The sequence below is a fragment of the Thauera sp. 28 genome (genome assembly GCF_000310145.2).
GTDB classification, from domain to species: Bacteria; Pseudomonadota; Gammaproteobacteria; order Burkholderiales; family Rhodocyclaceae; genus Thauera; species Thauera mechernichensis.
In genome coordinates, this window is the sequence record NZ_AMXA01000003.1 from 1 (window position 1) to 114,664 (window position 114,664).

General features: G+C 67.4%; 101 protein-coding genes and 2 pseudogenes (1 of these 103 cut by a window edge). 38 read left to right on the plus strand and 65 right to left on the minus strand.

The genetic code is table 11. From position 1 onward, the window contains the following. Positions 1 to 63: 63 nt before the first annotated feature. Positions 64 to 1,407 carry an NADP-specific glutamate dehydrogenase gene (gdhA, locus tag C662_RS03380; RefSeq protein WP_002924997.1) on the minus strand — a complete coding sequence of 448 codons (1,344 nt, stop codon included), beginning with the start codon at positions 1,405 to 1,407 and terminating at the stop codon, positions 64 to 66. A gap of 288 nt (positions 1,408 to 1,695) precedes the next feature. Here gdhA and C662_RS03385 point away from each other — a divergent pair, with 288 nt between their 5' ends. The 3 genes from C662_RS03385 to C662_RS03395 all read left to right on the plus strand — a co-directional run bounded on the left by C662_RS03385 (position 1,696) and on the right by C662_RS03395 (position 4,238). After that, entirely contained in the window at positions 1,696 to 2,124 is a 429-nt protein-coding gene (locus C662_RS03385) for an acyl-CoA thioesterase (RefSeq protein ID WP_002924998.1), read from the plus strand. 7 nt (positions 2,125 to 2,131) lie between these two features. After that, entirely contained in the window at positions 2,132 to 3,526 is a 1,395-nt protein-coding gene (locus C662_RS03390) for a TIGR03862 family flavoprotein (RefSeq protein WP_002924999.1), read from the plus strand. Between the two features lie 79 nt (positions 3,527 to 3,605). Continuing rightward, positions 3,606 to 4,238, plus strand: a complete 633-nt coding sequence (locus C662_RS03395) for a trimeric intracellular cation channel family protein (protein WP_002925001.1) — start codon at positions 3,606 to 3,608, stop codon at positions 4,236 to 4,238. A 25-nt stretch (positions 4,239 to 4,263) separates the two neighbouring features. On the opposite strand, the gene C662_RS03400 is transcribed toward C662_RS03395, so the two are convergent. Next, the gene (locus C662_RS03400; protein ID WP_002925002.1) at positions 4,264 to 6,714 is read right to left on the minus strand and encodes an EAL domain-containing protein; all 2,451 of its coding nucleotides are present in this window, start codon (positions 6,712 to 6,714) and stop codon (positions 4,264 to 4,266) included. Between the two features lie 197 nt (positions 6,715 to 6,911). On the opposite strand from C662_RS03400, the gene trhP reads away from it, so the two are divergent. The 3 genes from trhP (at position 6,912) to C662_RS03415 (ending at position 9,887) form a co-directional block, all read left to right on the plus strand. Next, a complete protein-coding gene (gene trhP, locus C662_RS03405) occupies positions 6,912 to 8,318 on the plus strand; it encodes a prephenate-dependent tRNA uridine(34) hydroxylase TrhP (protein ID WP_002925004.1) in 1,407 nt (468 codons plus the stop codon). Between the two features lie 8 nt (positions 8,319 to 8,326). Then, complete coding sequence (locus tag C662_RS03410) at positions 8,327 to 8,995, plus strand: DsbA family oxidoreductase (RefSeq protein ID WP_002925006.1); 669 nt, start codon at positions 8,327 to 8,329, stop codon at positions 8,993 to 8,995. A 79-nt stretch (positions 8,996 to 9,074) separates the two neighbouring features. Then, positions 9,075 to 9,887 (plus strand): EcsC family protein, encoded by an 813-nt coding sequence (locus C662_RS03415; RefSeq protein WP_002925008.1) that lies wholly within the window; start codon positions 9,075 to 9,077, stop codon positions 9,885 to 9,887. Positions 9,888 to 9,902: 15 nt separating this feature from the next. Here C662_RS03415 and C662_RS03420 read toward each other — a convergent pair whose 3' ends face one another. Continuing rightward, complete coding sequence (locus C662_RS03420; RefSeq protein WP_002925010.1) at positions 9,903 to 12,470, minus strand: EAL domain-containing protein; 2,568 nt, start codon at positions 12,468 to 12,470, stop codon at positions 9,903 to 9,905. A gap of 185 nt (positions 12,471 to 12,655) precedes the next feature. Here C662_RS03420 and C662_RS03425 point away from each other — a divergent pair, with 185 nt between their 5' ends. The 5 genes from C662_RS03425 to C662_RS03445 all read left to right on the plus strand — a co-directional run bounded on the left by C662_RS03425 (position 12,656) and on the right by C662_RS03445 (position 17,373). Next, the gene (locus tag C662_RS03425) at positions 12,656 to 13,849 is read left to right on the plus strand and encodes a glycosyltransferase (protein WP_002925012.1); all 1,194 of its coding nucleotides are present in this window, start codon (positions 12,656 to 12,658) and stop codon (positions 13,847 to 13,849) included. 350 nt (positions 13,850 to 14,199) lie between these two features. Beyond that, positions 14,200 to 14,403, plus strand: a complete 204-nt coding sequence (locus C662_RS03430) for a heavy-metal-associated domain-containing protein (protein ID WP_002925013.1) — start codon at positions 14,200 to 14,202, stop codon at positions 14,401 to 14,403. Positions 14,404 to 14,510: 107 nt separating this feature from the next. Continuing rightward, the gene (locus tag C662_RS03435; protein ID WP_002925015.1) at positions 14,511 to 15,917 is read left to right on the plus strand and encodes a 3'-5' exonuclease family protein; all 1,407 of its coding nucleotides are present in this window, start codon (positions 14,511 to 14,513) and stop codon (positions 15,915 to 15,917) included. 142 nt (positions 15,918 to 16,059) lie between these two features. Continuing rightward, positions 16,060 to 16,446: a group II truncated hemoglobin gene (locus tag C662_RS03440; RefSeq protein ID WP_002925016.1), complete on the plus strand. Its 387-nt coding sequence runs from the start codon at positions 16,060 to 16,062 to the stop codon at positions 16,444 to 16,446. Between the two features lie 6 nt (positions 16,447 to 16,452). After that, complete coding sequence (locus tag C662_RS03445) at positions 16,453 to 17,373, plus strand: DMT family transporter (RefSeq protein WP_198291871.1); 921 nt, start codon at positions 16,453 to 16,455, stop codon at positions 17,371 to 17,373. Here C662_RS03445 and C662_RS03450 read toward each other — a convergent pair. From C662_RS03450 to C662_RS03460, 4 genes are read right to left on the minus strand one after another with little or no spacing between them, the layout of a single operon-like run. Then, entirely contained in the window at positions 17,365 to 18,759 is a 1,395-nt protein-coding gene (locus C662_RS03450; RefSeq protein ID WP_083485731.1) for a DASH family cryptochrome, read from the minus strand. The two genes, C662_RS03445 and C662_RS03450, sit on opposite strands and share 9 nt — an antisense overlap. After that, complete coding sequence (locus C662_RS19930) at positions 18,693 to 18,848, minus strand: DUF2256 domain-containing protein (RefSeq protein ID WP_002925019.1); 156 nt, start codon at positions 18,846 to 18,848, stop codon at positions 18,693 to 18,695. The genes C662_RS03450 and C662_RS19930 overlap by 67 nt, the downstream gene beginning before the upstream one ends. 12 nt (positions 18,849 to 18,860) lie before the next feature. Further along, complete coding sequence (locus C662_RS03455; protein WP_002925020.1) at positions 18,861 to 20,402, minus strand: cryptochrome/deoxyribodipyrimidine photo-lyase family protein; 1,542 nt, start codon at positions 20,400 to 20,402, stop codon at positions 18,861 to 18,863. Then, on the minus strand, positions 20,371 to 21,387 hold the full coding sequence (locus tag C662_RS03460; protein ID WP_002925021.1) for an NAD(P)/FAD-dependent oxidoreductase: 1,017 nt from the start codon (positions 21,385 to 21,387) through the stop codon (positions 20,371 to 20,373). Before C662_RS03460 ends, C662_RS03455 begins: the two co-directional genes overlap by 32 nt. A gap of 242 nt (positions 21,388 to 21,629) precedes the next feature. Here C662_RS03460 and C662_RS03465 point away from each other — a divergent pair, with 242 nt between their 5' ends. Together C662_RS03465 and C662_RS03470 are read left to right on the plus strand one after the other, a co-directional pair. After that, complete coding sequence (locus C662_RS03465; protein WP_002925024.1) at positions 21,630 to 22,109, plus strand: DUF3429 domain-containing protein; 480 nt, start codon at positions 21,630 to 21,632, stop codon at positions 22,107 to 22,109. 39 nt (positions 22,110 to 22,148) lie between these two features. After that, the gene (locus C662_RS03470; protein WP_002925025.1) at positions 22,149 to 23,489 is read left to right on the plus strand and encodes an ABC1 kinase family protein; all 1,341 of its coding nucleotides are present in this window, start codon (positions 22,149 to 22,151) and stop codon (positions 23,487 to 23,489) included. A gap of 25 nt (positions 23,490 to 23,514) precedes the next feature. On the opposite strand, the gene C662_RS03475 is transcribed toward C662_RS03470, so the two are convergent. Further along, complete coding sequence (locus tag C662_RS03475) at positions 23,515 to 24,399, minus strand: alpha/beta fold hydrolase (RefSeq protein ID WP_002925026.1); 885 nt, start codon at positions 24,397 to 24,399, stop codon at positions 23,515 to 23,517. Positions 24,400 to 24,506: 107 nt separating this feature from the next. Here C662_RS03475 and C662_RS03480 point away from each other — a divergent pair, with 107 nt between their 5' ends. Genes C662_RS03480 through C662_RS03490 form a run of 3 tightly spaced genes read left to right on the plus strand, consistent with a single transcriptional unit; the run spans position 24,507 to position 26,442 of the window. Further along, positions 24,507 to 25,271 carry a 2'-5' RNA ligase family protein gene (locus C662_RS03480; RefSeq protein ID WP_002925028.1) on the plus strand — a complete coding sequence of 255 codons (765 nt, stop codon included), beginning with the start codon at positions 24,507 to 24,509 and terminating at the stop codon, positions 25,269 to 25,271. Further along, positions 25,268 to 25,897, plus strand: a complete 630-nt coding sequence (locus C662_RS03485) for a chromate transporter (RefSeq protein WP_002925031.1) — start codon at positions 25,268 to 25,270, stop codon at positions 25,895 to 25,897. Before C662_RS03480 ends, C662_RS03485 begins: the two co-directional genes overlap by 4 nt. Continuing rightward, positions 25,894 to 26,442, plus strand: coding sequence for a chromate transporter (locus C662_RS03490; RefSeq protein WP_002925043.1), 549 nt, complete (start codon positions 25,894 to 25,896; stop codon positions 26,440 to 26,442). Before C662_RS03485 ends, C662_RS03490 begins: the two co-directional genes overlap by 4 nt. 24 nt (positions 26,443 to 26,466) lie before the next feature. Here the strand turns inward: C662_RS03490 and C662_RS03495 are convergent, their stop codons facing one another. Beyond that, entirely contained in the window at positions 26,467 to 27,075 is a 609-nt protein-coding gene (locus C662_RS03495; protein ID WP_002925045.1) for a MarC family protein, read from the minus strand. A gap of 276 nt (positions 27,076 to 27,351) precedes the next feature. Between C662_RS03495 and C662_RS03500 the strand changes: the two genes are divergently transcribed. Together C662_RS03500 and C662_RS03505 are read left to right on the plus strand one after the other, a co-directional pair. Continuing rightward, positions 27,352 to 28,275: a LysR family transcriptional regulator gene (locus C662_RS03500; protein WP_002925047.1), complete on the plus strand. Its 924-nt coding sequence runs from the start codon at positions 27,352 to 27,354 to the stop codon at positions 28,273 to 28,275. Between the two features lie 132 nt (positions 28,276 to 28,407). Next, entirely contained in the window at positions 28,408 to 29,718 is a 1,311-nt protein-coding gene (locus C662_RS03505) for a Glu/Leu/Phe/Val family dehydrogenase (RefSeq protein WP_002925049.1), read from the plus strand. Positions 29,719 to 29,744: 26 nt separating this feature from the next. Here C662_RS03505 and C662_RS03510 read toward each other — a convergent pair whose 3' ends face one another. From C662_RS03510 to C662_RS03530, 5 genes are all read right to left on the minus strand, one after another. Next, positions 29,745 to 32,822 carry an efflux RND transporter permease subunit gene (locus C662_RS03510; RefSeq protein WP_002925050.1) on the minus strand — a complete coding sequence of 1,026 codons (3,078 nt, stop codon included), beginning with the start codon at positions 32,820 to 32,822 and terminating at the stop codon, positions 29,745 to 29,747. Then, entirely contained in the window at positions 32,819 to 33,871 is a 1,053-nt protein-coding gene (locus C662_RS03515; RefSeq protein WP_002925051.1) for an efflux RND transporter periplasmic adaptor subunit, read from the minus strand. The genes C662_RS03510 and C662_RS03515 overlap by 4 nt, the downstream gene beginning before the upstream one ends. A gap of 178 nt (positions 33,872 to 34,049) precedes the next feature. Next, positions 34,050 to 35,687: an electron transfer flavoprotein-ubiquinone oxidoreductase gene (locus C662_RS03520; RefSeq protein WP_037984121.1), complete on the minus strand. Its 1,638-nt coding sequence runs from the start codon at positions 35,685 to 35,687 to the stop codon at positions 34,050 to 34,052. Positions 35,688 to 35,748: 61 nt separating this feature from the next. Beyond that, positions 35,749 to 36,588: an SDR family NAD(P)-dependent oxidoreductase gene (locus C662_RS03525; protein ID WP_002925055.1), complete on the minus strand. Its 840-nt coding sequence runs from the start codon at positions 36,586 to 36,588 to the stop codon at positions 35,749 to 35,751. 24 nt (positions 36,589 to 36,612) lie between these two features. Continuing rightward, on the minus strand, positions 36,613 to 37,380 hold the full coding sequence (locus C662_RS03530) for an SDR family oxidoreductase (RefSeq protein ID WP_002925058.1): 768 nt from the start codon (positions 37,378 to 37,380) through the stop codon (positions 36,613 to 36,615). Positions 37,381 to 37,532: 152 nt separating this feature from the next. Here C662_RS03530 and C662_RS03535 point away from each other — a divergent pair, with 152 nt between their 5' ends. Next, positions 37,533 to 38,420 (plus strand): cache domain-containing protein, encoded by an 888-nt coding sequence (locus C662_RS03535; RefSeq protein ID WP_002925060.1) that lies wholly within the window; start codon positions 37,533 to 37,535, stop codon positions 38,418 to 38,420. 21 nt (positions 38,421 to 38,441) lie between these two features. Here the strand turns inward: C662_RS03535 and C662_RS03540 are convergent, their stop codons facing one another. The 10 genes from C662_RS03540 to C662_RS03585 form a co-directional block, all read right to left on the minus strand. Further along, positions 38,442 to 39,581, minus strand: a complete 1,140-nt coding sequence (locus C662_RS03540; RefSeq protein WP_002925061.1) for a helix-turn-helix transcriptional regulator — start codon at positions 39,579 to 39,581, stop codon at positions 38,442 to 38,444. Positions 39,582 to 39,619: 38 nt separating this feature from the next. Further along, on the minus strand, positions 39,620 to 40,564 hold the full coding sequence (locus C662_RS03545; protein WP_002925062.1) for an electron transfer flavoprotein subunit alpha/FixB family protein: 945 nt from the start codon (positions 40,562 to 40,564) through the stop codon (positions 39,620 to 39,622). Positions 40,565 to 40,572: 8 nt separating this feature from the next. Continuing rightward, positions 40,573 to 41,322 carry an electron transfer flavoprotein subunit beta/FixA family protein gene (locus C662_RS03550; protein ID WP_002925064.1) on the minus strand — a complete coding sequence of 250 codons (750 nt, stop codon included), beginning with the start codon at positions 41,320 to 41,322 and terminating at the stop codon, positions 40,573 to 40,575. Positions 41,323 to 41,361: 39 nt separating this feature from the next. After that, entirely contained in the window at positions 41,362 to 41,814 is a 453-nt protein-coding gene (locus C662_RS03555; protein ID WP_002925065.1) for a MaoC/PaaZ C-terminal domain-containing protein, read from the minus strand. After that, entirely contained in the window at positions 41,811 to 42,893 is a 1,083-nt protein-coding gene (locus C662_RS03560) for an alkene reductase (protein WP_002925067.1), read from the minus strand. The genes C662_RS03555 and C662_RS03560 overlap by 4 nt, the downstream gene beginning before the upstream one ends. A gap of 8 nt (positions 42,894 to 42,901) precedes the next feature. Continuing rightward, positions 42,902 to 43,669: an SDR family NAD(P)-dependent oxidoreductase gene (locus C662_RS03565; protein WP_002925069.1), complete on the minus strand. Its 768-nt coding sequence runs from the start codon at positions 43,667 to 43,669 to the stop codon at positions 42,902 to 42,904. A gap of 234 nt (positions 43,670 to 43,903) precedes the next feature. Further along, a complete protein-coding gene (locus C662_RS03570; protein ID WP_002925071.1) occupies positions 43,904 to 45,289 on the minus strand; it encodes a DUF1329 domain-containing protein in 1,386 nt (461 codons plus the stop codon). Between the two features lie 19 nt (positions 45,290 to 45,308). Further along, positions 45,309 to 46,970: a DUF1302 domain-containing protein gene (locus C662_RS03575; RefSeq protein WP_002925073.1), complete on the minus strand. Its 1,662-nt coding sequence runs from the start codon at positions 46,968 to 46,970 to the stop codon at positions 45,309 to 45,311. A gap of 204 nt (positions 46,971 to 47,174) precedes the next feature. Continuing rightward, positions 47,175 to 48,218, minus strand: a complete 1,044-nt coding sequence (locus C662_RS20635) for a ferredoxin--NADP reductase (RefSeq protein ID WP_002925076.1) — start codon at positions 48,216 to 48,218, stop codon at positions 47,175 to 47,177. A gap of 30 nt (positions 48,219 to 48,248) precedes the next feature. Continuing rightward, positions 48,249 to 49,472 carry an acyl-CoA dehydrogenase family protein gene (locus C662_RS03585; protein WP_002925077.1) on the minus strand — a complete coding sequence of 408 codons (1,224 nt, stop codon included), beginning with the start codon at positions 49,470 to 49,472 and terminating at the stop codon, positions 48,249 to 48,251. Positions 49,473 to 49,798: 326 nt separating this feature from the next. On the opposite strand from C662_RS03585, the gene C662_RS03590 reads away from it, so the two are divergent. Then, on the plus strand, positions 49,799 to 50,815 hold the full coding sequence (locus tag C662_RS03590; RefSeq protein ID WP_002925079.1) for a WD40/YVTN/BNR-like repeat-containing protein: 1,017 nt from the start codon (positions 49,799 to 49,801) through the stop codon (positions 50,813 to 50,815). Then, positions 50,815 to 53,241 (plus strand): efflux RND transporter permease subunit, encoded by a 2,427-nt coding sequence (locus C662_RS03595; protein ID WP_002925081.1) that lies wholly within the window; start codon positions 50,815 to 50,817, stop codon positions 53,239 to 53,241. Before C662_RS03590 ends, C662_RS03595 begins: the two co-directional genes overlap by 1 nt. Positions 53,242 to 53,295: 54 nt before the next feature. Here C662_RS03595 and C662_RS03600 read toward each other — a convergent pair whose 3' ends face one another. Continuing rightward, positions 53,296 to 54,009, minus strand: a complete 714-nt coding sequence (locus C662_RS03600; protein WP_002925082.1) for a TetR/AcrR family transcriptional regulator — start codon at positions 54,007 to 54,009, stop codon at positions 53,296 to 53,298. Between the two features lie 216 nt (positions 54,010 to 54,225). Here C662_RS03600 and C662_RS03605 point away from each other — a divergent pair, with 216 nt between their 5' ends. The 6 genes from C662_RS03605 to C662_RS03630 all read left to right on the plus strand — a co-directional run bounded on the left by C662_RS03605 (position 54,226) and on the right by C662_RS03630 (position 62,951). Further along, the gene (locus C662_RS03605) at positions 54,226 to 55,434 is read left to right on the plus strand and encodes an acetyl-CoA C-acetyltransferase (RefSeq protein ID WP_002925085.1); all 1,209 of its coding nucleotides are present in this window, start codon (positions 54,226 to 54,228) and stop codon (positions 55,432 to 55,434) included. Positions 55,435 to 55,467: 33 nt separating this feature from the next. After that, on the plus strand, positions 55,468 to 57,651 hold the full coding sequence (locus tag C662_RS03610; protein ID WP_002925088.1) for a 3-hydroxyacyl-CoA dehydrogenase NAD-binding domain-containing protein: 2,184 nt from the start codon (positions 55,468 to 55,470) through the stop codon (positions 57,649 to 57,651). A 75-nt stretch (positions 57,652 to 57,726) separates the two neighbouring features. Next, on the plus strand, positions 57,727 to 58,815 hold the full coding sequence (locus tag C662_RS03615) for an acyl-CoA dehydrogenase family protein (protein WP_002925090.1): 1,089 nt from the start codon (positions 57,727 to 57,729) through the stop codon (positions 58,813 to 58,815). A 15-nt stretch (positions 58,816 to 58,830) separates the two neighbouring features. After that, the gene (locus C662_RS03620) at positions 58,831 to 60,060 is read left to right on the plus strand and encodes an acyl-CoA dehydrogenase family protein (RefSeq protein WP_002925093.1); all 1,230 of its coding nucleotides are present in this window, start codon (positions 58,831 to 58,833) and stop codon (positions 60,058 to 60,060) included. 25 nt (positions 60,061 to 60,085) lie between these two features. Next, positions 60,086 to 61,258 carry a CaiB/BaiF CoA transferase family protein gene (locus C662_RS03625; RefSeq protein ID WP_002925098.1) on the plus strand — a complete coding sequence of 391 codons (1,173 nt, stop codon included), beginning with the start codon at positions 60,086 to 60,088 and terminating at the stop codon, positions 61,256 to 61,258. 70 nt (positions 61,259 to 61,328) lie between these two features. After that, positions 61,329 to 62,951 (plus strand): AMP-binding protein, encoded by a 1,623-nt coding sequence (locus C662_RS03630; protein WP_002925102.1) that lies wholly within the window; start codon positions 61,329 to 61,331, stop codon positions 62,949 to 62,951. Positions 62,952 to 63,112: 161 nt separating this feature from the next. Here C662_RS03630 and C662_RS03635 read toward each other — a convergent pair whose 3' ends face one another. Continuing rightward, entirely contained in the window at positions 63,113 to 63,589 is a 477-nt protein-coding gene (locus tag C662_RS03635) for a cytochrome P460 family protein (protein ID WP_002925105.1), read from the minus strand. 13 nt (positions 63,590 to 63,602) lie between these two features. Continuing rightward, a complete protein-coding gene (locus tag C662_RS03640; protein WP_002925107.1) occupies positions 63,603 to 63,836 on the minus strand; it encodes a thioredoxin family protein in 234 nt (77 codons plus the stop codon). Positions 63,837 to 63,988: 152 nt separating this feature from the next. Between C662_RS03640 and C662_RS03645 the strand changes: the two genes are divergently transcribed. Continuing rightward, positions 63,989 to 64,510: a MarR family winged helix-turn-helix transcriptional regulator gene (locus tag C662_RS03645; RefSeq protein WP_232433205.1), complete on the plus strand. Its 522-nt coding sequence runs from the start codon at positions 63,989 to 63,991 to the stop codon at positions 64,508 to 64,510. 210 nt (positions 64,511 to 64,720) lie between these two features. Here C662_RS03645 and C662_RS03650 read toward each other — a convergent pair whose 3' ends face one another. Next, positions 64,721 to 65,518 carry a serine hydrolase gene (locus C662_RS03650; RefSeq protein ID WP_083485732.1) on the minus strand — a complete coding sequence of 266 codons (798 nt, stop codon included), beginning with the start codon at positions 65,516 to 65,518 and terminating at the stop codon, positions 64,721 to 64,723. Positions 65,519 to 65,605: 87 nt separating this feature from the next. Here C662_RS03650 and C662_RS03655 point away from each other — a divergent pair, with 87 nt between their 5' ends. Then, entirely contained in the window at positions 65,606 to 66,736 is a 1,131-nt protein-coding gene (locus C662_RS03655; RefSeq protein ID WP_083485707.1) for an ISAs1-like element ISTha2 family transposase, read from the plus strand. Positions 66,737 to 66,747: 11 nt separating this feature from the next. Here C662_RS03655 and C662_RS20745 read toward each other — a convergent pair. The 3 genes and pseudogenes from C662_RS20745 to C662_RS03665 all read right to left on the minus strand — a co-directional run. After that, a pseudogene (locus C662_RS20745) lies at positions 66,748 to 67,068 on the minus strand (serine hydrolase); the annotation flags it as partial. A 982-nt stretch (positions 67,069 to 68,050) separates the two neighbouring features. Further along, positions 68,051 to 68,782, minus strand: a complete 732-nt coding sequence (locus C662_RS19945) for a hypothetical protein (protein WP_002925112.1) — start codon at positions 68,780 to 68,782, stop codon at positions 68,051 to 68,053. 80 nt (positions 68,783 to 68,862) lie between these two features. Then, entirely contained in the window at positions 68,863 to 69,348 is a 486-nt protein-coding gene (locus C662_RS03665) for an ester cyclase (protein WP_198291872.1), read from the minus strand. An 82-nt stretch (positions 69,349 to 69,430) separates the two neighbouring features. On the opposite strand from C662_RS03665, the pseudogene C662_RS20245 reads away from it, so the two are divergent. Beyond that, positions 69,431 to 70,433 (plus strand): annotated as a pseudogene (locus C662_RS20245) (integron integrase). A 413-nt stretch (positions 70,434 to 70,846) separates the two neighbouring features. On the opposite strand, the gene C662_RS03675 reads toward C662_RS20245, so the two are convergent. The 5 genes from C662_RS03675 to C662_RS03695 all read right to left on the minus strand — a co-directional run bounded on the left by C662_RS03675 (position 70,847) and on the right by C662_RS03695 (position 77,410). Then, positions 70,847 to 71,185: a zinc ribbon domain-containing protein YjdM gene (locus tag C662_RS03675; RefSeq protein WP_002925121.1), complete on the minus strand. Its 339-nt coding sequence runs from the start codon at positions 71,183 to 71,185 to the stop codon at positions 70,847 to 70,849. A 208-nt stretch (positions 71,186 to 71,393) separates the two neighbouring features. Further along, entirely contained in the window at positions 71,394 to 73,031 is a 1,638-nt protein-coding gene (locus C662_RS03680; RefSeq protein ID WP_002925122.1) for a DUF1302 domain-containing protein, read from the minus strand. A gap of 32 nt (positions 73,032 to 73,063) precedes the next feature. Continuing rightward, on the minus strand, positions 73,064 to 74,446 hold the full coding sequence (locus tag C662_RS03685) for a DUF1329 domain-containing protein (protein ID WP_002925123.1): 1,383 nt from the start codon (positions 74,444 to 74,446) through the stop codon (positions 73,064 to 73,066). 173 nt (positions 74,447 to 74,619) lie between these two features. Beyond that, positions 74,620 to 76,320, minus strand: a complete 1,701-nt coding sequence (locus C662_RS03690; protein WP_002925126.1) for a class I adenylate-forming enzyme family protein — start codon at positions 76,318 to 76,320, stop codon at positions 74,620 to 74,622. A 16-nt stretch (positions 76,321 to 76,336) separates the two neighbouring features. Continuing rightward, the gene (locus tag C662_RS03695) at positions 76,337 to 77,410 is read right to left on the minus strand and encodes an MBL fold metallo-hydrolase (RefSeq protein WP_002925127.1); all 1,074 of its coding nucleotides are present in this window, start codon (positions 77,408 to 77,410) and stop codon (positions 76,337 to 76,339) included. Between the two features lie 253 nt (positions 77,411 to 77,663). Between C662_RS03695 and C662_RS03700 the strand changes: the two genes are divergently transcribed. Both C662_RS03700 and C662_RS03705 read left to right on the plus strand, forming a co-directional pair. After that, positions 77,664 to 78,770, plus strand: coding sequence for a Rieske 2Fe-2S domain-containing protein (locus C662_RS03700; RefSeq protein WP_002925128.1), 1,107 nt, complete (start codon positions 77,664 to 77,666; stop codon positions 78,768 to 78,770). Between the two features lie 83 nt (positions 78,771 to 78,853). Further along, complete coding sequence (locus tag C662_RS03705) at positions 78,854 to 79,141, plus strand: hypothetical protein (protein WP_002925129.1); 288 nt, start codon at positions 78,854 to 78,856, stop codon at positions 79,139 to 79,141. A 36-nt stretch (positions 79,142 to 79,177) separates the two neighbouring features. Here C662_RS03705 and C662_RS03710 read toward each other — a convergent pair whose 3' ends face one another. From C662_RS03710 to C662_RS03740, 7 genes are all read right to left on the minus strand, one after another. Continuing rightward, positions 79,178 to 80,623: an aldehyde dehydrogenase family protein gene (locus C662_RS03710; RefSeq protein ID WP_232433206.1), complete on the minus strand. Its 1,446-nt coding sequence runs from the start codon at positions 80,621 to 80,623 to the stop codon at positions 79,178 to 79,180. 36 nt (positions 80,624 to 80,659) lie between these two features. After that, positions 80,660 to 82,264, minus strand: a complete 1,605-nt coding sequence (locus C662_RS03715; protein ID WP_002925131.1) for a GMC family oxidoreductase — start codon at positions 82,262 to 82,264, stop codon at positions 80,660 to 80,662. Between the two features lies 1 nt (position 82,265). Then, entirely contained in the window at positions 82,266 to 82,952 is a 687-nt protein-coding gene (locus tag C662_RS03720; protein ID WP_002925132.1) for a nitroreductase, read from the minus strand. Between the two features lie 76 nt (positions 82,953 to 83,028). Next, positions 83,029 to 83,820 (minus strand): enoyl-CoA hydratase-related protein, encoded by a 792-nt coding sequence (locus tag C662_RS03725; protein ID WP_002925134.1) that lies wholly within the window; start codon positions 83,818 to 83,820, stop codon positions 83,029 to 83,031. Positions 83,821 to 83,860: 40 nt separating this feature from the next. Beyond that, positions 83,861 to 84,961, minus strand: coding sequence for a hypothetical protein (locus C662_RS03730; RefSeq protein ID WP_002925136.1), 1,101 nt, complete (start codon positions 84,959 to 84,961; stop codon positions 83,861 to 83,863). After that, complete coding sequence (locus C662_RS03735; RefSeq protein ID WP_002925138.1) at positions 84,955 to 86,061, minus strand: phosphotransferase family protein; 1,107 nt, start codon at positions 86,059 to 86,061, stop codon at positions 84,955 to 84,957. The genes C662_RS03730 and C662_RS03735 overlap by 7 nt, the downstream gene beginning before the upstream one ends. 158 nt (positions 86,062 to 86,219) lie before the next feature. Then, on the minus strand, positions 86,220 to 86,972 hold the full coding sequence (locus C662_RS03740; protein WP_232433207.1) for a TetR/AcrR family transcriptional regulator: 753 nt from the start codon (positions 86,970 to 86,972) through the stop codon (positions 86,220 to 86,222). Positions 86,973 to 87,164: 192 nt separating this feature from the next. On the opposite strand from C662_RS03740, the gene C662_RS03745 reads away from it, so the two are divergent. The 3 genes from C662_RS03745 to C662_RS03755 are packed head-to-tail and all read left to right on the plus strand — an operon-like array spanning position 87,165 to position 91,166. After that, on the plus strand, positions 87,165 to 88,319 hold the full coding sequence (locus C662_RS03745; protein ID WP_002925140.1) for a hypothetical protein: 1,155 nt from the start codon (positions 87,165 to 87,167) through the stop codon (positions 88,317 to 88,319). Next, entirely contained in the window at positions 88,316 to 89,605 is a 1,290-nt protein-coding gene (locus C662_RS03750) for an anaerobic sulfatase maturase (protein WP_002925141.1), read from the plus strand. Before C662_RS03745 ends, C662_RS03750 begins: the two co-directional genes overlap by 4 nt. A gap of 10 nt (positions 89,606 to 89,615) precedes the next feature. Then, positions 89,616 to 91,166, plus strand: coding sequence for an arylsulfatase (locus C662_RS03755; RefSeq protein ID WP_002925143.1), 1,551 nt, complete (start codon positions 89,616 to 89,618; stop codon positions 91,164 to 91,166). 24 nt (positions 91,167 to 91,190) lie between these two features. Here C662_RS03755 and C662_RS03760 read toward each other — a convergent pair whose 3' ends face one another. Genes C662_RS03760 through C662_RS03790 form a run of 7 tightly spaced genes read right to left on the minus strand, consistent with a single transcriptional unit; the run spans position 91,191 to position 97,720 of the window. Then, the gene (locus tag C662_RS03760; RefSeq protein ID WP_002925144.1) at positions 91,191 to 91,865 is read right to left on the minus strand and encodes an EthD domain-containing protein; all 675 of its coding nucleotides are present in this window, start codon (positions 91,863 to 91,865) and stop codon (positions 91,191 to 91,193) included. Further along, a complete protein-coding gene (locus C662_RS03765) occupies positions 91,862 to 92,869 on the minus strand; it encodes an NAD(P)H-dependent flavin oxidoreductase (protein WP_002925146.1) in 1,008 nt (335 codons plus the stop codon). The genes C662_RS03760 and C662_RS03765 overlap by 4 nt, the downstream gene beginning before the upstream one ends. Before the next feature lie 56 nt (positions 92,870 to 92,925). Further along, positions 92,926 to 94,083, minus strand: a complete 1,158-nt coding sequence (locus C662_RS20410; protein ID WP_002925148.1) for an acyl-CoA dehydrogenase family protein — start codon at positions 94,081 to 94,083, stop codon at positions 92,926 to 92,928. Between the two features lie 24 nt (positions 94,084 to 94,107). After that, positions 94,108 to 95,238 (minus strand): acyl-CoA dehydrogenase family protein, encoded by a 1,131-nt coding sequence (locus C662_RS20415; protein ID WP_002925153.1) that lies wholly within the window; start codon positions 95,236 to 95,238, stop codon positions 94,108 to 94,110. After that, positions 95,238 to 96,440, minus strand: a complete 1,203-nt coding sequence (locus C662_RS03780; protein ID WP_002925155.1) for an acetyl-CoA C-acyltransferase — start codon at positions 96,438 to 96,440, stop codon at positions 95,238 to 95,240. Before C662_RS03780 ends, C662_RS20415 begins: the two co-directional genes overlap by 1 nt. A gap of 22 nt (positions 96,441 to 96,462) precedes the next feature. Beyond that, entirely contained in the window at positions 96,463 to 96,924 is a 462-nt protein-coding gene (locus C662_RS03785) for a MaoC family dehydratase (RefSeq protein ID WP_002925157.1), read from the minus strand. A 10-nt stretch (positions 96,925 to 96,934) separates the two neighbouring features. After that, on the minus strand, positions 96,935 to 97,720 hold the full coding sequence (locus C662_RS03790) for an SDR family oxidoreductase (protein WP_002925159.1): 786 nt from the start codon (positions 97,718 to 97,720) through the stop codon (positions 96,935 to 96,937). A 228-nt stretch (positions 97,721 to 97,948) separates the two neighbouring features. On the opposite strand from C662_RS03790, the gene C662_RS03795 reads away from it, so the two are divergent. Then, positions 97,949 to 98,620: a TetR/AcrR family transcriptional regulator gene (locus C662_RS03795; RefSeq protein ID WP_002925161.1), complete on the plus strand. Its 672-nt coding sequence runs from the start codon at positions 97,949 to 97,951 to the stop codon at positions 98,618 to 98,620. Here C662_RS03795 and C662_RS03800 read toward each other — a convergent pair. Continuing rightward, positions 98,581 to 99,960 carry a DUF1254 domain-containing protein gene (locus C662_RS03800; RefSeq protein WP_002925163.1) on the minus strand — a complete coding sequence of 460 codons (1,380 nt, stop codon included), beginning with the start codon at positions 99,958 to 99,960 and terminating at the stop codon, positions 98,581 to 98,583. The two genes, C662_RS03795 and C662_RS03800, sit on opposite strands and share 40 nt — an antisense overlap. Positions 99,961 to 100,092: 132 nt before the next feature. Between C662_RS03800 and C662_RS03805 the strand changes: the two genes are divergently transcribed. Further along, positions 100,093 to 101,346 carry a cytochrome P450 gene (locus tag C662_RS03805; protein WP_002925165.1) on the plus strand — a complete coding sequence of 418 codons (1,254 nt, stop codon included), beginning with the start codon at positions 100,093 to 100,095 and terminating at the stop codon, positions 101,344 to 101,346. A gap of 16 nt (positions 101,347 to 101,362) precedes the next feature. After that, positions 101,363 to 101,512, plus strand: a complete 150-nt coding sequence (locus tag C662_RS19965; protein ID WP_198291873.1) for a rubredoxin — start codon at positions 101,363 to 101,365, stop codon at positions 101,510 to 101,512. A gap of 7 nt (positions 101,513 to 101,519) precedes the next feature. Here the strand turns inward: C662_RS19965 and C662_RS03810 are convergent, their stop codons facing one another. From C662_RS03810 to C662_RS03875, 14 genes are all read right to left on the minus strand, one after another. After that, on the minus strand, positions 101,520 to 101,951 hold the full coding sequence (locus tag C662_RS03810) for a nuclear transport factor 2 family protein (protein ID WP_002925169.1): 432 nt from the start codon (positions 101,949 to 101,951) through the stop codon (positions 101,520 to 101,522). 11 nt (positions 101,952 to 101,962) lie between these two features. Beyond that, positions 101,963 to 102,850 carry an SDR family NAD(P)-dependent oxidoreductase gene (locus C662_RS03815; protein WP_002925172.1) on the minus strand — a complete coding sequence of 296 codons (888 nt, stop codon included), beginning with the start codon at positions 102,848 to 102,850 and terminating at the stop codon, positions 101,963 to 101,965. A 42-nt stretch (positions 102,851 to 102,892) separates the two neighbouring features. Further along, positions 102,893 to 104,467 carry an amidase gene (locus C662_RS03820; RefSeq protein WP_002925174.1) on the minus strand — a complete coding sequence of 525 codons (1,575 nt, stop codon included), beginning with the start codon at positions 104,465 to 104,467 and terminating at the stop codon, positions 102,893 to 102,895. Position 104,468: 1 nt separating this feature from the next. Further along, entirely contained in the window at positions 104,469 to 105,344 is an 876-nt protein-coding gene (locus C662_RS03825) for an SDR family oxidoreductase (protein ID WP_002925176.1), read from the minus strand. Positions 105,345 to 105,358: 14 nt separating this feature from the next. Further along, on the minus strand, positions 105,359 to 106,510 hold the full coding sequence (locus tag C662_RS03830; protein ID WP_002925177.1) for an acetyl-CoA C-acetyltransferase: 1,152 nt from the start codon (positions 106,508 to 106,510) through the stop codon (positions 105,359 to 105,361). 2 nt (positions 106,511 to 106,512) lie between these two features. After that, entirely contained in the window at positions 106,513 to 107,571 is a 1,059-nt protein-coding gene (locus C662_RS03835) for an acyl-CoA dehydrogenase family protein (protein WP_002925179.1), read from the minus strand. 13 nt (positions 107,572 to 107,584) lie between these two features. Further along, positions 107,585 to 108,754: an acyl-CoA dehydrogenase family protein gene (locus tag C662_RS03840; protein WP_002925181.1), complete on the minus strand. Its 1,170-nt coding sequence runs from the start codon at positions 108,752 to 108,754 to the stop codon at positions 107,585 to 107,587. A gap of 7 nt (positions 108,755 to 108,761) precedes the next feature. Then, positions 108,762 to 109,514: an enoyl-CoA hydratase family protein gene (locus tag C662_RS03845; RefSeq protein ID WP_002925183.1), complete on the minus strand. Its 753-nt coding sequence runs from the start codon at positions 109,512 to 109,514 to the stop codon at positions 108,762 to 108,764. A 51-nt stretch (positions 109,515 to 109,565) separates the two neighbouring features. After that, complete coding sequence (locus C662_RS03850; protein WP_002925185.1) at positions 109,566 to 110,708, minus strand: NAD(P)H-dependent flavin oxidoreductase; 1,143 nt, start codon at positions 110,706 to 110,708, stop codon at positions 109,566 to 109,568. Next, positions 110,705 to 111,616: an enoyl-CoA hydratase gene (locus tag C662_RS03855; protein WP_002925187.1), complete on the minus strand. Its 912-nt coding sequence runs from the start codon at positions 111,614 to 111,616 to the stop codon at positions 110,705 to 110,707. Before C662_RS03855 ends, C662_RS03850 begins: the two co-directional genes overlap by 4 nt. Positions 111,617 to 111,636: 20 nt before the next feature. Next, complete coding sequence (locus tag C662_RS03860) at positions 111,637 to 112,437, minus strand: CoA-transferase subunit beta (RefSeq protein ID WP_002925188.1); 801 nt, start codon at positions 112,435 to 112,437, stop codon at positions 111,637 to 111,639. Positions 112,438 to 112,451: 14 nt separating this feature from the next. After that, positions 112,452 to 113,327 carry a CoA transferase subunit A gene (locus C662_RS03865; RefSeq protein ID WP_002925190.1) on the minus strand — a complete coding sequence of 292 codons (876 nt, stop codon included), beginning with the start codon at positions 113,325 to 113,327 and terminating at the stop codon, positions 112,452 to 112,454. A 25-nt stretch (positions 113,328 to 113,352) separates the two neighbouring features. Then, complete coding sequence (locus tag C662_RS03870; protein WP_002925193.1) at positions 113,353 to 114,255, minus strand: VOC family protein; 903 nt, start codon at positions 114,253 to 114,255, stop codon at positions 113,353 to 113,355. A gap of 115 nt (positions 114,256 to 114,370) precedes the next feature. Then, positions 114,371 to 114,664, minus strand: partial view of an SDR family NAD(P)-dependent oxidoreductase gene (locus C662_RS03875; RefSeq protein WP_002925194.1) — the final stretch only. Its footprint extends 456 nt past the window's final position; the window shows 294 of its 750 coding nt (coding positions 457-750); its start codon lies off the right edge, out of view; its stop codon occupies positions 114,371 to 114,373.

Genomic DNA, 114,664 nt, shown 5'->3' on the forward strand with positions numbered 1-114,664 from the left:
CCCCAGCCGCTAGCCATGCCTGTCATGCCGCGGGGCCCATGGGCCCCGCGGACACGGCAAGGATCAGATCACGCCCTGGGCCAGCATGGCCTCGGCGACCTTGACGAAGCCGGCGACGTTGGCGCCGTCGGCATAGCTCACGGTACCGTCCTCGCGCTTGCCGTACTTCAGGCAGGCGGCGTGGATGCCAAGCATGATCTCCTTCAGGCGGGCGTCGACCTCTTCACGGGTCCACGACATGCGCATCGCGTTCTGGCTCATCTCCAGGCCCGAAGTGGCCACGCCGCCGGCGTTGGAGGCCTTGCCCGGCGCGTAGAGCACGCCGTTGTGTTCGAAGATCTTCACCGCCTCGATGGTGCTCGGCATGTTGGCGCCCTCGGCCACGGCGATCACGCCGTTCTTGACCAGGGTGGCAGCGTCGTTGGCATCGAGCTCGTTCTGGGTCGCGCACGGCAGGGCGACATCGACCGGCACATGCCACGGCCGCACACCCGGCTCGAAGCGGGCGCCGACACGCTCGGCGTACTCCGCCACGCGGCCGTAGTAGTGGTTCTTGATCTCCATGAGGAGGGCGAGCTTCTCGGGGGTGAAGCCTTCCTCGTCGATCACCGTGCCGCTGGAGTCGGAGCAGGTGATGGGCTTGGCGCCGAGTTCCATCAGCTTCTCGATGGCGTACTGGGCAACGTTGCCCGAACCCGACACCGACACGCGCATGCCACGGATGTCACGGCCAGCGTGCTCGAGCATGGCGTTGGCGAAATACACCGTGCCGTAGCCGGTCGATTCCGGACGGATCAGCGAGCCGCCAAAGGACAGGCCCTTGCCGGTAAACACGCAGGCGGCGTTGTTCGACAGCTTCTTCATCATGCCGGCCATGAAGCCGACCTCACGGCCGCCCACGCCGATGTCGCCCGCCGGCACATCGGTGTCGGGGCCGACGTGGCGATACAGCTCGCTGATGAAGGCCTGGCAGAAGCGCATCACCTCGCCCGGGCTGCGGCCCTTGGGGTCGAAGTCGGAGCCGCCCTTGCCGCCGCCCATCGGCAGCGTGGTGAGCGCGTTCTTGAAGGTCTGCTCGAAGGCGAGGAACTTCAGAATCGACAGGTTCACCGACGGATGGAAGCGCAGACCACCCTTGTAGGGGCCGATGGCCGAGTTGTGCTGGATGCGGTAGCCGCGATTGACCTGCACGTCGCCACGATCATCCACCCACGACACGCGGAACATGATCACGCGCTCGGGTTCGATCAGGCGATCGAGGAGGGAGTGCTCGGCGTAGCGCTTGTTGGCGGAAATGAAGGGCCACAGGCTCTCCATGACCTCGCTGACCGCCTGCAGAAACTCGGGCTGGCCAGGGTTGCGCTGTTCGACGTAAGCCAGGAACTCCTCGAGGGACTGATATTTCATGATCGTGAACCCGTTGTTGATTAAGAAGTGGACACACACGCGCGCAGGCGATGACCTCGGTTTTACCCGAGGACATCGCCTGCAATCCCCATAATTGTGCATGAAGATCCCCAATCGTGTGCATGACATGGGTCAAAAAAACGTCACCCATGCCATTTGCACAAGAATGCACCACAAGAATGCAGACGCTCATCAGCCTGCAGCGGGCGCGTTTGCGCACCTTGCTTGCCCGCATGAGGCCAAGGCCGGTACGCTCGGCCTCCCCTACTGCCCACTTCCAGGCTCATCATGGCCCGTATCCGCATCGAACTGCCCGCACAGTTCTCCTTCGCAACCGAGGTCCCGCTGTTGATCTCGCACATCAACTACGGCAACCACCTCGACAACGCGCAACTGCTCGGCGTGGTATCCGAGGCGCGCGTGCGCTTCCTGAAGTCCATGGGCTATGCAGAGATGGACGTCGAGGGCTGCGGCATCATCGTCGCCGACGCGGCGGTCCAGTACCGCTCCGAAGCCTTCCACGGCGAACTTATGCGCATCGAGCTCGCGGCGACGGACTTCCACACCCACGGTTGCGATCTGGTATGGAAGATGTCCGAGGCGTCCACCGGGCGCGAAGTCGCGCGCGGGAAGACCGGCATCGTTTTCTTCGATTACGAGGCACGCTCCAAGGCCGCCGTGCCGGAAGGCTTCAGGCGCCGCTTCCCGGCGGCCTGAGCCGGCATTGACCGTCATCCTGACCGCAGGCCTCGTCATGCCCGATCATTCCGACCCGTCCCGCCGCTCTCCATCGCATTGCGGCCACCATGTCGCCGTGATCGGCGGCGGCCCGGCCGGCCTGATGGCTGCGGAGACGCTTGCCGGCGCCGGCCTGGCCGTGACCGTGTACGACGCCATGCCTTCGGTCGGGCGCAAGTTCCTGCTCGCGGGGCGCGGCGGCCTCAACCTCACCCATAGCGAGGCCGCCGCGCCGTTCCTGTCGCGTTACGGCACGGCAAGTGCTGCGCTGTCGCCCATGCTGGCGGCCTTCGACGCCCAGGCCTTGCGCGCATGGGCCCACGACCTGGGCGTGGACACCTTCGTCGGCACCTCAGGACGGGTGTTCCCGACCGAGATGAAAGCCGCCCCGCTACTTCGTGCCTGGCTCGCACGCCTGCGCGCATCCGGCGTGCAGTTTGCGATGCGCCAACGCTGGCTTGGCTGGGCCACGCCCGTCACCGCCGAGAGCGGGGCGCCAAGCGCGCCGCAGTGCGCGCACAGCCTGCGCTTCTCGACGCCGGTGGGCGAGCGCATCATCGCAGCCGATGCCGTGGTGCTCGCCCTTGGCGGCGGCAGCTGGGCGAAGCTGGGCTCAGATGGCGCCTGGGTGCCCCTGCTGCGTGCTGCAGGTGTCGACGTCGCTGCGCTGCGGCCCGCCAATTGCGGCTTCGATGTCACCACGCCCGGCACGCAAGCGAGCGGCGGCTGGAGCCCCCATTTCCTCGACCGCTTCCGCGGCCAGCCACTCAAGTCGGTGGTCGCCCGCTTTACCGACGCCAGCGGCCACGCGCATGAACGCGCCGGCGAATGCCTGGTCTCCGCCACAGGCATCGAAGGCGGGCTGATCTACGCCTTGTCGGCGCCACTGCGCGATACCATCGCGGCGCTCGGCGAAGTCACCGTCGCCCTCGACCTTGCGCCGGGACGCAGTCAGGAGCGCCTGACTGCCGAGCTCGCCCGCCCGCGCGGCAGCCGCTCGCTGGCCAGCCATCTGCAGAGCCAGGCTGGCATCAAGGGCATCAAGGCCAGCCTGCTGCGCGAATGCCTGCCCAAGGCGGTTTTCGACGACCCTGTCCGCCTGGCTGCGGCCATTAAGGCCCTGCCGCTGCGCCTGGTCGCCCCGCGCCCGCTCGACGAGGCCATCAGCAGCGCCGGGGGCGTACGTTTCGAGGCTGTCGACGACAGGTTGATGCTGAAGACGCACCCTGGCGTGTTCGTCGCCGGCGAGATGCTCGACTGGGAGGCGCCCACCGGCGGCTATCTGCTCACCGCCTGCTTCGCCACCGGCGTGGCGGCGGCGCGGGGTGTCGCCCATTGGCTGGAAGCCCGCTCCGCCCACAGCGGACACCCTTCGCGCTAGCATGCGCATGCCTGCGCCGGTGCTGCCCCCGGCATCCGGCGCAGGCTCGCACCCCCACCCTGGATCACCCGGCCGAGCCATGAACCTGCACCCCTTCCTCATTGCAATCGAAGTCGGCGGCACCATCGCCTTCGCCATGTCCGGCCTCATCGAGGCCACGCGCAAGCGCATGGACATCGTCGGCGTATTTTCGGTCGCCTTCGTCAGTGCCTTTGGCGGCGGTACCGTGCGCGACATCCTGCTCGACCGCCGGCCATTCTTCTGGATCCAGAACCAGGAATACCTCTGGCTGGTACTGGCGATGGTGCTGACCACCCCGCTCTGGCTCAAGACCTTGCGCCACAAGCTCGGCGGTCACGTGATGGAATTTGCCGACGCCTGCGGCCTGGGCCTGTTCGCGATCTCCGGGGCCACCATCGCGCTCGCAGCCGACATGCCGGTACTGGTGGCGATGATGATGGGCGTGGTGACCGCGATCTTCGGCGGCGTCTCGCGCGACGTGCTGTGCAACGAGGTACCCAAGGTGTACAGCGATCATCGCCCCTACGCGATGTGCGCCCTGTTCGGCTGCGGCGTCTTCATCGTCCTCGACGCGATCAGCCTGCCCTTGCCCATCTCCACCCTCTCCGGCATCGCCGCCGCGACCGGCACGCGCCTGATCGCCGTCGCACTCGACATCCGCCTGCCCGCCTGGCCAAAGCCCGGGGACTGAGTCCGGGGGCCGTCGCCACCGTCGCCTACATCGCCTGGATGAAGGCCTCCATGGCCGCGATGGTTCGATCGCGCATGTCGTTCAACCTCGCCAGGCCGGCATGCGCCTCATCCTTGCGATCGCCGCGGTGCAAGCGCAACAGCTCGACGGCAAGCGCGTGGATCTCGAGGTGCAGCTGGTCGAGCTCGCTCAACCGATCACTGCCCAGTGCGTAGGGATCAGCAATCACGCCGTCGAGCCAGCGGCCGAAGGCACATTCATGAGGATCGAGCGCTGGCGGCGCTGCGCGCTCGCCGGCAAGGCACTCGGCGATGGCCATGATCCAGCCGCGGTGCTCGACCGTGGCATACAGCAAGGGCATTGCCTCGGCCCCAAGCCGGCGCTGGCGGGTCCACCGCAGCGGCGGACGCCAGCCCGCAGCCCAGCCCGGCAGCGCTGATGGCGGCATCGGCCGCGCAATGCCATAGCCTTGGGCGCATTCGCACCCCAGCCGCAGCAGCAGTTCGCCCTGCGCCTCGGTCTCCACGCCCTCGGCAACGGCACGGCGGCGAAAGGCACGCGCAAGGCCCAGCACGCCATCGAGGATGGCAAGATCGTCGGCGTCGTGCAGCATGTCGCGCACGAAGCTGCGGTCGATCTTGAGCTCGGCGGCCGGCAAGCGCTTCAGATAGCTCAGGGAGGAGTAGCCGGTACCGAAGTCGTCGAGCGAAAAGCTGACCCCCATGCGCGTGCACGTGGCCATCGTCTCGGCGACCCGGTTCATGTCGGCCAGCGCACTGCTCTCGAGCACCTCGAGCTGCAGCTGGCCGGGCACAACTTCCGGGTGCAAGGACAGCAGCAGATAGAGGCGCTCGGCAAAGTCGGCCCTTTGCAAGTGATTGGCCGCGATGTTGACGCTGACGGGCACGCGCAAGCCCTCGGCCTGCCACGCTGCGATCTGACTCAAGGCCGAGTCGATGACCCATTCGCCAAGCTGGACGCCGAGCTCATGGCGCTCGATCGCAGGCAGGAAGCGATCGGGCGGAAGCAAGCCCTGCTCCGGGTGTTGCCAACGGACCAGCGCCTCGGCACCGATCAGCTCGCCGCTGTGCATGTTGACCTTGGGCTGGTAGTGCAGCGCGAACTCGTCCCGCAGCAGGCCCTGGCGGATGCGCTCGACGCTTTCGTGATGGCTGCGCAGGTCATAGTCCTGGTCGCTGTCGAAGAGGTGGTAGCGATCCTTGCCGGCAAGCTTGGCCTGGTACATCGCCTGGTCGGCCTGGCGCAGCAACTGGTCGGCCTCGACATCCTCGCGCTGCGGGTAGAGCGTGATCCCGATACTACCCGACACCTTCAGCAGCTGGCCATTCACCTCGACAGGCTCGGCAGCCGTAGCCAGCAGCCGCCGCACCAGCGGCCGGCAGCTTTCGGCATCGGGCAGATCGCTGAGCACGGCGACAAACTCATCGCCCCCCAGGCGAGCAAGCGTGTCGCAGTCCCGCATGGTCTTGCGCATTCTCAATGCAAGTGCCATCAGCAGCTTGTCGCCCACGTCATGCCCGAGGGTGTCGTTGACCGCCTTGAAGCCATCGAGATCGATGTACACGACCGCCAGGCGCTGACCACTACGCGTTGCACGCGCCATGGCCTGATGGAGGCGGTCCGCAAACAGGACGCGGTTGGGCAGCGCAGTGAGGGCGTCGTAATGTGCAATATGCTCGAGCTGGCGTTCGTGCTCCTTCTGCACCGTAATGTCCGAGAACAGACCGACAAAATGCCGGATCGCACCGCGTGCGTCGCGCACCGCGCTGATGGTGAGCAATTCGGCGAACAACTCTCCGCTCTTGCGCCGGTTCCACACCTCGCCGTACCAGTGCCCCTTGTCGTGCAGGCTTTTCCACATCGCCGCATGGAAGGCCTGGTCATGGCGATCGGACTTGAGCAGGCTGGGGTTGCGCCCGAGCACTTCCTCTCGCGCGTAGCCAGTGATGCGCGCGAACGCGTCGTTGACCTCGACAATGTTTCCCTGGGCGTCCGTCACGATGATGCCTTCCCGGGCGTGCGCAAACACGGCCGCTGCCAGGCGGGCATCGGCGTCGCGCTGGTGGCGCAGCCGCGCATAGCGGATCGCTCGCCGCAACACCTCGCTGTCGCCCCCCTTGGGGAGATAGTCATCGGCACCGAAAGCAATCGCCAGACAGGTCACGGCCGGATCGTCCACACCGCTCAACACGATGATCGGCGCCTCGGTCAGCGCTCGGCAGCGCTCGACCGTGCCGGCTCCGTAGGAGTCCGGCAGACTCAGGTCGAGCAATACCACGTCGGGCTGGGCTCCAGCCTCCGCAAACAGGGCCTCGGCCGCACGCATGGAATCGGCAACGCGGATGTCGAAATGCTCATGCAACGCATCCCGCAACTGCCAGCGGATGAGTTCGACGTCACCCGCATCATCCTCGATCAGCATGATCTTGGCCGGGGCAAGAGCGGAAGCGGGCATTCAGGGGCTCCGTGGACAACGCGCGTTCCCAGGCCGGGCTGGCCTGCGCACAGGGAGGCGTGACATGTTAATCCAGTATTCACCGATGCCGCGGCCCCTGCCGCGAACTCAGCCACAGTTCGACGGCACAATCGATACGGCGCACTCGGCTAGAATGCCGGCGTCCAAGACCACAGGCCCGGCTCCACTCCATACTCATGCCCACTTCACGCCGCCCCGAGCTGCTCGCCCCCGCCGGCACCCTCGACATGATGCGCACCGCCTTCGCCTACGGCGCGGACGCCGTGTACGCCGGTCAGCCGCGCTATTCGCTGCGCGTGCGCAACAACAGCTTCGGCCAGCTTGAAACCCTGGCAGCCGGCATCGACGAGGCCCACGCTGCAGGCAAGCTGTTCTATCTGGTGGCCAACATCTACCCGCACAACGCCAAGCTGCGCACCTTCGAGGACGACATGGCGCCGGTCATCGCGATGAAGCCCGACGCGCTCATCATGGCCGACCCCGGGCTGATCATGATGGTGCGCGAACGCTGGCCCGAGGTGGACGTCCACCTCTCGGTACAGGCCAACACCACCAACTACGCGTCCGTACGCTTCTGGCAGTCGGTGGGGGTCAAGCGCATCATCCTGTCGCGCGAGCTGTCGCTCGACGAAGTCGCCGAGATCCGTGACACCTGTCCGGACATGGAGCTCGAGGTCTTCGTTCATGGTGCGCTGTGCATCGCCTATTCCGGGCGCTGCCTGCTGTCGGGCTACTTCAACCACCGCGACCCCAACCAGGGCACTTGCACCAACTCCTGCCGCTGGGACTACAAGGTGCACGAGGCCGGTGAAGACGGCGCCGGCGACGTCCAGGCCCGCGGCAGTGCACCGATCGGCACCCCGAAGGACGCCGGCGCGGTCGGCACCGCCACCCGCAGCCGGCTCGACACCACCACCGGCCTTGCGCTCGGCGGCGGCCCGCGCCACATCGGTGGCAGCAAGGTGTGGCTGCTGGAAGAAGGCACCCGCCCCGGCGAGCTGATGCCGATCGAAGAGGACGAGCACGGCACCTACATCCTCAACTCGAAGGATCTGCGCGCCATCGAGCACGTCCAGCGCCTGGTGGACATCGGCGTCGATTCGCTCAAGATCGAGGGCCGCACCAAGAGCCCCTACTACGTCGCCCGCGCCGCCCAGGGCTACCGCCGCGCGATCGAGGACGCCGTCGCCGGCCGCCCCTTCGACCCCCGCCTGCTCGGCGAGCTCGAGGGCCTGGCCAGCCGCGGCTACACCGACGGCTTCTACCAGCGCCATGCCACCCCCGAGCACCAGAACTACCTGCGCGGCCATTCGGAATCCGGGCGCAGCCTGCTGGTGGGCGAGATGGTGGGCTGGGATGCCGGGCGTGGCCTGGCAGAAGTCGAGGTCAAGAACGGCTTCGGTGTCGGCGACCGGCTGGAGTTCGTGCAGCCAGGCAGCAACCTCGAGTTGCGCCTCGACCGGCTGCTGGCCGCCGACGGCAGCGCACTCGACCGCGTTCCCGGCAGCGGCCGCCGCGTGTGGTTGCCATTGCCACCCGCCGCCGACCCTGCCCAGCCCTGCTTCATCGCCCGCTTCCTGTGAGTGCCTCAATGATCCTCGACATCGACCTCGTCTCCGACTTCGTCTGCCCCTGGTGCTACCTCGGCAAGGTGCGTCTCGACCGCGCCCTGGCGGAGCTGAAGGCCGCACGCCCCGACCTCGAAGCGCGCGTTAACTGGCTGCCCTTCTTCCTCAACCCCGACACCCCGGCCGCAGGCGAACCCTATCGCGCCTTCCTCGAGGCCAAGTTCGGCGGCCCGATCAAGGCCGAAGCGGTGCTCGACACCGTGCGCGCGGCAGCCGCGGAGGACGGCCTGAGCTACGCCTTCGAGCGCATCCAGACCCGCCCCAACACCTTGCAGGCGCACCGCCTGATGTACCGCGCCCAGGCCCAGGGCCAGAAGCCCGAGCGCATCCAGAGCCTGGCCCAGGCGCTGTTCGCCGCGCACTTCCAGGAGGGCCGAGACATCGGCGACAAGGACACCCTCGCCGACATCGCCGCGGCCTGCGGCGACCGCCGGGAAGCCGTGCGCGAATGGCTGGACGGCCGCGGCAGTATCGACGCCGTCGAGCGCATGGCCGCTGGCGTGCGCCGCCAGGGTATCGAGGGCGTGCCCTTCTTCATCCTCAACCGCAAGCTGGCGGTGTCGGGCGCCCAATCGGCCGCCGTGCTGGGTGCGGCCATCCTGCAATCGCTGGAAACCGGCAAGCCCTCCTGACGCCGGGAACGCGAGCGTGCGGCAGCGCGTCTGAAGCGATGGACACCCCCGCCGCAACCGACCACCACCCCGGCCCCTCATGAGCACCCACACCCTGCAGCTTGCCGACGCCGACCTGGAGGCCCTCGCCCACGCGCGCGGCCTGCTGGAAAACCCCAGTCTGGTCGCGCGCCTGAGCAGCTTCGTCGGCAGTCCGCTGGAGCAAGGCATGGCGCGCCTGCCCACGAGCTGGCGGGCAAAGGTCGGCGGGCTGGCCCATGAAGCCCTGCTGCGCGCGATGAGTACGGCCGCGCGTACGCTCGAACCCGAGCCTCGTCCGGCCTCGCCGCGCCTGCACAAGCTGCTCGGCTCGGTCAGCGGCGCCGGCGGCGGTGCCTTCGGCCTGGCCGGGCTGACGGTCGAGATCCCGCTGTCCACGGTCCTGATCATGCGCGCCATCCTCGACATCGCGCGCGCGGAAGGCGAGCACATCGACAGGCCGGCGACGCGGCTGGCCGCCCTCGAGGTGTTCGCCCTCGGCGGCACCCAGCGCAGCGACGACGCCACCGAATCCGGCTACTACGCGGTACGCGCAGCGCTCGCCACCACGGTCAGCGAGGCCGCACGCCACCTGGCGCAGAAGGGGCTGAGTGCCGAAGGCGCGCCCGCCCTCGTGCGGCTGATCACCATGGTGGCGGCACGCTACAAGGTGCAGGTCACGCAGAAGGCGGCCGGCATGCTGGTGCCCGGCATCGGTGCGGCCGCCGGAGCGACGATCAACCTGATGTTCATGAACCACTTCCAGGACGTCAGCCGCGGCCACTTCACGGTACGCCGGCTGGAGCGCCACTATGGCGCCGAGGCCGTGCGCACGGCCTGGGAGGCGCTTGCCGACTCCCCGCGCCCGCACTGAACGGGTGCGCCGTCCTCAGCGGCCGCTGCAGCAGACCGCGACGAACTCGTCCCACGGCAAGGGCCGGCTGAAGTGGAAACCCTGCGCCAGGTCGCAACCCTGGGCGTGCAGCACCATCAGGTGTGCCTGCGTCTCCACGCCTTCGGCCACCACACGCAGCCCCAGGCTGTGGCCGAGCGACACGATCGCCGACACCAGCGCCGCATCCCGCGGATTGCGATCGATACCGCGCACGAACAGGCGGTCGATCTTGAGCTCGTCGATCGGGAAGCGCTTCAGGTAGGCGAGCGAAGAGTAACCGGTACCGAAATCGTCGATCGCCAGCCCGACACCGAGCGCGCGCAGCTGATCGAGACGGGCGATCGCGCGCTCCGAGCCCTCCATCAGCATGCTCTCGGTCAGCTCCAGCGTCAGGCACTCGGGTGGCATGCCGGTCTCGGCCAGCACGCTGCCGACCATGGCCACGAAACCCTCGTCACGGAACTGGCGCGCGGAGATGTTCACCATCATGCGCAGCGGTGGCCGGCCGGCCTCGCGCCAGTTGCGGTGATGCTCGCAGGCGCAGCGCAGCACCCATTCGCCGATCGGTACGATGAGTCCGGTCTCCTCGGCCAGCGGGATGAAGTCAGCTGGCGACACCAGGCCAAGGTCCGGGTGATTCCAGCGCAACAAGGCCTCGACGGCCTCGAGCCCGCCCCCGCCGATGCGCACCAGCGGCTGGTAATGAAGCTGCAGCTCGTTGCGCGGCAAGGCGCGGTGCAGCGCGGTCTCCATGGCCAGGTGTTCGAGCGAGCGGGCATTCATGGCTGGCTCGTAGAGCTGGAAGCTGTTGCGGCCCTCGTCCTTGGCCCGATACATGGCCACATCCGCGTTCTTGATCAGCGTGTCGGCATCGAGCGAGTCGTCGGGGTAGATGCTGATGCCCAGGCTGGTGGTGACGACCAGCTCGTGCTCGTCGATGAGCACGGGCCGGCGCAGCGCAGCCACCAGGCGGCGCGCAGTCATTGCCGCCTCGTCGGGGCCGGCCAGATTGTTGAGGATGACGAGAAACTCGTCCCCGCCCATGCGTGCGACGGTGTCGTCCTCACGCAGACAGGCACGCAGCCGGCTGGCGATCTCGACCAGCAAGCGGTCGCCGATGCCGTGGCCGAGGCTGTCGTTGATGCGCTTGAAGCGGTCGAGGTCGACGAACATCACCGCGAGGCGGCTGCGCATGCGCGCGGCATGGGCGAGCTCCACCTGCAGGCGGTCCTCCAGCAGGCGGCGATTGGGCAAGCCGGTGAGCGGATCGTAGTAGGCGAGGTCGCGGATGCGGGCCTCGTTCTCCTTGAGCCGGCTGATGTCGGTAAACAACGCCGCATAGTGGGTCAGCGCACCGTCCTCGTCGTGGATCGCGGTGATGTGGAGCAACTGCGGCGACACCTCGCCGGATTTGCGCCGGTTCCACACCTCGCCCTGCCACTTCCCGGACTCGAGCAGCTCTTCCCACATGCGCTGGTAGAACGCCGGGCTCTGGCGACCTGAATTGAGCAGCGAGGGGTTGCGCCCGATCACCTCCTCCGGCGCGTATCCGGTCAGGCGGGTGAAGGCAGGATTGACCGACACGATACGGACATCCGCATCGGTCACCATGACCCCTTCGAGCGAGTTCTCGATGACCTTCTCGGCGAGATAGAGATTGCGCCTCGATGTATGGAGGGCAGCATCGCGCTCGTGCAGCGCATGTTGCAGCTCATGCACGTAGGCGAGCTCCATGCCGCTCAGGATGTCCTTGAAGCTGATCAGGTCGCACAACTCGCCGTCGGCCCCGATCACGCCGACATGGCGGATATGGCGCTCGGCGAGCAGCGCGCGCACCCTGTACAGGCTGTCATGCTCGGTGCAGGCGATCAGCGGGCGGCTGGCAAAATCGCCCACCTCACCACAGGCCACGCGCTGGGCCACGAGGCGGGTGATGTCGCGTTCGGTCAGGATGCCGTAGCGGCCCGACGGAGAGGCCTCGGCCTCGAGGCCGAAGTCGACCACGACGGCGTCTGCGCCGCTTTCCCGCATGCGCGCGGTGGCCTCGGGTAGGCGGGCAGCGGCAGGCATGGCATGCAGGCCGCCCTTGACCAGCGAGTCCACCTTGCGCAACTTCAGGTAATGCTCGATGCCCTGGTTGAGCACCACGTCCGATTGCGACACGACGCCCATGCGGCGGCCATCGTCGTCGACGACCAGGTAATGGCGCACATGCTCCTCGCGAAAGCGGACAGTGAGCTCGTGCAGGCGGAACGACGCCGGCACGGTACGCAGCGGGGCGCTCATCACCTCGCGCAGCGGCCGAGTGAAGGCGGCCGGATCGCTCATATCCACCGCGAGCGCGTCGCGCTCGGTCCAGATACCGACCGCCTCGCCCCCCTCGACCACGATGACCGAGCTCACCCGACGCTCGCTCATGAGCGCCGCAGCCTCGTGCACAGGCCGTTCGGGGCCGCATTCGAGCACGACGGGCGAGACGATCTCGCCGATGCAGACATCGTCGCCAAGGGCGATCGAGAGGATTTCGTCGCACAAGGCGCCAGGAGTTCGCGGCAGGTTCATGGATTGCGGTCGGTGCGCGGGACCAAGGCCCGTGCCCTATGTCTTTGGTCGTAAGCGCGCGATTGTCTCATCAACACCACGCCTTTGCCCGACGACCCTGTCACGCAGGTGCAACGATTGCCACCGCCGCGCCCCACCCGCCAACGGTCACCGTGCGGTAACACGGCGGGCCCAAGCTTGGTTGCATGCTCAAGGTATTGATGGTGTCCGACGTCTATTTTCCGCGCGTAAACGGGGTATCGACCTCGATCGCGAGCTTTCGCCGCGCGCTTTCCGCACAAGGCGTCGATGTCCGCCTCGTCGTCCCGCGCTATGGCCGCGAGGCCGATGAAGAGGGCGTCATCCGCATTCCCGGCTGGCGCCTGCCGCTCGACCCGGAGGACCGCCTCGTCGCACGTCGCGCCATGTACGAGGCCGTCCGACGCGAAGCGCGCGACTGCGACCTCGTGCATGTGCAGACGCCCTTCGTTGCCCACTATGCCGGCCTTGCCGCCGCCCGGGCCTGCGGCCGGCCGGTGTTGCTCACTTACCACACGCTGTTCGAGGAGTACCTCCAGCACTACATCCCCTTCCTGCCTGCGGCCGCGCTGCGCGGGCTGGCGCGACGGATATCGCGCCAGCAGTGCGACGCCGTCGACCAGGTGATCGTGCCGTCCACAGCCATGCGTACGCGCCTTGCCGACTACGGCGTGCGCACGCCGATGGAGGTCCTGCCCACCGGCATCCCGGTCGCCGACTTCGCCCGCGGAGACGGCGCGCACTTCCGCCGCATCTACGACATCCCGGAGGCCGCGCAGATGGCCTTGTTCATCGGTCGCGTCGCGCACGAGAAGAACATCGGCTTTCTGCTCGATGTCGCCGCAAGGCTGCGCAGCCAGCGTCCCGGCTTCGTGCTCGTGATCGCCGGCGAGGGTCCGGCCACGCGTAGCCTGCAGCGTCGGGCCACGCAACTCGGCCTGGGCGCGGCCGTACGCTTCGTCGGTTACCTCGAGCGCCGCAAGCGCCTGCCGGACTGCTACGCCGCAGCCGATGTCTTCGTCTTCGCCTCGCGCACCGAAACCCAGGGACTGGTCCTGCTCGAGGCCATGGCCGCAGGCCTGCCGGTCGTCGCGCTGGCCGCCATGGGGACCACCGACATCCTCGCCCCCGAACGCGGCGCCCGCATCGCTCCCGACTCGCCCGCCGGTTTCGCGGCAGTGGTCGAGGATGTGCTCGCCAACGGCCGCCTGCGCAAGCAACTCGCCACCGAGGCGCCCGCCTACGCCGCCGAATGGGCGGACACGCTGATGGCTGCTCGCCTCGCCGCGCTCTACCGCCGCTTGCTCGAAGGCGGCGGCGATTGCTCCCCGGTAGGAGCGGCGCCAGCCGCGAGGGGTTGAAGGCGGCCGCGTCCTGGTCCGGCCCGCAACAGCTCGCGACTGGCGTCGCTCCTACAGCGAGGACAAGCCGCGGCGATTGCTCCCCGGTAGGAGCGGCGCAAGCCGCGAGGGGTTGAAGGCGGCCGCGTCCTGATCCGGCCCGCAACAGCTCGCGACTGGCGTCGCTCCTACAGCGAGGGCAAGCCGCGGCGATTGCTCCCCGGTAGGAGCGGCGCCAGCCGCGAGGGGTTGAAGGCGACACGGCTGGACTCCTGCCCTAAAAGGCTCGTGACGCCTCATGTCGAACTTGCCGACGACGCCGGCAGCGGACAAGATGCGGCGAACACCGTCCCCAATTTCCGGAGCCGCCGATGCAGACCACCACCCTCACCATCACAGGCATGCGCGACGAGCACTGCCTGCGCCTCGTCACCAATGCCATCCAGGACCTGCCCGGAATCGGCTACCTCGAGATCTCGCTCGAAACCGGTGCAGCAACCATCGAGCACGGCACCTTCGTGTCCGCGGCCGACATCTACCAGGCCATCGAAGACGCCGGCTTCGGCGCACGCTGACGGCGTTTCCGCACGGCCGGGGCCAATGGCAGCTCGCAGGCACGGAACCCCGGACGGCCTGCGCCGCTCACACCTGCCCGCCCCCACGCACCCGGTCCTCGTCCGCTGTGAACGCCCTCCTCCGAGCCCACCCCGGCGGCCTCGCCTTCGTCGATATCGAGACCACCGGTGGTCCCGCTCAGCACGACTCGATCACCGAAGTCGGCATCGTCCAGGTCGACGAGGACGGCGTGCGCGAGTGGTCGACGCTGGTGCGCCCTGCGTCACGCATCCCCGACTACATCCGGCGCCTGACCGGCATCGACGACGACATGGTGGCGAGCGCGCCTCGCTTTGCCGAGATCGCGGACGAGGTCTTCGACCGCCTCGACGGCCGCCTCTTCATTGCCCACAACGCACGCTTCGACCACGGCCACCTGCGCGCTGCCTTTCGCCGTGCCGGGCTCGACATCCGTCCGCAGGTGCTGTGCACTGTCAAGCTGTCGCGCCGACTGTTTCCCGACCACCGCCGCCACGGCCTGGACCACCTCATCGAGCGCCACGGCCTGATGGTGGCCGATCGCCACCGCGCGCTCGGCGACGCCCAGCTGCTGTGGCAGTTCTGGCAGAAGATCCACGACCGCTTCCCGGCCGGCCACATCGAAGCGGCCGTGCGCGAGCTGATCGGCCACCCCAGCCTGCCGCCCCACCTCGACCCGGAGCAGATCGCCGGCCTGCCTGACTCGCCCGGCGTTTACCTGTTCTATGGCGAGCGCGCCGCCGGCGCGGCAGATGGACACTTGCCGCTCTACATCGGCAAGAGCACGCGGCTGCGCAGCCGCGTGCTGTCGCACTTCGCCGCCGACCACAGCAGCGACCGCAAACTCAGCCTCAGCCAGCAGGTGCGCCACGTCGAATGGATCGCAACCGCGGGCGAGATCGGCGCGCTGCTCGAGGAGGCCCGCCTCGTCAAGCAGCTGCAGCCCACCCACAACCGCCAGCTGCGGCGCAACCGCGAACTGTGCACCTGGCGCCTCGCCACCGACATCGTCGGCGACTGGCGGCTGGAACTGGTGCACGCCGCCGACCTCGACTTCGGCCGCCGCGACGACCTCTACGGCTTCTTCCGCAATCGCCGCGAGGCCACCAACCGGCTGCGCGCGCTCGCCCGCGACCACGCCCTGTGTCCGCCCCTGCTCGGCCTCGACAGGCACCCCCAGGGCGCGCGCTGCTTCGACTTCCAGTTGAAGCGCTGCCACGGCGCCTGCCACGGCAGCGAATCGCCCCAGGCCCACGCCCAACGCCTGATCGACGCCCTGCATGCGCTGAAGGTCGAGCACTGGGCCTGGCCCGGCCCGATCGGCCTGCGCGAAGGCGAGGCCACCCACGTCATCGATGGCTGGCGCTGGCTCGGCACCGCCACCGACGAGGCCACCCTTGCCAGGCTGCTCGAGGCCGGCCGCCCTGCATTCGATCTCGACATCTACAAGATCCTGGTCAAGGCGGTGAAGCGGTTGTCGGTCGTGAAACTGTGAGCGACGCACCGCAGCGGGTTGCCGCGTAAACGGGGCGAAAAGCTCGCGACTTGCGTCGCACCTACAAGACCCTTGCCCAACTCTGCGACAATCCTGCCCAAGGCGCCCACACCGAGGCGCGCACCTCACCCCAAGAAACCCGATGGAACAACAGACCACCTACGACCGGATCGGCGGCGAGCCCACCGTTGCCCGCCTGTGCGACCGCTTCTACGGCCTGATGGCCGAAACCCCGCAGTTCGCCGAACTGCGCGCCATGCACCCCCAGGACCTGCAAGGCTCGCGCGACAAGCTCTTCATGTTCCTGTCCGGCTGGCTGGGCGGGCCCGACCTGTTCGTGCAGAACTTCGGCCACCCGCGCCTGCGCGCCCGCCACATGCCGTTCGCCATCGGCACCCGGGAGCGTGACCAGTGGGTCGCCTGCATGCTGCTGGCGATGGAAGAAGTCGGTATCGAAGAAGGCGTCCGCGAGCGCCTGCTGCAGAACTTCTTCAACACCGCCGATTTCATGCGCAACCAGCCGGGCTGAACCGAATTGCACACACCGTCCCCCTCGCATGCCGACGCCGTGCGCGGCCTGCTCGCCGCGCTCGCCGTGGTGGTGTTCTGGTCCGGCTTCAACATCGTGTCGCGCTTCGGCGCCACCGCGAGTTTCACGCCCTTCGACATTGCCGCGCTGCGCTTCGGCGTGTCCGGCGCAATCGCGCTGCCGCTCTACCTGCGCTTCGTGCCGCGCAGGGACTGGCCACGCCACATGGTGCTGGCGGCAGTAGGCGGGCTGGGCTACGGCCTGCTGGTGTACTCCGGCTTCGCGTTCGCGCCGAGCGCGCACGCCGGGGTGTTCGTCAATGGCGGCATCCCGTTCTGGACCATCGTCATCATGGCGGTGATGTCGGGCTTTCGCATCGCACGCCCCACCGTGATCGCGCTCGCACTGTCGACCTGCGGCCTGCTTCTGATCGGCTTCGAGAGCCTGCTCGCACCCACGCACGGACGCGAATGGGTCGGCGACCTGCTCTTTCTCAGCGCCGCGCTGTGCTGGGCGGTATTCGGGCTGCTGATGCGGCGCTGGCAGATCAAGCCCCAGCTCGGCATCCTCGGCATCGCCAGCTTTTCCGCGCTGGCCTACCTGCCGGTCTATCTGCTCTGGCTGCCGGCCAACATCGCCGCGGCAAGCTGGGGCGAGATCGCGCTGCAAGGGGTCTACCAGGGCATCGTCGCCTCCATGCTTGCCGCGGGCTTCTACAGCTATGCAGTGCAGAAGGTGGGCGCGAGCGAAGCCTCGATGATGCTGGCACTGGTACCCGCCTTCACCGCGATCGGTGCTTTCTTCATCCTGGGCGAGGCGCTCGGCCTCAGCACCATCATCGGCATCGCGGTGGTATCGGTCGGTGCCCTGCTCGGTGCCCTGCCCCCGGCAGCGCTCGCCCGCCTGCGCGCACTCCGTTCACGCTGAACTGCCGGCGTGCCGGTGCGCGCCGAGCCAGCGCGCCCGGTAGTCGCCATCCGCGTCGTAACGCGCCGCCTGCCTGTCAGGGTCGAAACGCCGTCCACCGCGCGGATCGGTGCCGCGGCCGGCGATGTACAACCAGTTGCCCTGGTTGCTGTACGTGTCGTAATCGACCAGCTGGGCCTCGAACCATGCCGCCCCGGCACGCCAGTCGCAGCCAAGATCGTGGATCAGGTAGCTGGCAACGACCTGGCGCATGCGGTTGGACAGCCAGCCGGTAGCTGCAAGCTCCCGCATGCCGGCATCGACGAAGGCCTGCCCTGTGCGCCCTGCGCACCAGGCCTCGAAGGCCGCCGGATCATGCGCAGGCGGCGAAGCGCCGTCGTCGAGCCCGCGCGCCCGGTACAGGCGCCGCCCGTGCTGCAGATGCAGGAACCGGAAGTAGTCCCGCCACAGCAGCTCGAACCACAGCCAGTAGCTGCCGTCGCTCGCCCCCTGCTCGGCCTCGTGACGGCGCAGCGCGGCGAAGACCACACGCGGCGACAAAGCCCCCAGTGCCAGCCAGGGCGAGAACTTGCTCGAGAAGTCGACGCCGCTCAGCCCGTTGCGCGTCACCTTGTAATGCCGGGGCCTTGCGCTTGCGAAGTAGCTCGCCAGATGCGCGAGCGCCGCCCGCTCACCGCCCGCGAATTCCGGCCGCCACCACGGGAAGGCAGCCTCGCCGCAGCCTTCGTAGCCCCGCTCCGGCCGGAGCGCCTGGCAAGGGCCACCCCCCACCTGGACCATGCCGGGCAGCTGATCGAGCGACGGACAGGGCGGCAGCGCGGCGAGCGGCGCGAGTGGGGCCGCCGGCAACACTCCCGCCATCTCAACCGCCCGCCGAAAATCCGTGAACACCTTCGGCAGTACCTCGACCTCGAACGGCAGCAGCCCGGGATCGAGCATGGTGGTCTGCCACACCGCCTGCACCTGCAGCCCTGCCGCGCGCAACGACGCGAGCTCGTCCACCTCCTCCGGCGCGGCGATCGCCTCGCATGCCACCCGGTCCGTGCCCAACGCACGTGCCAGCGCCGGCAGGACATCGGCCGCTGCGCCACGCACCTGAAGCAGGCGACTGCCACGCGCACGCAAGGCCGCATCCAGATCGGTAAGCGCGGCATCGAGGAACGTGCGCCGATGCGCTCTCCTGCGCGTGAAACCCCAGCGCGTGGGCGTATCGGCCGCAGGGTCGTGGCAATACACCGGCAGCAAGCGCGCGGCCGACGCGCTGGCCGCGGCCAGCGCCAGGTTGTCGCCAACACGGAGGTCGGTGCGGAACCAGTAGATCACGCCATCCCCCCGGGCTTGCGGGCGCGCCGGCAGCGCTCCGAGCAGTAGCGCACTTCGGCCCACACCTTCTCCCACTTCTTTCTCCAAGCGAACGGCTTCCCGCAGACCGCGCACAGTCTTGTCGGCAGGTCGGCCTTACGTCGCATCGCCATCGCCGATCCGCCTCAGAACCCCAGGTCCAGCTGCGCAGCGGCAGCCGTCGAGCCGGCCGCCTCGCGCCGCCGCGCCTGTGGTCGCCTGCGCGAGCCGTGGCGGTCGACGATCGCCGCCTTCGCCGCGCGTATCTCAGGCTGAGCGCGCAAGGCGTGCACACGAGCCTTGGCGGCCCGGGTGGCAGCCTCGAGCTCAACCACGGGCAGGACGATTTCCTCACCCACCCGCAATCCGCAGCGCGCCTGCACCGACGCCGGCATGCGCCAAGGCTCGAACAGCCAGCTATCGGGCACGCGACGCAGGGCCGGCAGCCAGCGGCGCACGAACACGCCCTGCGGGTCATGATCGCGCGCCTGCTTGATCGGGTTGTAGACACGGGTAGTGTTGATGCCGGTGGTACCCGACTGCATCTGCAGCTGGCTCCAGTGGATGCCCGGCTCGTAGTCGATGAAGGCCCGCGCAAGCCATAGCCCGACCTCGCGCCAGTGCAGCCACAGCGGATAGGCCGCCACCGACACCAGCATCGCGCGCATGCGGAAGTTGAGCCACCCCGTCTCGCGCAGCATCGCCACGCAGGCGTCCACCAGCGGCCAGCCCGTACGCCCGGCCACCAGCGCGGCGAAATGCGCCGGATTCCACTCGCCCTCACGCAGCCCGTCATAGCCACGGTGCAGGTTGCGGAATTCCAGCGCCGGCTCGCTCTCGAGCTTCTGGATGAAGTGGCAATGCCAGTAAAGGCGGCTGAGGAAGGCCGACAACCCGGCGCGGCGGCGGTCGCCCTCGGCCAGCACGGCGACGCGCACGCGAGTGGCCTGCACCACCTCGCGCAGGCTCAGGCAGCCCCAGGCCAGGTAGGGCGACAGCCTTGAACAGGCACTCGGCGCCTTCAGCGGCGACGAAATGCCGCCACGGTACTGCCCGCTGCGCTGGTCGAGAAAGTCATTGAGCACGTCGAGCGCGGCGCGCCGCCCGCCGCGCTGGCGCCGCGGGGGCTCGAAGACATCGAGACCGAGCGCCGCCGCCTCCGGCGCGCGCGCGCCGGGCTTCAACAGCGCCGGTGGCGTGACGAAGACGAGGGCTGCGGGCAGCACCGCCTGCGGCGCCGCCACATGCGCCTCCCAGGCAGCCTGCCAGCGGTCGCGGTCATCGAGCCTGCGCACGACGCCAAACTGTGGCAGCTCATGCCAGCGTACCCCGCGCGCCCGACACCAGCGCGCCACCGCGCGATCACGCGCATAGCTCGCCCCGTTGCCGGTCTCCTCGTGCGCGTACAGCTCGGTGAATGGGGCGGCCGCGTGCAGGCGGTCGAGTACCTCCACGGCCTCACCCACCAGCAGGTGCAGGCGCCCTCCCAGGCGGCGCAGCCCGGCATGCAGCTCGCGCGCCGCTTCGAGCATGAACTCGTAATGCTGGCGTGCGGCGTCGGGCTGGGCCCACAGCGAAGGCTCGACGATCAGCACGCACAGCACCGGCCCGCGCCGCGCCGCCGCGACGAGCGCCGCGTGATCGGCCAGGCGCAGGTCACGCTTGAACCAGACCAGGCCGTAGCTCATCACGCACGTTCGCCAGCACGCGCCCGGCAAGCGCATGGCCGCTGAGCCAGGCCCCCTCGACACGGCCGCCATTGAGCCAATCGCCGCACAGGCCAAGGCCGGCCCCCGCATGCCAGGCGCAGCCGCCGTCCACCGCCGACGCGGTGATCGCATAGCGCCACCGATGCGCCGCCCAAGCCAGCGGTGCGCCGCCGCCAAGCTCGCAGAATGCGGCGATGAGCGCAGCGGCCACGTGGTCGGGGCTGTCTTCCAGATGCGCCTCGCTCCACTCGGCGCTCGCATGCAGAATCCAGGTCTCGGCGCCCTCGCGCCCCGGCTTGCTGGTGTCACGCGCGATCCAGCGCAGGGGCCCGCAATTGACAAAGGCCGCATCGAAGTCGAGCGCGAGCGGCGTCTCGAAGCGCAACATCAGCGCCCAGCACGCCTGCATGCGCGCACCTCCGGCAAGCTCGGCCAGCGCGGGCAGGACCGGCTGCAACAGAGGCAGGGCCTGCGGCGCAGGCACGGCAAGCAGCACACCGTCGAAGGCCTCGGCGAGCACGCCGCGCTCGGCAGTGGCCAGTTCCCAGCCATGTTCGTAGCACTGCAAGGCAGTCACCGTGGTCTGCACGCGCAGGTCCAGCCCATCAGCAAGCAGGCGCGCCGGCGCCGTCATGCGTGGCGTGCCGACGTAGCGCGCCTCGGCACCGCCGCTATCGCGCCGCCGGTCGGCATCGAACACCACCAGCCGCGGCTCCCAGCGCGCCGCCGCGCCTGCAGCCCGCCAGCGGCCGAGCTCGGCCTGGAACGCCGGGTCGCGCGCAGTGAAGTACTGCGCGCCATGGTCGCAGGCCCAACCCTCGCCGCGGCGCGTGCTCATGCGCCCGCCGGGTCCCCGGCTCTTGTCGAACAGCGTGACGCGCACACCTGCAGCGGCAAGCGCGCGGGCGCAGCATAAGCCGGCGATTCCGGCGCCAACGACGGCGTAGTGGAGAGGCGGGTTCATGGGAGCCTCCGTGGTGAAGGGAAGTTGGGCAACGCTTCGGCGCGGCCGAGTCAGCAAGCCGAAATATACTCTCTTTGTCCTGGACAAAACAGAATTCAGTTACTAGCATCAGCCTCATAAACGCATTTCTAGCGCAGATAAGCACGTACGCCCAATAAATCGTCCTGGACATCTACCGTACAGTGACGATCATTCGAGTCCACTTCAGCAGTCTCCGAAAACCCTTGGCGGCCCCTGACCCGATGAACATCGCCTCTACCAACCCCATGCCCGGCGACAGCCCGAAGCTGCCCGGCACCGCCCGCTGGCTCGGCTATGGCGGCCTGATCCCCTTCCTCGTGCTCGCGCCCGCCAGCCTGCTCGACGCCCATCATGGCCTGGCCTGGAGTGACGCGCTGTACGCCTACGGCGCGGTGATCCTCAGCTTCGTGTGTGCGCTGCACTGGGGCTTCGCGATGAGCCTGCCCGGCCTCACCGACAGTCGACGGGTGCGCACCATGCTGTGGAGCGTCGTACCCTCGCTGATCGCCTGGCCAGCGCTGCTGCTGGTGCCGATGGAGGCTGCCGCCTTGCTCGTGAGCGGCTTTGTGCTGCACTACCTGCAGGACCGCCGCCTCGCCCGCCATGCCGCACTGCCAGCGTGGTACCTGCCGCTGCGCCTGCAGCTCACCGTCGTGGCTTGCCTGAGCCTGGTGGCCGGCGCCTTCATCCCGCTACCGTGATGTGCTTCAGATCCACCCTCTGACCGGGAGGCAATACGCATGAACACGATGGCCCGCGCCACTGCAGTACCAGGTGGCCGCCTCGCCCGGCTCGCGCGCCTGGGTTCGCTCGCCACCGGCGTCGCCGGCGGCATGATTGCCGAGGGCGCACGCCAGCTGGCGGCAGGCAAGCGGCCGACGGTGGGCGACCTGGTACTGACCCCCGCCAACGCCCGCCGCGTGGCCGACCAGCTCGCGCAGCTGCGCGGCGCGGCGATGAAGGTCGGCCAGCTGATGTCGATGGATGCCGGCAACCTGCTGCCGCCGGAGCTTGCCGCGATCCTCGCCCGCCTGCGCGAGGACGCGCGCACGATGCCGATGAGCCAGGTCGTGCAGGTGCTGGAAACGCACTGGGGCCAGGGCTGGGAGCAGGGTTTCGAGCGCTTTTCGTTCACGCCGTGCGCCGCGGCGTCGATCGGCCAGGTGCATCGCGCCCGCACGCACGACGGTCAGGAACTGGCGATCAAGCTGCAGTATCCGGGCGTGCGTCGCAGCATCGACAGCGACGTGGACAACGTCGCCACGCTGCTGCGCGTCTCGGGCCTGCTGCCGCGCGCACTGGAGCTTGCCCCGCTGCTCGAGGAGGCCAAGCGCCAGCTCCACGAGGAAGCCGATTACCTGCGCGAAGCAGGCAATCTGCAACGCTTCGCAGGCCTGCTCGGTGCCGAGGCCGATTTCGTGCTGCCCGCCCCGGTGCATGCACTGACCCGCAGCGACATTCTCGCCATGCACTGGGTTGAAGGCGTCGCCGTGGAATCGCTCGACAGCGCCGCGCAGCCGGTGCGCGACCGCATCGCCGGCCTGCTCATCGGCCTGTTGTTCCGCGAGCTGTTCGAGTTCGGCCTGGTCCAGACCGACCCGAATTTTGCCAACTACCGCTACGACGCCGCCAGCGGCCGGATCGTGCTGCTCGACTTCGGTGCCACCCGCGCCTATTCGATGACGGTCGTCGACGCCTACCGCCGCCTGATGAGCGGCGCCATCCGCAACGACCCTGCAGCGATGAGCGCGGCCGCGCAGGAGATCGGCTACTTTCAGGAACACCTGCACGCCAGCCAGCGCGATGCCGTAATCGCACTCTTCGCCGAGGCCTGCGAGCCACTTCTCCATGACGGAGCCTACGACTTCGGCGCCAGCGACCTCGCCCGCCGCATCCGCGACGCCGGCCTGCGACTAAGCATGGAGCGCGACTTCTGGCACACGCCGCCTGCCGACGCCCTGTTCCTGCACCGCAAGCTGGGCGGGCTCTACCTGCTCGCCGCGCGGCTCGGCGCGCGGGTACCGGTGGGCAGGCTGGCGGCTCCCTACCTCGAGCGCCCGGCCGGTACTCGGCCAGCCTAGGCCCCGTCAGGCCGCGGGACGGGCATCAGGCCCGCGACAGGAAGGCTTCCAGCGCAGCCGCCACCTGTTCGGGCTGGTCGTGCTGCAGGTTGTGGCCGGCATCGGCAATGGTGACGACACGGTGGTCGGCAAAGCAGTCGAGCCGGCGGCGCAACTCGGCAGCGTCGTCGCCAAAGCGCTCGGTCACGTAACCCTGCTCGGCAAGCACCATCAGGGTCGGGGCGGTGACCTGGCGCCAGCAGGCCATCACATCCTCGATACGGTAGACGAAGGGCGAAGGCACCTTGTGCCAGGGGTCGCAGGCCATCTCCACCCGCCCATCGCCCGCCATGCGGCCGACGTGCGCAGCAAGGAATGCCGCCTTGTCCGGCGCCAGGCGCGGGTTGACCGCGCACAGCCGACGCACGAACGCGGCATGGTCGGCGTGCGTCGGCAAGCGCGGCGGCCTGGCCTGGGCGTCGAGCCATTTGTCCAGCAACACTGGCGCCTCCGCCTCGGGCGGCGGCTTCAGACCGAGGAAGTCCATCATCACCAACTGCGCCACCCGCCCCGGACGCAGCCCGGCATAGACCCCTGCGACGGCCGCGCCCATGCTGTGTCCGACCAGGCGCGCCGGCTGCCCCTGCGCGTAATGATCGAGCAGGGCGTCGAGGTCGGCGTAGTAGTCGGGAAACCAGTAGCCATGGCCAAGCCAGGTGCTGCCGCCAAAGCCTCGCCAGTCGGGCGCAATGACCTGCCAGTCCTGGCGCAATGCATCGACCACGAACTGGAAGGTGGGCGATGAATCCATCCAGCCATGCAACAGGAACAGCTGCGGCGCCTGCGCGCGCCCCCAGCGACGCACGTTGTACTCGAGGCCGCGGATCGCGATGCGTTCGGTGGTGGAGGGTTTGAGGACGCTGTAGTGCATGCGGGAAGATCTCTTTTCCGGGACAATCACCCTTTCATTCTAGCGATCGAATTCAAGCCCGGACTCATCCGCTTCGCTTGCGCCCGCCCACAGCTCCGCCCTCCCGCATGATCACTCCCGCCGCGCTGCGCCAGCGCTTTCTCGCCGAGCCGCTGACCCTGCGCAACGAACGCCGCGACTTCGGCGACTGGCATCGCGGCCGGCCGCACTACCTGCTGTGGGCGATCGACGTGGACCTGCCTGCGGTGCGCTCGCGGATCACCGCCGCACAGCGCGCACTGGACGGCCTGCTGCTCGACGGCTACCGACGCCAGCCGCACATCACGCTTGCCTTGTGCGGTTTTCCGGCGCGCACCGCCAGGCCGGCGGTGGATGAATTCGACCGCCACTGGCTGCAGGCACGCATCGACGCGCTCGCGGCAGCGCGGATCACGCCCTTTACGGTCGCCATCGGAGCGCTGGAGAGCTTTTCATCGGCCCCTTTCCTGCATGTCGATGGCGCCGATGGTCCGCTCTGTGCACTGCGCGCCTGCCTGCATGCGGACACGCCCCACCCGCAGGGCGAATACGTGCCGCACGTGACCGTAGGCCTGTACGCCGACGCTTACCCAACGCACTCCGTGGCACAGCGTTTCGACGCCTGCGCGCCCGTGGTACCGCTGCGCTGCGCGATCGAGCGCATCAGCCTGATGGGCTACGTCGCCGCCGAGATTGGCGGCGCCCTGTTCACCCTGGCCGAGTGGGACCTCGCCGCACACCGCCTGCAGTGGCGAAGCCGCTTGGCCGCAGCCGAACTCTTCCGCTGTCGTGAGCCCGTGCGCGCGAACCGCGACACGGCGCCGGCATCGGACCTCCCCATGGAGATGCCATGAGCCCATCCGCCCAGGGACCGGCAGCGCTCGCAGACGCGCCCAAGCGCCCCGCCTCGCCCTTCGCGCTCTTCGTCGCGTTCAGCCTGCTCGCGCTGCAGGGTTTCGGCGGCGTGCTCGCGGTCGCCCAGCGCGAGCTGGTCGACCGCCGCGGCTGGCTGAGCCGCGAAGCGTTCATCGAGCTGTATTCGATCGCACAGATGCTGCCCGGACCCAACGTGGTCAACCTGTCGCTGATGATCGGCGACCGCTACTTCGGCTGGCGCGGCGCACTTGCGGCAATCACCGGCATGCTGCTCGCCCCCTTCCTGATCGTGATCGCGCTCGCAGCGAGCCATGAACGCCTGGCCGAGTTTCCCGCGGTGGCGGGCGCGCTGCGCGGCATGGGTGCGGTGGCAGCAGGACTGATCCTGGCGATGGCGGTGAAGATGCTCGGCACGCTGCGCGGCAACCTGCTCGGCCCCTGGTTGTGCGCGCTGCTCGGGCTGGGCGCGCTGGTTGCGATCGCGGTATTCCGCCTGCCCCTGGCATGGATCGTGATCGGCCTGGGCGTGCTCGGCTGGGGGCTTGCGCGCTGGCGGATCGCCATCCTCGACGCGCGCGCGGCACGCCCGGAGGACGCATCTTGAATACGCTGCCCGCGGGCGAGCTGCTCGAACTCTTCCTGCACTTCCTGACCCTGTCGCTGCTGTCGATCGGCGGTGCGATGTCGACGGCGCCGGAGATGCATCGCTACTTCGTCACCGAGCGCGGCTGGCTTGGCGACGCCGACTTCACCACCGCAGTCGCACTCGCCCAGGCCGCGCCCGGCCCCAACGTGCTGTTCGTGCCGGTGCTCGGCTTCCAGGCTGCGGGCCTGCCCGGTGCCGCGGCGGCGCTGGTGGGCATCCTGCTGCCGTCCACGCTGCTTTCGCTCGGCGTCAGCCGCTGGGGCGCGAGCCGGCGCGACACGGCCCTGGTGCGCGCCTTCACCGCCGGCCTGGCCCCCATCACCGTCGGCCTGGTGTTCGCCACCGGCTGGCTGCTCGCGCTACCCTTCGTCGGCGACCCGGCGCACCGCAACGGCGCGCTGGTACTGATCGCGCTCACCGCGTTGGTGACGCTGAGAACGAAACTGGCGCCGATCTGGATGATCGCCGCAGGCGCAGTGCTGGGCGCAGCGGGACTGGCCTGACTCCCTTGCTGGCAGCCCCCACGCTCATGCCTGCACATAGGCGCGGATGCCGGCGGCGATGAACTCCACCGCCAGTGCCGCAAGCACCAGGCCCATCAGGCGAGTCATGATGTTGAGTCCGGTACGCCCGGCAAGACGGCTGATCGGGCCGGCGAGGCTGAAGGCGAACCAGACCACGGAGCCCATCACCAGGCCGGCCCCCAGCAGCATCAGCACCGTACTGGTGCCCTGGTCGGCGTAGATGATGACCGTGCTGACCGTCCCAGGGCCGGTGAGCAGCGGAATGGTCAGCGGCACCACGGCAATGTTGGCGCGCTCTGCAGCCTCGTCGGTCTCCTCGGGAGTCGTACGGCTGGGGGCGGGCTGGGCGTTGAACATCGAAATGGCGACGATGAACAGCAGCACGCCACCACCGACCTGGAGCGAAGCCACCGTGATGCCGAAGCCGGCCAGCAGGTACTTTCCGCACAAGGCGGTGACCGCGATCACGACGAAACTCGCCAGCGCTGCAGTACGTGCGGTTCGGCGACGCTCGAGCGCCGACTGGCCCTGGGTCAGGCCGATGAAGGCCGGGATCGCGCCAAAGGGGTTGATGAGCGCGGCCAGCGTGATGAAGATCTTCGCAAATTCCATTCGATGCACTCCAAACGACCAATGGGGAACGCCCCCGCATGGTCCCGCGTCCGGCAGACTACGATGCCGGCGCGGTCGGCGGCAAATTCCGCAGGCGCCGCCAGTGCTCGAGGCGCACAAACCCGCTTGCGGCTGACTCAGCCTGTCCCGCCGCGCTATCCTCGCCGCCTTCTTGCGGCCTTCTTTCGGCCTGCTCGCGGCAGTGAGCGCGGCCACGCCGAAGCCGGCGCACATCGACCAGCCCGCACGGAGTGCCTGCGGCACGGAGACCTACTTATGGAACTGAAATGGCTGGAAGACTTCATCAGCCTGGCCGAAACGGGCAGCTTCTCGCGCTCGGCCGAGCAGCGTCATGTGTCGCAGCCGGCGTTCTCGCGCCGCATCCGTGCCCTGGAGGCGTGGCTGGGGGCGCCGCTGGTGGACCGCAGTGCGTATCCAACCCAGCTCACCGCGGCTGGAGAGGCCTTCAAAGGCCCGGCTGCGGACCTCATCAGCCGGCTGCATGCAGCCCGCGCACTTGCGCGCGGCATGCAGCCGGTAGCGGGCAATGCCCTCGTGTTCGCCGTGCCGCACACCCTGGCCTTCGCCTTCTTTCCCGCCTGGCTGGGGCAGCTCAAGCAGGCCTTCGGCGAACAACCCACGCGCCTGATGGCAGGCAATGTCCATGACGTGGTCACCACCCTGGTCGAAGGCGGGTGCGACCTGCTGCTGTGCTACCACCATCCCGCCTATCCCGTATGGCTGGATCCCGCGCGCTTCGAGGGCCTCAGGCTCGCCACCGAGACGGTGCGGCCCTATCTGCCACGGGGGCTCGTCGGAAACGGGCGCTGGCGGCTGCCGGGCACACCGGAGACGCCCATCCCCTTCCTGCGCTATGGCCCCAACACCTATCTGCGCAGGATGGTCGACACCATCCTCGATCGCGCCGGTCAGCCGGCGCACCTGGCGCTGCACTACGAGTCCGACATGGCCGAGAGCCTGAAGGCGATGTTGCTTGCCGGACACGGCCTGGCCTTCCTGCCCGCCAGTGCAGTGACGCGCGAGCTCGAACGCGGCGAACTGAGCGTTGCCGGCGATGCCCGATGGACGCTCGAAATGGAAGTGCGGCTCTATCGCGACCGTGCCAACACGCGCCCCGAGCTGCTGCGACTGTGGGCGCATCTAACGGCCGATGTGGCGGCGGCGGACGGCGCGCGCTGACGCTGCGGCCTCGTCCTGCAGGTGCGCTTTCGCAGTTTATGCGCGAAACGCATGACCCGATGAAGCAACGGTATCCGCGGCCAGGCGACCCCGCCGGAGAATGCGCGCTTTCCACGCGAGGAGACCCCGCACATGAGCACGCAACCCGCCCGTCCCGCCAGCTTCGACAAGCTGGGTGGTCTGTCCTACCTCAATCCGGCTGCGCCCGAACCGTGGTCGAGCTTCGTCGAGCAGATCGAGCGCGTACGCCCCTATCTCGGCTCGCTCGAGCGCTGGATCGAGACCCTCAAGCACCCCAAGCGCACGCTGATCGTCGACGTGCCCATCGAGCGCGATGACGGCACCGTCGCCCACTACGAGGGTTACCGTGTGCAGCACAGCCTGTCGCGCGGACCGGGCAAGGGCGGGGTGCGCTTCCATCCCGACGTCACGCTCAACGAGGTGATGGCACTCGCCGGCTGGATGACGATCAAGAACGCCGCGGTCGGCCTGCCCTTCGGCGGCGCCAAGGGCGGCATCCGCGTCGACCCGGCAAGCGTGAGCAAGGGCGAACTGCAGCGCATCACCCGCCGCTACACCTCCGAGATCGGCGTCATCATCGGCCCGAACAAGGACATTCCGGCACCCGATGTGGGCACCAACGCAATGACCATGGCGGTGATGATGGACACGTACTCGATGAACCGCGGCGGCACCGCCACCGGCGTGGTCACGGGCAAGCCGATCGCGCTCGGCGGCAGCCTGGGCCGCCAGGAAGCCACCGGCCGCGGCGTGTTCATCACCGCCCGCGAGGCCGGCCGCAGCATCGGCCTGCCGATCGAGGGTGCGCGCGTGGTGGTGCAGGGTTTCGGCAACGTCGGCGGCATTGCCGCACGCCTGTTCCACGAGGCCGGTGCGCGCGTGATCGCGGTCGCCGACCATACCGCCACCCTGGTCAACGAGGGTGGCATCGACGTCCCCGCAGCGCTCGCGCATACGGCGGCGAACGGCGGCCTCGCGGGCTTTGCCGGTGCCGCGGCGATCGACATCGAAGACTTCTGGCAACTCGGCTGCGAGTTCCTCGTGCCGGCCGCGCTCGAAGGCCAGATCACCCCGCAGCGCGCCGAGCGCATCCGCGCCCGTGTCGTCGTCGAAGGCGCCAACGGCCCCACCACACCCGCGGCCGACGACGTGCTGCGAGCGCGCAACGTGCTGGTGGTGCCCGACGTGATCGCCAACGCCGGCGGCGTGACGGTGTCGTACTTCGAATGGGTGCAGGACTTCTCGAGCTTCTTCTGGAGCGAGGAAGAGATCAACGAGCGCCTCGAGCGCATCATGATCAACGCCTTCAACGCCATCTCGCATGTGGCGACCGAGAAGCAGGTGCCGCTGCGCACCGCGGCCTTCATCATCGCCTGCAGCCGGGTGCTCGAAGCGCGCGCCGAGCGCGGCCTGTACCCCTGAGCGCGGCACCCGGTCGAAACCAGGCGCTAGGCCGGCCCGCCGGCCTGCGCATCCGCACCGAGGCGGAACAGCAACGCGTACAGTGCCGGCACGAACAGCAGGGTGATCGCGGTACCCACCGCGACACCGCCGATCAGCACATACGCGAGCGGCCCCCAGAAGGTGTCCAGCGTCAGCGGGATGAAGGCGAAGGCCGCCGCAATCGCGGTCAGCACCACCGGGCGGGCGCGCTGCACCGCGGCCTCGACCACGCCGTCGAAGGGGCCCATGCCGGCCTCGAAATTGTCCGCGACCTGCTGGGTCAGGATGAGGGTGTTGCGCATCAGGATGCCGGCGAGGCCCGTCAGCCCGAGCAGGGCGACGAAGCCGAAGGGCTGGTCGAACAGCAGCAGTGCAATCACCGCACCGACGAGGCCGAGCGGCGCGGTCGCCAGCACCACGAAGGTACCGGTGAATGAGCGCATCTGCAGCATGATGAAGATCAGCATGCAGGCCACCATGAGCGGCTGCAGCGCCTGGATGGAGGCGTCGGCCTTGCCCGACTGCTCGACCGCACCCGAGATCATGATGCTGTAGCCGGGTGGCAGCTGGCTGCGCACGCCCGCAAGCGAAGCCCACACCGCCGCGGTGACGTCGTTGGGCTGGGCACCCTGTACATCGGCCTGCACCAGCAGTTCGGGCTCACGGTTGTAGCGTTTGATCACCGGCTCCTCGAAGCGCACCTCGAGGCGGCCGAGCTGGCTTGCCGGCAGCTTGCGCCCATCAGGGGTAAGGATCTCGAGCATGGACAGGCTCTCCGCATTGAGCCGTGCGCCGCCGCTGGCACCGCGCGCGATCACGTCCACCGTGCGGATATCCTGGCGTACCTGGGCGATGCGCGTACCCTCGAGGTGGAACTGCAGCTGCTGGGCCACGTCCTGCGGCGTGAGCCCGAGCAGACGCAGGCGCTCGACGTCCATCGCCAGGTGCAGCACCGGCGCGCGCTCATCCCACTCGAGGTGCGGATCGACGATGTGCGGGTTGGCCGCCATCACCTCGCGCACCTGATGCGCGATGCGGCGCAGCTCGAGCTGATCCGGCCCCAGCACGCGGTAAGCCACCGGCCACACCACCGGCGGCCCGTAGAGCAGACTCGACACCCGCACCCGGGCCTCGGGAAACTCGCCCTCATCGACGTGGCGCTGCAGCTCGGCGATCAGCGCATCGCGCGCCGCCACGCCCTCGGTGACCACGAGCAGCTTGGCAAACGCGGGGTCGGGCGGCTCGGGGTTGGCGGACAGGAAAAAGCGCGGTACACCGGCGCCCACGTAGGCCAAGCTCGAGCGGATGCCGTCCTGGGTGGCGAGGATGGCCTCCAGCCTGCGCACGGTTGCATCCGAGGCCGCAATGCTGCTGCCCTGGGGCAGATAGACGCTGAGCAGCACCTCGGGGCGATCCGAACTCGGGAAGAACTGCTTCTGCACCACCGTCGCCATGCCCAGCACCGCCAGCACGAGCAGTCCCAGGGTGCCGAAGACCACGGTCTTGCGCCAATGCACGCAGCCGGTGATGAGGCGGCGCAGGCGGCGGAACATTGGCGTCTGGTACACGCTCTCGTGGCTGTGGACGTTCTCCGGCGCCACCGTCGGCAGCATCTTGACGCCGAGGTAGGGCGCGAACACCACCGCCACCAGCCAGGACACCAACAGCGAGATCGCCAGCACCCAGAAGATGTTGCCGGTGTATTCACCAACCGCCGAGCGCGCAAAGCCGATGGGCAGGAAGCCGGCCACCGTCACCAGGGTGCCGAACAGCATCGGCGCAGCCGTCACCGTCCACGCGTGCGCCGCGGCGCGGATGCGGTCCCAGCCCTCCTCCATCTTCACCAGCATCATCTCGACCGCGATGATGGCGTCGTCCACCAGCAGGCCGAGGCCGATGATCAGCGCCCCCAGGGTGATGCGGTCGAGGTTGATGCCCATCAGCTTCATGAGCAGGAAGGTGATGCCCAGGGTCACCGGCACCGCGATGCCGACCACCAGCCCGGCGCGCCAGCCGATGGCCAGCATGCTCACGCCCACCACCACCACCACCGCCACCAGGAACTTGAGCTGGAAAAGCTCGACCGCAGCCGAGATCGCCTCGGCCTGGTTGGTCAGCACCTCGAGCGTGATGCCCAGCGGCAGGCGTTCGCGCTCGGCGTCGACGAAGTGGTCCAGGCGCTCGCCCAGCACCAGGCCGTTCTCGCCCTTGTTCATGACCACGCCGAGCAGCACTGCATCCTCGCCGCGCGAGCGCACCAGCTGTGCGGGGGGTTCCTCGTAGCCACGGTGGACATGGGCGATATCGCCCAGGCGCAGCACGCGGTCGGCAACCCGGATCGGCACCGCGGCGAGTTGCGCGGTATCGGAAAGGTCCGCATCCAGGCGCAGGTACAGGCGCGGACCCTCGGTCTCGAGGCGACCGGCAGGCAACAAGCGATTGCCGGCATTGATGGCGTCGAACACCGCCTGCGGCGCGATACCGAGGTTGGCCAGGCGCGCGTTGTCGAACTCCACGTACACGCGCTCGGGACGCTCGCCCAGCACCAGCACCTTGTGCACGCCGTCGACGCGCTGCATGCGGTCGCGGATGACCTCGGCCTCGCGCACCAGTTCGCGCATCGGCAGGCCGGGCGCGGTCAGCGCGATGAGCTTGAAATAGACGTCGGCGAAATCCTCGTTGACGATCGGCCCGATCACTCCGGCCGGCAGGCTGCCGGCCTCGTCCTGCATGCGCCGGCGCACGTCGTACTTGAGCTGCGGCACCTCGCCCGGCTTGGTGTATTCATGGAACTCGATCTGCATGTTGGCCGAGCCGGGACGGATGGTGGTGATGATGCGGTACACATGTTCCACCTCCTGGATGCGCTTCTCCAGGCGGTCAACCACCTGCTCCTGCATCTCCTCGGGGGTCGCGCCCGGCCACACCGCATTGACCACCATCACCCGCATCGTGAATGCAGGGTCCTCGGCCCGCCCCAGCGACAGGAAGGCATACACGCCACCGAGCACCGCCAGCAGCAGGAAGAAAAAGGTGATCGAGCGCTCGCGCACGGCGAGCGCAGACAGGTTGGGGAAGCTCATCGCCCAAGCTCCCGCACCGCCATGTCCTCGACCAGCAGGTGGGTGCCGAGCGCGACGACCCGGTCGCCGGCCGCGAGCGGCCCGCGTACGCGAGCGGCCTCGCCATCGGTCCCCACCACGGTCACCGCCACCGCCTCGACGCGCCCATCGCGCAACCGCCACACCCGCGGCCCCTGGCCACGATCGTTGAGCGCACCGAGCGGGACGACGAACTCGCCCTCGGCCTCCGCCAGCGGGGCATCGAAGCGCGCACGCAGCACCGCACCGAGCACCAGCGCATCAGGCGGGCCCAGCACGGTATAGCGCGCACGCAGCGTGCGCCCCTGACGATCGACCGCGCCCGCCGTCTCACGCAAGCGCAAGGCCAGCGTCACGTCCTCGCCCAGCGTCGCTTCGCCGTCCTGCGGCGGCTGCGCGCCCTCGGGGAAGTACACCTCGAGCTCGCGCTCGCCCGCCTGTGCCAGCATCGCCACCGCCTGACCTGGGGCCACCACCTGTCCAGGCTCGCCGGTGACGTCGATCAGCACGCCGTCTGCCGGCGCCAGCAGCCGTCCATAGCCGAGCGCGTTGCGCGCCTGGGCAAGGCGCGCCGCGGCGGCATCGCGCCGTGTCTGCGCCTCGCGGCGCGCCAGCTCGAAGCGCTCCAGCGCCTGCGCGCTGGTAAAGCTCTGCTCCTGCAGCTGACGGTTGCGGGCGAGATCGGCAACCGCGGTCGCCAGAGCCGCATCCGCGGCGGCGAGGTCGGCTTCGGCGGCACGCGCACCTTGCTCCAGGTCGCGCTTGTCGAGCTCGAACAGCACCTGCCCGGCCGCGACCTGCTGACCTGCGTCAACCCGGCGCTCAGCGATCCGCCCCCCGACCTGGAAGGCGAGCGGCGTCTCCACCCGTGCCCGCACCGTACCCGACAGCCCGAGCTGACCCTCGGTGCTCGCCGTCACCGCCACGGTCTTCACGAACGGCGGCGCCTTGTCCTGCACCGGGGGCACACTGCGCTCGCAGCCCGACAGGACGAACGCACCCAGGATCAGCGGGAGCACGAACAGGCGCATGGGGGACTTCCGTTCAGATGAGTTCAGCATGGGGGGCGAATCGTACGGCATCGATGAGGACGCCGAGATCATGCCACACCCCATTCGCGCCCATGCAGGGTTCCGAACGGAGACGTACGGAAGCTGAACGTGGCGGCTCGGCGTTCCGGCATGTGATGGCCGAGCACGCGTGCGCCGCTTACATCCCCTGGTAGATCGGTCCTTCGCCGCCCTGCGGCACGACCCAGTTGATGTTCTGGGTCGGGTCCTTGATGTCGCAGGTCTTGCAGTGCACACAGTTCTGGGCGTTGATCTGCAGGCGCGGCCCAGCCTCTTCGTGGACGATCTCATACACCCCAGCCGGGCAGTAGCGCTGCTCGGGGGCGTCGTACTTGGCCAGGTTGATTGCGATCGGCACCGCGCCGTCCTTCAACTGCAGGTGGCAGGGCTGCTCTTCCTCGTGGTTGGTGTTGGACAGGAACACCGAGGACAGGCGATCGAAGGTGAGCACGCCGTCGGGCTTGGGGTAATTGATCTTCGCGCATTCGGCCGCCGGCTTGAGCTTGTCATGGTCGGCGCTGTTGCGCAGCGTCCACGGCGCCTTGCCGCGGAACACCACCTGGTCGATGCCGAACAGCAGCGAACCCAGGTACAGGCCCTTCTTCATGTAGGGCTTGAAGTTGCGCGTCTTGTGCAACTCGGCGTACAGCCAGGAGTCGCGGAAGGCGGCCGGGTAGGCGGTGAGCGCGTCGCGCTCGCGTTCCTTGGCGAGCGCCTCGAAGGCGGCCTCGGCGGCGAGCATGCCCGACTTGATCGCGGCGTGGCTGCCCTTGATGCGCGCGGCGTTGAGAAAGCCCGCATCGTCGCCGATCAGCGCGCCGCCCGGGAAGATCAGCCGCGGCAGGCTCTGCAGGCCGCCGGCGGCAATGGCGCGCGCGCCGTAGGCCAGGCGCTTGCCGCCTTCGAGATACTTGCGGATCTCGGGGTGCGTCTTGTAGCGCTGCATCTCCTCGAAGGGCGACAGGTGCGGGTTCTCGTAGTTGAGGCCGACCACGTAACCCACCGCCACCAGGTTGTCCTCGAGGTGATATACGAAGCCACCGCCATAGGTGGCGTTGTCCATCGGCCAGCCGGCGGTGTGCACCACCAGGCCGGGGCGATGGTTCTCGGGCCTGACCTCCCACAGCTCCTTGATGCCGATGCCGTAGGTCTGCGGGTCGGCGCCCTCGCGCAGATTGAACTTCGCCTCGAGCTGCTTGCCCAGATGGCCGCGACAGCCTTCGGCAAAGAGCGTGTACTTGGCGTGCAGTTCCATGCCCGGCTGGTGGTGCGGGCCGGGCGTGCCGTCACGGTTGAGGCCCATGTCGCCGGTGGCCACGCCCTTGACCGCGCCCTTGTCGTCGAACAGGATCTCGGCGCCGGCAAAGCCGGGATAGACCTCGACGCCGGCCGCCTCGGCCTGCTCGCCGAGCCACTTCACCACGTTGCCCAGGCGCACGATGTAGTTGCCGTGGTTCACGAAACAGTCGGGCAGCAGGCCGTTGGGGGCCTGGCGGGCACCGGTCTCGGACAGGAACAGCACGCGGTCTTCGGTGACCTCGGTGTTGAGCGGGGCGCCCTGTTCCTTCCAGTCGGGGATCAGCTCGGTGAGCGCCTTGGGGTCCATCACCGCGCCCGACAGGATGTGGGCACCGATCTCGGCGGCCTTCTCGATCAGGCACACCGACAGCTCCTGGCCCTTGGCCGTGGCGAGCTGTTTCAAGCGGATCGCCGCCGCCAGCCCGGCCGGGCCGCCGCCGACGATCAGCACGTCGAATTCCATCGACTCGCGTTCGATGCTCATGAAGATCCCTTCGTAAAACAGAATAGCGGTCGCACCCGGCGCGGGTGGCCCGCGGTCATGCGTTGCGCCAGTCGGGCACGACACCGTGTTCGAGCGCGAACGCCTGCGCCTGCACGGTACGGCGCTGGAAGCGGTCAGCCTCCGGCTGCGTCGCCAGCCAGCACATCACCGCGGCTGGCACCTCCGGTGGCGCCACCCCCTTGCGCATTGCCAGCACGCCTTTGTCGCCAATCGTGGCGCGCAGCGCTTCGGTCGTAACCACACCGGGGTTGATGGTGAACGCGCGGATGCCTTGCTCGCCGAACTCCGCGGCAAGCACCCCCGACAGGCGTGACACTGCCGCCTTGCCCGCCCCGTAGGCATACCCCCAGCCGCCCTTGCCGGCGGCCACCGGCGGGTCGCTCTCACCGGCACCGGAGGTGACATTGATCACCGTGCCGCCGCCGCGCGCGATCATCGCCGGCAGCAGGCACTGGGTGAGCACGACCGGCGCCATCACGTAGCCCTGGAACACCCGTTGCAGGGTCTCTCCCCCAAGCGCCATGAAGGGCAGGTTGAGGTCGCTGCCCTGATAGATGGCGTTGTTGACCAGCACGTCGACCTGCCCGTAATGGGCGAGTACGGCTGCAGCTGCGCCACGCACCGAGGCCTCGTCCAGCAGGTCCATGCGCAGCACCAGCACCTCGCGCCCGAGCGCGCGTACTGCAGCGGCGGTCGAGGCCAGGCTGCCGGCAAGGGGACGGCCCTCGGCATCGGTCAACGCATGCGCGTGTGTCTCACCCTCTTCCAGGGTGCGCGCGCTGATCGCCAGGTCGTAGCCCGCACGCGCGAAGGCGAGCGCGGTCTCGCGCCCGATCCCCCGGCTCGCGCCGGTAATGAATGCAACCTTGCTCATGGTCGGACGCCGTCTCCGCTGGGTTCAGAAGCGCTCGGGGCGCGTCATCGCATCCATGCCGCCATCGACGAAGACGACGGTGCCGTGCACGAAGCTGGCCTGCGCGGATTGCAGGAAGCACGCCACGTTGGCGATCTCATCCGGCGCGCTGTTGCGTCCGATCGGTGCCACGAAGTTGCGGATCGCCTCACCATAGCGGGCGTCGGCGCGCGAGGCGTCGAGCAGCGGCGTCTCCACTGCGCCCGGAGCCAGGACATTGAGCCGGATCCCCTTGGGGCCGAGCTCGACGGCCTTCTTGCGCGCGTACACCGTGATCGCGTACTTCGAACCCGCATAGGCGGCCTGCGGCATCGCCATCGCGTCGGCCTGGGTGCGCGCACCCGCTTCGTCATTGGCGAGCATGGCGCCGACCATCGGCAGCTTGTCCATGCCCTGGTGCACCGAGGCTACCGAGCCGATCAGCAGCACGGCAGGCTTGGTGCCGCGCTCGAGCGCAGGCGCCAGGCCATCGACCAGCTCGCTCATGCCGAAATAGTTGACGCTCACGATCAGGCTGCTCGACGGCGCGGTCGGCCCCAGGCCTGCACAACAGACCAGGCCGTCGAGCGTACCGCCGCAGGCCTCGAGCACCGCATCGACGGCGGCCTTGCGCCCCTCGGCGGACGCCAGATCGGCGACGATGTCGGCGTTCTGGCGGTCGATGCCGATGACGCGCTGGCCTGCGGCGAGGAGTTGATCGCGGATCGCGGCGCCGATGCCCGACGCGGAACCGGTAACGACAGTGACGCTCATGTGAATCTCCCTCGACCCCCGGTGGGGGAACATGTCAATGCCGCAGTATCACCAGCGCAACAACGGCCCGGCATCGTCCGCGCGGACTAAGCCCTCGCCCCCCGGCCTGCTCTAGAATCGCGCTCATCGACCGTTCCTCCAGGAAGCTTGCCATGAAGCCGCCGCCGCATCTGCTCCTCGCCCTGATGATCGGTCTCGCCACAGCGGCGATGCCGGTGCATGCAACGGAAAGCGCCGCGACAACGCAGCGCGCACAACAAGCCGCCGACAGCGGCTCGCGCGCACAGGCACTGCTCGACCGCGCCGAACGACACCTGGTGGACAAAGGCGATGAGGCGCTCGCCAGCTTCAGCCGCGCCGGGGAGTTCGTCGAAGGCGAACTCTACGTGTACGCGATCGACACCCAGGGCAACTTCCTTGCCAGCGGCGGAAGCTCGATCACGCTGATCGGGCGCAACGTCACCGACCTGCAGGACAGCGAGGGGCGCAGCTTCATGCGCGAGATCCTCGATGGTGCCCGCGCGCAGGGCGCAGGTCGCGTCGAGTACCGCTGGCGCAACCCGAGCACGGGACGCAACGATCCCAAGATCGCCACCTACCGCAAGGTCGGCGAGCGCATCCTCGTGGTCGGCTACTACACCCCGTTCGCCAGCCTGGAACTGGCCAAGTCGCTGCTGTGGCGTGCCGTACACCAGTACAAGACCCAGGGCGACGCCGCCTTCGCCCGCTTCAACAGCCTCAACGGCGGCTTCGTGCAGGACGACCTCTACGTGTTCGTGATCGGTCTCGACGACGAGATCGTGTACGCCAACGGCGGCCACCCGCGCTTCGTCGGCCGCAAGGGCGGCGAGCTGGCCGACACCAACGGCAAGCGCTTCATCCGCGAAATGATCGATGTCGCCCGCGACCGGGGCGAGGGCGAAGTCGAATATACCTGGCGCAACCCGCTCACGCAGAAGGTCGAGCACAAGCGCAGCCACGTCATCCGGGTGGATAACTACCTTTTCGGCGCGGGCGCATTCACCGGCCCTGCGCGCTGAACCGGCGCCCAGGCGCCGGGTTCAGGCGATACGGCTCAAGGCGGCCACGCTGTTGAGCATGATGCGCACCAGCTCGGTCTGACGCCTGACGCCGGTCTTGGAAAAGATCGAGCGCAGATGGGCGCGCGCCGTGTTGCGACGGATGTTGAGCGCCTCGGCAGCCTCTTCCAGTGACAGGCCGTTGGCCAGCTCCATGGCGAGCGCAGTCTCTGCCGGTGTCAGGTTGAAGAGCTGCTTGGCCGCCGCCGTGCTGGCGAGCGACTTTCCGGCCGCATCGCGGATATAAACCATCGCCGCGGGGTGGCCCTTGCCCTCGGCCCACTCCTGCGAGGGCACGGGCTCGACCACGATCCCCAGGCTGACCTGCCCCGAGGGGCGCGACACCGACATGGCCTGCGCCAGCGTAGGCGGACTGCCGGCGTGGCGGAGAAAGGCATTGCGGATGAGCTGCTGCAACTCGCGGTTGTCGCTCGGATAGGAGGCCTCGAGCCGCCCGCCGACCAGCTTCAGGCCATCGTTCGCAGCCACCAGCTCGCGCGCGATCAGGTTCTGCTCGAGCACCTTGCCGCTCTCGTCGAGCACGATGGTGCCGACCGACAAACGGCCGATGGCATCGGAGTACAGCGCCCCCATCGACTCGCTGCGATCGAGCAGGTTGTGCACATGCAGCGCCCGGCGCAGATGCGGCAGCAGCGCCTCGCAGCGCGCACGATCGACCGCGTCGAAGTTCTGCGCCGCCTCGCCGCGCGTGATACGAAAGCGCAGCTTGCCACCGTCGGGCGTCGAGATGTCCGCACCCATGACATGGAACACATCCTTGGGCGCGCACCAGTGCTGGAAATAGGGCATGCGCCGCCACTCAGCCTGGGTCATCAGGTCATCGACGGTGAACACCTTGTCCACCGGCTGATTGACGAAGGGCGTGCTGTCGTGGCCATAGGGCAGGTAGGTCACCCGGTCGCCGCCCTCGACCCCGACCGCGATCATGAGGCCAAGATTGCCCTCGTCGGGGCTGCGCAGGATCAGGGTAACGTAGTTCGCCTGGAACAGCGCACGCAGCATCTCCAGCGCATTCGGCCAGCCACGGCTCTCGAGCGACGCGTCGTAGAGCGCCGAGACGATGCGGTCGTAATCCGCGAGATCCAGATCAATGTTGGCCAAAACCCTATCCCTCATCGACGCAGCCGCTGCACGCGCCGCTAAGCCTGTGCGATCCCGGACGTCAGGGCCGGCACCGCCTCGAAAAGATCCGCAACCAGGCCGTAGTCGGCGACCTGGAAGATTGGCGCATCCGGATCCTTGTTGATCGCCACGATCACCTTGGAATCCTTCATGCCTGCCAGGTGCTGGATCGCACCCGAGATCCCGACCGCCACGTAGAGCCCCGGCGCCACGATCTTGCCCGTCTGGCCCACCTGGTAATCGTTGGGAACGAAACCGGCATCGACCGCCGCGCGCGACGCACCGAGCGCTGCGCCCAGCGTATCAGCAAGGGGTTCGAGCACGCGGTGATAATTTTCACCGCTGCCCAGCCCCCGACCACCGGAGACGACGATCGCCGCTGCGGCCAGCTCCGGGCGCTCGGACTTGCTCAATTCGCGGCCGACGACGCGCGACAGCGCCAGGTCCGGGCCGGCTTCGAGCGTGCTCACCACCGCGCTGCCGCCGGCAGTCGCCTGATCGAAGGCGGTGGTGCGCACGGTCAGCACATCCAGCGCCTGCTCAGACTCGACCGCCACCATGACGTTCCCGGCGTAGATGGGGCGCAGATAACGGCCCGGCGCATCGATCGCCACCACGTCGGACACCGCTGCCGCGTCGAGCAGTGCGGCCGCGCGAGGGGCGAGATTCTTGCCGAAACTGGTGGCCGGGGCAAGCACGGCCCGGTAGCCGCCCGCGCCCGCCACGCGCTGCACCAGCGCAGCGAGGTTCTCCGCCAGCGGCTCGGCATAGTGCGCAGCCTCGACCAGCAGCACCCCGCTCACACCCGCCAGCGTTGCCGCCTCGGCGGCAACCGCCGCACAACCGTGGCCGGCAACCAGGACGTCGACCTCGCCACCGAAACGGCTCGCCGCCGTCACCGTGTTGAGGGTCGCCGCAATCAGGCGGCCGTTGTCGTGTTCAGCAATGACCAGTGTCTTCATCGTTCGCCTCAGATCACCTTCGCTTCGTTGCGAAGCTTGTTGAGCAGTTCCGCCACATCGGCGACCTTGATGCCGCCCTTGCGCGCGGCGGGCTCCGCGTGACGCACATGGCGCAGACGCGGCGTGATGTCGACGCCGAGTTCAGCGGCCGGCAGCACCTCGAGCGGCTTCTTCTTCGCCTTCATGATGTTGGGCAGGGTCGCGTAGCGCGGCTCGTTGAGGCGCAGGTCTGCGGTCACCACCGCCGGCAGCTTGAGCTCGAGCGTCTCGAGGCCGCCATCGATCTCGCGCGTGACCGCTACCACACCCTCACCTACCGCCACCTTCGAGGCGAAGGTGGCCTGCGGCCAGCCCATCAGCGCAGCAAGCATCTGCCCGGTCTGGTTGGCATCGTCGTCGATCGCCTGCTTGCCGCAGATCACCATCTGCGGCTGTTCGCGCCCGGCCACCGCCTGCAGCAGCCTGGCGACCGCCAGCGGCTGCAGCTCGGCGTCCGTCTCCACCAGGATGGCGCGATCTGCACCCATCGCCAGCGCACTGCGCAGGGTCTCCTGACTTGCTCCGCTACCGCAGCTCACCGCGACCACCTCGGTGGCGACACCCGCCTCGCGCAGGCGTACCGCCTCCTCGACGGCGATCTCGTCGAAGGGATTGATCGACATCTTCACGCCGGTCAGCTCGACTCCGCTCTGGTCGGACTTGACCCGTACCTTCACGTTGTAATCGACGACCCGCTTCACCGGGACAAGAACCTTCAAGTCTTTCTCCTTGCTCACTTATTGATTGCGCCCGCGCGCTCAGGCCGCAAGCGGCTCGCGGCGCAGCATGACAACATTGGCATTGAAGCTCACCACCACCTCGTCGCGCTGGTTCAGCAACTCGAAGCGCGACACCAGGATGCCCCGCTCCGGCCGGCTGGCGGGGCTGCGCTCGACATGGGTGACGCGCACTCGCAGCGTGTCGCCTGCCACGCCCGGGCGATGGAAGCGCAGGTTCTCCCAGCCACGGCCGGCGATCGACGCCGTCTCATCGCTGGGAATGGAATGACTCAGGCGGATGGTGATCGACAGCAGATGGACGCCCGCGGCAAACAGCTGCCCGATCGGCGACCTGGCCGCCGCCGCCTCATCCACATGGGGCGGAAACGGATCCCACTCGCTCGCAAAGGCCTTGATGTTGGCGGCGCTCAGCACATAGTGCTCGGACGATTCACGCGGCACATCGAGTTCGACGTCTTCCCAATAGATCATGCGCTCACCCCTTCGGCGACCGGGTAATCGGTATAGCCGGCAGCGCCCGGCGTGTACAGCGTCCTGCGGTCGAAGCGGGCGAGCGGCAGGCCGTCGCGCAGACGGCGAACGAGATCGGGGTTGCCGATGAAGTCGCGCGCGAAGGACACGGCCTCGCCCTGCCCGGCCGCGAGCGCAGCCTCGGCCGAGGCGGCGTCGAAGCCGTCGTTGAGGATCAGGCTGCCGTCGAAGCCCGCGCGGGCGAGCGCGAAGGCATCGACGTCGGGCGACTCGGCGCGCATCACGTGGGCGTAGGCCAGGCCCATGTCCTTCACCTGGCGCAGCAGCTCGGCATGGGTGGCGACCGTGTCCTCGTCCTGAATGTCGTTGTAGCTGTTGCCGACGCGAAAGCGCAGACCGACGCGCCCGGCGCCGATGGCTGCGGCCATCGCCTGCAGGCACTCGGCCACGAAACGCACGCGATTGGCGACGCTGCCGCCATAGGCGTCGGTGCGCTGGTTGGTGCCCGAGCACATGAACTGCATCGGCAGGTAGCCGCTGGTGCAGTGCAGCTCGACGCCGTCGAAACCGGCTTCGCGGGCCTTGATCGCGGCCTGCGCATGCTCGGCCACCGCGGCGTGCACTTCTTCGGTGGACAGCGCGTGCGGCGTGTCGTAGGGCTGCATGCCGGCGCTATCGGTGAACACTTCGCCCGCGGCGCGGATCGCCGACGGAGCGACGGTGGCCACGCCCTCACCCTTGATGTGGTGGCTGCCGATGCGGCCGCCGTGCATGACCTGCAGCACGATGCATCCGCCGCGCGCATGCACGGCGTCGGTCACCTTGCGCCAGCCGGCGACCTGCGCGGCGGTGGCGATCCCGGGCTGGCGGCAGTAGGCCTGGCCCTCGGCGCTCGGCGAGGTGCCCTCGGCGACGATCAGGCCGGCCTCGGCGCGCTGGGCGTAGTAATCGACCATCAGCTCGCCGGGCACGCCCTGCGCGTCGGCGCGGTTGCGCGTCATCGGCGCCATCACGATGCGGTTGGCGAGCTCGAGGTCGCCCAGGCGCACCGGGCTGAAAAGGCGGGAAAGCGCTGCCATGACGGCGCTCACAGCGCGGTCACCAGCACCGACGAGCGTCCGCCATCGACCGGCAGGCTCGCGCCAGTGATGTAGGACGCCTCGTCGCTGGCGAGGAACAGGATCGCGTTGGCGAGCTCCTCCGGCTGCCCCACCCGGCCCATCGGAATCAGCTTCTCGGTGTTCCTGCGCGAGGCCTCGTCAGCCAGCATGCCGGCCGTCGCCGGGGTCTCGACCACCGCGGGGATCACCACGTTGACGCGGACGCCATGCGGCGCGCCCTCGGCGGCTGCGGCGCGCGAGAAGTTGTCGATCGCCGCCTTGGCCGCCGAGTACCCGGCCATCCACGGCGTGCCGAGCTGGCCGCAGATCGACGATACGTTGACGATCGCGCCGCCCTTGCCCTTCATCAGGCGCATCGCGGTACGCGTGCCCCAGAAGGTGCCATCGACCGAGGTCGCGAAGTTCGCATGCCAGTCGGCGGTGCTCATCTCCTCGATGCTGCCCCAGGTGTAGGCCATGGCGTTGTTCACCAGCACGTCGAGGCGGCCATGGCGCTGCGCCGCCGCCTCGAGCGCGGCGGTGAAGCCCGCCTCGTCGCTGACGTCGGCAACTACAGCCTCGGCCTTGCCGCCGGCTGCGACGATACCCGCCACGACCTCGTCCAGTGGCTCACGGCGGCGGCCGCACACCACCACCGTCGCGCCCTCCTGCGCAAGCCTCGACGCCGTCGCCGCACCAATCCCGCTGCCGCCGCCGGTCACGAACGCCACCTTGCCCTGCATACGAGCTGCCATGTCATCTCTCCTCACTGATGCCGCACGTCGGCTGCGGCGCACCTGCTTGACCCTTGCGGACGATCGGCGGGCTCGCGTTTCGTCCGCCTGTTGCCCAAGGGTAGGAAAAGCCCCCCGCCACGCCATCGTCCGATGAGACTAGCGACAATGGACGAGAGAGGCCGGAGGCTTGCGTTGACGAACGAGGGGCGGCGAGCAAAACGCCCGCCGCCCCTCACTGCTGCACCCGCGTGATCAGAGACCTGCGCGCCGCGCGGCCTCGGGCCCGAAATCGCGCTCGCTGAGCTTGCCGGTGTTCAGCGTGTAGCCGTTGCGCTGCTCGTTGACGAGGTTGAACGCCAGGTAGGTCCCGGTCTGCAGATCGTGGTAGAGGCCCACGCCTGCCTGCCAGGTGTTGGCTTCATAGGCGTAGAAGTAGTTCATCATCGAAGTACGCCACAGCCCGCCGCGGGCGTCGTAGTTCTCGGCCATCTTCATCAGCCAGCTGTCCTCATCGACGTACATGACGCGCTTGCCGTAGAGGTGGCGATAGCCTTCCTTGAGCGTCCCCTCCAGCACCCACACGCGATGCAGCTCGTAGCGCATGTAGTCGGGGTTGATGTGGCCGGGCTTGAGCAAATCCGCGTACTTCACATCCGGTGAATGCAGCCGGTAGGTGTTGTAGGGAATATAGAGCTCGCGCTTGCCGACGATCTTCCAGTCGTAGCGCTCGGGCGTACCGTTGAAGAGGCGCACCTCATCCACCGTGATCGAGCCACCCGTGCCCGGGAAGGACATGTCGAAGCCATAGCCGGGCGACTGGCGGACACGGCGGGTGCCCGGGTCGTAGCGCCAGCTCTGGCGCGGCGCGGCCTTGTGGTTCCAGAACTCCATGCCGGTGTTGATCTCGCCCTTGTCGCGCTCGGGCAGCAGGGTCTCGTTCATGTAGTAGGACGATTGCCGGCCCTCGGCGGTGCTGGTGCGCTTGCCCGGCTCCAGGTGCGGCGCAAGGTTGCGCGACTTCACCCGCCCCCAGTTAACCTTGCCGTCGGCGAGCACGTAGGCGTTGTCGGAAATCAACTCCTCGGTAAAGGGCCGATAGGTGAAGATCGACGAGGTCCACAGCAGCTCGAGCCCCGTCTTGGGGAAGGGGAACAGGATGCCGCCGGTGGTCGCGATCACGCCCTCCCCGCCATCCACCAGTTCCGCGTTGGCGGCGTTCTCGCGCGTGACGTCGCACACAGCGTCCGGGAAGCGGAAGTCGCGCCGGCTCTGGTACACCGGCATGCGGAAGGTCTGCGGGTATTTCTGGAACAGCGCCTTCTGGCCGTCCGACAGGCGGTCGGCGTACTGCGCCATGTTCTCCGCGGTGATGACGAAGAGCGGCTTGTCGTCCGCATAGGGGTCGATCGGATGGCTGCCCGTGCCCTTGAAGTCCACATGCGGCGGCACACCCAGCCACTTTCCGCTCCACTCGGGGATGCTGCCCTCGGCATTCCCCGCACGCTCGGCGCCGACGCAGGTCAGGTCCTTGCCAAGGCGGGCGATTTCCTCCGCCGTGGCGCGCGCCTGAAGATCGGGCGCCTGCAGCAGCGTGGTCGCAGCGACGGTAAAGAGGAGTCCCTTGATCGTTACGTTCATTGTCGTGAGCCTCTGATGTTCAGAAGGTGTACTTCGCGTTGAAGGACACGTAGTCGCGGTCGGCCATCATGCGCTGCTGCTTCACGCTGGGCGAGCCGAGGTAGTTCACCCAGGTGATGCCGAGCGCGAGGTTGCCGAGGTACTTGAAGTCCGCACCCAGGGTCAGGCGCTTCTCGTCACGCCCCATGCCCGAATAGGCGCTGCCTTGCACGTTCTGCGTCCAGATCGCGCGCGTGCTCAGGTCCCAGCCGCTGAAGATGCTCGGGTAGTCGAAGATGGCGCCCAGGCCGACCAGGGTCGAACCGCGCGTCTGGCCGTCGTAGACGTACTTCGACGAGGTATCGACCGCGACGCCCCCCATGCTGATGGTCAGGGGATCCACACCCATGATGCGCTGATGCACGATCTCGCCCATCAGCGTGGTCTGGTGCGCGAGCTTGCTCGGCCCGAGGATGTAGAGCGCGTTGGCGTTGCCCTGCAGGTAGCTGCCGCGTGCGGGCGAGCCGTTCTCCAGATAGACCGGCGCGCCGTCGCGGTAGCTCAGGTCGCCACCGAACTGGACCGAGTCGCCGATCTTGCTGCTGACGCTGATGCCGGTCAGCCTGATGTCGTCGAAATAGGCCAGCTTGTAGTAGGGCGTGCTGCCCGGCGAAGCCTCGCGACCGAAACGCGAGAACGACGAGTACTGCGTATCGCCGGTGAAGTCGAACAGCATCGCGCCAATGCGGTCGTGGTAGCGGTAGTGGAACACCCCCACCTCGAGCGCATCGCTGAGCTGGTAACGCAGGCCCACGCCCCACTGTCCGGAATCCTTGGGCTTGATCTCGCCGGCGAAATTCGCCACCGCAAAGCTGTTGTCGGGCAGGCTCGAGATCACACCTGGCGCAAGGCGCAGGAACTCCGCCCCAGGCCCAAAGACATCACTGCCGAAGAAGTCCCCGACCGGGTTGAGGCGGGTCTCTTCCCACTTGTACTGGTAATAGCCGGTCAGGCTGAGCGCATCGGTCAGCGTCAGGCTCGCCGACAGCTGTCCGACCGGCAGGTAGGACTCCTTGGCCTCCGTGCCCGGCACGTTGAACTTGGTCGCATCGACCGGCAGCTGGCCCTGGCTGATGTTGGGCCAGAACAGGCTCTCGCCCCAGGCCACGACGTGGCGGCCGAGCTTGACCGACAGGTACTGGTCGTTGCCGACCACCCAGTTGCCGTAAACAAAGGCGTCGAGCAGCTGCGCGTCCTGGCCGCTGCGTTCGCGCGTCTTGCGCACGAACTGGTTGGCAGGGCCGATCTTGTTGACGGTGTCCGGCGAGTCATTGTCGTTGCTGCTGCGGTAGACGCCATCGTAGAAGATGTTGCCACGCAACATGGCGCCGACGTTGTCATGCCTGAGGCGGAGTTCGCCCAGGGCGCTGGCGCGGTTGTTAACCAGCGCACCGCGCTTGAAGTTGCGCGTGGCGTCGTCGCTGTTGAGGTCGTTCAGGTACTCCGCGGCCGGACGCGACGTTCGCGCTGAAGCCGTGTAGGACAGCGTCAGCGACGAATCGAGCGTGGTCTCGTCGCCCAGATAGATGGTCTGCGCCGCATGGGCGCCGCTGCCGATGAAGGCGATCGCGAGCGGCAGCGTGCGAAACGCCAAGCCACGCAGCGACCCTGCACCCTTGCGGGCAGGTGCCGAAAGTCTCATACCCTTGCTCCTTTCTTCGAGTTTTATTTCGTGTGGACAAGCAAGCCGCGACGCAGCGCGCCGGGCAGGCCAAAGGCTGCCCGCGGGTCATGCCCGAGGCATCACCCATTCGGACTAGCGAGCCGATGGAGACGGCGACCGTCCGGCCCGGAAGCCGTTGAATCGGATAAGTCGGGGCGGCGTGCAGCGGGCGACGCTGCTGATTCAGCCCGGGAATCGCACGCGCAGTCGCTCGGTGGTGGGCAGCGCCTGGCAGCTCAGGGTCCAGCGCTTGGCGAGATCCTTGGCATCGAGCACCTCGTTGTGGCGCAGGTGCACCTCGCCCTCGACCACCTGGCACATGCACGATGCACACATGCCGGCCTGGCAGGAATGCGGCGCGTTGATGCCGGCCCTGAGCGCGGCGTCGAGCAGAGTCTCGGTGCCGGCCACGTCCAGCACATGCACCTCGCCATCGAGCTCGAGCTCGACCGTTGCGCGCTCCACCGCCGCGGCCGGTGCGGGTGCCGCCGCATTGATGGCGGCGACATCCTCTTCGTCGGGCAGCGACACGAAGCGCTCGACGTGCACGCGCTCGGCCGCCATGCCGGCCTTGTCGAGCGCCGACACCATGGCGTCCATGAACAGGCCCGGGCCGCAGATGAAGGCCTCGCCCTGGGACCACGGCCGCGCCAGCTCGGCCAGCTGCGCCACCGACGGCACGCCCTGCACCGAATCGAGCCAGTGCACGACCTGCAGCCGCGCCGGGTGCGCGGCGGCAAGCGCGTTGAGTTCTTCGCGGAAGATCACCGAGCGCTCGTCGCGGTTGGCATAGAGCAGGCCGATGCGGCCCTGGCCGTGCGCCAGCGCCGAGCGCAGGATGGAGAACACCGGCGTGATGCCGCTACCGCCGGCGCAGAGCAGGAAATCGCCCTGCAGGGAGGCCGGCGTGAACACGCCGGCCGGCGCCATCACCTCGAGCGTGTCGCCCGGTCGCACGCGATCGCACACCCAGTTCGAGCCGCGCCCGCCCTGCACGCGCTTGACCGTCACGCGCAAGGTCTCGTCCAGCGTGGGCGCGCTCGACATCGAGTAGCAACGCGGCAGATGACGGCCCAGCACCGGCAGGCGCAAGGTCAGGAACTGGCCGGGCCGGTACCTGAAGGTCTCGGCCAGCTCGGGCGGCACCGCGAAGACGATCGACTTCGCGTCGTGCGTCTCCTCGACAACCGCCTGGACCTTGAGGGTGTGGTAGCGCTGGGCTGTCATCTTGCGTCGTTCTCCGTGCGCGGCGGACCGTCAGATGTAGGGGTCGGCGTTGGGCAGACCCAGCATCACCGCACCGTGCGCACGCGCATAGGTGTCGGTGTTGTTGGCGATGTGGCCGCGCGCCTGGTGGATGTCGCGGAACACGCGCTCGATCGGGTTGCTCTTGTAGGTCCCGGAGGCCGCACACGCACGCATCAGCTCGCTGGCCGCCGCGGCGCACTGCTTGGGCACCTGCGAGGCCTGGGCGCGCTGCATCAGGCGCTCCTCCACCGGCATGCGCTCGCCGGTCTTGGCGCATTCGACGATGCGCGCGTAGTTGCGGAACAGCACCAGCTTGAGCTGATCGGTGGTCATCATCGCCTCCGACACCGCCTGCTGGGCATTGACGTCCTCGGCGGTCTTCGCGCCGTGCTTGCCCACGTGAGCTGCCGCCCGCTCGCGGAAACTCGCGATCGCACCGTCGAGCGCGCCGATGCAGGCCGACGACACCGCACGCTGGAAGACCTGGGTGAAGGGGATCTTGTAGATCCAGCCAGGGTTGGTCTGACGCCCGGGGCAGCCGGCGTCGCTATGGTCGTTGGTGCGGTGCGTGCGGTGCTCGGGCACGAAGCAGCCATCGACCACGATGTCGTGACTGCCGGTCGCGCGCAGGCCGAGCACATCCCAGTTCTTCTCGACGCGAAAATCGGCCTTCGGCAGCAGGAAGGTGGCGTGCTCCAGCGCGCCGGAACCGTCCTTCTTCGGCAGCAGGCCGCCGAGGAAGATCCATTCGCAGTGCTCCACGCCGCTCGAAAAGCCCCAGCGTCCCGAGAAACGGTAGCCACCGTCGACCGCCTCGGCCTTGCCGGTGGGCATGTAGGTCGACGCGATCAGCACGCCGGTGTCCTTCGCCCACACGTCCTGCTGCGCCTGCTCGGGGAAGAGCGGCAGCTGCCAGTTGTGCACGCCGATCACGCCGTAGATCCAGGCGGTGGACATGCAGCCCTCGGCGAGCGCCATCTGCACGCGGTAGAACACCCGCGGGTCGAGCTCGTAGCCGCCGAAGCGCCGCGGCTGCAGGACGCGGAAGAGGCCCGCCTCCTTCATCTCCTGCACGGTCTCGACCGGCACCATGCCCTCCGCCTCGGCGGCACGGGCGCGCTCGGCCAGCCGCGGCGCCATGGCGCGTGCACGCTCCACCAGCTCGACCGCTTCCGGCGTCATGTAGTCTTCGGCCAGAATGCCGAGAATGTGATCCTTGCCAACTGCGCCCATCTTCGTATCCTCCGAGATCGACCACCAGGCTGGTGGTTCAAGGTGCGTCACGTGTTGCGATGGACGGAATTTTCCATAGCCGGCAAGCCCCATCATCGTCCGGACGGACTAACGTAAATGACTGAGCGCAAAGACCAAGGCCGCGCCGCAAGCGGGTTTCCGCCATGTTGCGCCGCGATAGGCCGAAGCGGCGCCAGGCGCTGCACCCGCAGTATTCCGCGATAACCCTTTTGGACGATGCCCCCGCACCCGGGCGGGCCGAACATTGCCCACACTGCGCCATCCACTACGGGTGACGCACCCTGAATCGAAGAGGAGACACCTACATGCGAGCACCCGTTGGCTTCGCCATGGTCCTGATCGTCGCCGCCGCGGGCTTCCATGCATTCTCGCCACGCACCGCCGTCACCCCGCCCGCCATCGCAACACCGGTCGGCAACATGCAGCTCACCAGTGTCCAGCAGACCTCGGCGGGCCTCGTCGTCGCCGGCGAGCTCGGCCACATCCTGCTGTCCACCGATCAAGGGCAGAGCTGGCAGCCGGCCCAGCGCTCGGTCAACCGCCAGGCCCTGATCACGCGCCTGAGCTTTGCCAGCGCGGACGAAGGCCTCGCGCTCGGCCACGAGGGCTGGATCCTGCGCACCCGCGACGGCGGCCGGACCTGGACCGAAGTCAACTTCGACGCCAGCAATGGTGAGCCGCTGATGGACGCCGCCCGCCTGCCTTCCGGAGACTGGCTGGTGGTTGGCGCCTTCGGCCGCGTGCTGCGCTCGACCGACGGCGGCGACAGCTGGGCAGAGGAAGTAATCGACGGCCTCACCGACTGGCATCTCAACACCATCGTCGCCTCCGCAGACGCCGGCAAATGGCTGATCGTGGGCGAGGCCGGCACCCTGCTGCGCTCGCTCGACGGCGCACAGAGCTGGGAGGTCGTCGAGCCCTTCTACAACGGCTCGCTCTACGGCGCCCTGCACCTGGGCGGAAGCACCTGGGTGAGCTACGGCATGCGCGGCCACGTCTTCCACAGCGAGGACGACGGCGCAACCTGGCAGGAAGCCCGGCTGCCCGCACCGATCTCGGTCTACAGCCATGCGCTTACCGCCGATGGCACCCTGCTGCTGGTCGGCCAGGGCGGTCTGGTGCTGGCCAGCACCGACCAGGGGCGCAATTTCAGCGTCAACTACCGTATCCCGCAGGGCAACCTCACCGACATCGCATTGCTGCCCGACGGCCAGGCCGTCATGACCAGCGACGAAGGCCTGGAGATCCGCCAGCTCACCGCCTCGACCCCGGCGCCCGGCTCCAACCTCAACCTCAGCAAGACCGAAAGCGGAGAATCCTGATGAGCGACACCGCAACCCGCAGCCGACTCGACGGGATGATCGACGTCGCCGCCCTCATGATCATCCGCTGGCGCAAGGCGCTGGGGCTGCTCTTCATCGGCCTCACCCTGGCGCTGGCCTATTCGGCGACCAACCTGCGTCTGGACCCCGGCTTCAACAAGCTGATCCCGCACAAGCACGAGTTCATGTCGGCCTTCCTGCAGTATTCGGACACCTTCTCCGGCGCCAACCGCATCATGGTCAGCGTGCGCTGGAAGGGCGAGGGCGACATCTACAACGCCGAGTTCATGAAGACCCTGCGCGAGGTGACCGACGAGGTCTTCTTCACGCCGGGCGTCAACCGCGCCAGCGTGCGCTCGCTGTTTACGCCCAACGTGCGCTACATCGAGGTCACCGAGGAAGGCTTCACCGGCGACGTGGTCATCCCCGCCCGCTTCGAGGCCGACGCGGCCAGCCTCGCCCAGGTGCGCAACAACGTCGCCAAGTCCGGCGAGATCGGCCGCCTGGTCGCCAACGACCTGCGCGCCGCGCTGGTGCGCGCCGACCTGCTCGAGTTCAGCCCCGAGACCGGCGAGCGCCTCGACTACGCCGACGTCGCCGCCAAGCTGGAGGCGATCCGCGCCCGCTTCGAGAGCGCCAACCCCGACATCGAGCTCAACATCGTCGGCTTCGCCAAGGTCATCGGCGACGTCATGGACGGCCTGTTCACCGTGCTCGCCTTCTTCGGCATCGCCTTCCTGATCACCGCCTTCCTGCTCGGCGCCTACTCGCGCTCGGCCAAGCTCGTCGTCACCGTGCTGGTGATCGCGCTGATGCCGGTGGTGTGGCTGCTCGGCCTGCTGCCGCCGCTGGGCTACGGCATCGACCCGATGTCGGTGCTGGTGCCCTTCCTGATCTTCTCGATCGCGGTCTCGCACGCCATCCAGATGACCAACGGCTGGGAGCAGGAACTGCTCAAGGGGCACAACTCGTCCGAGGCGGCGGAACACGCTTTCCGCAAGCTGGTGATTCCCGGCTCGATGGCGCTGGTCACCACCGCGCTCGGCTTCATGGTGATGATGCTGATCGACATCCCCATCCTGCACGAGCTCGGGGTTACCGCCTGCCTGGGCGTGGTCCTGATGCTGCTGACCAACCTGATCTTCCTGCCCATCGTCCTCTCCCACCTCAAGCTCGAACGCTTCGCGCTGGCGCACCCGATCGCCGATACCCACAGCGACCACAGCCGCCACAAGTTCTGGTGGACGCTGTCGGCACTGGCCCAGCCGCGCCCCGCACTGGCCAGCTTTGCGGTGATGCTGGTGCTGCTGGCGGGTGGCACGCACCTGGCTCGCCAGGTGCAGACCGGCGACATCGGCGCCGGCGTGCCCGAGCTCCATGAGGACTCGCGCTACAACCTGGACAACGCGCAGATCCTCTCGAGCTACTCCATCGGCATGGATGTGCTGTCGGTGTTCGTCGAAACCGAAGGCTTCGAAGAGGCCTGCCTCAACTGGGAGGTCATGAATGCCGTCGAGCGCTTCGACCTGCGCATGCGCGGCGTCGAGGGCGTGCAGTCGGTGGAAACGGTTGCCCGCCGCGCCAAGATCTTTGCCTCCGGCAACAACGAGGCCAACCCGCGCTGGGCCGCACTGCAGCGCTCGGAAGCGGCGCTGCGCACCGGCGCCCGTGCCGCCAGCCCCGAGCAAGGCCTCAACACGGCCGGTTGCCAGACCATCCATCTGGTGGTTTACCTGACCGACCATGAAGCCGTGACGCTGCGCACCGTCACCGACGAGGTGCTCCGCTTCATCGCCGAGGACAGCACGCCCAACCTGCGCTTCCGCCTCGCCGGGGGCAATGCCGGCGTGGCTGTTGCCACCAACGAGGCGGTCGACCGCGCCCAGGTGCAGATGCTGGCCTCGATCTACGGCGCCATCATCCTGATCTGTCTGCTCACCTTCCGCTCGATCCGCGCGGTGCTGTGCATCATCGTGCCGCTGCTGCTGGTGAGCATCCTGTGCAACGCGCTGATGGCGACCCTCGGCATCGGCCTCAAGGTGGCGACGCTGCCGGTGATCACGCTGGGCGTGGGCGCCGGGGTGGACTACGGCATCTACATCTACGAGCGCCTCAAGTACGAACTCGACAACGGCGCCCCCACGCTGCGCGACGCCTTCTACGAAGCCATGCGCCAACGCGGCACCGCGGCCATCTTCGTGGCGCTGACGATGTCGGTGGGCGTGGGTACCTGGATGTTCTCGGCGCTCAAGTTCCAGGCCGACATGGGCGTGCTGCTCGCCTTCATGTTCCTGGTCAACGCGCTGGGCGCGATGTTCCTGCTGCCCGCGTTGGCATGCTGGCTCGACATCGGCCGCCGCGGCAAGACCGACGCGGCCGGCGGCAGCCAGGCCCTGGGGCCGCGCAGCGCGCCGCAGGCAAGCTGACAGCGAGCACACACAGCTGAAAGGGGGCGTCGGACACGATCCGGCGCCCCCTTTTCACGATCCGGAGCCGGGCACGGCCCTACGCTCCCCCTCCTCCTCTCCAACCTCCTCCAGCCTGGCATCGGTCATCGCACGCGAGATGCGCACCAGCATCGGCACCAGCGATGGCGACTCCAGCAGCTCGGGGCGCTCCTCGACCAGGGTCGCCAGCAGCATGCGCATGCCCCGCACCAGCATGAACGCCGCCAGCTCGCCATCCGCCTCGCCGACCTCCTCGGCATGCACCCGCAGCAGTTGTTCCATGTTCGCGACCAGCTGCGCCGAGCTGACCTCGCCGCGCCCCAGCCCCTGTGCACGGCCGAACTGCATCTGGCGGGCGTAGCGCCGGTAGAAGTCCTTGCCCAGCCCGAGCAGACGCATCTCGGTGCGCACGGTGCGCTGGAACAAGGCCTGCAGCAACTCGTCGAGCGACTGACGATTGAGACGGAACAGCTCCGGCGAGGCGTCGATCGAGGCCTCGTCCATGATCCGCTCGCTGATCTGCATCAGGATCGCCTCCTTGTCGGGGAAGTACTGGTACACCGCCCCCACCGAAACCCCGGCCCGCGCCGCCACCTTGCGCGTCGTCACCGCATCGACGCCCTGCGTCTGCAGGATCTCGCTCGCCGCATCGATGATCGCCTCCAGGGTGAAGCTCGCGCGCGCCTGCACGGGCACATGCCTGAGCGCCGCTTCACGCCGCACCCTCTTTTGTTCGGTTTTTTGCATCGCAGCATTCCACTTTTAAAACAGCTGCTTGCACACATGCCAAGCGAACTGTTCGAGTTCTTGCTCGGATTTTAAGTCAAGGCCGTCCCGCGCCATAGGATTGCATCGACGGCTCGTCCGCCCGTCGCCCACGCACACCGCCCGAAGGATGGATCGGAAGCGCACGAGGGCACGGCCCGAGCCCCCGAACACCTGAACCGAAACAGAGGGATAGTCATGACCGACGTCTTCATTTACGACCATGTGCGCAGCCCGCGCGGCAAAGGCAAGGCCGACGGCGCGCTCGCCGAGATCACCCCGGTGCAACTGGCCGCGCAGATGCTGCAGGCCGTACGCGACCGCAACAGCCTCGACAGTACGCTGATCGAGGACGTGCTTCTCGGCTGCGTGGTGCCGGTGGGCGAACAGGGCGGCAACATCGCCCGCGTCGCTGCGCTGGTGGCCGGCTTCGACCATGGCGTGCCCGGCATGCAGATCAACCGCTACTGCGGCTCGGGCCTGGAGGCGGTGAACTTCGCCGCCGCCAAGGTGGGCTCGGGGCAGGTGGACATGGCGATCGGCGGTGGCGTGGAAAGCATGTCGCGCGTGCCGATGGGCAGCGACGGCGGTGCCATGGCGCTCGACCCGCAGGTCGCCTTCAAGATGTATTTCACCATGCAGGGCGTCAGCGCCGACCTGCTCGCCTCCCTGCATGGCTTCACCCGCGAACAGTGCGACGCCTATGCGGTGGAGAGCCAGCGCCGCGCCGCCCAGGCCTGGGCCAATGGCTGGTTCGAGCGCTCGGTGGTCGCGGTGAAGGACGTGCTCGGCCTGCCGGTGCTGGCGAAGGACGAGGCGATCCGCCCCGAGACCACGCTGGAATCGCTCGCCGCCCTCAAGCCCTCCTTCCTCGAGATGGGCACCCAGTACGGCTTCGACGGCGTGGCGCTGCTCAAGTACCCGCAGTTGGAGGCCATCGACCACATGCACCACGCCGGCAACAGCTCGGGCATCGTCGATGGCGCCGCCGCCGTGCTGGTGGGCAATGCCGACGCAGGCAAGCGCGCCGGCCTCAAGCCGCGCGCACGCATCCGCTCGGTCGCCACCGTCGGCTCGGAGCCCACGCTGATGCTCGACGCCCCGAGCTACGCCGCGCAGAAGGCACTGAAGAAGGCCGGCATGACCGCCGCCGACATCGGCCTGTGGGAGCTCAACGAGGCCTTCTCCTCGGTCGTGCTGTGCCTGATGGAGCGGCTCAACGTGCCGCACGACCGCATTAACGTCAATGGCGGCGCCATTGCCATGGGACATCCGCTGGGCGCCACCGGCGCCATGATCCTCGGCACCCTGCTCGACGAGATGGAGCGCCGCCAGGTCGGCACCGGCCTGGTCACGCTGTGCGAGGCCGCCGGCATGGGCACGGCCACCATCATCGAGCTCGTCTGAGCGCCACCGGACCACATCAAGGAATCGACAGTCATGACTGAAGTCATCCACATCTCGGTGGACGCCGACGGCATCGCCACCCTGCTCTTCGACCGTACCGACAGCAACATGAACACCATGGACATGAAGTTCATGGACGAGATCGCCGCCGCGATCGAGCGCCTCGCCACCGACGACAGCATCAAGGGCGCCATCTTCACCTCGGGCAAACCCGTGTTCGCCGCCGGCGCCGACCTCAAGGTCATGGAAGCCAACCTGGACAAGGTGGACGACACCCCAGTGGCCGAGCGCCTGAAGATGAACGCCTCGCTGTCGAAGCTGCTGCGCCGCATGGAAACCTGCGGCAAGCCAGTGGCCTGCGCCATCAACGGCACGGCACTGGGCGGCGGCACCGAGATCGCGCTCGCCTGCCACTACCGCGTGGTGTCGGACGCCCGCGGTATCCAGCTCGGCCTGCCCGAAGTGCAGGTCGGCCTGCTGCCCGGCGGCGGCGGCACCCAGCGCGTTTCGCGCCTGGTCGGCATCCAGGCGGCGATGCCGGTGGTCATGGAAGGCCAGGCGCTGTCGGCCGAGAAGGCGCTGAAGATGGGGCTGGTGCACAAGGTCGTGCCCGCCGACCAGTTGCTCGCCGAGGCGAAGCGCTGGCTCGTCGAGGAAGGCGACCCGGTGCAGCCGTGGGACAAGAAGGGCTTCAAGATCCCCGGCGGCGCCGGCCCGTCCTCACCCGCCGTGGCGCAGATGCTGGTGGTGAGCAACGCCATGCTGCAGGCCAAGACCTTCCACAACCTGCCCGCCCCCAAGGCCATCCTGTCCTGCCTGTACGAAGGCCCGCAGCTGCCGATGGACAAGGCGCTGGACGTCGAGGCCAAGTACTTCACCCTGCTCCAGCTCGACCCGGTGTCGCGCAACATGATCCGCACGCTCTTCATCAACAAGGGCAAGGCGGACAAGCTGATGCACCGCCCCGAAGGCGTGCCGAAGACGACCTTCCGCAAGATCGGCGTGGTCGGCGCCGGCCTGATGGGCGCGGGCATCGCCTACCACTGCGCCAAGCTCGGCATCGAGACGGTGCTGATCGACCGCGACCAGGCCGCTGCCGACAAGGGCAAGGCCTACTCCGCCAAGCGCCTGGAGAAGGACATCGCCAAGGGCCGCATGACGCAGGACAAGGCCGACGCCATCCTCGCCCGCATCCACCCCACCACCGACTACGCCGGGCTGGCCGACGTGGAGCTGGTGGTGGAGGCGGTGTTCGAGGACCGCGGCATCAAGGCCGAGATCACGCGCAAGCTCGACGCCGTGCTGCCGGCGCATGCGGTGATCGCCTCCAACACCTCGGCGCTGCCGATCAGCGAGCTGGCCGAAGCCGGCGCCCACCCGGAGAACTTCATCGGCATGCACTTCTTCTCGCCGGTCGAGCGCATGCCGCTGGTCGAGATCATCCGCGGCCGCAAGACCTCGCCCGAGACCCTGGCGCGCGCGCTCGACCTCGTGCAGGCGATGAAGAAGACGCCGATCGTGGTCAACGACGGCCCCGGCTTCTTCACCAGCCGCTTCATCGGCGCCTACATCAACGAGAGCCTGGCGATGGTCACCGAAGGCGTGAATCCGGCGCTGATCGAGAACGCAGCGAAGATGGCCGGCATTCCGGTCGGCCCGCTCACCGTCTCCGACGAGATCGGCCTGGACACCGCCTACCACGCCAGCCAGCAGCGCAAGAAGGACGAGGGCGACGCCTTCAAGCCGACGCCCACCTTCCGCCTGGTCGAGAAGCTGGTCGGCGAACTCGGCCGCCACGGGCGCAAGAACGGCAAGGGCTTCTTCGAATACGCCGCGGACGGCAGCAAGAAGCTGTGGCCGGGCCTCGCCGAACTGTTCCCGCCGCTCGCCGAGCAGCCGACCGTCGATGAGGTGAAGGCGCGCATGCTCTACGCCCAGCTCGTCGATGCCGCCAAGGCGATGGCCGAGGGCGTGCTGATCGATCCCGCCGACGGCGACGTCGGCTCCATCCTCGGCGTCGGCTTCCCCGCCTACCTCGGCGGCCCGTTCTCGATGATGGACACGATCGGCATCGACAAGGTCGTCGCCGAATGCGACCGCCTCGCCGCACGCTACGGCGCGCAGTACGCGGCGCCGCAGCTGCTGCGCGACATGGCGGCCGAGGGCAGGACCTTCTACGGCGCCCGTCGCGTCACACCGCCCGCAGCCGTGCGCTGACCCGCCCGCCTCACCGCCACGAACCCCGCCGCCACCTCCTCCGGAGCTGGCGGCGCAGTCCCAAGGAGTCTCTGCGTGAATTTCGACTTTTCCGACGACCAGCGCCTGCTGCAGGACGCAGTGCGCACCATGCTGGCCGAGACCAGCACCTCGCAAGCGGTACGCGAGGTGCTGGAGGGCCGGGCCAGCCATGCCGAGGCCGTATGGCATAACCTGATCGAAATGGGCGCGGCCGCCGCCGCGATCCCCGAGCAGTACGGCGGCGCCGGGCTCGGCTACCTGGCGCTATGCCTGGTCGCCGAGGAAGCCGGCCGCCACCTCGCCGCCGTCCCCCTGGCCTCGAGCTTCTACCTCGCCGCCGAAGCGATCCAGCGCGCCGGCAGCGAGGCGCAAAAGCAGCACTGGCTGCCGAAGATTGCCAGCGGCGAAGTGGTCGCCACCGCCGCACTGGGCAGCCGCGAACGCTACCGCCCCGCCGCCCCGCTCGCCTTCGACGGACAAACGCTCACTGGCGCCAGCCCGGCGCTGGTCGACGGCGGCATCGCCGGGCTGGCGGTGCTGCGCGTCGGCGATGACCTGGTGCTGGTCGAGCTCGCGGGAACCGGCGTCAGCCGCAACCCGCTTCCCTCGCTCGACCCCACCCGCCCGCTCGCCGAGCTCCGTTTCGATCGCACCCCGGCCGAGCGCCTGGCGGGCGCCAATTGCGCAGCCGTCGCCAGCCGCGTGCTCGACGGCGCTGCGGTGCTGCTCGCCTTCGAGCAGGTCGGCGGCGCCACCTGCATCCTCGAGGCGACACGCGACTACTCGCTCGAGCGCAAGGCCTTCGGCCGCCAGATCGGCAGCTTCCAGGCCATGAAGCACAAGATGGCCGAGATCTACACCGCCATCGAGCTGGCCCGGGTGCACGCCTACTACGGCGCCTGGGCACTGTCCTCGGACGCCCCCGAACTGCCCAGGGCGGCCGCAGCCGCGCGCGTGGCCGCCACCCGCGCCTACACCGTCGCCGCCGAGGAAGGCATCGAGCTGCACGGCGGCATCGGCTTCACCTGGGAGATGGACTGTCACCTCCACTATCGCCGCGCCCGTCATCTCGGTCAGATCATCGGCAGCGAACACGCCTGGCGCGCACGCCTGGCCGACGAACTCATCAAGGAGGCCGCGTAAGCGGAACACGCCCACATGGACTTCAGAGACACCCCCGAAGAAGCCGCCTTCCGCGCCGAAGTGCGCGCCTGGCTGGAAGCCAACGGCCAGAAGCGAACCCGCCCCGACGAGGTCTTCGGCGAAGGCCTGGACGATGCGGCCAAGCTCGCCGCCGCCAAGGCCTGGCAGGCAAAGAAGGCCGCCGCCGGCTATGCCGCGATCACCTGGCCGAAGGCGGCCGGCGGCCGCGGCGGCACGGCCATGCAGCAGGTGATCTACCAGCAGGAAGAAGCGGCCTACCTGGTGCCGGGCATGATCTTCGAGGTCAGCATCGGCATGGGCCTGCCCACGGTGATGACCTGGGCCGCGCCCGAGCTCAAGGCCCGCTTCCTGCGTCCCGGCCTCGCCGGCGAGGAGATCTGGTGCCAGCTCTTCTCCGAGCCCGGCGCCGGCTCCGACACCGGCGGCGTACGCACGCGCGCAGTGCGCGACGGCGACGACTGGATCATCAACGGCCAGAAGGTGTGGACCTCGGGCGCGCACTTCTGCGACTACGGCATCCTGCTCACCCGCAGCGACTGGGACAAGCCCAAGCAGGAGGGCCTGACCATGTTCATCGTCGACATGAAGGCCCCCGGCGTCGAAGTGCGCCCCATCCACCAGATGTCGGGCGACGCGGAGTTCAACGAGGTCTTCTTCACCGACGTACGCATCCCCGACAGCTACCGCCTCGGTCCCGAATGCGGCGGCTGGAAGGTGATGCTGAGCACGCTGATGCAGGAGCGCCTGTCGGTCGGCGGCAACCTGCCTACCGACCTCCACGCCCACCTCATCGCGCTGGCGCAGCAGTGCGCATGGGACGAGCGCCCGGCGATCGAGGACGACCGCGTGCGCGCCCGCATTGCCGACGCCTACCTGCAGCAGAAAGGCGTGGAGCTGGTCATCGCCCGCGGCCTCACCGCGATCTCGAAGGGCAAGGCGCCCGGCCCCGAAATGGCCATCACCAAGCTGGTCGCCGCCAAGACGATGCAGGACATCGCCGCCTTCGCGATCGAGCTCGCCGGCCCCGAGGGCCTGCTCGGCTTCGAGGCCCTCGGCGGGGATTGGCGCTACATGCAGCGCCTGTGGCTGGGCTCGCCCGGTGCGCGCATCGCCGGCGGCACCGACGAGATCCTGAAGAACGTGATCGCAGAACGCGTGCTTGGCCTGCCCGGCGAGATCCGCAGCGACCGCAAGGTTCCGTTCCGCGACCTGGAAAGCGCCTGAAGCGCCGCACGGAGGAGACCGTACGATGGCAAGCAAACCCCTCAGCGGCGTGAAGGTGCTCGACTTCACCCAGCTCCTGCCCGGGCCGATGTGCACCCTGCACCTGGCCGACATGGGCGCCGACGTGATCAAGATCGAGCCGCCCGGCGGCGAAGCCGGGCGTGGCCCGGCCGGCACACCGATTTCGCACTTCTTCCTGGCGGTGAACCGCAACAAGCGCTCGCTGGCGATCAACCTGCGCGCCGACGGCGCGCGCGAGATCATCCATTCGTTGGCCAAGGACGCCGACGTCGTGGTCGAGGGCTTCCGCCCCGGCGTGATGAGCCGGCTCGGCATCGGCTATGACAACCTCAAGGCGATCAACCCGAAGCTGGTGTACTGCGCGATCAGCGGCTACGGCCAGGACGGCCCGCTCGCCGAGCTCGGCGGCCACGACATCAACTACCAGAGCTACGCCGGCATCCTGGAACAGAGCGCCGCACCGGGCGGCAAGCCGCATCCGGGCAACTTCCCGATCGCCGACCTTGCCGGCGGCGCGCTGTCGGCGGCGATGACAGTCCTCGCCGCCCTCTTCGACGCCCAGCGCAGCGGCCAGGGCCGCTTCATCGACGTGTCGATGACCGACTGCGCGATGGCGCTCAACGTCCAGCCGCTCGCCAGCCTGCACACCTGGAAGCAGCCGGTTCCCGCCGGCCACGACACCTTGTCCGGCGGCCTGCCCTGCTACGGCACCTACGAGACCGCCGATGGCCGCCATCTGGCGGTCGGCGCGCTCGAACCGAAATTCTGGCAGGCCTTCTGCGCCGCCGCCGGTTGCCCGGAGCTGAGCAAGAGCGGCTGGGCGGCAGGCAAATCCGGCGCAGCGGTGAAAACCCAGGTCGCACAGATCATCAAGGCGCGCACCCTGGCGGAATGGACCGCAGCGCTGGCCGGCGTGGACGCCTGCGTGAGCCCGGTGCTGCGCATCGACGAGGTGCTCGCCCACCCCCTCACCGCCGCGCGCGCCATGACGGTGGACACGCCGCTGCCCGACGGCGGCAGCGCACCCTACTTCGCCTTCCCGGTGAAGATGAGCGACTACGCCTTCTCGCTCGACCGCCCGCCGCCCGCGGTCGGCGAACACAGCGAGACGGTGCTGCGCGAACTCGGTCACGGCGAGGACGCCATCGCGGCGCTCAGGGCCGCCGGCGCGATCTGAACCCGCCGCCGTCCCGCGCATGGTCATGCCAGTCGGGACGATCACACGACAACCACACGACGGAGACATCATGAATCCACGCAGCTTCAGCCTCGCGGACCTGTTCGCGATCACCGCCGAGACCGTACCCGAGCGCGACGCGCTCATCATCGGCCACAACCGCCGCAGCTACCGCGAGATGGCCGAACGCGTTGACCAGCTCGCCGCCTGGCTGCACGCCCAGGGCATCGGCCAGGGCGACGTCGTCGGCCTGCAGATGTACAACTCGCCGGAGTACCTCGAGGCCTTCCTCGCCGCCTGCCGTGTGCGCGCAGTACCGGCCAACATCAACTACCGCTACGTCGCCGACGAGCTGCGCTACATCTACGACAACGCCGGCATCAAGGCCTTGTTCTACAGCGCCGAACTTGAACCCGCCGTGACCGAGGTGCTCGACGCCGCACCGGGCCTGACCGTGAAGGTGCGCACCGGCGGCGGCACGCCGGCGCTCGCCGGCGCCGTCGCCTACGAGAACGCGCTGCTCGATGACACCCGCGCCTTGCAGGGCATCCGCTGCAGCGACGACGACCTCTCGCTGCTCTACACCGGCGGCACTACCGGCAAGCCCAAGGGCGTGATGTGGCCGCACAAGGATCTCTTCTTCGGCAGCCTGGGTGGCGGCGGCTTCTACGCCCCCGCCGACGGCCCGGTCAAGACCCCCGAAGAGCTCGCCGACCGCATCCGCAAGGCGCATCCGATGCGCTTCATGCCGGTCGCCCCGCTGATGCACGGCGCCGCGCACTGGGCAACCATGGTGTCACTGTTCGCCGGCCATACCGTGGTGCTCAACGACCAGCACCACTTCAATGCAGAGCACGTGCTCGACATCGCCGCGACACAGAAGCTCAACGGCATCACCCTCGTCGGCGACGCCATGGCGCTGCCCATCCTCGACGCCCTCAAGGCCCACCCCGGGCGCTGGGACCTGTCCACCCTGTTCCTGTTCGGCAACGGCGGCGCCGTGATGTCGGCCCACATCAAGGAGGCGCTCAAGCCCTTCCTGCCCGCCAACGTGTACTTCAGCGACGGCATCGGCTCGTCCGAGGGCGGCCAGCTCGGCATGGGCGCCAAGCCGATCGAGGGCGGCATGATCAAGATCGCCGCCCGCCCCGACCTCAAGGTCGTCGTCGACGGCAAGCGCATCGCCGCTGCCGGCGAGTCCGGCATCCTCGCCCGCAGCGGCTACCTGCCCCTGGGCTACTACCGCGACCCGGTCAAGACTGCCGAGACCTTCGTCACCATCGACGGCACCCGCTACGCGATCACCGGCGACGCCGCCAAGCTCGCCGACGACGGTGCGATCATCGTCTTCGGGCGCGGCAACAACTGCATCAACACCGGCGGCGAGAAGGTCTTTCCGGAGGAGGTGGAGGAGACGCTGCGCATGAGCCCGCAGATCCTCGACGCCGTCGTCGTCGGCCTGCCCGACCCGCGCTGGGGCCAGAAGGTGACCGCGGTGGTGTCGGTGCGGCCCGGAATGTCGCTCGACCTGGATGCGCTGAAGGCGCTGTGCCATGCCCACCTGGCCGGCTACAAGGTGCCCAAGGAGATCGTGACCGTGCCCGAGGTGATGCGCTCGGCCGCAGGCAAGGCGAACTACGTCTGGGCCAAGGAGGTCGCCCAGCGCGCGCTCGGCACCCCCGCCACCGCCTGACGTCGTACTCCCGGCAGGCACCGCGCGCGCCTGCCGGGAGATTGCTTCAGCGAAAGCGTCAGCGCCCTGCATCCAGCGGGAATGTCGCGCTGGCCCTGCGGTACGCGCCAGACCTCTGCCAGACACCGGGGTGCCATCGGAGCTTTCCTCTACATGGCATTTCAATCCCGTAGGCGACTGAACACGTAGTCGTGGTCCTTCTGCGGCTCGTGGCAAGCGAAGCAGGCGCTGGCTGCATTGCCCCCCACGACCCGATTTGCTCGGTCGCCACCGCCAAAGCCCTCGAACCCCCAGCCGCCTGTCGCCCCATATTCCCTCGCGTCCCGATGCATCACACCGACGACCTTTCGCGTCCCCTCCGTGACGGCATTGTCGGCTGGTATCGCTTCCAGAAGATCGAACACGATGACGGCACCATCCGGGAACGTCCCGGACTGGTAGCCGGCCACGGCTTTCGGGTTCGCGTAAATGTGATGGATGCCGCCGAAGGCCTCATAGAGCGGATGGCCTTCGTCGATAACCATGGTCTTGACGTGATGCCAGCCGCGATACTCCTCCGGGTATGGCACGAGCGGTTCGGCCGAGATAGCCGGCAGAACGAGCGCCATCGAAGATAGAAAGCTCAGGATGCGTTTCATCTTGGATACCCCCCTATTTCAGATCGGCCAGCGCAGCGCCAAAGTTGATGTGGAACGGCTGCCCGTCGATGACCAGCGCGGGCACCGACACCACGCCGTAGCGCTCGGCCTGAGCAATACGATTCTTCTGCTTGCCCAGATCGACGACCTCTACCGCGTATCGCGTCGGATCGAGCGCCTGAATGAAGTGCTGCTCGGCGGATACACACACTGGACAACCAGCATGGAAGAACACGGCTTCGCTCATGATTGACTCCTCAGGGCTATCGGTCACATGCATCGAGGCGATGCATAATGCAGATTAGAGTGACCACATCCTGCTTGTCAAGAAATGCATCGAGGCGATACATTACAAGCATGAATCAGACCTCTCTCCTGCTCGAGCGCCTGGGGGCACTCGTGCAGCAGTCCGTCCGCGACGAAGCGACGCGCCACGGCCTGCTGCCGATCCACATTCAGGTCTTGCACTACCTCAAGCTGGCCAATCGCTACAGCGACCTGCCCATCGCCATTGCGGAGTATTTCGGCATCACCCGCGGGACGGTCTCGCAGACGCTCGCGGTGCTTGAACGCAAGGGATTGCTGACCAAGGAGCCGGACGCGCGACACGGCAAGCGCGTGCACCTGAAATTGACCCCCGCAGGCGAGTCTGTCTTGAGGGATAGTTGGGTAGAGCGTGTGGAGCAGTTGCTCTGCGAACGAACGGGTGAGGCCGATGCACTCGAGAGCACGCTACGCAAACTGCTTTCAGCCATGCAGCGCGTGAATGGACAGCGTGCCTTCGGCCTATGCCATCAATGCGCTCACTTTCTGAAAGAGGAAGGCGGCGCACGCTGCGGACTCACTCGCGAGCCGCTCGCCACCGAGCAAACCATTCGCATCTGTCGTGAATGGACAGCAGCAACACCGAAGTGCGCTTGATTACATGGCTGCCCCAGATTAACAGCCACCCTAGGATCTCGCGCAGCAGGTTTCCAATTGCTCAGCCGCCAAGAGTGATGAACAGGGCATCTGTCCCTTGTGGGTCGGGTTGCGAACGACACCTCACCCGACTCGTCGGAGGAAAGCCGCCGTTTGAGGTTCGCTTCCGGCAAACTGCCGCTCGCCAACGAGTCCTGCGGACCCAGGCTGTCATTGCCTTCCGGCTAGATTGCTATAGATCTTGAGGGCAATTTCCACCCTTTCGGCATTGGGGTAGTTCTTATTGGCCAGCAAGACAACCCCAAAGCGCTCTTCAGGCACAAACGCAACGTAAGCACCGAAGCCGTTGGTGGCACCAGTCTTGTTAACCCACACATTGCTTTCAGGTGTGGCTGCAGGAACCTTAGCGCTTACTGGGGTCGGATTCAGGATAAGCTTGGGAGCATTGCCTTCTTGCAGCGTAGGCAAGTCAACAGGCATCGCGTATTCCTCCCAGATGAGGCCTTGAGTCATCTGGCCTACGCTGAAATAGCGCTTGCGGGTATTGTTTAAAGCCGCTTGCAGCATGCTATCCAAGGGCAACATGCCCATGTTGGCCTTCAAAAAGGTGCTCAGGTCAGAAGCCGTGGTTTTGATGCCGTACGCTTCACTGTCCAACATACCTGGATTGACACGCACAGGCTTCTTATCCTTGTTGTAGCCCCAAGCGTAGCTGGACATCTTCTGTGCAGGGACGCTCAGATAAGTGTTCGTGAGACCAAGGGGCTGGAAAATGGCTTGAGTCATGGCGGTGCAGAAATCTTGCCCCAGACTTTTCGCCGTGATCCACCCTAAAGCACCGATGCTCGGGTTTGCATAAGTACGCATCGTGCCGGCTCTGAATGCAGGCTTCCAGGTGCGGAAGTATTCCAGAAACTGCTCCCGAGTTTGGACCTCATCAGGCACCTGCAGAGGAATGCCGCCAAGGGTGTGCGTCAGGGCAATCGCACCGACTTCGCATAAGCAAATGCAATAACGCTTTTACTTTCATGACCTTGCGAGACTCCTGTTCACATTGTCATAAGTTGTGTAGTTTCCTACCTTTTTGGGTATCCCATGAAGGCAGGAAACGTCATGCCGCTGACGCAGGTGTTCGTCTCGATTTCCGACCCGCGCAGCGCGCGGCATGCGCGCCACGTCCTGGCCGAGTTGCTGACGGTGGCGGTGTGCGCGGTGCTCTCGGGTGTCGACGACTTCGTCGACATCGAGTTGTGGGCCGAGGCCAAGATCGACTGGTTGCGAGGCTTCATGAAGCTTGAGCATGGCATCCCGTCTCACGACACGATCGGACGCGTGTTCGGCCTGATCGCGCCCGACGAGTTCGAGTCCGCGTTCCGGCGCTGGGTGGGCATGGTGGTGCCGGCGCTGGCCGGGGATACGGTCGTGGCGATCGACGGCAAGACGAGCCGGCGCTCGGGCGGCAAGAGCAAGACTGACGCCAGTCCGTTGCACCTGGTGAGCGCGTTTGCGGCCGGCATGGGCGTCGTGCTGGGCCAGACGGCGACCGCCGAGAAGTCGAACGAGATCACCGCGATTCCCGAACTGCTTGCCAAGTTGGCGATCGAGGGCTGCGTGGTGACGATCGACGCGATGGGCACCCAGACAAAGATCGCCCGCACGATCCGCGAGCGCGGCGCGCATTACGTGCTGTGTGTGAAGGAGAACCATCCGAACCTGCACGATTCGATCCTGTTTGCCGACATCGATCCGCGAGGGCCGCTGACGCCGAGCTCGACCCATGAGACCACGATCAAGGACCACGGTCGCATCGAGATCCGCCGATGCCGCGCCTACGCCGCGATCGATCGCCTCTACAAGTCCGAGGACTGGCAGGATCTGGCAAGCTTCGCGGTGGTCGAGCGCATTCGCACCGTGGGCGATCACACCAGCACCGAGCGCGTCTTCTACATCAGCAGCCTGCCCGCCGACGCCGAGCGCATCGCTCGGGCCGTACGCAGTCACTGGGAGGTGGAGAATCGGCTTCACTGGTGTCTGGACGTGCAGTTCAACGAGGATCAGTCACGGGTGCGCAGCGGCTATGCCGCCAACAACCTGGCCATCGTTCGCCACATTGTGATGAACCTGCTGCGGCTCAACACGACGCGCAAGGCGAGCATCAAGTCCAAGCGCATGCTGGCGGCGACTATCGACGAATTTCGTGCCGAGTTGCTTGGGGTTATGACATGAAGGTGCGATTGCCCTGGGGTGTGCGTTCCAAGATGGAAAAGCTGCAAGTTGCCGAAGTCCGTGCCAGCCAACTCCGGTAAGTAACTTGCTGCGGTATCGGTCAGCTTCAGCTTCCCAGTGGCTTCTGCGTGCGTCGCCAGAGTGGCTGTGAAGGTCTTGCTGATAGAGCCAATCTCAAAAATCGTCTCGTCAGTTACTGGTGTTTGTTTCTCAACATCTGACACGCCATAGTTAAAGACATACGTCTTCTCCCCCAAGACCAATGCCACGGCCATACCAGGAATCTGGTTCTTTTCCATGGCAGGCAGCACGATTGCAGAGATGGCTTTCATTGCTTCAGCATCGGAAACCTCAGCAGCATTGACAGCCGAGCTCAGACCAAAGACAGCGGCTGTCAGAAGGACAGTAGACAGACGGTTTTTCAATTTTTACCTTACGGGTGAAGGAGGAAAGCCAACGCTGGCAGTTGCGATGCAATTGAGTGCTGTAGCGCTACGAGCCGGGCATTCTAAAGAATCTGATAGCAAATTGGCTCGGCATCGCGGAGCGATGAGTGACTTCTTCTGGTCGGACTGAGACCCTCACCAGTGATGCGACCCGGCCCACCATCCCCGAGCGTCTCGACCCGCCCCAAAGCCGCTAGAGAGCTTTGGGGAAAGCTGTCGTTCAACGGCGCGGTCAGGCACCCGGGAAAGCGGCCGCCTTCCCGGGTGCCTGACCGCTTGTTATGCGATTCGTTTCGCATGATCCAGGATCAACTCGCCCGTTCCAACGTGAAAACCAGCCCGAATGCACACTGGACCCTGCACCGGGACCTCTGTGAGATAAAGGAGCCGAGCTTCGTCTTCGCACGTCGGAAAAAACGGCGCCCCTGGTTCTGAATGCAGAAAGAAGTCACCGGACAACATTCCGCAATTGGGGCAGATATTGGCAAAGTACTTAGCTTTAACTGTCTTAGAGTACCTAAACTGGAACGTTGGCACTCGTTTTTGTACGTAGCTCAGTATGCCGCCCGGGAGAGCAACAACATCTGAAAGGACACAAACCTCATCTATACCCTCAACAGTCGGCGCCAAAAGTGCCACCACCGGCATCCTTTCCCCGCACTTCCAACATCCGATCTTCATTCCGACCATATAGATCGGAGGAGATACTGTCAGAAATTCGTCATCCATCGCCATCTACGCATAACGCCAAGGTAAGCGGCGCTCAGTATGGAGCGACTGATCGGGCAACAATGGCGAAGCCATGCCCGAGCAGACGCGGAGTGCTGAGCGTCCGAGTGAGCCGCAGGCGAACGGCTTGACCGCCTTGTTAAGCGAAATACTCACCACCCCAACTCCGGCTGTTTTCTCGTACCTCATCGTACTTTGCGATCTCTTTGTAATACGGGTGGCCATTGCCCATATCGATTTCTTCGCAGAACACGATTTCTTCGTACGGTTCTCCCTTATTGGCGAAGTGACAGAAAATATGCGGAAAATAGTAGTATTCATCGCCATCGAAATTGACCCCCTCAATGTTTTCGTAAGGGATCTTGCCGACCATATAGACTTTGATATCGCCTTCTTCGTTCTCTTTGTAATTCGTGAAACGCCACCCATCGGGGCCTTCGGATAGCGTACCGAACCTTAGCCCCACCATTATGCCTTTGTGATATGTGTCTAGAAGACCTGCACGAAACCACGGTGATATTCCCTTACCATTATCGTCTGTTTCAGGGTAGGAATCCATCCGATTTACATGACGAATGATTACATCTTTTCGAAGTTTCTCTGCACGACACTTGTAGATTTCTTCTTGAAACTGCTTCCGCAACTCCTCCGAATGCTTAACCAGTTCCCCCGGCGTTAGATTTTTCCCTTCTCGCTTGATTAGGTGAATCTCGTACCGACGAACGATCTCAAGCGCAACAAAGACAAGACCACCCAGGAACAGCCAGGGCTCGTAGGTCTCGTCGGGATGGATGGCCCATTGGTATCCAAAATACGCACATGCCACCAAAACCGCGATCTCAATCGCACCGACTATGACCTTGAATACCACGAAAGCCCCTTTTCTCGCTTAACGTCTGAATTCACCGGCGGTGCGCGGCTTTATCGCGCAGCGTCCGGTGGAACGATGGGTTAGCCATTTGCATTCCTTTCGAGCAATTGGAGCAAGCCGTGAACATCCCCAAGAACCCACAAGTCAGTGACTTTCTCACCATCGAACGAAAAGAGAGCAGCCCCCAGCCACTCAACGGGTTTGCTCGTTGGCTGGTAGCCGAAGAACTCGCCCTGATGGATGCCGGAAAATCGCATGCGCGCGAACGCCTTTGAATCCTCGACAACGAGATCAAGTATGTCGCAGCGATAGCTGGCTAGGGCGGAGTGCACAAAATCGACGTATGCCCCAAAACCTTCGTGGCCAACCTTGGCCTGACCGAGCGAGCCACGAAAAGTGAAGCCCTCAGAAAGCAAGACTGGAATCTTCGACTTGTCGTGTCGGTTCCAGATGTCAGCGTAGAAGCTTTCTACGACAGATCGAATATGTGATGACGTCATGGGAATGGCTAACTTTGTTTTAGGGCGACTGCCCTGCTGCGTAACATCGTTGCTGCTCCATAACATCAAACATCGACCCACGGCGTAACACGCTTGCTGCTTGGATGTCCGAGGCATAGACTGTACAAAAAAACAGTCATAACAAGCCATGAAAACCAGCACTGCACCGTTACCGCCGCTGCGTTCGGTCAAGGTTCTGGACCAGTTGCGTGAGCGCATACGCTACTTGCATTACAGCTTACGAACCGAACAGGCTTATGTCCACTGGGTTCGTGCCTTCATCCGTTTCCACGGTGTGCGTCACCCGACAACCTTGGGCAGCAGCGAAGTCGAGGCATTCCTGTCCTGGCTGGCGAACGAGCGTAAGGTTTCGGCATCCACGCATCGGCAGGCATTGGCGGCCTTGCTGTTCTTCTACGGCAAGGTGCTGTGTGTGGATCTGCCTTGGCTTCAGGAGATCGGAAGACCTCGGCCGTCGCGGCGCTTACCGGTCGTGCTGACCCCGGATGAGGTGGTTCGCATCCTCGGTTTTCTGGAAGGGGAGCATCGTTTGTTCGCCCAGCTTCTGTATGGAACGGGCATGCGGATCAGCGAGGGTTTGCAACTGCGGGTCAAGGATCTGGATTTCGATCACGGCACGATCATCGTGCGGGAGGGCAAGGGCTCCAAGGATCGGGCATTGATGTTTGCCCGAGAGCTTGGTGCCCGGCCTGCGCGAGCAGCTGGCGCGTGCCCGGGCATGGTGGCTGAAGGACCAGGCCGAGGGCCGCAGCGGCGTTGCGCTTCCCGACGCCCTTGAGCGGAAGTATCCGCGCGCCGGGCATTCTTGGCCGTGGTTCTGGGTCTTTGCGCAGCACACGCATTCGACCGACCCAAGGAGCGGTGTCGTGCGTCGCCATCATATGTATGACCAGACCTTTCAGCGCGCCTTCAAACGTGCTGTGGAAGAAGCAGGTGTCGCGAAGCCTGCTACACCGCATACCCTGCGCCACTCATTCGCAACGGCCTTGCTCCGTAGCGGTTACGACATTCGAACTGTGCAGGATCTGCTCGGCCATTCCGACGTCTCGACGACGATGATCTACACGCACGTACTGAAAGTCGGCGGTGCCGGCGTCCGATCACCTCTCGATGCACTGCCGCCCCTCTAGCGAAAGGTAGAGCGACCCTTGACAATCTTGGCGGATTCACTGCCCATGCCCGGAACCCATCGGCGTCGCGTCGAACGGCCGGTTTCGGAAACTGCTCCCTGTGTCTGCTTCTGGCCGAGTCGAGCCAAGTCAGGGTTCAAGTTGGCCTCCCTAAACCGGTCACCCAAGGCGATCCAGCGAGGGAAATCCTGGCCGGATCTCCAACGGCCGTTGATGACCGAACTGAGCCCTCCGTCTGGTCCTGCACCGAAGTCTTCCGAGGCGGTGTCGACGCCGACAGGGGCAATGCGATCAACCAAGCGCGCTTGGTGATAGCAGCGTTCCTGCCGTCGGCGTCGCCGCCTCGCGCACTGACGCTGAAGCCAGCGACCTATCCCGTACCTTGCGCACGGCGGTCGCTGGTTCGAGCCCCATCAGGCCTTCTTTACAAACTCGGACTTCAGCCCCATCGCGCCGATGCCGTCGATCTTGCAGTCGATGTCGTGATCGCCGTCGACGAGCCGAATGCTCTTGACCTTGGTGCCGACCTTCACCACCGTCGACGAGCCCTTGACCTTCAGGTCCTTGATGACGGTGACGCTGTCGCCGTCCTGGAGAATGTTGCCGACGGCATCGCGAACGACGCGCACTTCCTCCGCCGCGCTAGCCGCCACCTTGGGCCACTCGTGCGCGCACTCGGGGCAGACGAACACCTCACGGTCTTCATAGGTGTATTCGGAACTGCATTGGGGGCACTTGGGGAGGGAATTCATATAGCTGTCTCTGGCAGGAATGCGATATCAAGCGTTGGCAAGGGACAGGATGGTACTTGCTATGGCCGCCGAGCGAGAACTGCCTGACGGTCCGGTCATGACGGGCAGCGCCCTTTCTGCAGTGGCATGGCCCGCCATCGCGCCGGGTCAACGAAAAATGCCCGCCGGGCAAGATGCACCGGCGGGCACTAAGGACGACAGGCGCTGATCAGAAGGTGTACTTGACCACCAGCGAGAGCTGATCGCGGTCGGTCAGCTGCCGGTTCTTGACCGGGTGCAGGCTGGCCTCGCCGAAGTAACCAAGGTAGGTCAGGCCGATCTGCAGGTTGCGGCGATAGGTCATCGTCGCCCCCACGCTCAGGCGGTGGTCGCCCTCACCCATACCCAGGTTGCCTTGCAGCGTTCGGCCCTTGAGCTGGCGCGAGTAGCTGATCGGCACACCGAGCTCCCAGTTCTCGATGATCCCCGGGTAGGTCAGGCTCAGGGTCGAGGCGAAGGCAAGACCGTAGCTGCCGAAGTTAAGCGCATCGGACGTAGGCGTCGACACCGGGACGACACCGAATCCCGGCGCAAAGGTCTGCGACGTATCGCCCGTTGCCCCGGGGACACGACGCGCATCCGGATTACGGACGTCGGTGTAAGCGATCTCCGCGAGGAAGTTCGCCTGCGGTGCCAGGAAAGTCCGTCCCAGGTTGATGAAGGTATTGAGGTTTGTCTGCAGAACATCCGCCGTCGTAGCGGTCGGGATCACGCTCGCGCCCATCCGCGTGCTGACCAGGGCAGGCGCGTCCTTTCGATAGGAGATCTCGCCACCGAGGGTCGCAATGCCAAACGAGGTCGAGAACGTGGCACCGAGCATCTTCACGTCTTCGAAATAGCGATGGTTGAAACCAAAGCCGCTACCGTCGGACAGCAGATAATCGACATCCACCATCGGCGCACGATCATGGTAGTTGAGGTAGATCAGGCCAACCTCTGTCTCGTCCGTGATGCGGTACTTGGCGCCCACGCCCCATTGTCCGGTCTTGCCTGGCTTGTCGTCGGCCCGTCGCGGCACACCACACGGGGCGGGCCCGGCGGTCAGACACACCGCACCCGGCCCCACGGCATCGGAAGTACTCATGAACGAGCCTGGCGCATTCACCAAGGTCTTGTGCCAGCCGTACTGCGCATGCGCCATCAGCGACAGGCGTTCGTTGACCTCGTACAGGGCAGAGATCTGGTCTTCCGGCAGCAGTTGGTCCTTGACCTCGGTACCGGGGATGCCGGCCTTGGTGCCATCCGCGGGGCCTTGGACACCGGAGATGCCCGGGATGAACAAGGTCTCGCCCCAGGACACGACGTGCTTGCCGAGACGCACCGTTGCCCGGCCCTGCTCACCCACATTGAACGAGGTGTAGCCATAGGCATCGAGGAGGCGGCTGTAGCCGCCGTGATAGCGCTTGGCCTCGCTACTGAACTGGTTGGCCGGGCCGCTCAGCTTGTTGGGGAAGGACGTGCCATCGTTGTCGTTGCGGCTGTGATAGACATTGTCATAGAAGGTGCTCGCCGACAGGATGAAACCCGAGTTGCCCTTCTTGAAATGCGTATCGAGCAAGAGGCTCAAGCGGTTCGCCGTCAGCGCCCCCTTGTCGAAGTTGTTGTTACCGTCGTTGCCACCCGCATTGTTCGCCAAAAGCGGGGCTCGGTTCTCAAGCCGGGTCGACAAAGTGTAGGTCGAAGTAAGGCGCGACTCGAACACTGCGCCGTTGTCGAACTGGATTGCCTCGAAGGCCATGGCCGGTGCCATCACACCCATCCCGATCACGGCGAGCGCGACCGGCTTCATCTTCTTGTGCAGTTTCATGCTGCGTGCTCCCTATCGTTTGCTTGGATCGCTCACTGGCCCATCGCACGCAGCGCGGCGGGGGTGTACATGTCGGGGGTCAGGTCGCCGGCGTTCAGCACCCACGCCTTGTCACGCTCCTGGATCAGGTTGAAGCCAACGTAGGCTCCGGCGTTGAGGTCGTGGTAGAAGGCGGTGCCGGCCTGCCAGGCGTTGAGGTCGAAGGCGTAGAAGTGGTTGATGAAGGCGTGCTGCCAGAGCTGGCCGCGCTGGTCATAGTAGTCGCCCACCGAGGCCTGCCAGGTGTCCTCGTCGATGAACAGCACGCGCTTGCCAAAGGCGTGGCGGAAACCCTCCTTGAGCTTGCCTTCGAGCACCCAGACACGACGCAGCTCGTAGCGCATGTAGTCGGGCTTGGCGTGACCCTTCGTCAGCAGGTCGGCGTACTTCACGTCCTTGGAATGGATGCGGTAGGCGTTGGCGGGGATGTACATCTCCTTCTTGCCATGCAGCGTCCACTCGTAACGGCTGGGGTCGCCGTTCATCAGGCGGTCCTGGTCGATGGTCATCTTGCCGCTGGTACCACCCATGGGAGAGTCGAAGCCGTAGGTCGGCAGCTGACGCACGCGGCGGGTGCCCGGGTCGTACTGCCAGGCCAGACGCTTGGCGCGCGCAAAGTTGACCGGTTCCTGCGAGGCGGTGAAGCTGCCGCGGTCGCGCTCGGGCAGCAGCGTGCCCGAGATCGAGTAGGCCATCAGGCCCTCCATCGGCTTGCCCAGTTCGCTCGGCGAAGTGACGACGTTGAGGTTCTTGTTGACCTGGCGCCCCCAGGTGATGCTGCCGTTCGAGGAAACGTCCGCGATGTCACGAACGACGTGCTCGGTGAACGCGCGGTAAGGGAAGTTCATGTTGGCCAGGACTTCCAGCGGCGCCTTCGGGATCGGGAAGCCGACCGGGCCCTTGTAGCCGGTGTAGCCCAGGCCGCCATCGATGAGTTCGGCCTCGAGCGCGTTCTTCTTGGCCAGCTCGCAGATGATGTCCGGATAGCGGAAATCACGACGGCTCTGATACACCGGCATGCGGAAGGTGTCCGGGAAGCGCTTGAACATCGCAACCTGGCCTTCGCTCAGCTTGTCGGCGTACTGCTCGTAGTTGGCCGCAGTGATCTCGAACAGCGGCTTGTCCTCGGGGTACACGTCCACCGGATGCTGACCAACGTGCGGCGTGTAGTCCACGTGCGGCGGCTTGCCCAGCCATTTGCCGGAGAAGGCGGGGATGCTGCCATCGGCATTCGCGGCGGCTTCGGCACCCACGCAGGTCAGCTCCTTGCCCAACTTGGCGGCTTCGGCCTCGCTGACCTTGGCCATGGCACTGCTCGCAGTCATCGACAACGCGATCGTCGTCATGACGGGTACCCAGATGCGGGTCTTGATCATTTACGTCTCCTTCCTGGTGGGCGTTCTAAGTGTCCCGATTGATCCGGCTGACCGGATGCAGGCAGGGCGGTTTTCCCTAAGCGCTGCTTTTGCATCCGGTGCCATTGTTTTTCCGCTGGGTCACTCGTCACATCGTCCGATGGGACTAAATCAAGTCCAGAAGTGGAAATAACTCAGTGCTCGGGCGCAGCGACGAAGGCCGCGCGCAGTTGGCCCTTGAGCAGCTTTCCGGCCGGATTGCGCGGCAGCGCCTGGCTGCGCACCTGCACCACCGCCGGCACCTTGTAGGCCGCCAGGTGGGCAGCGACGTGGGCGCGTACGGCCTCGGCGTCCAGGGCCGAGCCCTCGCGCACCGACAGCACCGCGGCCACAGCCTCGCCGGTGTCTTCGTCCGGCACGGCAAATACCGCGGCCTCGAGGACATCCGGCAGATGCAGCAGGCAGGACTCGACCTCGGCGGCGGCGATCTTCTCGCCGCAGCGGTTGATCACGTCCTTGATGCGATCGACGACGAAGAGGAAGTCCTCCTCGTCCAGGTAGCCGACGTCCCCGGTGCGGAACCAGCCTTCGCTCATGGCCGCTGCACTCGCCTCCGGATTGCGCCAGTAGCCGTCCATGACGGTAACGCCGCGCAGCCAGATCTCGCCCTGCTCGCCCTGTGGCAGCGGCTGCCCAGCGGCATCCACCACCCGCACTTCGATGATCGGCGAGGTCAGGCCCGAGCTGCGCGGCTTGTACGCGAACAGGCTGCCCGAGGTCGCTGCGGCGACGCCATTGGTCTCGGTCAGCCCGAAGCCGATGCCCGACATCGAATTCGGCTTGCGCTGCATCACCTCGTCGATCAGGCGCTGCGGCAGGCCTGCGCCGCCGAAGCCCAGCCCGCCCAGGCTGCCGGTGACGGCGGGGTCGTCGAAGCCGGGCTGAGCAAGCAGCTGCATGACCATCGACGGTGCACCATTGAACTGGGTGATGCGCTCGGCGCGGATCAACTCGATCGCCTTCTCCGGGTCCCAGCGCGGCATGAAGACCAGGCGCCGGCCGTTGCGCAACGAAGTCAGCAGCTGGGCGTGCAGGCCGCTGACGTGGAAGAGCGGCACCGCGGTCAGCGTGGTCGGCGGCAGGCCACGCGCCATCAGTGCGGCGACCACCTCGGGCGAGGTCATGCCCGACAGCGCGCCGATGAAGTCGATGTTGAACAAGGCCTGGCACACCGCACGCTGCGAGGACAGCACGCCCTTGGCGCGGCTGGTGGCGCCCGAGGTGAACAGGATCAGGGCCGGGTCGTCGGGCTGCAGCGCGGGGAGCGCAGCAGGCGTTGCGGCGCGCGCGGCCAGCTCGGCATACGCCGCCACGCCCGCAGGCACGGCCCCATCGCCAACACACAGCACGCGGCAGCCGCCGACACGGACAGCGCCACCGACGCGCTCGAGGCGCTCGACGTCGCACACGAACAGCTGCGGCTCGACATCGGCGAGCGCGTCGTGCAACTCCTCTCCCAGGCCGAAGCTGTTGAGCGGCGCCGGTACCGCGCCGATCAGCGCCGCAGCGACAAAAGCCACCCCCCATTCGGGCCGGTTGCGCATGGCGATGGCGACCCTCGCCCCCGGCCCCAGACCCCACTCGCGCATCTGCGCCGCGAGCGCGTCGGCCTCGGCGAAGAAGCGCGCAAAGGTCCAGGTTTCGCCCTGATAGACGATGAAGGGCTTGTCGCCATGTGCACGCGCGCTGGCGAGCAGCTCGGGCAGCGTGCGGAAGGCGTTGCGATAGACGCGGAAGGCCTGGCCACGGACCACCTCTTCGACGACTTCGAAGGGCGCTCCGGGCGCCGTCAGTTGGGCGCGGACCTTATGGGCAAGTTCGGAAAGCTGGGACATGGGTCACTCCTGAAGATCAGTTCGCGAGGCTGAAGCGATACATGCCGTCATCGTCCAGCACCCGTCGGACCTGGCCGGCGTAACGCAGCCAGGAGAGGTGTGCAATGGTCTCGCCCAGCGCCATCATGTCCTCGACGGCACTGAGCGGACGGGAAAAGAGTCGTGCCTTGGCCTCGAACGCGGTGGACGCGCCCGACGCCTGCAGGTGGTCCCGCACGATATCGAACTGCCCCTGATGATGCACCTGCAGCTCGTGCACCCGGCGGTGCAGCCCGCTGAACACGCGCTCGTGGGAGGGCAGCACCAGGGTGCCGGGCGCCAGGCAGGCAAGGCGGTCCAGCGAGTCCAGCCACAGCTGCAGCGGGTTGGCCTCGGGCTCGATATCGGTCACCAGAACGTTGGAGGTGATGCGCGGCAACAACTGGTCGCCGGCGATCAGCAGACGATCGGACTCGCAGTACAGGCAGGCATGCTCGGGCGAGTGCCCCTCGCCGATCACCACACGCCACGCGCGCCCGCCGATCGTCAGCACCTGTGCCTCGCGCAGGCGGCTGAAGGCGCGCGGCTGAGGCGGCATGAAGGGGTCGCGGCGCAGCTTGGCGAACATCTCGTCGACACGCTCGCGCGGCATGCCCGCGCGCAGGTAGAACTGCAGCAAGGAACCGGGCAGGGGCTCGGGCGGCGGCCCGGCAAGGGTGCGCATGGTGTAGTACTCGCCATGCGTCATGTACAGCGGCACGGCGTGGCGCTCGGTCAGCCACGCCGACAGCCCCGCGTGGTCGTAATGGAAATGCGTGCAAATCACGCCCTTGAGCGGCAGCCCGTCGAAATGCCGCGCCATGACCTCGTCCCAGAGCGCGCGGGTGCGCTCGGTGTTGAGGCCGGTATCGACGATGAACCAGCCGTCGCCGTCGCGCAGCAGATACACGTTGATGTGGTCGAGCTGCATCGGCATCGGCATGCGCACCCACAGCACGCCGGGTGCGAGCGTGACGGCGGCGCCGTCGGGCGTCGGCGCCTCATGCGGAAACTCGATCTGTTCGTCGACCGGGGGGGTCTGTGCGCGTGATGCGCTCCGGGGTTCAGCCATGTCGCCTCCGTTGGCCACTGTCGTGGTCGTTCTAGTCCTTATCGCTCCGCACCTTATGCGGCAGCGGGTGCCGGCAACACGTCCAAAAGGACGATGCCCGTCCGCTACCACCAACGCCACCCCGGCCTTGACCATCGTCCAAACAGAGGATGTGCCCCGTTGCCGGCGCGACCAGAATCGGGTCGCATCGCAGGGTGTGGCATGGGCACCGAGCGACCAATCCAAAACACGCATTGACGAGGAGGAGGGCCTCATGGCCACGACAAAAGACTATCGCCTTGGTGAATTCACCTTTCCGCGCGGCTGGTTCATGATCGCCGAAGCGGCCGAGCTCAATACCCACAAGCCCTTGTCGGTACGCTTCTTCGGCCAGGACTTCGCGCTCTACCGTGGCCGCGAGACCGGCAAGGTCGTGCTGCTCGATGCCTACTGCCCGCACATGAAGACCCACCTCGCCGCGCCGAACAACACCTCCTACGTGGTGCTGGACGGCGGCGGCTCCAACGTCGACGGTGACGGCATCCGCTGCCCTTACCACGGCTGGCGTTTCGGCGCCGACGGCAAGTGCAACGACATCCCCTACCACGAAGGCCCGATCCCGGCCGCAGCAAGCGTCAAGTCCTGGCCGGTGGTCGAGAGCCTTGGCGCGATCTGGGTGTGGTACGACCCCGAGGGCGGCGAACCCGAGTGGGACCACCCCAGCCTCAAGGAATGGAACGACCCGGCCTGGGTGCACTGGAAGTTCGACCACCTCGGCATGCTCCAGCAGCATCCGCAGGAAGTGATCGACAACATCTGCGACTACGGCCATCTCAGCCCGATCCACGGCTCGACCGTGCAGCGCTACGAGAACGAGTTCAAGGGCCACCACGCCATCCAGCGCCAGTGCGGCCCGCACCGCACGCTGGTGGGTGAAAACGGCGTCAGCCCCGTCCTGCACACGATCACCGTGTACCACGGCCCCGGCGTGCTGATCTCCCACCTCACCGGCCTGTACGACGCGGTGCTGATGATCACGCACACCCCGGTCGAGGATGGCTCGCTCAAGGTGTGGCATGCACTGCTGGTCAAGTCGCCGGGCGGCAATGCCGTGGCAACGCTGCCGGACACGATCGCCGCACGCCAGTTCCAGGAATCCAGCCGCCTCGCCTTCGCACAGGACTTCGAGGTGTGGACCAACAAGGGCCCCTGCCTAAACGGTCTTTTCATCCCGAGCGACGGCCCGTTCATGAAGGCGCGCATCTGGTACAAGCAGTTCTACAACCCGCGCGCGAAGAAGAACGAATACCTCGAGCAGTGCGAGGGATACTACGTACCCAAGGGCATCGCGCCCTACACCGAACCTGAAGCGGTCGCCTGACCCACCTCCCTCGTCCGTTTCAGCCTTGATGGCCTGCCCTCGAAAGCAGGCCTTTTTTCTTCCGCACCCGGAGAACCCGCAACATGATGCAAGTGGTACCGCTACTGGGGCTGATCGGCCTTATCGGCCTGGCCGGACTCGCAGGCCTGCGCAAACCGGTTGCGCGCGAACGCGCAGGCGGGGGCATCCGCGCACTCGGGCTGCTCGGCCTGGGTGGGCTGGCTGGATTCTGGATCGACGGCGCCGGCGCGATGGGCGCGTTCGGCGCGCTCGGGCTGTGGAATCATCAGTCGGCCGCGCTCGCCACCTGGGGACGGCTCGGCTGGGCCGGACTGGTCGGGCTGCCGTTCGCGATCGGCGCACTGCTCTGAAACGGCGCGGCCCCGTCGAGACGGGGCCGCGATGCGTCACACCCTGAGCGCTTTCGACAAGCGCCCGTATAGCTTCTTCGAATACGGCGGCACCAGCCCCAAAGCCTTGCGCGGGTCCCACCAGCCGCTGCGATACACGGTGCGCGGATGGCAGAACTCGTTGAACCCCTCGCGCCCGTGATACACCCCCATGCCCGAGGCGCCGACACCGCCGAAGGGCGCATCGTGTGCGGCGACCTGCAGCATCACGTCGTTGATCGCCACGCCGCCGGACAGGGTGCGCTCGAGGACCTGGCGCTCCTCGGCACGGTCGGTACCGAAGTAATACAGCGCAAGCGGACGCGGAGCGGCGTTGATGCGGTCGATGACCGCGGCGATGTCCGCGTAGCGCTCCACCTGCAGCACGGGGCCGAAGATCTCCTCCCGTGCAATCCGGCTGCCGGCTGGCGGATCGACGACCAGATGCAGCGCCAGCTTGCGGCCGCTTGTAGCCAGGCCTCCACCGCAGTCCACGACACGCCCGCCTGCCGAGCGAATCTCGTCCACGTAGCCGCGGATGCGGGCGAAGTGGCGCGCGTCGATGACGGACGTCAATGCGGCATCGCCCGCCGCCGGCGGGAACAGGCGGCGGTGGACCGCCTCGCACGCCACGATGAAGGGCTCGACGAGCTCGTCCGCGACATGCACCGTGTCCGGGCTGACACAGACCTGCCCGCCGTTCATCACCTTCGCAGTCACGATGCGCTCCGCGGCGAGGCCCACATCTGCGCTGCGACCAACGATCACCGGCGACTTGCCGCCCAGCTCGAGCGTGACCGGCACAAGATTCTCGGCTGCCGCCCGCATCACCCGGATGCCGGTCGTCGTGCTACCGGTAAACACCAGGTGATCGAAGGGCAAGGCGCTGAAAGCGCCGGCAACCGCGGCATCGCCGGTGAACACGGCCACCTCGTCTGCCGCGAACACATCCTGCACTGCCGACTGCAGCAGGGCCGACGTACGCGGCACGAACTCCGACGGCTTGAGCATCGCGCGGTTGCCTGCAGCGAGCGCGAATGCCAGCGGCGCCAGGGTGGTGAATAGCGGCACGTTCCACGGCCCCAGGATGCCCACCACCCCCTTGGGCATGCGCTGGACATCGACCCGGGCCCCGAACAGGTTGAACGGGACGACACCGTCGCGCCGCTCGGGCTTCATCCAGCGTCGTACCCGCCCACGCGCGTACTTGACCGTGTTGAAGGTCGCCATGACGTCGCTCATCAGCGAGGTCTCGCGCGCGCGCCCGTCAAAGTCGGCGTCGAGGGCGGCACAGAAATCGTCCGCCCGATCGCGCAGCAGGGCCATCAGCCGTGTCAGGCGATCCATGCGCAGCGCCACATCCGGCGGGCCGTCACGCGTTTGCGCAGCCTTCATCGCCTCGAGGCAGGCGCGCAGCACCGTCTCGTCTGCCGCCTGCAGGCGCGCCACCTCTTCACTGTTCATCTTCATCTCGATCCTCGCTTCAGGTGGCATTCGGCATCAGCATCGTGCGGCGCGGGCGAACTCGGCCGCGCGCTCGCCGATGACGATCGCGGTGGCATTGGTGTTGCCCGAGATCAGCCGCGGCATCACCGAGGCGTCGGCCACGCGCAGGCCTGCCACGCCGCGCACCGCCAGCGTGGTATCGACCACGGCAGCGGCGTCATTGCCCATGCGGCAGGTGCCCACCGGATGATGTCCGGTGGTGCCGGCACGGCGGGCATAGTCCACCAGCTGCTCGCGCGTGGTCGCGGCCGTCCCGGGATACACCTCGCCCGCCGTGATCGCCGCCAGCGCCGGGGCCGCGGCGATGCGCCGCGCCCATTCCATGCCCGCCAGCGTGAGCTCGACATCGTGGTCGGTGCTCAGGTAGTTCATGCGCAGGCGCGGCCGCGCAGCGGGATCGGCCGACGCGAGGCTGACTGCGCCGCGCGAAGTCGGCCGGCAGACGTTGGGCGCCAGCGTGTAGCCCGGAAAGGCATGCAGCTTCTTGTCTTCGCCGTCCAGGTCGCCCGAGAGCGGCAACACGTGGAACTGCAGGTCCGGGCGTACGACATCCTGCCGACTGCGCAGGAAGATGCCGACCTCGGCCGCCGGCATGGTCATCGCCCCGCGCTTGCGCACGAGGTAGTTCAGCACTTCGAGCAGCACGCGCGCCCCGCCCAGGCGCGGGTTCATGGACGGCTGGCCGTCGCGCAGCCGCCACATCAGCGGCACCACCAGGTGGTCCTGCAGGTCAGCGCCCACGGCGGGCGCATCGACGCGCACCGGGATGCCGTGGCGCGCCAGCTCCGCACCCGGGCCGATGCCCGACAGCATCAGGATCTGTGGCGAGCCGATGGCGCCGGCGCACAGGATCACCTCGGCGCGCGCTGCAGCGACCCGCTCCTGCCCGCCGAGACGGTAGCGCACCCCGGTCGCCCGCCCGCCCTCGATCACCACACCGGCAACCATCGCCCCCGTGTGCACCGTGAGGTTCTGCCGCGCGCGTGCCGGGCGCAGATAGCCATGCGCCGCCGAACACCGGCGTGCTTGCGCGATCGTCGCCTGGTAGGGCCCGACGCCCTCCTGGCGCGCGCCGTTGAAGTCGCGGGTGCGGGGAACGCCCGCCTGCTCGGCGGCACGGATCATCACCTCGGCCAGCGGCGTCGGGTCGACCAGGTCGGACACCGTGATCGGACCGCCCTCGCCATGGTGCTCATCGACAATGCCCAGGTTGCGCTCCATGCGGCGGAAGTAAGGCGCCATCTCGGCCCAACCCCAACCCGGCGCCCCCGCGGCGACCCAGTCGTCGTAGTCCTCGTGCTGGCCGCGGACATAGAGCAGACCGTTGATCGCCGAACTGCCGCCCAGCACCTTGCCGCGCGGCAGGGGCACGCGCCTGCCGCCGAGACCAGGCTCGGCCTCGGTCTCGAACGCCCAGTTGAAAGCGCTGGACGGCTCCTGCGTCTTGCCCCAGCCGGCGGGCATGTCGATCATCAGGTTGTCGTCGCGCCCGCCGGCCTCGAGCAGCAGCACGCTGCAGGCAGGGTCTTCCGAGAGGCGGGCAGCGACCGCGCAGCCGGCGCTGCCCGCGCCCACCACGACATAGTCGAAGCTGTCCATCTCAATCCTCCCGGATCAGGGTGCAGGCGGCCACGTCGCGCCCGACGCGCGCCTCATTGACCGGCGCGGCGGGGTCGGGGCGGCCGAAGGACACGCCGAACAGGAGCTGGGCGCCGGGAGCGATGTCGAACTCGGCGCGCACGCGCTCGGGATGGAAACTGAGTGCAGTCTGCGGGCAGCTCGCATACCCCATGCTCGTGAGCGCCAGCATGAAGGTCTGCGCGCACATGCCCAGGTCGGCAGCCTCGCGGATGCCGAAACCTCCGGGCAGGAAGAAGAAGGCCACATGCGGCGCGCCGAAGAACGCGTAGTTGCGCATGAACTGCGCCTGGCGCCCGGCCTTGTCGTCGCGCACGATGCCGGCTGCGCCATAGAGGGCTTCGGCGGCGGCAACCTGGCGCTCGCGGTAGACGCCGGCATAGCGGCCGTCGTAGGGCAGGTCCGGCGCCATGTGGCCGCGCATCATGTCGGCGGAGATGGCTGCCGCGAGACGGTCGCGGGTAGCGCCGGACGCCACGGCGACGGTCCACGGCTGCGTGTTGCAGTTCGAGGGCGCCCGGCAGGCGAGCGCGAGGGCGCGCTCGATGTCGGCGCGCGGCAGCGGTTCGGCGAGAAAGGCACGTGTCGACGCGCGCCGCGCGACGATGTCGGCGAAGACCGCCGCGAGATCGGTATCAGTCTGTTGCATGGAGAGGTTCATCCGGGTTGAGGCCGAAGGATCGGCCTGATGCATAAGTGCAGGGGCGCGCCAGCGTGGTCGCGGATCAGCGCCCCTCCCATGACGGTGCGCGCTTCTGGTTGAAGGCCATGATGCCCTCGACCACGTCGCGGCTGCCGCGCATGGCCTCGATGGCCGGGTAGCCCCCGGCATCCTGGCGGCGGATCGCCTCGTCGAGCGGCAGTGCCAGGCCGTCGCGCACCGCGGCCTTGGTCGCGCGCAGCGCCAGCGGCGCGTTGGCGCACAGCAGCGCGCACCAGCGCGCGATGGCGAAGTCCATGGCGCCGTCGTCCACCACCTCGTTCACCAGCCCCCACTCCGCCGCCTGCTCGGCGTCGATGCTGCGCGCCGTCAGCAGCAGCTCCATCGCCCGCTTCATGCCGATCTGGCGCGGCAGGCGGTGCATGCCGCCGGCGTAAGCGACAGCGCCGATGCGCGGCTCGGGCAGTGCGAAGCTGGCGCTGCGGGTGGCGAGCACGAGGTCGCAGGCCATCGCGACCTCGAAGCCGCCGCCCATGGCGATGCCCTCGACCGCGGCGATCACCGGCTTGTCGAGATCGAAGCGGCTGGTGAGGCCGCCGTAGCCGGTGGCGGGAATGGTGTAGGGCGCACCGCCTTCGAGCGCGGTGCGCATCGCACGGATGTCGCCGCCGGCCGAGAACGCCCGCCCGCCCGCGCCACGCACGACGGCGATCCAGAGTTCGTCATCGGCCGCGAAGGCATCGAAGGCCGCGGACATCAGCGCCTGGGTTTCCGGGTCGAGCGCGTTCATCGCCTCGGGCCGGTTGATGGTGACGGTCAATACATGGCCGTCGATTCGGGTCAGAACCTTGCTCATCGTTATTCAATCCTGTGCACATCAGATCGGGCTGAACGTCTCACGCAGCGACGTCGAGCAACCCCTTGAACCCGCTCGGCGCATGCGCGCCGACGATCATCTGTTCCACCACACCCTGGCCGCGACGGGGCGCCTGACCGGGTCGGTGCAGTTCAGCGCTGCACAGTGCGTGCAGATGCACCTGGGCGAAATCGTTGGGGTCGAGCACTCGGGTATCCAGGGTCTGGAACGCGGTCTCAAAGACGCCGTGATACATGCCGTGCCCCCATACAGGGTGGTTGTAGCCCTCGCCCTGCTTGTAGACGACCTCGCCACAGTTCAGCTCGACCACGATTTCGCCACCTGCGGGCAAGGTCGCGCTGATGCGCAGCCCGGCAAGCTGACGCGTGCCGGGCCGGTACGCGGCCTGATGCCTGACCGACGCCAGCTTCTGCGGCGCGCCACCGTTGACCGGCACCAGCACCGCAGCGCGGTTCCAGCCCTGCCCCTGGGCATCGTCGTTGGTGTGGAAGAAGAGCATGCAGTCGTCGAAATGCAGCGGCGCCCACAGCCAGTACCACTGCGGCTCACCTGCAGGGGCGTGGGGACGGGTGTCGCGCAGGCCCAGCGGGCGCACGCCCCAGGAGCGGTCGCGCGCACCGCGCCAGCCATGCACCGCGAGACACTCGTCGCCGAGTGCGATTTCGCCCTCCCAGGTGCCGCCCTGAGTCATGCGCGTCAGGTCCAGCACGGTGAGTGCCCCCGCACGATGGGTGAAGCGCGGCTCCTCGACCGGCGCGGCAAGCCCGGTGAATTCCAGCACTGCCTCGAAGTTGTGGGCGGCATCGTCCACCGCCACGCGCAAGCGCTTGAGCGGCTCGCGCACCTCGACTGCAATCGGCCCCACCCGGGTATCCATGCGTTCGTGATCGAGATGGCGGGAGGCGAAGACGCTGTGCTGAACGCCGTCGCGCTGGATCATGAACGCCGCGTCGATGATGTTCAGGTGGGGGTAGACGCCAAGCGCCGCACCGAAGAACACCTTGCCGGCGGCGTCATAGCCCTGGAAGTAGTAACGGTCGTAGAAGTTGCGGTCGCTGCCGGCAAAAGCCACCGGCTCGGGCAGCTGATGGACCGGGTAATCGTCGGCGGCCGTCAGCATGCTTCGCCTCCTTGTACGAACGGTAGCCCCTGCTCGGCAGCGAGGATGCGCAGGATGCTGCTGCCACCGTTGTTCAGGTCCATGCGCTGTTCGCGCGCAACGAAGCCGCGGTCCATGAACAGGCAGCCGATGCGCGCCATGATGAGGGCGAACTTGAAGGCGCAGAACAGCTCGTAGTAGGCCAGGTTGTCCGCCTTCAGGCCGCTGTGGCGTTCCCAGTGGGCAATGGTCTCGTCGCGCGAAGGCAGGCCCTCGAGGCGTGGATAGCCGTAGCCATCGCACAGCGAGCGATCGAGCATGAGCCACCAGCCGAGATCGTCCACCGGGTTGCCCAGGTGCGCCGACTCCCAGTCGAGCACGCCGGTGCAGCGATCGTCGTCCTCGTCGAACAGGCAGTTGCCGAGCTTGGCATCGCCCCAGCACAGGCCCACCGGCCCACCCTGCGGCCGGTTCGCCTCGAGCCATGCGAGCGCAGCACGCAGCAGCGGATACGGTTCGGCAAGCGACTCGGCCCAGGCGAGGAAGTCGCGCAGACTGCGCAACTGGCGATCGAGCGGCGACTCACCCGTCGTGGGCGTATCGAGAAAATCGAGGCCGAGCACCGCCACGTCGAGCCGATTGACGCGCGCCATCATCTCTACGCCGTTCAACCACACTGCACGGCGCCGCTCAACGGGCAGCGCGTGCAGCCAGCCGTCGAGGTGGTAGAGCGGGTTCTCGGTGGGCGCACGGCCGGGCATGCGCTCCATCAGGTAGAAGGGCCGCCCGAGCGGGCTGGCTTCATCCGACAGGACGCCCGCCTCGCCGAGCAGGCGCGGCACGGGAACGTCGCTACCGGCCAGGCGGGCCATGCAGCGATACTGGATCGACAGATCGTAGTGCGGGAAAAGTGCGATGTCGGCAGGTTGCAGGCGCAGCACGAGCGGGATGCGTTCGCGCACGCCCTCCTCTTCCCACAACAGGTCGAGCAGCCAGGTTTCGTTCGAAAAACCCTGGATCGGCGGGCGTACATCCACCAGTTCGATGCTGCGCTTGCGCGGCCAGCGTTCGGCCAGCCAGCTTGCCAGCGCCGCGACGATCGCGGCGGGATCCTGGTTCATGCGGGAGTCTCCTTGTCACCGTCTTCGGCGCCCGAGCGCCCCGCAGCTGCGGAGCAGTCAGGACGAAGCCAGTATAGGGAGCGCCGGAAAGGGCTGCGATTCGCATTGGCGCAACCCGAACAACGAAGCCAAGACCCTGTTTTTAAAAGCGATACATGTCAAGAAGGCGATACGGGCCGTGCACCGGTCGCATTCTGGCCGACGCCCGGCGCATCAGGCTCGGGGGGGAGTCGCGGATCGAGCACGCCAAGCGCCATGGCCAGCAGGCAGTCCAGGAACACCGGCGATTCGACACGCTCGGGCGCGTCTTCCAGACCCACGCGGATCGTCGACCTCAGCGCCATGCACAGCATGTACGCGCTCATGTCACGCCGCACCGGATCCATGTCGGGCACGTAGAGCGCGACGAAAGGCCCCCAGGCGTCATCGATGTACTGGCGCGAGCTTTCGTAGGGGCCCAGGCGCATCCCCACCTGCAGGTCCGCGTGGTAACGCAGGTGGAACTCGCGGTGCAAGCGGTACAGGCGCAGTTCCACTCGCACCATGTTCTCCAGGATCTCGCGCAGCGCGCCTGCCAGCGGCATGCCCGTGACGCGTTCGCGCAGCGCCGGCACATGGACGGTGACCTCCTCATGGAGGATGTGGTTGAAAACGACGCTGACCACCGCCTCCTTGTTAGGGAAGTACTGGTAGATCGAGCCGACGGCGACGCCCGAGACCTCGGCAAGCCGGTTCACCGTCAGCGCCTCCGCCCCCTCACGTTCCAGGATGTGGATGCAGGCCTCGACCAGTGCCGTCACCAGCGAGCGCGAACGCGACTGGGTGGGCAGCTTGCGGGGAGCGGGCAGGCGCCCGGGGGCGGGTACGTCGATGAGTAAAGTCTTCTTGCTGGCCATGAGAATGCGAGGCATGTCCGCAGAGGTCGCGGAAAATGCCATTTTCCATATTCAAATCAGCAACCTGCATCCCTGATGCGGCGCCCTGCAATACGAATTCCAGACCTGCGGGCGCACGTCCCATACTTTCGGACACACGCTTTCACCGCGGACATCTCAACTCTAACAAAGCTGGAGACAGGACATGAAAGCACACGGAGACACGCCATGAGCGGCGGCAGCATCGGACCACTGCTGGCCGCCGACGAAGGCTTCAACCATCAGATCGTCGATACCTTCGCCAGCGTCGCGCACACCGACCCCGCATGGACGGAGAAGGTGTGCGGCATGGCTGCCGCGCGCGACGGCTCGCTGCAGGTAGGCTTCGGCTTCGGCAAATATGTGAACCGCAACGTGGTCGATGGCTACGGCGGCGTCTCGCGCGGGGTCGCGCAGTGGGCGGTTCAGGCCAGCCGCGAACTGTCGCATGCGCCCGACAGCATCGGCGTCGGCCCCCTCCACTACGAGGTCATCGAGCCGCTCAGGCGCATCCGCGTGAGGCTGGACGCGACCGACGTGCAGCCGATCGCCTTCGACCTCGAGCTCGAAGGCATCGTGCCCTGCTTCGTCGAGGCGCGCGAAGACCGCCGTGGCCTCACCGGCTACCGCCGTACCGCGGACCAGATCCGCTACCACCAGACCGGCCATGCCCGCGGCTGGGTCGAGCTCGAGGGCCGGCGCACCGAGGTGACGCCCGACACCTGGATCATGACCCGCGACCACTCCTGGGGCATACGCCCGGCGGTCGGCCAGCCGCTCACCGACCTCGCGCCCGAGCCGGTGGACTCCGCCCACATGCGCGTGCTCGCGATCTGGAACCCGCTCTATTTCCAGGCGGCCGACGGCAGCACCTACGCCTATCACCAGTACTACCTGCATTACGCCGCCCAGGGCTTCGAACAGAAGCAGGTGCAAGGCCACTTCGAATACGCCGACGGACGCCGGGTGCCGGTCGCGGCGATCGAGCCCGCGCTGCGTTTCGACCCGCGCAACCGCCGTCTGCTCGGCGGCGTCTTTCATCTGCGCATGGCCGACGGCAGCACGCGCGAACTGCGCGCGCGCCCACTCGGCGACACCGGCTTCCACCTTGGCGGCGGTGGCTACCACCGACTCGACGGCAAGAACCATGGCAGCTACCGTGGCCCATTGCACGTCGAGGGCGAGCACTTCGCCGACTGCTCGCAACCCGAAGTGGTCGCCATCCTCAACCAGTTCCGCGACTGCATGATCGAGGTCGTCGACAGCGCCACTGGCGCCACCGGCTGGGGCAACTGCCAGACCTACGTGTCCGGCGCCTGGCCCGAACTCGGCCTGCCCGCATGAGCACGCCCGTCGCAAGCGCGGCCCCGCGCTGCACGCTGCCGGCGCTGCCGCCGGGGCGGCACTACCGCTACCACGTCATGGTCAAGCCGGCCGGTGCGCTGTGCAACCTCGACTGTCCGTACTGCTTCTACCTGCACAAGACCGACCTGCTGCAGCACGGTCGCAACGCGCGCATGGACACGGGGCTGCTGGAGGCCCACATCCGCCAGTACATCGAGGCCCAGACCGGCGACGAGGTGGTGTTCTCCTGGCAGGGCGGCGAACCCACGGTGATGGGGCTGGACTTCTTCCGCCGCGTGGTCGAACTGCAGGCGCGCCACCGCAAGCCCGGTCAGCGCATCGAGAACGACCTGCAGACCAACGGCCTGCTGCTCGACGACGAATGGGTCGCCTTCCTGAAGGCCCACGGCTTCGTCGTCGGCCTCAGCGTGGACGGCACCCGCGAACTGCACGACCGCTACCGCCCGACCAAGGGCGGCGAGCCGACCTACGACCGCGTCATCGCCGCCGCCAACCGGCTGGCGGTGGCCGAGGTCCCCTTCTCCCTGCTGTGCGTGGTCAATCGCGACGTCGCGCGCGCGCCGCTCGAGGTCTATCGCAGCCTGCGTGCGATTCCCGGTAGCTTTCGCATCCAGTTCACGCCCTGCGTCGAGACCCGCGACTTCAAGCTGCGCGCGCCCGGTCTCGCCCGACCGGCCGACATGCCGCTGCTCGGCACGCCACGCACACGGCCCGACCACCCGCTGTCCATCGTCACCGAATGGTCGGTCGATGCCCGCGACTATGGCGACTTCCTGTGCGCCGTGTGGGCGGAATGGCTGGCGCAGGACTTCGGCCGCCTGCACATCAATGTGTTCGAGACCGCGGTCGCGCAGTCGCTCGGCCTGCCCGCGCAGATGTGCACCAGCGCGCCGGTATGCGGCAAGGCGATGGCGCTGGAGCACGACGGCGAACTCTATGCCTGCGACCACTTCGTCTATCCGGAGTACCGCCTCGGCAACATCCGCGAGGTGCACCAGGGCGACCTCGCCTTCGCCGACAAGCAGGTCCGCTTCGGCCTCGCCAAGCACGACAGCCTGCCTGGCCACTGCCGGCGCTGCCCGCAGCTGCAGCTGTGCTGGGGCGAATGCCCGAAGAACCGCTTGCTGCGCACACCGGAAGGCGAGCCCGGCCTGAACTACCTGTGCGAAGCCCTCGCCGCCTTCTACGCCCGCGTCACGCGGGACATGCCGGAAATCCGGCGCCGGCTCGGTGTGCATACACCGGGTCCGATCATCCCAAACTGAGGAGACAGCCATGAACAAGAACCGACCAATGCGGAAACCCGGCACAAACCCCCGACGGGCCCTCGCCGGTGCCATGCTCGCCGCGGCCCTCACCGGCACGGCGCCCGCCAAGGCGCAGGCCAAGCCACCCAACATCCTGGTGATCATGAGCGACGACGTCGGCCACACCAACGTCGGCGCGTACAGCCACGGCATGATGGTGCCCACGCCCAACATCGACCGCATCGCCCGCGAAGGCCTGCTGTTTACCGACCATTACGCCCACCCCAGCTCCACCCCGGGGCGCGGCGCCTTCATCACCGGCCAGCTGCCGATCCGCACCGGTCTCACCACCGTCGGCCTGCCCGGCTCGCCGGTCGGGCTGGACGCGCGCGATCCGACCCTGGCGAAAGTGCTCAAGAGCGCCGGCTATCGTACCGGCCAGTTCGGCAAGAACCACCTTGGCGACCGCAATGAGCACCTGCCTACGGTGCATGGCTTCGACGAGTTCTTCGGCAATCTCTACCACCTCAACACCGAGGAAGAGCCCGAGCTGGCGATGTGGAAACAGGACCCCGGCTTCAACAGCCGCTACCGCCCGCGCGGCGTGCTCGACTGCGTCGCCAGCGCCACCGACGACAGTGCCCCCGACCCCCGCTTCGGCGCCTGGGGCAAGCAGCGCTGCAAGGACACCGGCGCGCTGACCTCGAAACGCATGGAAACCGCGGACGAGGAATTCCTCGCCCGCACGCAGGACTTCATGGAGCGCGCGGCCCAGGCCGGTGAGCCCTTCTTCGCCTGGTTCAACCCGACGCGCATGCACATCTACACCCACCTGAAGGAAGAGTCCCGCGGCCTGGCCAATGACATCTCGTCCGAGTTCGACGTATTCGGCAGCGGCATGATGGAGCACGACGGCCACGTCGGCCAGTTGCTCGCCCACCTCGACAAGCTGGGCATCGCGCGCGACACCATCGTCATCTACACCACGGATAACGGCGCCATGTCGGCCTGGTGGCCCGATGGCGGCACCACCCCCTTCCGCGGCGAGAAGGCCACCACCTGGGAGGGCGGCGTGCGGGTGCCGATGCTGGTGCGCTGGCCGGCGGCGATCCCTGCCGGCTCGGTATCCAACGGCATCCAGACGCACGAGGACCTGTTCACCACGCTGGCCGCCGCCGCCGGGGTGACAGGTGTGGCGGAACGCCTGCGCAAGAGCCATCAGGTCTGCATCGACGGCGTGGATAACCTGGCCCACTGGCAGGGCAAGGGCCCCTCCGAGCGCAACGCTGTGATCTATTACAACGAGAGCGAACTCACTGCCGTGCGCATCGGACCGTGGAAATCACACCTGAAGACACGAGAGGGTTTCTTCGACCATCAGAAGCCGAGCACGCTGACCTTCAACCTGCGCATGGACCCTTTCGAGCGCCATGACGGCCACAAGGCCAACGAACTGTCGATGCGCATGGGCGTAGCCTGGGGCGGGCAGGTCTACGACCTGATCGGCAGTCACATGCGTTCCCTGCAGGAATGCCCGCCACGCCAGAAGGGCGGCACGCTGGGCGTTCGCGCCCAGTAGCGGGATTCGCACCACTGCCGTCCCTCAGGGGCGGCGGTGGGTCACATGGGTCAGCAGGCACACCGAACGCGTGGCGTCGATCTGGTCCGCCAGCCCACCCGGTAAGCGCGCCCACACGGACACCCTGCCGAACGCGTCGGCAACGGCTTCGACCGAGGGATACCACGCCTCAACGATCGCGTCGTACTCGTAACCCGGCGGCGGCTCCCCAGCCACCACGTTCCATACCAAACGGGTCACTGCAGCCCACGGCGAGCCGGCTACGCCGATCAGGTCGCCCGCCTGCAATCCCTGCGCTGCACGCGCACGCAGGAACAGGACGACGCACACGCCGGTTTCCTCACCGTCCACCAGCACCCGCTCTTCTGCAACCAGGGTGAAATCGCGCACGTAGGTCGAGAACACTCGCGGCTCGTCGGGCCGCATGATGCGCAAGGTCTCTTCGTCGTTCCAGATGTCGTCGGCGGCCTGGCGGTCGCGCAGCGACAGAAGATTGACGCCGTCGTAGTCGATGCTGGCGCCGTTGGGCATACCGGGCCGATCGAGCACGCGCGAACACTGGCGCACGGTCCTGACCTTGTCCTGGACGTTGCGGCACTGGCGGCCCAGCGCGGAATGCTCGCGCCAGGCCTGCGGAAAGTCCTCGGGCGCCAGCGCCGTATTGCGCTTGGCGAGGTAGATCATCTTCCATTGCGTCATGAACGCAGTCCGTCCGGCACCGCCCCCGCCGGAGCAGCGAACGACGCGGGCAGCGCAGCGGCTTCGGCGTATTCCTGACGCATGCGCGCCACCAGTTCGGCCACCGTGGGCACGTCGTGGATGCTGCCGATGCCCTGGCCTGCCGACCACACTTCCTTCCAGGCCTTGGGCTTGGCGTCCAGCCCGGCGAAGAGATCGTCCTTGCCACCGTCCTGGCTGCCCGCAAGCGCATCCGGGTCGATCCCCGCCGCGCGCACGCTGTTCTTCAGGTAGTTGGCCCAGATGCCGCTGAACACCGGGGTATAGACGATGTCCGCCGCGCCGTCGCGCACGATCATGTCCTTGTGCGCGGCATCGGCCGCGGCCTCGCGGGTAGCGATGAAGCGCGTCCCCATGTAGCCCAGGTCGGCGCCCATGACCTCGGCGGCACGCAATGCCCGCCCGCTCGACAAGGCGCCCGCCAGCAGCAGGGGGCCGTCCCAGAACGCACGCACTTCGGCCACCAGTGCAAAGGGCGACATCGTGCCGCCGTGGCCACCGGCGCCCGCACACACGAGAATCAGGCCATCCACGCCACTGGCGGCAGCCTTGCGCGCATGCTCGACGTTGATGACATCGTGGAACACCAGCCCGCCGTAGTCGTGCACACGCTCGACCACCGCATCCGGGCGGCCCACCGAGGTGATCACGAAGGGCACCCGGTGCCTGACTACGCAATCAAGGTCGGCGTCGCGCCGCGGATTGGATTTGTGCAGGATCAGGTTGGCCCCATAGGGCGCAGCCGGGCGCTCAGGATGCGCGCGATCCCAGGCCGCCAGATCCGCCGCAATGTGTGTCAGCCACTGGTCGAGCAGCTCGGGCGTGCGCGCGTTCAGCGTCGGGAAGCTACCGGCAACGCCGGCCTTGCACTGTGCCAGCACCAGCGCCTGGCCACTGGCGAGGAACATCGGCGAACCGATCAGCGGCAGCGCGAGCCGCCCGCGGAACAGGTCGGGAATGGGCATCCCATCTTCTCCGGGAAAATGTCGTCTCGCAGGCGGTCACGAGGGCACGCGGGCGCTCAAGCGCGCGGCATGCCCAACCCACGCTCGGCGATGATGTTGAGCTGAATCTCGTTGGTGCCGGCATAGATCGTGTCGGCGCGCGAGAAGAAGAACACCTGCTGCAGGCGGCGTACCGCGTCGTCGTCCGAGCGCACGTCGCCAGCCAGGCCGATCACATCCATCGCCAGCTGGCCAAGCTCGCGGTGCCAGTTCGACCACGCGTACTTGTAGATCAGCGCCTCCGGCCGCACCGTGGTCGAGCTGGTGTCTTCTTCCAGCATGCGCAGGCCGTTGTAGCGCAGGCCCTGCAGGCCCACCCAGGCGTCGGCGATACGCTGGCGGATGGCCGGGTCGCGCGCAGCACCATTGGCGCGCGCAACGTCGACCACCAGCTGCAGTTCATGGATGAAGTGCATCTGCTGGCCGAGCGTGGACACGCCGCGCTCGAAGCCGAGCAGTGCCATCGCCACCTTCCAGCCCTCGCCCGGCTTGCCGACGATGCAGTCGGCCTCGGTCACCGCGCCGTCGAAGAACACCGAGTTGAACTCGGCCTCACCGGTCATCTGGCGGATCGGGTGAATGTCGACGCCCGACTGGTCGAGCGGCACGAGCAGGAAGGACAGCCCTTCGCGCCCCACCGAACCCGGTGTGCTGCGGGCAATGACGAACACCCAGTCCGACTCGTGTGCGAGCGAGGTCCACACCTTCTGCCCCTGCAGCCGCCAGCGGCCGTCCTCGTCCTGCCAGCAGCGCGTGGTGATGGCGGCGAGATCTGAACCGGCGCCCGGCTCCGAGTAGCCCTGCGCCCAATACTCGCGCCCTTCGCGGATGCCGGGCAGGAAGCGGGCCTGCTGTGCAGGCGTGCCGAGCGCAATCAGCGTCGGCGCCATCAGCGTCTCGCCGATGTGGCCGATGCGGCCCGGCCCGCCGGCGCGCACGTATTCCTCATGGAAGGCGAGCTGCAGCGCCAGCGGCAGGTCGCGCCCGCCGTGCGCCTTGGGCCAGCCCAGGCCGACCCAGCCGCCCGCGGCCAGCGCCTGCTCCCATTCCTTGCGCAGCGCCGGATAGGCTTCCTCGTCACCGGGGCCGCCGCGGTGTTTCAGGCAGGCGAAGCGGCCCGTCAGGTGGGTCGCCATCCAGTCGGCAACTTCCTGGCGAAATTCCTGTTCGTTCATGCTCATCGGTCCTTGTTCTTGCGGTCAGGCGGCGTCGAGCAGATGGGCGGCGAGCGCCTCGCGCCAGTCGCGGGTGGGGCCGAACCACTGGCTGGCCCACTGCGCGCGCTTGAAGTGCAGCTGAGGGTCATACTCCCAGGTGAAGCCCACGCCGCCGTGGAGTTGTATGGCTTCCTGCGCGCAGTAGCGGTAGGCCTCGGTGGCCTGCACGCGCGCCGCGGCAACCTCGGCCGCCAGCGCGGCGTCGTCGAGTCCGTTCCCCTGCGCGCCCTGCGCCACTTGCGCCGCCACACCGCGTACGGTGGAACGCGCGGTTTCCATGCGCACCATCATCTCGGCGACGCGGTGCTTGACCGCCTGAAAGCTGGCCACCGGCTTGCCGAACTGCACCCGCTCCTTGGTGTAATCGACGGCCAGCTGCAGGCACTGCGCCGCACCGCCGACCTGCTCGGCCGCAAGCTGCAGGGCCGCCAGCACGCGCGTGCGTGCAAGGCCGGCCAGCACTCGTGCCGGATCGTCGACGCGGGCCTCAGCGCCCACGCGGACGTCGGCGAAGGTCCAGCGCGCCTGCGGCCGGGTGAGGTCGAAGACGTCGAGCGGCGTGCGGGTCAGGCCGGCCGCATCCGCAGCGAGCGCGAACAGCGCCACGCCCGGCGCCTCCTCGATACGTGCCGCCACGTAGGCGTGGGTGAGCAGGCCATCATCGAGCACCTGCGCCGCCTCGCCGGCCAGCACCCAGCCCTCACCGTCGCGGCGCGCTTTCACGCTCAACGAGGCCGGTTCGGCATCCAGGCCAGGACCGAGGATCAGCGTGGCAGTACGCTCACCGTAGGCCAGCGCGGCAAGCGCGCCCTGCTGAGCCTCGGTGGTGCCAGCCTGCAGCAGCGCGGTCTGCGCCAGCACCACGTTGCCCAGGAAGGGCGTGCGCACCAGACGCCGGCCCATTTCCTCCATCAGCAGCGCCAGTTCGACCGGCCCCAGGCCGAGGCCGTCGAAGTCTTCCGGCACCTGCACCGCGGCCCAGCCCAGCTCGACGATGCGCGACCACAGTTCGGCATCGGCGTCGGCCTCCTTGCGCGCGTTGGTATGGGCAGCGAGGAAGTCGGCCGCCGTCTCCTGCAGCGCACGTTGCTCGTCGGACAGCGTCAGGCTCATCACAGCACCTCGAACAGGCCCGCTGCGCCCATGCCGCCGCCGATGCACATCGACACCACCACATAGCGCACGCCACGGCGACGGCCTTCGAGCAGCGCGTGACCGACCATGCGCGCACCCGACATGCCGAAGGGGTGACCGATGGCGATGGCACCGCCGTTGACGTTCAGGCGGTCGTTGGGGATGCCGAGCTTGTCGCGGCTGTAGAGCACCTGGCAGGCGAAGGCCTCGTTGATCTCCCACAGGCCGATGTCGCTCACCTTGAGGTTGAAGCGCTCGAGCAGCTTGGGGATGGCGAACACCGGGCCGATGCCCATTTCGTCAGGCGCGCAGCCGGCCACCGCGATGCCACGATACGCGCCCAGCGGCGCGATGCCGCGGCGCTCGGCCTCGTCGCGGCTCATCACCAGCGCGGCCGAGGCGCCGTCCGACAGCTGCGAGGCGTTGCCGGCGGTGACGTATTCGCCCTGCTTCACCCACTGGCCGTCCTTGACCACCGGATTCAGCTTGGCGAGATCCGCCAGCGTGGTCGAGGCGCGGTTGCACTCGTCGCGGGTGGCGACGACGTCCTCGTGACCCACCGGCTTGCCTTCCTTGTCGAACACCAGCTTGCGCGCCGCCAGCGGCACGATCTCGGCGTCGAACAGGCCGGCGGCCTGCGCGGCGGCGGTGCGCTGCTGGCTTTGCAGCGAGAACTCGTCCTGCGCGGCGCGCGAGATGCCGTAGCGGGCCGACACGATCTCGGCCGTCTCCAGCATCGGGATGTAGGCCGCGGGCACGATCGCCTTCACCGCTTCGGACTGCGCGCGGTAGGTGTTCTTGTGCTTGGTCTGGGTGAGCGACAGCGACTCGACGCCGCCCGCCACCGCAATCTTCATCTCACCCGCCAGGATGTTCTTGGCGGCGACGCCGATCGTCATCAGACCCGACGCGCACATGCGGTCCAGCGCCATGCCCGGCACCGTGTCCGGCAGGCCGCCGGTGTAGGCGCACAGGCGGCCGATGTTGTAGGCCTGGGTGCCCTGCTGCACGGCAGCACCCATGATCACGTCCTCGACCGCGCCGGGCTCGATGCCGGCACGCTCGACGACGGCACGCACCACATGGCCGCCCAGCACCGGCGCCTCGGTGTCGTTGAAGGAGCCGCGGAAGGACTTGGTCAGCGCGGTGCGCGCGGTGGAAACGATGACGGCTTCGGTCATGGCGATGTGCTCTCTCGGGAATTCAATCGTTGAAGGTGTAGCGGCTGATGGTGTCGACCACGCAGCCGGGGCGCTCGCTGCCCTCGATCTCGATGGTCACGCGCACGGTGGATTGCACCGCGTCCTTGATGCGTTCGACCTTGAGGATTTCGCCGCGGCCGCGGATGCGCGAGCCGACCTTGACCGGCGCCGGAAAGCGCACGCGGTCGCAGCCGACGTTGACGCCCATCTTCAGGTTGTCGGCGCGGATCAACTGCGGCAGGAACAGGTTGGCGAGTGCCAGCGTCAGGTAGCCGTGCGCAATGCAGGCGCCGAAGGGGCCGTCCTTGGCGCGCGCGGGATCGACATGGATCCACTGGTGGTCGTCGGTGGCGTCGGCAAACCGGTCGATGCGGTCCTGGCGGATCTCGACCCAGTCGGTCGTGCCCAGATCCTGACCCTCTGCCGCAACCAGCTGCTCGGCACTGGAGAAAACCATGGTCATCGCCGCGCCCTCAAGCGTGCTGCGAGCTGACCGACAGCACTTCGCCGGTCATGTAGGACGCGTAATCGCTGGCGAGGAAGACCATCACGTTGGCCACTTCCCACACTTCTGCGGCGCGGCCGAAGGCCTCGCGGCTGGCAAGCTGGGCGAGCAGCTCCTCGCTGGACGCCTTCTTCAGGAATTCGTGCAGCGCGATCGACGGCGACACCGCGTTGATGCGCACGCCATGCTCGGCCGCCTCGACCGCCGAGCAGCGCGTCAGCGCCATCACGCCGGCCTTGGCCGCGGCGTAGTGGGCCTGACCCTTTTGCGCCCGCCAGCCCAGCACCGAGGCGTTGTTGACGATGGCACCGCGGCCGCGCTTTTCCATGTGCGGCAGCATCGCGCGCGTCATGCGGAAGGTGCCGGTCAGGGTGATGTCGAGCACCCGACTCCACTCGTCGTCGGTCATCTCGGTGACACGCTTCTCGCCGCCCAGGCCGGCGTTGTTGATGAGCACATCCACCCCGCCGAGCTTGTCCTCGGCGGCAGCGACCAGGGCCTGCACTTCCTCTTCATGGGTGACGTTGCACAGCTGGCCCCAGACGTTCTGCAGGCCGGTGTCGGCCTTCAGCTTCGCGACCGCCTCTTCCAGCCGGCGCGGATGGATGTCGGAGATCATCAAGGCGCGGCAACCTTCTTCGGCGCACTTGCGCGCAGCGGCAAAGCCGATGCCGGCGCCCGCAGCGGCGGTGATCAGGACGGACTTGCCAGCCAGCAACTGGTGACCGGGGACGTAGGCGGGGGCTTCTTTCACGGCACGAACCTCGAAGGGTGGAGATGCCGTCATTTATAGGGGGGGTGCAGAAGGGCAGCATCGTCAAAACGGACGGGGCCGCAAATGCGCGCCACATTCCCGATTGGGAAAATTTGTTTCCTTGCGCGGCGCTCTGGCCCTGAGTTTCCCGAACGGAAAATATGAAACCAAGCGGTATCCGTGACGAGGCTCGATAGAATAGGCGGCTTCAAGCACAAGCCCGATTCGATGACGGACAGCCGCCCCACCTCAGAGCGCATTCTCGACGTTGCCGAGGAACTCTTCGCCAGCACGGGTTACCACGCAACCTCACTCGGTGACATCGCAGACCGGGTCGGCATCCGTACGCCAAGCCTCTACAACCACTTCAAGAACAAGGAAGCCCTGTACGCTGCCGTGCTGGAGAGACTGATGGCGCACTTTCGCCCCATCATCGCAGCCGCAGCACCGCAGCCAGGGGGCGCGCCTCACGGACGACGAGAGGCGCTGGCCTGGGCGCGACGCATGGTCGAGTGCTACTTCGCGCATCCCAACTTCGCCCGCCTGCTGCAGCATGCCGCGCTGGCCGAGACCCCGATTGCAGGCGCGCAGATCCAGGCACTGTTCGAACCCTTGTTCGCCCCGGTCACCGAGGGCGCACGCATGCCCCAGGCGCTGCAGCCCTGGGCGGTCATGGACTTCAACAACCTGCTGGTGTCCTACATCACGCTTGCACCGCTGTACCGCGACCTGATCGGCATCGACCCGATGGCGCCCGAGGGCCGCGCCCGCCACGTCGAGATGGTGCTCGAGCTCGTCGATGCAGCACTCTCGCAACAGGCGCTGCGCCCCGCTCACCCCAGGGGCGCACCGGCAATGCCTCAGGACCCGGGTACCGGCCACAGTGGCGGTAGCACGTAGGCGCCGGTGAGCGCCTCCTGCCGTGGCTGGTAGAGACGCGCGATCACGTAGAACGCGCCGCTCGGCGTGGGCAGCCAGTTGTGCGGCCCCTCGGCGGGCTCGTCGGCCTGCAGATGGAGCGTCAGAGCCCCATCCTCGCCATGCACCAGTCCGGGAGTCCTGTCGCCGATGCTGTAGCGCCGGATCGGGTTCTCGACCAAGGCATGCGTGCGTGCGTCGTAGACCGAGATGGACCAGAACGCATCCACCGGCGGCAAGCCACCTTTTTCGAATCTGAGCGTGTAACGCTGGCCACCATGCAGCAACTTGCCGTCGGCTGAGAACAAATTGGCCGGATAGAGGTTCTCCTCCGCCCGGTTCGCCCCCGTACCCGTGCGCACGACGCCGGCCCGGCGCAGGTAGTTGTAGCCATAGGTCCCCAGATCGCGAAGCACGATCCAGCCTGGCTCGACCTTTTCGCGCGCCGCGAGCTCGATCAAGCGCGCGCCGTCCTTGAGCGCGCGCTGCAAGCCTGCAACGACGGCGGGATTCGCCGTGGCGAGGTCAAAGACCTGGCTTGGGCCGACGCCGATCCGGTCGAACTGGGCCATCAGCGCGGCCTCGTCGGCCCTCGTGGGCGATTCGCGCAGGATACGGTTCAACCAGGTAAAGAACTCGACGCGCTGCAAATCCTCCCGCACCGGAAAGTCACGCGGAGCCGGCTCGTGACTGCCCTCGTGCGCGCTGATCCGAAAGGCGTCGATCAAGCGACTGGCCTCCTCCATATCGGCGTCCCCTGCGCTGTACATGCGCCCCAGCAGATACACCACGGTGGTCGAGTTCTCGATCAGCTGCATGCCGGCGGGTAGCGCGCCCTGCCACCCCGGTGGCACGAACAGGAACCGGCCGGCGCCGGTGCCCGTCGTGCGACGACCAATGTGCTCGGTCTCGGCGTAGAGATCGCTGATCGCCACCGTGTAGTAACGCCCTGCGGTATCGGGCACGTCCAGCACCACAGGGCCGGCGGACAGATCGAGCCATGCACTGAAGTAGATGGTGTCGTTGTTGGGCGCACGCAGGTCGCCCTCGGTGCCCGGTGTCGCCAGGGTCCGGTAGTTGAACATCGTGTTGACTGGCGCATAGACGCGCTGCACCCCGTCAGCGCGCCGCGTCTCGCGCCCCATTACGTGCATCAGATCGACAGCGGGATAGCCATATACATAGGCCTGCACGCCGATGTGGTACGCGAGGCTTTCCTCGCGCTCGTCGATGTCGCGCTGCACGTCCGGCAAAGGCCCTGCCCCCTGAACGCTGCCAATGAGTGCAAGCGTCGCCAAGGTGCCGGCAATACGTCTGATCATGGGTGTCTCCTCATTCTTGCTTGGTCTGTTCCAACGGAGCTCAATGGATGAGCAGTTGACACTATAAACTAATAGTTGTTAGTTTTAGATCAGATCAACGCTTCCCATCCACCATTCACGAGCGCCTTGACCATGACCTCGGAACAACAGCATCAACTGCCGGACGACATCGACGTGTTCTCGCCCGAGGCCTACGCCGACGAGGCCGGGCTCTACCGTCAGCTCGCTCACCTTCGTCGCAACTTGCCCGTGTCCTGGGTCGACCGGGCACCGTACCGCCCCTTCTGGCTCGTCACCCGCAACGAGGACATCAAGCTCATAGAGAAGAACCACGGGATCTTCCTGAGCGCTCCACGCCTGACCTTGATTCCCGAGGCCATGGAGGCGGCGACGCTCGCGCGCTACGGCAGTCGCACGGGCGGTTCGCGAACCATTCTCGACATGGACGAACCCGAGCATAGCCAGTACCGGAACATCGCCGCACGCTGGTTCATCGGCAGCGGCCTGCGCGAACTCACGCCCGGGATCGACGCCATCGCCGAAAAATACGTCAACCGCATGATCGGGATGGGTGGCGAATGTGACTTCGCGAGCGACATCGCCGTGTGGTACCCGCTTGAAGTCATCGCCTCGATCCTCGGCGCCCCGCTTGAGGACGCGCCCTACATCCTGCGCATGACCCAGGCGCTGCTCGCAGCCGGCGACCCCGAGCTTCAGCAGGACGGCGACTACGGCGCGGCCGCATTCGAGGACTTTGCCGGCTATCTGGGCAAGATGCTGGCCGAACGGCGCGCATGCCCAACCGGCGACCTGACAAGCGCGATCGCCAACGCATCGATCGACGGCAATCCGATCGGGATGATCGAAGCGCTCTCCTACGTGCTGGTCGCGATCACCGCCGGCCATGACACCACGTCGGCCGCACTGGCCGGCGGCATGCTGGGCTTCGCCACCCACCCGGAGGAGATGACCAAGCTCGTCGCCAATCCGGAGCTGCTGCGCAACACCAGCAACGAGATCTGCCGCTGGGTGTCGCCGATCCACCATTTCATGCGCACCGCGAGCGAGGACTTCCGGCTGCGCGACGTCACGCTACGCGCGGGCGACGCGGTGGCGCTGATCTACCCCTCGGGCAATCGCGATGAAGCCGTGTTCGAAGAACCAGACCGCTTCCTGATCGACCGCGACACCTCGGGCCACGTCGCATTCGGCTACGGCGTGCACGCCTGCATCGGACGCCAGTTGGCCCTGTTCGAACTGGACGCATTCTTCGGCAAGCTGATCCCGCGCCTGTCGTCCCTCGAACTGGCCGCCACGCCAGTACCCATCGCGTCCAACTTCGTGGGTGGCTATCGCCGCCTGCCGATCCGCTATGTCGTACGCTGACGCGACCTCAAGCCACATGTGCCTGACATGTGGCTTCATCTACGACGAAGCGAGCGGTCTGCCAGGGCAAGGTATTGCGCCCGGCACCGCATTGTCGGACCTTCCCGGCGACTGGGTGTGTCCGGACTGCGGCCAGCCAAGGGACAGCTTCGAGACGGTGGACTGAGGCCCAATCAAGCGCCGACCGCGGCCAGTATCCGCGACCGCGTCGCCACGATCTTCCACGCGCCGTCGATGCAACGGTACTCGTCGTCATACATCACACCCAGCCGGCGGGTCGCGCCGGTTTCGGCATCCAGATTGAAATAGGACAAGGCCCAGCGCCCGCGCGCGTGGTCAGCGGCGAGCAGTTCGATTTCGGGGTTGGCGCCGTGGTGGCTGTCGCGCACGCGCGGGTGGCAGGCGAGCGACTGGTAGAGGGCGACGAAGCTGTCGCGGTCGTCGAAACGGCCGACGGCTTCATAGTCGATCACGATCGGGCCACTGGCGAAACAATCGCGGATGGTATCGACGTCCTTGAGGTCGCAGGCGTTGAGGTAGCGGTGCTTGAGCAGGCGGATCGCCTCGAGGGCTTCGAGGCGGGCGATACGTTTGTCGAGATCCATGTAGCGTTCCCTCAGCTCACGCGCGCGGGATGGAAGGCGCAGGGTGCGCCGAGGATGTTGCGCCAGGTCGGCGGTTCACGGCCGTCGTCGTCGCGAACGCCGTAGCGCTGCGCGAGTTCGGCAACGATCTGCGTGCGTCCGGAGAGCGCGGCCAGCTCCGGATCGCACCACAGTGCGTGGATGACGCGGCCGACGAACTGCGGGCTCTCGCTGCGCGCCATGAAGTCACCGTAGGCGTCACCACGCAGACGGGCGGCGATGGCCGTGCGTTCGGTGCGCTGAACACCCAGCCACAGCGACACCGCCGCCACGCCGGTGCCCTCGAAATCCACCGCCATGTCGGCCGCCATCTTGTCGCAGCCGGCCTTCTGCGCGCCATAGGCCGGGCCATGCATGTAGCACCCAGCGCCATACGAGGAGGTGAACGCGACCAGCCCCTTCCCCGCCTTCAGCAGCAGCGGTGCGGCGTGCCAGGCGGCAACATAGTTCGAACGCAGCCCGACACCGAACATGTCGGCCTGGGCAAGCGGCTTGGTCCAGAACGGGCCTGGCTCGATCAGGCTGTCGTCGATGCAGAGCGCGTTGTTGACCAGAATGTCGAGACGGCCATGCTCGTCTGCGATGCGCTCGAACAAGGCCTTCACCTGGGCATCGTCACCGTGGTCGCAATGCACCGCAACACCCTGACCGCCCGCGGCGGTGACCGCGGCGGCCGCGTCGTGGATGGTCCCTGGCAGCGGCGTGTCGCCGAGCCGGAACGCCCCCTCGGTAGTGCTGCGCCCGGTCACGTAGACCGTCATGCCAGCCATGCCGAGCGCTTCGGCCACGCCACGGCCGACGCCACGGCTGGCACCGGTGACGACGGCAACGCCCGACCTGACGGTTGCGGGTGTTTTCATCGAACCTCCTTCATCGACAAGCGCTGCGGGGAGCCAACGGCCTCAAGCCAGCCGCGACGGCCGGCGATCCGCCCACGGCGCGGCCTTCTCCAGCTGCGCGGCCAGCGCGATCAGGCGTGCCTCGCCGCCGTAGGGCGCGGCGAACTGCACGCCGATCGGCAGGCCTTCGGCGCTCCAGTGCAGCGGCACCGACATCGCCGGCAGGCCGGTCATGTTGAACATGGAGGTGAAAGCCGACGCCAGCACCGCCCTGCGCGCGAAGTCCTCGAAGGGCTGGTCGAGCGAGAGCTCGCCGAGCTTGGGCGGCAGTGCGGCGGTGGTCGGCGACAGGATCAGGTCGTAGCGCGCGAACAGCTCGTCCAGCACACGGCCGCCGCGGTCGAACACGCTGCGCGCCTTGAGAATCTGCTCGGCGGTGTAGGACTGGGCCTTCTGCATGCTTTGCCAGTCGATCGGCTCGAACTCGTCCTCGCGCGCCGCGCGGCCGACCGCCTTCTCGCGCTCGCGCACGGTGTAGAGCATGCCGCTGGCAGTGACCACGCCCATGCTGCCAGCCATCTCCAGGAAGGGCAGCGCCGACAGGTCGATCGGCTCGACGTGATGACCCAGGCCGGCGCATAGGGTGGCAGCCTTGTTCGACGCTTCGATGCACTCCGCATGCACGCCGGCGCCGAACAGATTGGCCTGGAACAAGCCGATCTTCAGCGCGCGCGGCGCCTGCTCCAGCGCCGCGAGCAGGTCGGCGGTCGGCGGCAAGGTGCGCGCGCCCGGCTCCGCGCCCTGGCTGAGCTGCATCAGCAAGGCCGTATCGCGCACGCTACGGCTGATCACGTTGTGCGCCGACAGGCCGAGCCAGCCTTCGAGCGACTTCGGCCCCATCGGGATCAGTCCGCGGCTGGGCTTGAGGCCGAACAGGCCACAATGCGAAGCCGGGATGCGGATCGAGCCGCCGCCGTCGCTGGCGTGGGCCACCGGCAGCACACCGGCAGCGACCGCCGCCGAGGCTCCGCCCGAGGAACCGCCAGAACTGCGTTCGAGATCCCAGGGGTTGCGGGTGGCGCCGAACAGGCGCGATTCGGTGGTGGCGGTCTGGCCGAATTCGGGCGAGGCGAGCTTGGCGAAGATGTTGAGGCCCGCCGCCTGGTAACGCTGCACCAGGGTGGAATCATGGTCGGCCACCGCATCCTTGAAGAAGGCGCAGCCGTTGGTGGTGACTGTGCCCTTGAGCGCGACGCCGAGATCCTTCAGCGCGAACGGCACACCGGACAAGGCGGGGCGCGCCTCGCGCTCAGCCTGGCCGGCAGCATCCAGTGCGCGCGCGGCCTCGCGTGCGAGATCGAAGTGCGGCACGGTGACGGCGTTGATCGCCGCGTAGGCCTCGGCACGGGCGATCGCCGCCTCGAGCACCTCGCTCGGCTTGACGTCGCCGCGGCGGATGCGCAACGCGATCTCGGTCGCGTCCCACTGCTCGTAGTCGGGCAGCGGCAGGGACACGGCCGTGGCAGCTGCAGCAGCGGCGGGGCTGGCCCCACCCAGGCCCACAGCCGCCGCGCCGCCGAGCACTGCACCCGTCTTCAGGAAATCACGACGCTGCTGCACCACCGCCCGTTCGCTCATCTCAAGTCCCCCATACCTTTTGCGCAGGCACGGCCTGCTTCATCAGTTCATCGACCGTCGCGCCCGCTTCCATTGGCGTCAGGCGCGCGCCCTTGTCCTTCTGCGGACCGGTGCGCCAGCCGTCGCACACCGAGATGCGCCCGCCCTGGCTCTCGAACACCTGGCCAGTGACGTGCGAGGACAGCTCGCTGCCCAGCCAGACGACCAGCGGCGCAACGTTTTCGGCTGCCCAGGCGTCGAAGCCGGTTTCCGGCGCCTTGACCACGTCGGGCATCGCGCTCTCGGTCATCGAGGTGCGCGCGGCCGGGGCCAGCGCGTTGGCGGTGACACCATAGCGCGCCAGCTCGGCGGCCTGCACCAGGGTCAGCGCGGCGATACCGCCCTTGGCCGCAGAATAGTTCGACTGCCCGACCGAACCCTGCAGGCCGGCGCCCGAGCTGGTGTTGATGATGCGCGCGGCGATCCTGTTGCCGGCCTTGGCCTGGTCGCGCCAGCGCTTGCCGAGGATGTTGGCGAGGCAGAAGTGGCCCTTCAGGTGCACCCGCATGACCTGCTCCCAGTCGTCTTCCGACAGGCTGATGAACATGCGGTCGCGCAGGATGCCGGCGTTGTTCACCACCACGTGCACCTCGCCGAAGGCCGCCACGGCGGCATCGACGATCTGCTGCGCGGTCTCGATGCGGGTGATGTCGTCGGCGTTGGCGATCGCCTTGCCACCCGCCGCGGCGATCTCGGCGACAACGGCGTCGGCCGCTTCCTTGCGGATGTCGTTGACCACCACGTTCGCGCCCTCGGCCGCGAAGGCCAATGCATAGGCGCGGCCCAGGCCGCCGCCGGCGCCGGTGATGATGACGGTGCGTCCTTCACAAATTCCCATGTCGATCCCTTCTCTTACAACCGTTCAATGATGGTGACGTTGGCCTGGCCGCCGCCTTCGCACATGGTCTGCAGACCGAAGCGGCCGCCGCTGCGCTCGAGTTCGTGCAGCAGCGCGGTCATCAGGCGGGCGCCGGTGGCGCCGAGCGGGTGGCCCAGGGCGATGGCGCCGCCGTTGGGGTTCATGCGCGCGGGGTCGTAGTCGAGCTCCTTCTGCCAGGCCATGACCACCGAGGCGAAGGCCTCGTTGATCTCGACCACGTCGATGTCGCTCATGCGCATGCCGGCCTTCTTGAGCGCGGCACGGGTGGCGGGGATCGGCGCGGTGAGGTGCCAGATCGGGTCGTCGCCCAGCACCGACAGGTGGTGGATGCGCGCGCGCGGGGTCAGGTTGTAGCGTTTGAGCGCGGCCTCCGACACCACCAGCAGGGCGGCCGAGGCGTCGCAGGTCTGGCTCGACACCGCGGCGGTGATCGACGGGTACTCGGGGCCGACCGGTTCCAGTTCGGCCATTTTCTCCAGCGTGGACACGCGCGGCGTCTCGTCCTTCGTCACGCCCTCCAGGCCGACAATCTCGCGCTCGAAGCGGCCTTCGGCGATCGCGGCCAGCGCGCGGCGGTGGCTCTCGAGCGCATAGACCTCCATGTCGCGACGGCTGCACTGCCAGTGGTCGGCGATGCGCTGCGCGGAGTAGAACTGATTCACCGGCTGGTCGCCGAAGCGCGCCTTCCAGCCCTTGCTGCCGGAGAACGGGTCGGGAAAGCCGAGCGGCTGGCCCGCGAGCATGGCCGACGAGATCGGAATCTGGGTCATGGTCTGCACCCCGCCCACGGCGACCACGTCCTGCGTGCCGCTCATCACAGCCTGGGCGGCGAAGTGCACCGCCTGCTGCGAGGAGCCGCACTGGCGGTCCACCGTGGTACCGGGCACGTTCAGCGGCAGGCCGGCGGCCAGCCAGGCGGTGCGCGCGATGTCGCCCGCCTGCGAGCCGATGGTGTCGACGCAGCCGAAGATCACGTCATCGTATTCGTCGGCGGGAATGGCATTGCGCTCGACCAGCGCCTTCAGCACATGCGCGCCGAGATCGATCGCATGGACGTGGGACAGACCGCCCTTACGCTTGCCCGTGGGGCTGCGCAGGGCATCGACAATGTAGGCTTCAGCCATATTCACTCCTCGAACGTGTGGCCGGGGCCGAGCGCGGCACCGTCGGCCAGGATCGCGTCGGCAACGCGGGCCTTGTGGAAGCCGCGGTCACCCCAGGCGGCATCCAGCGCCCAGGCACGCTTCATGAACATCTGCAGATCGACTTCCCAGGTGTAGCCCATCGCGCCGTGCACCTGGATACCCTGGCGTGCGCCCAGCCAGGCCGCCTCGCCGCAGGCGAGCTTGGCGTGCGAGACACGCGCATCGGCACCCGCCTCGCCATGGGCGAGCGCATAGGCAGCACGGTAGAGCACAGGCTTGGCGAACTCGATCTTGGTGGCGACGTCGGCGAGGTGGTGCTTGACCGCCTGGAAGCTGCCGATCGGCTTGCCGAACTGCTTGCGCTGCGCCACGTAGTCGACCGACAGGTCGAGCATGCGCTGCGCCAGGCCGAGCAACTGCCCGGCAGTGGACAAGGCACCGCGGTTGAGCGTCTGCGCCCACAGCGCGCGGCCGGCCTCGCCGCCGGCGATCAGCGTGGACGCGGCGGGCGTCCAGCGCACGCGCGCGAGGCGGCGCGACAGGTCGATGCTGGGGTTGGGCTCGACCTCGACCTGCTCGCGCGGCACGGCATGCACTTCGTCGCCATGCGCAAGGAGCAGCAGGTTGGCCGGGTTGGCGTCGGCCACCAGCGGATTGACCGGGTGCGCAACCGCGATGCGGATGCTGCCCTCGGCAATGCGGCCGAGCCAGTCTTCGCGCGACGCGGTGCCAGCCGGCAGCGCGGCGATGAGACCAGCAGCAACGTAGGCCGCGTCGGCGAGCGAGTCCGGGATGGCGTAGTAGCCCAGCTCCTGCGTCATCAGTGCCCAGGCGATATCGTCCATGCCCAGGCCGCCGCAGTCCTCGGGCACCGACAGCGCGGTCAGGCCCTGCTCGGCGATGTTCTTGCGCAGTTCGGGCGAGCGCCCGGTGTCGGTTTCCCAGATCTCGCGCAGCATCTCGGGCGCGGCTTCGGTCATCAGGAAGCGGCTCACCGCCTCGCGGAAGGTGAGCTGGTCGTCGGTGAAGGTGAAGTCCATGGCGGCCCCTTCCTTATTTCGGCAGGCCGAGCATGCGCTCGGCGATGATGTTGCGCTGGATCTCGTTGGTGCCGGCGTAGATCGGCCCGGCCTGCGCGAACAGGAAGCCATCCAGCCAGCGCGCGGCCTCGACTGCCGCCGGCGCGTCGCCGGTGAGTTCGCCGAGCGGGCCGAGGATGCGCATCGCGGTCTCGTGCATCTTCAGGTCCAGCTCCGACCAGTAGATCTTGTTGGTGCTGGCCTCGGCGCCGATGCGGGCGCCCTTCGCCAGCCGGCCCACGGTGTGGTAGGCGGCGAGCGCGTAGGCCTCGGTGCCGGTCCAGGCCTCGATGACCGCGTCGCGGATGCTGGGGTCGCGGTCGGCGACCTCGCGGTTCGCCTTGTAGAGCTCGACCAGACGGCGCGCGGTGTACTGGAAGCGCGCCGGCGAGCGCAGCAGCAGGCCGCGCTCGAAGCCGGCGGTGGCCATCGCCACATGCCAGCCCTGGCCTTCGTCGCCGATGCGGTTCTCCACCGGCACCTTGACGTCGTCGAAGAAGATCTCGGCGAAGGCCTGCTTGCCGTTGAGCGCCTGGATCGGGCGGATGGTCACGCCCGGCGCATCCAGTGCCACCGCCAGATAGGACAAGCCATGGTGGCGGCTGGAGGCGGGGTCGCTGCGGAACAGGCCGAACAGCAGGTCGGCATAGCTCGCACGCGTCGACCAGGTCTTCTGGCCGTTCACCACATAGTGCGTACCGTCGGCCGACAGGATGGCCTTGCTGGTGATCGCCGCCATGTCCGAGCCGGCGTTGGGCTCGGACCAGCCCTGCGCCCACATGTCTTCGCTCGAGGCCATGCGCGGCAGGAAGCGCGCCTTCTGTTCCTCGGTGCCGAATTCGATCAGCGTGGGGCCGAGCAGGAGCTGGCCGTTCTGGTTCACACGCATCGGTGCGCCGGCGCCGTAGTACTCCTCCTCGAAGATCAGCCATTCGATGAGGTCGCAGCCGCGGCCGCCCAGGGCTTCGGGCCAGATCACCATCGACAGGCGCGCGTCGAACAGCTTGCGCTCCCATTCGCGGTGCTGCTCGAAGCCCTCGCGGGTGTCGTAGCTGGCCAGCGGCTCGCGCGGCAGGTTGGCCGCGAGCCAGGCGCGCACTTCCTCGCGGAAGGCTTTCTGCCGGGGGGTGTAGGCGAGATCCATGGTGTCCTCAGAACTTGGCTTCGCGTTTCTCGACAAAGGCGCGGCGGGTTTCCGCCGAGTCGGGGCTGGTGTAGGCCTGCAGCGTGAAACCCTGCTCCCAGCGGTACTTGTCTTCCAGGTTGCCGTCCTCGATGCCGTTGAGCGCCTCCTTGGCGATGCGGATCATGGCCGGGCTCTTGGCGGCGATCTTGCGGGCGATGTCGAGTGCGGCCTCGCGCAGCTCGGCCTTGGGCACGATGCGCTCGATGAAGCCGTAGCGCTCGGCCTCGCGCGCACCGATCTTCTCGCCGGTGAAGAACAGATAGCGCACCTTCTGCACCGGGAACAGGCGCTGCAGGTGGGCACCGCCACCCATCGCGCCGCGATCGACCTCGGGCAGCGCGAAGGTAGCGCACTCGGCAGCGACGACGATGTCGGCCGCGCCGGTGATGCCGATGCCGCCGCCGAGCACGAAGCCGTGCACCGCGACGATGACCGGCACCGGGTTGCGGTGCACCGCCTTGAAGGTGGCGTAATTGCCGCCGTTGACGGCGACGATGCGCTCGGGATGAGCGTCGAGTTCCTTGATGTCCACGCCGGCGCAGAAACCGCGGCCCTCGGCACGGATCACGATCACGCGTACCTCGGGGTCGTGGCCGAGTTCGTCGATGCGGTGTGCGAGCGCATACCACTCGCTGCTGTCGAGGGCGTTGACCGGGGGCTTGTTGATGACCAGTTCGGCAATGCCGTTGTCGATCGTTGTCTGGAATGCCTGGCTCACGTTATCGGGCTCCGTGGGGGTCGTGTCTTATGTGGGGTTCGGGCTGTGCGCTCAGGCGACGGCCGCTGTCTGTTTGCAGGCTTCAGTGCCGCGTGCGTCGTCGAGGCGGGCGTACAAGGCGGCGAGGCAGGCCTCGGCTTCCGCGGCGATGCCCTGGATGACGTCCTCGCAGCTCTCGAGCTTGCCGATCGCCGCCGCCACCTGGCCGCTGGGCAGGATGCCCTCGTCGGGGTAGCCCTCGACCATCGAGCGCTGCAGCAGCACCGGCTGGTTGGCGGACATCACCGTCTGCGACACCGCGCCCGGGTCTTCCTTGAGGGCCTGGCGGAACACGCCGACCATGTGGCCGAAGCTCATGCCGGTCTGCTGCTTCCACTGCCAGGCGCTCCTGAGCGCGATCAACAGCCGGCCCAACGGGCTGGCGGACTCGAGCTTGTTGATGAAGGGGTTCTCGATCATGCGGTGGCGCATGCCGTCGACCGCGAGCGTGACGCGCACTTTCTGCGGGTCATCGACCTTGACGTAGCGCTCGAGCGTGGCCGGCGGGGTGGGCGAGTCGGTGGTCATCAGGAAGCGCGTGCCCATGGCGATGCCGGCCGCGCCTGCGGCCAGCGCCGCCGCCAGGCCGCGGCCGGTGGAGTAACCACCCGCGGCGATCACCGGCACCTTCACCGCCGCCAGCACCTGCGGCAGCAGGATGGTGGTCGGCACGCCGCCGGTGTGGCCACCGCCCTCACCGCCCTGGATGGTGATCATGTCGGCGCCGAGCTCAACGGCCTTGATCGCATGCTTCAGCGCACCCACGGTGGGGATGCACAGCACGCCGGCTTCCTTGAAGCGGGCGATGGTCTTCTTGTCCGGGCCGCGGCCGTAGCTCACGGCGCGCAGCCTGTACTGGATGGCCAGGTCGACGCACTGCGCGGCGTTCTCCTGGAACATGTGGAAGTTGAGGCCGAAGTTGCTGCCGCCGGTGGCAGCGATCACCTTCTTGATCTCGCCTTCGATCTTGTCGGCATCGATGGTGGCGCCAGCGAGAAAACCAAAGCCGCCGGCCTTGGTGGTGGCGATCACCAGATTGGCGTCCGCCACCCAGCCCATCGCGGTCTGGATGACGGGGTAGCGGCAGCCAAGATGCTCGGTGAGCGGGGTGCGCAGCAGCGCCGAGAAATCGTGCGTGTCGGGGGTATGGCTCATGCCTTGTCCTCGCCTGCGGCCCGCTTGTTGGCGCTGGCCATGGCCTTGGCGTCGTAGCCGCCGAGCTTGTCGCCCGACAGCAGTTCGTTGTGGGTGTGGGCGAAGTGGTGCCAGGCGAACACCGCATCCATCGCCGTGCGCTTGCCCTGCAGGTCCTCGACGTGGTTGATCGCCTGCTTGGTCAGCGCCAGGCCCATGCGCGGCTGCTTGGCGACACGCGCGGCCAGCGCATAGGTCTCGGCCTCGAGTTGCTCACGCGCGACGACGCGGTTGACCATGCCCATCTGGTAGGCACGCTCTGCGCCCATGCGGTCGCCAGTCATCAGGAATTCCTTGGCAATGCGCGGGTTGAGCTCGTAAGGGTGAGCGAAGTACTCCACCCCGGGGATGCCCATGCGCACCACCGGGTCCTGGAAGAAGGCGTCGTCGCTGGCGACGATGAGGTCGCACACCCAGGCCAGCATCAGCCCGCCGGCGACGCAGGCGCCCTGCACCATGGCGATGGTCGGCTTGGGCAGCTCGCGCCAGCGCCGGCACATGTTCAGGTACACCTCCTGCTCGCGCACGTAGAGGTATTCGCCGCCCGGCTTGTTGGTGTGGTCCCACCACAGATGCACGCGGTCGAAGGGCTTGTTGATGTCGCGCCCCGGCGTACCGATGTCGTGGCCGGCGGAAAAATGCTTGCCGTCGCCGCGCAGCACGATGACCTTCACGGCGTCGTCATCCACCGCACGGCGGAAGGCGGCGTCCAGCGCATAGGTCATCTGCGAGTTCTGCGCGTTGTTGAACTCGGTACGGCTCATCGTCACCGTGGCGATACCGTCGGCCACGGCGTAGTGCACCGGGCTGTCGGTCTCGTACACCGCGTTGTCGGGGCGGGTGACGAAGTTCTGGTCGGGGGCGCTCATGGGCTTCTTCCTTGGCCTGATCAGGCTGCGGCGCGGATGCCGGGCGGATTGCCCTTGACCTGCGCGCCGCGCAGGTCGTGCGGATCGAGGCGGCGGATGATCTCCAGCTGCGCCGCGGTCGGGTGCGGGGTCTCGCCCAGCTCCGGCGCCTTCAGCAGCGGGAAGCCGGTCTTTTCCTGCACCTCGTCGAAGGACACGCCCGGGTGCAGCGAGCGCACGCGGATGGCGTGGTCCGGGCCTTCGAAGTCCAGCACGCACAGGTCGGTGACGATGCGGCGGATGTCCATGAAGTCCTGGCGCATGCCGGGTTCCCAGCGTGCGGGGTTGAAGCCCACGCCCGACACCATGTCCACCTCGCCTTCGACGAACACGCGCTTGCTGTGGTTGGGCACGAAGAAGGAGTTGATGTGGTTGATGCTGTTGCCCGGCAGGCCGCGCACGCCGAGGATGGCGGCCTTGGGCTTCCTGTAGTCGCCCACCACCGACAGGTTGGTCTGGCCGAAGCGGTCGATCTGGGTCGGGCCGATCATGGCGTGGCGACGGCCGCCCCACACGCACTCGAACACGCGCTCGAAGGACATGTAGCCGGAGTACTTCGGCACGTAGTCCCCGCGCGGGCCGAGCGGAATCGGCTCCTCGACCAGGAAGCATTCGCTGTCGGTCATCAGCAGCTCGGGGGCGTAGGTGAGCTTGGCCAGGCTGGCGCCCAGGCGCGGAATCACGCCGATGCCCGAGGCCAGCACCTCGCCGTCGCCGCGCCAGGCTTCCGAGGTCGCAACGATCATCAGTTCGGCGAGGGTGAATTCAGTGTTGTTGCTCATGCCGCTCGCGCTCCTCAAAACACCGGCAGGGGCAGCTTGCCCATGCGTTCGATACCGCCGTTCTTGTCCTGGTAGGCGGCCTCGCCCGGGGTGACGAACTCGTCCATGTAGGCCTGCCAGCCACCGTCATCCGCCGCGCTCGCGACGTAGCGCTTGAAGTGGGCCATGTCCCAGCCGTACTCGGGCGCGCAAGTGGTCGGGTGGGCACCGCAGGGCGCATGCACCACGCCCTTCACCAGGTAGCGCTCGAAGGTGTTGAAGCGGGCCTGGTCGGGGGTGAGCGCGAGGCGCTCCTCGACGCGTTCGGCCGACACGTAGCAGGCGTCCGCCGCACGCGCGACGAGGTGATCGAAATACGGGTCACCGCCCTGGATCAGGGTGTTGCCGAGTTGGTCGGCAACATTGACGTGCACCAGCGCGACGTCGAGCTTCAAGGCCGGCATCGCCAGCAGCACCTCGCCATCGGCGTAGGGCGACTGGATGGTCTTGAGCTCGGGGTTGAGCTTGGTGACATCGGTCGCCAGACCGCAGCGCGTCGGCAGGAAGGGCACGCGCATGCCGGCGGCACGCAGACCCCATTGCCACATGCCCTCGTCGAGTTCCAGCAGCTCCAGTGCGCCGGATTCACGCACCTTGCGGTACCAGGGCTCGAGCGGGATGGCATCCAGCGTAGCGAAGCCGAAGATCAGCTTCTTCACCTTGCCGGCGGCGCACAGCATGCCGACGTCCGGGCCGCCATAGGCCACCACGGTGAGGTCCTTCACGTCCGAGCGCAGGATCTCGCGCACGATCGCCATCGGCTTGCGCCGCGGGCCCCAGCCGCCGAAACCGATGGTCATGCCATCGCGCAATTGGGCGACGACATCGGTCGTCGTCATCAGTTTGTTCATGGTGCTTTCCTGTTGCCGGCCGCGCTCAGGCGGCCTGTTCCTGCTGGCCGACGCCGAAGTCGTGGCCCCAGATGCTGACGCGGGTGAACTCGAAGGCGTTGTGGCGTTCCCAGTCGCACTGCAGGCCGCCGTAGCCGTACTCGAGGTCGAAGCCCGAGGGCGTCTTCATGTAGAAGGAGATCATGCGGTCGTTGAGGTGCTGGCCCAGCGTGGCCGACAGCGGCACCTTGTGCGCGATGCGGCGGTCGTGGGCACGGCCGACCTCGGTCATCGAATCGACCTCGACCATCACATGCACGCAGCCGCTCGGCACCGGGTACTCGGCGATCGCCAGGCTGTGGTGACGGGCGTTGTTGCAGTGCAGGAAGTGGATGCGCACCGGCGGCGCAGCCGGATCGGGACGGAAGTTGAAGATGTCCGACAGGCCGAAACCGAGCACGTCGCGGAAGAAGGCCGCGGTGGCGTCGAAGTTGGGGGCCGGCATCACGGTGTGGCCCAGGCCCATGTCGCCGGTGAGGAAGCGCGGCACGCCCTGCGGCGACACGAAGGGCTGGCAGTCCGACAGGTGGCCCCAGCACAGCTCGTGGCGGTTGCCCGAGGGGTCGGTCACCACGGCGACGGCCTGCATGCCACGCTGGGCGACGGTGGCGGCATCGGCGAGCGCGTAGCCCACACCCTTGGCGTCGAGTTCGGCGAGCGCGGCCTTGAAGGCGTCTTCACCCGCCAGCTCCCAACCCGATGCCAGGTAGCGACGCTCTGCGCCCTGCACCACCAGGATGCGGAAGGGACGCTCGTCCATCTTGATGTAGAGACCGCCGCCAGGCGCGGTCGAGGTCATCATGCCGAGCACGTTCTCGGCGTAATGCTTCCATTCGGCGAGGTCGTCGATCTGGGCGACGAAGTAGGCCAAACCGCGGATGTCGATCATTGCTGCCCCCAAAGATTGGTCGGATACGTGGGGGCATTGTGCGAACAGGCGGCCGCGCCATCATCGTCCGTTGAGACTACGAAAAACGGGCGTCGGGGGCGCGGCCGAAGCGGGATCAGAAGGTGGCGTTGAAGCCCGCCAGCATGCCGCCGTCGATGGTGAACTCGCCGCCGGTGCAATAGGACGCCTCGTCCGAGGCGAGGAAGGCGACCAGGCGGGCGACCTCCTGCGGCGTGCCGATGCGGGCGATCGGCTGGTGCTGGTAGGCCGCATTGAGCTCACGGTCAGGCGTGTGCACCATCGGCGTGTCGATGCCGCCCGGGTGCACCGAGTTGACGCGGATGCCGTAGCGGCCGAATTCGAGCGCTGCGCATTTGCTCATGCCGCGCACGGCGAACTTGCTCGCCGT

Bases quoted from the DNA above. Each gene is read 5' to 3' on its own strand.
- gdhA (WP_002924997.1), bottom strand. From the start codon at position 1,407: ATGAAATATCAGTCCCTCGAGGAGTTCCTGGCTTACGTCGAACAGCGC.
- C662_RS03385 (WP_002924998.1), top strand. From the start codon at position 1,696: ATGGCCCGTATCCGCATCGAACTGCCCGCACAGTTCTCCTTCGCAACC.
- C662_RS03395 (WP_002925001.1), top strand. From the start codon at position 3,606: ATGAACCTGCACCCCTTCCTCATTGCAATCGAAGTCGGCGGCACCATC.
- C662_RS03400 (WP_002925002.1), bottom strand. From the start codon at position 6,714: ATGCCCGCTTCCGCTCTTGCCCCGGCCAAGATCATGCTGATCGAGGAT.
- trhP (WP_002925004.1), top strand. From the start codon at position 6,912: ATGCCCACTTCACGCCGCCCCGAGCTGCTCGCCCCCGCCGGCACCCTC.
- C662_RS03410 (WP_002925006.1), top strand. From the start codon at position 8,327: ATGATCCTCGACATCGACCTCGTCTCCGACTTCGTCTGCCCCTGGTGC.
- C662_RS03415 (WP_002925008.1), top strand. From the start codon at position 9,075: ATGAGCACCCACACCCTGCAGCTTGCCGACGCCGACCTGGAGGCCCTC.
- C662_RS03420 (WP_002925010.1), bottom strand. From the start codon at position 12,470: ATGAACCTGCCGCGAACTCCTGGCGCCTTGTGCGACGAAATCCTCTCG.
- C662_RS03425 (WP_002925012.1), top strand. From the start codon at position 12,656: ATGCTCAAGGTATTGATGGTGTCCGACGTCTATTTTCCGCGCGTAAAC.
- C662_RS03430 (WP_002925013.1), top strand. From the start codon at position 14,200: ATGCAGACCACCACCCTCACCATCACAGGCATGCGCGACGAGCACTGC.
- C662_RS03440 (WP_002925016.1), top strand. From the start codon at position 16,060: ATGGAACAACAGACCACCTACGACCGGATCGGCGGCGAGCCCACCGTT.
- C662_RS19930 (WP_002925019.1), bottom strand. From the start codon at position 18,848: ATGGCGATGCGACGTAAGGCCGACCTGCCGACAAGACTGTGCGCGGTC.
- C662_RS03455 (WP_002925020.1), bottom strand. From the start codon at position 20,402: ATGAGCTACGGCCTGGTCTGGTTCAAGCGTGACCTGCGCCTGGCCGAT.
- C662_RS03460 (WP_002925021.1), bottom strand. From the start codon at position 21,387: ATGAACCCGCCTCTCCACTACGCCGTCGTTGGCGCCGGAATCGCCGGC.
- C662_RS03465 (WP_002925024.1), top strand. From the start codon at position 21,630: ATGAACATCGCCTCTACCAACCCCATGCCCGGCGACAGCCCGAAGCTG.
- C662_RS03470 (WP_002925025.1), top strand. From the start codon at position 22,149: ATGAACACGATGGCCCGCGCCACTGCAGTACCAGGTGGCCGCCTCGCC.
- C662_RS03475 (WP_002925026.1), bottom strand. From the start codon at position 24,399: ATGCACTACAGCGTCCTCAAACCCTCCACCACCGAACGCATCGCGATC.
- C662_RS03480 (WP_002925028.1), top strand. From the start codon at position 24,507: ATGATCACTCCCGCCGCGCTGCGCCAGCGCTTTCTCGCCGAGCCGCTG.
- C662_RS03485 (WP_002925031.1), top strand. From the start codon at position 25,268: ATGAGCCCATCCGCCCAGGGACCGGCAGCGCTCGCAGACGCGCCCAAG.
- C662_RS03495 (WP_002925045.1), bottom strand. From the start codon at position 27,075: ATGGAATTTGCGAAGATCTTCATCACGCTGGCCGCGCTCATCAACCCC.
- C662_RS03500 (WP_002925047.1), top strand. From the start codon at position 27,352: ATGGAACTGAAATGGCTGGAAGACTTCATCAGCCTGGCCGAAACGGGC.
- C662_RS03505 (WP_002925049.1), top strand. From the start codon at position 28,408: ATGAGCACGCAACCCGCCCGTCCCGCCAGCTTCGACAAGCTGGGTGGT.
- C662_RS03510 (WP_002925050.1), bottom strand. From the start codon at position 32,822: ATGAGCTTCCCCAACCTGTCTGCGCTCGCCGTGCGCGAGCGCTCGATC.
- C662_RS03515 (WP_002925051.1), bottom strand. From the start codon at position 33,871: ATGCGCCTGTTCGTGCTCCCGCTGATCCTGGGTGCGTTCGTCCTGTCG.
- C662_RS03525 (WP_002925055.1), bottom strand. From the start codon at position 36,588: ATGAGCAAGGTTGCATTCATTACCGGCGCGAGCCGGGGGATCGGGCGC.
- C662_RS03530 (WP_002925058.1), bottom strand. From the start codon at position 37,380: ATGAGCGTCACTGTCGTTACCGGTTCCGCGTCGGGCATCGGCGCCGCG.
- C662_RS03535 (WP_002925060.1), top strand. From the start codon at position 37,533: ATGAAGCCGCCGCCGCATCTGCTCCTCGCCCTGATGATCGGTCTCGCC.
- C662_RS03545 (WP_002925062.1), bottom strand. From the start codon at position 40,564: ATGAAGACACTGGTCATTGCTGAACACGACAACGGCCGCCTGATTGCG.
- C662_RS03555 (WP_002925065.1), bottom strand. From the start codon at position 41,814: ATGATCTATTGGGAAGACGTCGAACTCGATGTGCCGCGTGAATCGTCC.
- C662_RS03560 (WP_002925067.1), bottom strand. From the start codon at position 42,893: ATGGCAGCGCTTTCCCGCCTTTTCAGCCCGGTGCGCCTGGGCGACCTC.
- C662_RS03565 (WP_002925069.1), bottom strand. From the start codon at position 43,669: ATGGCAGCTCGTATGCAGGGCAAGGTGGCGTTCGTGACCGGCGGCGGC.
- C662_RS03570 (WP_002925071.1), bottom strand. From the start codon at position 45,289: ATGAACGTAACGATCAAGGGACTCCTCTTTACCGTCGCTGCGACCACG.
- C662_RS03575 (WP_002925073.1), bottom strand. From the start codon at position 46,970: ATGAGACTTTCGGCACCTGCCCGCAAGGGTGCAGGGTCGCTGCGTGGC.
- C662_RS20635 (WP_002925076.1), bottom strand. From the start codon at position 48,218: ATGACAGCCCAGCGCTACCACACCCTCAAGGTCCAGGCGGTTGTCGAG.
- C662_RS03585 (WP_002925077.1), bottom strand. From the start codon at position 49,472: ATGGGCGCAGTTGGCAAGGATCACATTCTCGGCATTCTGGCCGAAGAC.
- C662_RS03590 (WP_002925079.1), top strand. From the start codon at position 49,799: ATGCGAGCACCCGTTGGCTTCGCCATGGTCCTGATCGTCGCCGCCGCG.
- C662_RS03595 (WP_002925081.1), top strand. From the start codon at position 50,815: ATGAGCGACACCGCAACCCGCAGCCGACTCGACGGGATGATCGACGTC.
- C662_RS03600 (WP_002925082.1), bottom strand. From the start codon at position 54,009: ATGCAAAAAACCGAACAAAAGAGGGTGCGGCGTGAAGCGGCGCTCAGG.
- C662_RS03605 (WP_002925085.1), top strand. From the start codon at position 54,226: ATGACCGACGTCTTCATTTACGACCATGTGCGCAGCCCGCGCGGCAAA.
- C662_RS03610 (WP_002925088.1), top strand. From the start codon at position 55,468: ATGACTGAAGTCATCCACATCTCGGTGGACGCCGACGGCATCGCCACC.
- C662_RS03620 (WP_002925093.1), top strand. From the start codon at position 58,831: ATGGACTTCAGAGACACCCCCGAAGAAGCCGCCTTCCGCGCCGAAGTG.
- C662_RS03625 (WP_002925098.1), top strand. From the start codon at position 60,086: ATGGCAAGCAAACCCCTCAGCGGCGTGAAGGTGCTCGACTTCACCCAG.
- C662_RS03630 (WP_002925102.1), top strand. From the start codon at position 61,329: ATGAATCCACGCAGCTTCAGCCTCGCGGACCTGTTCGCGATCACCGCC.
- C662_RS03635 (WP_002925105.1), bottom strand. From the start codon at position 63,589: ATGAAACGCATCCTGAGCTTTCTATCTTCGATGGCGCTCGTTCTGCCG.
- C662_RS03640 (WP_002925107.1), bottom strand. From the start codon at position 63,836: ATGAGCGAAGCCGTGTTCTTCCATGCTGGTTGTCCAGTGTGTGTATCC.
- C662_RS03655 (WP_083485707.1), top strand. From the start codon at position 65,606: ATGAAGGCAGGAAACGTCATGCCGCTGACGCAGGTGTTCGTCTCGATT.
- C662_RS03665 (WP_198291872.1), bottom strand. From the start codon at position 69,348: ATGTTATGGAGCAGCAACGATGTTACGCAGCAGGGCAGTCGCCCTAAA.
- C662_RS03675 (WP_002925121.1), bottom strand. From the start codon at position 71,185: ATGAATTCCCTCCCCAAGTGCCCCCAATGCAGTTCCGAATACACCTAT.
- C662_RS03680 (WP_002925122.1), bottom strand. From the start codon at position 73,031: ATGAAACTGCACAAGAAGATGAAGCCGGTCGCGCTCGCCGTGATCGGG.
- C662_RS03685 (WP_002925123.1), bottom strand. From the start codon at position 74,446: ATGATCAAGACCCGCATCTGGGTACCCGTCATGACGACGATCGCGTTG.
- C662_RS03690 (WP_002925126.1), bottom strand. From the start codon at position 76,320: ATGTCCCAGCTTTCCGAACTTGCCCATAAGGTCCGCGCCCAACTGACG.
- C662_RS03695 (WP_002925127.1), bottom strand. From the start codon at position 77,410: ATGGCTGAACCCCGGAGCGCATCACGCGCACAGACCCCCCCGGTCGAC.
- C662_RS03700 (WP_002925128.1), top strand. From the start codon at position 77,664: ATGGCCACGACAAAAGACTATCGCCTTGGTGAATTCACCTTTCCGCGC.
- C662_RS03705 (WP_002925129.1), top strand. From the start codon at position 78,854: ATGATGCAAGTGGTACCGCTACTGGGGCTGATCGGCCTTATCGGCCTG.
- C662_RS03710 (WP_232433206.1), bottom strand. From the start codon at position 80,623: ATGAACAGTGAAGAGGTGGCGCGCCTGCAGGCGGCAGACGAGACGGTG.
- C662_RS03715 (WP_002925131.1), bottom strand. From the start codon at position 82,264: ATGGACAGCTTCGACTATGTCGTGGTGGGCGCGGGCAGCGCCGGCTGC.
- C662_RS03720 (WP_002925132.1), bottom strand. From the start codon at position 82,952: ATGCAACAGACTGATACCGATCTCGCGGCGGTCTTCGCCGACATCGTC.
- C662_RS03725 (WP_002925134.1), bottom strand. From the start codon at position 83,820: ATGAGCAAGGTTCTGACCCGAATCGACGGCCATGTATTGACCGTCACC.
- C662_RS03730 (WP_002925136.1), bottom strand. From the start codon at position 84,961: ATGCTGACGGCCGCCGACGATTACCCGGTCCATCAGCTGCCCGAGCCG.
- C662_RS03735 (WP_002925138.1), bottom strand. From the start codon at position 86,061: ATGAACCAGGATCCCGCCGCGATCGTCGCGGCGCTGGCAAGCTGGCTG.
- C662_RS03740 (WP_232433207.1), bottom strand. From the start codon at position 86,972: ATGCCTCGCATTCTCATGGCCAGCAAGAAGACTTTACTCATCGACGTA.
- C662_RS03745 (WP_002925140.1), top strand. From the start codon at position 87,165: ATGAGCGGCGGCAGCATCGGACCACTGCTGGCCGCCGACGAAGGCTTC.
- C662_RS03750 (WP_002925141.1), top strand. From the start codon at position 88,316: ATGAGCACGCCCGTCGCAAGCGCGGCCCCGCGCTGCACGCTGCCGGCG.
- C662_RS03755 (WP_002925143.1), top strand. From the start codon at position 89,616: ATGAACAAGAACCGACCAATGCGGAAACCCGGCACAAACCCCCGACGG.
- C662_RS03760 (WP_002925144.1), bottom strand. From the start codon at position 91,865: ATGACGCAATGGAAGATGATCTACCTCGCCAAGCGCAATACGGCGCTG.
- C662_RS03765 (WP_002925146.1), bottom strand. From the start codon at position 92,869: ATGCCCATTCCCGACCTGTTCCGCGGGCGGCTCGCGCTGCCGCTGATC.
- C662_RS20410 (WP_002925148.1), bottom strand. From the start codon at position 94,083: ATGAACGAACAGGAATTTCGCCAGGAAGTTGCCGACTGGATGGCGACC.
- C662_RS20415 (WP_002925153.1), bottom strand. From the start codon at position 95,238: ATGAGCCTGACGCTGTCCGACGAGCAACGTGCGCTGCAGGAGACGGCG.
- C662_RS03780 (WP_002925155.1), bottom strand. From the start codon at position 96,440: ATGACCGAAGCCGTCATCGTTTCCACCGCGCGCACCGCGCTGACCAAG.
- C662_RS03785 (WP_002925157.1), bottom strand. From the start codon at position 96,924: ATGACCATGGTTTTCTCCAGTGCCGAGCAGCTGGTTGCGGCAGAGGGT.
- C662_RS03795 (WP_002925161.1), top strand. From the start codon at position 97,949: ATGACGGACAGCCGCCCCACCTCAGAGCGCATTCTCGACGTTGCCGAG.
- C662_RS03800 (WP_002925163.1), bottom strand. From the start codon at position 99,960: ATGATCAGACGTATTGCCGGCACCTTGGCGACGCTTGCACTCATTGGC.
- C662_RS03805 (WP_002925165.1), top strand. From the start codon at position 100,093: ATGACCTCGGAACAACAGCATCAACTGCCGGACGACATCGACGTGTTC.
- C662_RS19965 (WP_198291873.1), top strand. From the start codon at position 101,363: ATGTGCCTGACATGTGGCTTCATCTACGACGAAGCGAGCGGTCTGCCA.
- C662_RS03810 (WP_002925169.1), bottom strand. From the start codon at position 101,951: ATGGATCTCGACAAACGTATCGCCCGCCTCGAAGCCCTCGAGGCGATC.
- C662_RS03815 (WP_002925172.1), bottom strand. From the start codon at position 102,850: ATGAAAACACCCGCAACCGTCAGGTCGGGCGTTGCCGTCGTCACCGGT.
- C662_RS03820 (WP_002925174.1), bottom strand. From the start codon at position 104,467: ATGAGCGAACGGGCGGTGGTGCAGCAGCGTCGTGATTTCCTGAAGACG.
- C662_RS03825 (WP_002925176.1), bottom strand. From the start codon at position 105,344: ATGGGAATTTGTGAAGGACGCACCGTCATCATCACCGGCGCCGGCGGC.
- C662_RS03830 (WP_002925177.1), bottom strand. From the start codon at position 106,510: ATGGCTGAAGCCTACATTGTCGATGCCCTGCGCAGCCCCACGGGCAAG.
- C662_RS03835 (WP_002925179.1), bottom strand. From the start codon at position 107,571: ATGGACTTCACCTTCACCGACGACCAGCTCACCTTCCGCGAGGCGGTG.
- C662_RS03840 (WP_002925181.1), bottom strand. From the start codon at position 108,754: ATGGATCTCGCCTACACCCCCCGGCAGAAAGCCTTCCGCGAGGAAGTG.
- C662_RS03850 (WP_002925185.1), bottom strand. From the start codon at position 110,708: ATGAGCCATACCCCCGACACGCACGATTTCTCGGCGCTGCTGCGCACC.
- C662_RS03855 (WP_002925187.1), bottom strand. From the start codon at position 111,616: ATGAGCGCCCCCGACCAGAACTTCGTCACCCGCCCCGACAACGCGGTG.
- C662_RS03860 (WP_002925188.1), bottom strand. From the start codon at position 112,437: ATGAGCAACAACACTGAATTCACCCTCGCCGAACTGATGATCGTTGCG.
- C662_RS03865 (WP_002925190.1), bottom strand. From the start codon at position 113,327: ATGAACAAACTGATGACGACGACCGATGTCGTCGCCCAATTGCGCGAT.
- C662_RS03870 (WP_002925193.1), bottom strand. From the start codon at position 114,255: ATGATCGACATCCGCGGTTTGGCCTACTTCGTCGCCCAGATCGACGAC.